Annotated in this window: 104 protein-coding genes, 1 tRNA gene, 6 rRNA genes and 1 riboswitch (2 of these 112 cut by a window edge); of the genes, 56 read left to right on the top strand and 55 right to left on the bottom strand. The window is 62.9% G+C overall.

Going from position 1 to position 114,567, the window contains the following annotated elements:
- Positions 1-147 carry the beginning of a LacI family DNA-binding transcriptional regulator gene (locus ATK23_RS14405; protein WP_066144643.1) on the bottom strand. It extends 873 nt beyond the left edge of the window, so only the first 147 of its 1,020 coding nucleotides appear in the window; the start codon lies at positions 145-147; the stop codon falls past the left edge of the window.
- A gap of 194 nt (positions 148-341) precedes the next feature.
- Here ATK23_RS14405 and ATK23_RS14400 point away from each other — a divergent pair, with 194 nt between their 5' ends.
- From ATK23_RS14400 to ATK23_RS14385, 4 genes are all read left to right on the top strand, one after another.
- Positions 342-1,352: a TRAP transporter substrate-binding protein gene (locus ATK23_RS14400; protein WP_066144640.1), complete on the top strand. Its 1,011-nt coding sequence runs from the start codon at positions 342-344 to the stop codon at positions 1,350-1,352.
- A complete protein-coding gene (locus ATK23_RS14395; protein WP_066144637.1) occupies positions 1,349-1,858 on the top strand; it encodes a TRAP transporter small permease in 510 nt (169 codons plus the stop codon). Before ATK23_RS14400 ends, ATK23_RS14395 begins: the two co-directional genes overlap by 4 nt.
- Positions 1,859-1,860: 2 nt before the next feature.
- A complete protein-coding gene (locus ATK23_RS14390) occupies positions 1,861-3,171 on the top strand; it encodes a TRAP transporter large permease (RefSeq protein ID WP_100339294.1) in 1,311 nt (436 codons plus the stop codon).
- A 222-nt stretch (positions 3,172-3,393) separates the two neighbouring features.
- A complete protein-coding gene (locus ATK23_RS14385; protein ID WP_066144631.1) occupies positions 3,394-5,733 on the top strand; it encodes a glycoside hydrolase family 3 protein in 2,340 nt (779 codons plus the stop codon).
- 23 nt (positions 5,734-5,756) lie between these two features.
- On the opposite strand, the gene ATK23_RS14380 is transcribed toward ATK23_RS14385, so the two are convergent.
- A complete protein-coding gene (locus tag ATK23_RS14380) occupies positions 5,757-7,238 on the bottom strand; it encodes an amino acid permease (protein ID WP_066144628.1) in 1,482 nt (493 codons plus the stop codon).
- Positions 7,239-7,595: 357 nt separating this feature from the next.
- On the opposite strand from ATK23_RS14380, the gene ATK23_RS14375 reads away from it, so the two are divergent.
- Complete coding sequence (locus tag ATK23_RS14375; protein ID WP_066144626.1) at positions 7,596-9,056, top strand: HNH endonuclease; 1,461 nt, start codon at positions 7,596-7,598, stop codon at positions 9,054-9,056.
- A 123-nt stretch (positions 9,057-9,179) separates the two neighbouring features.
- Here the strand turns inward: ATK23_RS14375 and ATK23_RS14370 are convergent, their stop codons facing one another.
- Positions 9,180-12,011: an FAD-binding and (Fe-S)-binding domain-containing protein gene (locus ATK23_RS14370; protein WP_066144623.1), complete on the bottom strand. Its 2,832-nt coding sequence runs from the start codon at positions 12,009-12,011 to the stop codon at positions 9,180-9,182.
- A gap of 130 nt (positions 12,012-12,141) precedes the next feature.
- Here ATK23_RS14370 and ATK23_RS14365 point away from each other — a divergent pair, with 130 nt between their 5' ends.
- The 9 genes from ATK23_RS14365 (at position 12,142) to ATK23_RS14330 (ending at position 18,560) form a co-directional block, all read left to right on the top strand.
- On the top strand, positions 12,142-12,792 hold the full coding sequence (locus ATK23_RS14365; protein WP_066144621.1) for a GntR family transcriptional regulator: 651 nt from the start codon (positions 12,142-12,144) through the stop codon (positions 12,790-12,792).
- Between the two features lie 2 nt (positions 12,793-12,794).
- On the top strand, positions 12,795-13,244 hold the full coding sequence (locus ATK23_RS14360; protein ID WP_066144618.1) for a hypothetical protein: 450 nt from the start codon (positions 12,795-12,797) through the stop codon (positions 13,242-13,244).
- Between the two features lie 190 nt (positions 13,245-13,434).
- The gene (locus tag ATK23_RS14355) at positions 13,435-14,832 is read left to right on the top strand and encodes an MBL fold metallo-hydrolase (RefSeq protein ID WP_066144615.1); all 1,398 of its coding nucleotides are present in this window, start codon (positions 13,435-13,437) and stop codon (positions 14,830-14,832) included.
- A 32-nt stretch (positions 14,833-14,864) separates the two neighbouring features.
- Positions 14,865-15,470 (top strand): rhodanese-like domain-containing protein, encoded by a 606-nt coding sequence (locus ATK23_RS14350; RefSeq protein ID WP_066144612.1) that lies wholly within the window; start codon positions 14,865-14,867, stop codon positions 15,468-15,470.
- Between the two features lie 9 nt (positions 15,471-15,479).
- Positions 15,480-16,367, top strand: a complete 888-nt coding sequence (locus ATK23_RS14345; protein ID WP_066144609.1) for a sulfite exporter TauE/SafE family protein — start codon at positions 15,480-15,482, stop codon at positions 16,365-16,367.
- Positions 16,368-16,392: 25 nt separating this feature from the next.
- Positions 16,393-16,764 carry a thioredoxin gene (trxA, locus tag ATK23_RS14340; protein WP_038993623.1) on the top strand — a complete coding sequence of 124 codons (372 nt, stop codon included), beginning with the start codon at positions 16,393-16,395 and terminating at the stop codon, positions 16,762-16,764.
- A 42-nt stretch (positions 16,765-16,806) separates the two neighbouring features.
- Positions 16,807-17,085 (top strand): metal-sensitive transcriptional regulator, encoded by a 279-nt coding sequence (locus ATK23_RS14335; RefSeq protein ID WP_038993621.1) that lies wholly within the window; start codon positions 16,807-16,809, stop codon positions 17,083-17,085.
- Positions 17,086-17,120: 35 nt separating this feature from the next.
- Positions 17,121-17,282, top strand: a complete 162-nt coding sequence (locus tag ATK23_RS16495) for a DUF8730 family Cys-rich protein (protein WP_162989147.1) — start codon at positions 17,121-17,123, stop codon at positions 17,280-17,282.
- Positions 17,283-17,576: 294 nt separating this feature from the next.
- A complete protein-coding gene (locus ATK23_RS14330) occupies positions 17,577-18,560 on the top strand; it encodes a diaminopimelate dehydrogenase (RefSeq protein ID WP_066144606.1) in 984 nt (327 codons plus the stop codon).
- Here ATK23_RS14330 and ATK23_RS14325 read toward each other — a convergent pair.
- From ATK23_RS14325 to ATK23_RS14305, 5 genes are all read right to left on the bottom strand, one after another.
- Positions 18,557-19,009 (bottom strand): pyrimidine dimer DNA glycosylase/endonuclease V, encoded by a 453-nt coding sequence (locus ATK23_RS14325; RefSeq protein WP_066144603.1) that lies wholly within the window; start codon positions 19,007-19,009, stop codon positions 18,557-18,559. The genes ATK23_RS14330 and ATK23_RS14325 overlap by 4 nt on opposite strands.
- Positions 19,010-19,030: 21 nt before the next feature.
- Positions 19,031-19,444, bottom strand: coding sequence for a DUF779 domain-containing protein (locus ATK23_RS14320; protein ID WP_066144600.1), 414 nt, complete (start codon positions 19,442-19,444; stop codon positions 19,031-19,033).
- A gap of 71 nt (positions 19,445-19,515) precedes the next feature.
- A complete protein-coding gene (adhP, locus tag ATK23_RS14315; protein ID WP_066144596.1) occupies positions 19,516-20,541 on the bottom strand; it encodes an alcohol dehydrogenase AdhP in 1,026 nt (341 codons plus the stop codon).
- Between the two features lie 165 nt (positions 20,542-20,706).
- On the bottom strand, positions 20,707-22,230 hold the full coding sequence (adh, locus tag ATK23_RS14310; RefSeq protein WP_066144593.1) for an aldehyde dehydrogenase: 1,524 nt from the start codon (positions 22,228-22,230) through the stop codon (positions 20,707-20,709).
- Between the two features lie 123 nt (positions 22,231-22,353).
- Positions 22,354-23,265, bottom strand: coding sequence for an EamA family transporter (locus tag ATK23_RS14305; RefSeq protein WP_066144678.1), 912 nt, complete (start codon positions 23,263-23,265; stop codon positions 22,354-22,356).
- Positions 23,266-23,349: 84 nt separating this feature from the next.
- On the opposite strand from ATK23_RS14305, the gene ATK23_RS14300 reads away from it, so the two are divergent.
- Positions 23,350-24,249 (top strand): LysR family transcriptional regulator, encoded by a 900-nt coding sequence (locus tag ATK23_RS14300; protein WP_066144675.1) that lies wholly within the window; start codon positions 23,350-23,352, stop codon positions 24,247-24,249.
- 9 nt (positions 24,250-24,258) lie between these two features.
- Here ATK23_RS14300 and ATK23_RS14295 read toward each other — a convergent pair whose 3' ends face one another.
- Positions 24,259-25,479 (bottom strand): GAF domain-containing protein, encoded by a 1,221-nt coding sequence (locus ATK23_RS14295; RefSeq protein WP_052254091.1) that lies wholly within the window; start codon positions 25,477-25,479, stop codon positions 24,259-24,261.
- Positions 25,480-25,695: 216 nt separating this feature from the next.
- Between ATK23_RS14295 and ATK23_RS14290 the strand changes: the two genes are divergently transcribed.
- From ATK23_RS14290 to ATK23_RS14255, 8 genes are all read left to right on the top strand, one after another.
- Positions 25,696-26,034 carry an ArsR/SmtB family transcription factor gene (locus tag ATK23_RS14290; RefSeq protein ID WP_066144587.1) on the top strand — a complete coding sequence of 113 codons (339 nt, stop codon included), beginning with the start codon at positions 25,696-25,698 and terminating at the stop codon, positions 26,032-26,034.
- An 11-nt stretch (positions 26,035-26,045) separates the two neighbouring features.
- Entirely contained in the window at positions 26,046-27,029 is a 984-nt protein-coding gene (locus tag ATK23_RS14285) for an SRPBCC family protein (protein ID WP_066144584.1), read from the top strand.
- Positions 27,030-27,085: 56 nt separating this feature from the next.
- Entirely contained in the window at positions 27,086-27,787 is a 702-nt protein-coding gene (locus ATK23_RS14280) for a demethylmenaquinone methyltransferase (protein WP_038993613.1), read from the top strand.
- A 120-nt stretch (positions 27,788-27,907) separates the two neighbouring features.
- On the top strand, positions 27,908-28,726 hold the full coding sequence (locus ATK23_RS14275) for a CPBP family intramembrane glutamic endopeptidase (protein ID WP_407645316.1): 819 nt from the start codon (positions 27,908-27,910) through the stop codon (positions 28,724-28,726).
- A 242-nt stretch (positions 28,727-28,968) separates the two neighbouring features.
- Complete coding sequence (locus ATK23_RS14270; protein WP_066144581.1) at positions 28,969-29,448, top strand: hypothetical protein; 480 nt, start codon at positions 28,969-28,971, stop codon at positions 29,446-29,448.
- A gap of 307 nt (positions 29,449-29,755) precedes the next feature.
- Positions 29,756-31,360: an ABC-F family ATP-binding cassette domain-containing protein gene (locus ATK23_RS14265; protein ID WP_066144578.1), complete on the top strand. Its 1,605-nt coding sequence runs from the start codon at positions 29,756-29,758 to the stop codon at positions 31,358-31,360.
- A gap of 75 nt (positions 31,361-31,435) precedes the next feature.
- Positions 31,436-31,687 carry a hypothetical protein gene (locus tag ATK23_RS14260; RefSeq protein ID WP_038993609.1) on the top strand — a complete coding sequence of 84 codons (252 nt, stop codon included), beginning with the start codon at positions 31,436-31,438 and terminating at the stop codon, positions 31,685-31,687.
- 18 nt (positions 31,688-31,705) lie between these two features.
- Positions 31,706-32,296 carry a dienelactone hydrolase family protein gene (locus ATK23_RS14255; protein WP_066144576.1) on the top strand — a complete coding sequence of 197 codons (591 nt, stop codon included), beginning with the start codon at positions 31,706-31,708 and terminating at the stop codon, positions 32,294-32,296.
- A gap of 90 nt (positions 32,297-32,386) precedes the next feature.
- Here ATK23_RS14255 and ATK23_RS14250 read toward each other — a convergent pair.
- Positions 32,387-32,459, bottom strand: a tRNA-Lys gene (locus tag ATK23_RS14250).
- 160 nt (positions 32,460-32,619) lie between these two features.
- Here ATK23_RS14250 and ATK23_RS14245 point away from each other — a divergent pair.
- The 4 genes from ATK23_RS14245 (at position 32,620) to ATK23_RS14230 (ending at position 36,446) form a co-directional block, all read left to right on the top strand.
- Positions 32,620-33,285, top strand: coding sequence for a hypothetical protein (locus ATK23_RS14245; protein WP_066144574.1), 666 nt, complete (start codon positions 32,620-32,622; stop codon positions 33,283-33,285).
- 108 nt (positions 33,286-33,393) lie between these two features.
- A complete protein-coding gene (locus tag ATK23_RS14240; protein WP_245858439.1) occupies positions 33,394-34,560 on the top strand; it encodes an MFS transporter in 1,167 nt (388 codons plus the stop codon).
- 238 nt (positions 34,561-34,798) lie between these two features.
- A complete protein-coding gene (locus ATK23_RS14235) occupies positions 34,799-35,413 on the top strand; it encodes a hypothetical protein (RefSeq protein ID WP_245858438.1) in 615 nt (204 codons plus the stop codon).
- Positions 35,414-35,417: 4 nt separating this feature from the next.
- Positions 35,418-36,446 (top strand): inorganic phosphate transporter, encoded by a 1,029-nt coding sequence (locus ATK23_RS14230; protein WP_066144564.1) that lies wholly within the window; start codon positions 35,418-35,420, stop codon positions 36,444-36,446.
- Here ATK23_RS14230 and ATK23_RS14225 read toward each other — a convergent pair.
- From ATK23_RS14225 to pstS, 6 genes are all read right to left on the bottom strand, one after another.
- Entirely contained in the window at positions 36,443-36,640 is a 198-nt protein-coding gene (locus ATK23_RS14225) for a helix-turn-helix transcriptional regulator (RefSeq protein WP_038993600.1), read from the bottom strand. The two genes, ATK23_RS14230 and ATK23_RS14225, sit on opposite strands and share 4 nt — an antisense overlap.
- An 82-nt stretch (positions 36,641-36,722) precedes the next feature.
- Entirely contained in the window at positions 36,723-37,199 is a 477-nt protein-coding gene (locus tag ATK23_RS14220; protein WP_157066442.1) for a hypothetical protein, read from the bottom strand.
- Between the two features lie 202 nt (positions 37,200-37,401).
- Positions 37,402-38,181 carry a phosphate ABC transporter ATP-binding protein PstB gene (pstB, locus tag ATK23_RS14215; RefSeq protein WP_038993599.1) on the bottom strand — a complete coding sequence of 260 codons (780 nt, stop codon included), beginning with the start codon at positions 38,179-38,181 and terminating at the stop codon, positions 37,402-37,404.
- A 48-nt stretch (positions 38,182-38,229) separates the two neighbouring features.
- Positions 38,230-39,369, bottom strand: a complete 1,140-nt coding sequence (gene pstA, locus ATK23_RS14210) for a phosphate ABC transporter permease PstA (RefSeq protein ID WP_066144558.1) — start codon at positions 39,367-39,369, stop codon at positions 38,230-38,232.
- Positions 39,369-40,304, bottom strand: a complete 936-nt coding sequence (gene pstC, locus ATK23_RS14205) for a phosphate ABC transporter permease subunit PstC (RefSeq protein ID WP_038993597.1) — start codon at positions 40,302-40,304, stop codon at positions 39,369-39,371. Before pstC ends, pstA begins: the two co-directional genes overlap by 1 nt.
- A gap of 119 nt (positions 40,305-40,423) precedes the next feature.
- Positions 40,424-41,539 carry a phosphate ABC transporter substrate-binding protein PstS gene (gene pstS, locus ATK23_RS14200; RefSeq protein ID WP_038993596.1) on the bottom strand — a complete coding sequence of 372 codons (1,116 nt, stop codon included), beginning with the start codon at positions 41,537-41,539 and terminating at the stop codon, positions 40,424-40,426.
- Between the two features lie 239 nt (positions 41,540-41,778).
- On the opposite strand from pstS, the gene ATK23_RS14195 reads away from it, so the two are divergent.
- The 3 genes from ATK23_RS14195 to disA are packed head-to-tail and all read left to right on the top strand — an operon-like array spanning position 41,779 to position 45,432.
- Entirely contained in the window at positions 41,779-42,894 is a 1,116-nt protein-coding gene (locus ATK23_RS14195; RefSeq protein WP_245858436.1) for an FUSC family protein, read from the top strand.
- A gap of 35 nt (positions 42,895-42,929) precedes the next feature.
- On the top strand, positions 42,930-44,324 hold the full coding sequence (gene radA / locus ATK23_RS14190) for a DNA repair protein RadA (RefSeq protein WP_066144553.1): 1,395 nt from the start codon (positions 42,930-42,932) through the stop codon (positions 44,322-44,324).
- A gap of 34 nt (positions 44,325-44,358) precedes the next feature.
- Positions 44,359-45,432 carry a DNA integrity scanning diadenylate cyclase DisA gene (gene disA, locus ATK23_RS14185; RefSeq protein ID WP_038993593.1) on the top strand — a complete coding sequence of 358 codons (1,074 nt, stop codon included), beginning with the start codon at positions 44,359-44,361 and terminating at the stop codon, positions 45,430-45,432.
- A 4-nt stretch (positions 45,433-45,436) separates the two neighbouring features.
- On the opposite strand, the gene ATK23_RS14180 is transcribed toward disA, so the two are convergent.
- Positions 45,437-46,054, bottom strand: a complete 618-nt coding sequence (locus ATK23_RS14180; protein ID WP_066144550.1) for a hypothetical protein — start codon at positions 46,052-46,054, stop codon at positions 45,437-45,439.
- Between the two features lie 123 nt (positions 46,055-46,177).
- On the opposite strand from ATK23_RS14180, the gene ATK23_RS14175 reads away from it, so the two are divergent.
- Complete coding sequence (locus ATK23_RS14175) at positions 46,178-47,086, top strand: iron-sulfur binding domain-containing protein (protein ID WP_066144547.1); 909 nt, start codon at positions 46,178-46,180, stop codon at positions 47,084-47,086.
- A 64-nt stretch (positions 47,087-47,150) separates the two neighbouring features.
- Positions 47,151-47,951 (top strand): DUF1206 domain-containing protein, encoded by an 801-nt coding sequence (locus ATK23_RS14170; protein ID WP_038993590.1) that lies wholly within the window; start codon positions 47,151-47,153, stop codon positions 47,949-47,951.
- Between the two features lie 5 nt (positions 47,952-47,956).
- Here the strand turns inward: ATK23_RS14170 and ATK23_RS14165 are convergent, their stop codons facing one another.
- Positions 47,957-48,466 (bottom strand): amino-acid N-acetyltransferase, encoded by a 510-nt coding sequence (locus ATK23_RS14165; protein ID WP_066144544.1) that lies wholly within the window; start codon positions 48,464-48,466, stop codon positions 47,957-47,959.
- 127 nt (positions 48,467-48,593) lie between these two features.
- Between ATK23_RS14165 and ATK23_RS14160 the strand changes: the two genes are divergently transcribed.
- The 4 genes from ATK23_RS14160 to ATK23_RS14145 are packed head-to-tail and all read left to right on the top strand — an operon-like array spanning position 48,594 to position 51,126.
- Positions 48,594-49,811: an MFS transporter gene (locus ATK23_RS14160; RefSeq protein ID WP_066144541.1), complete on the top strand. Its 1,218-nt coding sequence runs from the start codon at positions 48,594-48,596 to the stop codon at positions 49,809-49,811.
- A gap of 57 nt (positions 49,812-49,868) precedes the next feature.
- Complete coding sequence (locus tag ATK23_RS14155; protein WP_066144669.1) at positions 49,869-50,213, top strand: helix-turn-helix domain-containing protein; 345 nt, start codon at positions 49,869-49,871, stop codon at positions 50,211-50,213.
- 48 nt (positions 50,214-50,261) lie between these two features.
- A complete protein-coding gene (locus ATK23_RS14150) occupies positions 50,262-50,669 on the top strand; it encodes a VOC family protein (RefSeq protein WP_066144538.1) in 408 nt (135 codons plus the stop codon).
- A 10-nt stretch (positions 50,670-50,679) separates the two neighbouring features.
- Entirely contained in the window at positions 50,680-51,126 is a 447-nt protein-coding gene (locus ATK23_RS14145) for an iron chaperone (RefSeq protein ID WP_066144536.1), read from the top strand.
- Positions 51,127-51,158: 32 nt separating this feature from the next.
- On the opposite strand, the gene ATK23_RS14140 is transcribed toward ATK23_RS14145, so the two are convergent.
- From ATK23_RS14140 to ATK23_RS14105, 9 genes are all read right to left on the bottom strand, one after another.
- Positions 51,159-51,626, bottom strand: a complete 468-nt coding sequence (locus tag ATK23_RS14140) for a hypothetical protein (protein ID WP_100339291.1) — start codon at positions 51,624-51,626, stop codon at positions 51,159-51,161.
- A 90-nt stretch (positions 51,627-51,716) separates the two neighbouring features.
- Complete coding sequence (locus ATK23_RS14135; protein ID WP_038993583.1) at positions 51,717-54,230, bottom strand: ATP-dependent Clp protease ATP-binding subunit; 2,514 nt, start codon at positions 54,228-54,230, stop codon at positions 51,717-51,719.
- Positions 54,231-54,498: 268 nt separating this feature from the next.
- A complete protein-coding gene (locus ATK23_RS14130; protein WP_038993581.1) occupies positions 54,499-54,819 on the bottom strand; it encodes a histone-like nucleoid-structuring protein Lsr2 in 321 nt (106 codons plus the stop codon).
- 137 nt (positions 54,820-54,956) lie between these two features.
- Positions 54,957-55,124: a hypothetical protein gene (locus ATK23_RS16490; protein WP_162989142.1), complete on the bottom strand. Its 168-nt coding sequence runs from the start codon at positions 55,122-55,124 to the stop codon at positions 54,957-54,959.
- A 2-nt stretch (positions 55,125-55,126) separates the two neighbouring features.
- Positions 55,127-56,641: a lysine--tRNA ligase gene (lysS, locus tag ATK23_RS14125; protein ID WP_066144529.1), complete on the bottom strand. Its 1,515-nt coding sequence runs from the start codon at positions 56,639-56,641 to the stop codon at positions 55,127-55,129.
- A 138-nt stretch (positions 56,642-56,779) separates the two neighbouring features.
- Positions 56,780-58,753: a M13 family metallopeptidase gene (locus ATK23_RS14120; RefSeq protein ID WP_083515724.1), complete on the bottom strand. Its 1,974-nt coding sequence runs from the start codon at positions 58,751-58,753 to the stop codon at positions 56,780-56,782.
- Between the two features lie 166 nt (positions 58,754-58,919).
- A 5S ribosomal RNA gene (gene rrf, locus ATK23_RS14115) occupies positions 58,920-59,036 on the bottom strand.
- A 164-nt stretch (positions 59,037-59,200) separates the two neighbouring features.
- Positions 59,201-62,334, bottom strand: a 23S ribosomal RNA gene (locus tag ATK23_RS14110).
- A 596-nt stretch (positions 62,335-62,930) separates the two neighbouring features.
- Positions 62,931-64,456: ribosomal RNA gene (locus ATK23_RS14105) — 16S ribosomal RNA — on the bottom strand.
- The 16S, 23S and 5S rRNA genes sit together here, the layout of an rRNA operon.
- 98 nt (positions 64,457-64,554) lie before the next feature.
- On the opposite strand from ATK23_RS14105, the gene ATK23_RS16415 reads away from it, so the two are divergent.
- Together ATK23_RS16415 and ATK23_RS14100 are read left to right on the top strand one after the other, a co-directional pair.
- A complete protein-coding gene (locus ATK23_RS16415; protein WP_157801664.1) occupies positions 64,555-65,028 on the top strand; it encodes a hypothetical protein in 474 nt (157 codons plus the stop codon).
- A gap of 375 nt (positions 65,029-65,403) precedes the next feature.
- Positions 65,404-65,847: a MepB family protein gene (locus ATK23_RS14100; RefSeq protein WP_066144793.1), complete on the top strand. Its 444-nt coding sequence runs from the start codon at positions 65,404-65,406 to the stop codon at positions 65,845-65,847.
- Between the two features lie 18 nt (positions 65,848-65,865).
- Here the strand turns inward: ATK23_RS14100 and ATK23_RS14095 are convergent, their stop codons facing one another.
- The 4 genes from ATK23_RS14095 to ATK23_RS14080 all read right to left on the bottom strand — a co-directional run bounded on the left by ATK23_RS14095 (position 65,866) and on the right by ATK23_RS14080 (position 71,155).
- Positions 65,866-67,062 (bottom strand): type II toxin-antitoxin system HipA family toxin, encoded by a 1,197-nt coding sequence (locus tag ATK23_RS14095; protein WP_066144796.1) that lies wholly within the window; start codon positions 67,060-67,062, stop codon positions 65,866-65,868.
- Positions 67,059-67,322, bottom strand: coding sequence for a type II toxin-antitoxin system RelB family anti-toxin (locus tag ATK23_RS14090; protein ID WP_245858434.1), 264 nt, complete (start codon positions 67,320-67,322; stop codon positions 67,059-67,061). The genes ATK23_RS14095 and ATK23_RS14090 overlap by 4 nt, the downstream gene beginning before the upstream one ends.
- A gap of 418 nt (positions 67,323-67,740) precedes the next feature.
- Positions 67,741-67,857 (bottom strand): 5S ribosomal RNA (gene rrf / locus ATK23_RS14085).
- A 164-nt stretch (positions 67,858-68,021) separates the two neighbouring features.
- Positions 68,022-71,155, bottom strand: a 23S ribosomal RNA gene (locus ATK23_RS14080).
- 19 nt (positions 71,156-71,174) lie between these two features.
- Here ATK23_RS14080 and ATK23_RS16410 point away from each other — a divergent pair.
- Positions 71,175-71,744 (top strand): hypothetical protein, encoded by a 570-nt coding sequence (locus ATK23_RS16410; protein WP_157801663.1) that lies wholly within the window; start codon positions 71,175-71,177, stop codon positions 71,742-71,744.
- A gap of 8 nt (positions 71,745-71,752) precedes the next feature.
- On the opposite strand, the gene ATK23_RS14075 is transcribed toward ATK23_RS16410, so the two are convergent.
- Positions 71,753-73,278, bottom strand: a 16S ribosomal RNA gene (locus tag ATK23_RS14075).
- Between the two features lie 448 nt (positions 73,279-73,726).
- Between ATK23_RS14075 and ATK23_RS14070 the strand changes: the two genes are divergently transcribed.
- Positions 73,727-74,680 carry an NAD(P)H-dependent flavin oxidoreductase gene (locus ATK23_RS14070; RefSeq protein ID WP_066142584.1) on the top strand — a complete coding sequence of 318 codons (954 nt, stop codon included), beginning with the start codon at positions 73,727-73,729 and terminating at the stop codon, positions 74,678-74,680.
- Here the strand turns inward: ATK23_RS14070 and panC are convergent.
- The 13 genes from panC to dacB all read right to left on the bottom strand — a co-directional run bounded on the left by panC (position 74,677) and on the right by dacB (position 86,935).
- Positions 74,677-75,543 carry a pantoate--beta-alanine ligase gene (gene panC, locus ATK23_RS14065; RefSeq protein ID WP_038992644.1) on the bottom strand — a complete coding sequence of 289 codons (867 nt, stop codon included), beginning with the start codon at positions 75,541-75,543 and terminating at the stop codon, positions 74,677-74,679. The two genes, ATK23_RS14070 and panC, sit on opposite strands and share 4 nt — an antisense overlap.
- A gap of 5 nt (positions 75,544-75,548) precedes the next feature.
- Entirely contained in the window at positions 75,549-76,415 is an 867-nt protein-coding gene (locus ATK23_RS14060; RefSeq protein WP_066142587.1) for a Rossmann-like and DUF2520 domain-containing protein, read from the bottom strand.
- Between the two features lie 9 nt (positions 76,416-76,424).
- Positions 76,425-77,816: a PH domain-containing protein gene (locus ATK23_RS14055; protein WP_038992646.1), complete on the bottom strand. Its 1,392-nt coding sequence runs from the start codon at positions 77,814-77,816 to the stop codon at positions 76,425-76,427.
- Positions 77,813-78,310, bottom strand: coding sequence for a PH domain-containing protein (locus tag ATK23_RS14050; protein WP_066142588.1), 498 nt, complete (start codon positions 78,308-78,310; stop codon positions 77,813-77,815). The genes ATK23_RS14055 and ATK23_RS14050 overlap by 4 nt, the downstream gene beginning before the upstream one ends.
- Positions 78,279-78,740 carry a DUF3180 domain-containing protein gene (locus ATK23_RS14045; protein WP_066142591.1) on the bottom strand — a complete coding sequence of 154 codons (462 nt, stop codon included), beginning with the start codon at positions 78,738-78,740 and terminating at the stop codon, positions 78,279-78,281. Before ATK23_RS14045 ends, ATK23_RS14050 begins: the two co-directional genes overlap by 32 nt.
- Positions 78,737-79,570, bottom strand: coding sequence for a 2-amino-4-hydroxy-6-hydroxymethyldihydropteridine diphosphokinase (folK, locus tag ATK23_RS14040; RefSeq protein WP_066142593.1), 834 nt, complete (start codon positions 79,568-79,570; stop codon positions 78,737-78,739). The genes ATK23_RS14045 and folK overlap by 4 nt, the downstream gene beginning before the upstream one ends.
- On the bottom strand, positions 79,557-80,459 hold the full coding sequence (folP, locus tag ATK23_RS14035) for a dihydropteroate synthase (RefSeq protein WP_066142596.1): 903 nt from the start codon (positions 80,457-80,459) through the stop codon (positions 79,557-79,559). Before folP ends, folK begins: the two co-directional genes overlap by 14 nt.
- Before the next feature lie 7 nt (positions 80,460-80,466).
- Entirely contained in the window at positions 80,467-81,045 is a 579-nt protein-coding gene (folE, locus tag ATK23_RS14030; RefSeq protein WP_073707224.1) for a GTP cyclohydrolase I FolE, read from the bottom strand.
- 9 nt (positions 81,046-81,054) lie between these two features.
- Positions 81,055-82,980, bottom strand: coding sequence for an ATP-dependent zinc metalloprotease FtsH (gene ftsH, locus ATK23_RS14025; RefSeq protein WP_038992651.1), 1,926 nt, complete (start codon positions 82,978-82,980; stop codon positions 81,055-81,057).
- Positions 82,981-83,087: 107 nt separating this feature from the next.
- On the bottom strand, positions 83,088-83,639 hold the full coding sequence (hpt, locus tag ATK23_RS14020; RefSeq protein WP_066142598.1) for a hypoxanthine phosphoribosyltransferase: 552 nt from the start codon (positions 83,637-83,639) through the stop codon (positions 83,088-83,090).
- Between the two features lie 64 nt (positions 83,640-83,703).
- Complete coding sequence (gene tilS, locus ATK23_RS14015; protein WP_066142603.1) at positions 83,704-84,630, bottom strand: tRNA lysidine(34) synthetase TilS; 927 nt, start codon at positions 84,628-84,630, stop codon at positions 83,704-83,706.
- On the bottom strand, positions 84,627-85,553 hold the full coding sequence (locus ATK23_RS14010) for a zinc-dependent metalloprotease (RefSeq protein ID WP_066142606.1): 927 nt from the start codon (positions 85,551-85,553) through the stop codon (positions 84,627-84,629). The genes tilS and ATK23_RS14010 overlap by 4 nt, the downstream gene beginning before the upstream one ends.
- 17 nt (positions 85,554-85,570) lie before the next feature.
- Complete coding sequence (gene dacB, locus ATK23_RS14005; protein ID WP_066142610.1) at positions 85,571-86,935, bottom strand: D-alanyl-D-alanine carboxypeptidase/D-alanyl-D-alanine endopeptidase; 1,365 nt, start codon at positions 86,933-86,935, stop codon at positions 85,571-85,573.
- Positions 86,936-87,032: 97 nt separating this feature from the next.
- Between dacB and ATK23_RS14000 the strand changes: the two genes are divergently transcribed.
- Positions 87,033-87,512, top strand: coding sequence for an inorganic diphosphatase (locus ATK23_RS14000; RefSeq protein WP_038992659.1), 480 nt, complete (start codon positions 87,033-87,035; stop codon positions 87,510-87,512).
- Between the two features lie 70 nt (positions 87,513-87,582).
- Here the strand turns inward: ATK23_RS14000 and ATK23_RS13995 are convergent, their stop codons facing one another.
- The gene (locus ATK23_RS13995; protein WP_066142614.1) at positions 87,583-88,791 is read right to left on the bottom strand and encodes a DNA recombination protein RmuC; all 1,209 of its coding nucleotides are present in this window, start codon (positions 88,789-88,791) and stop codon (positions 87,583-87,585) included.
- An 83-nt stretch (positions 88,792-88,874) separates the two neighbouring features.
- Here ATK23_RS13995 and ATK23_RS13990 point away from each other — a divergent pair, with 83 nt between their 5' ends.
- Together ATK23_RS13990 and yczE (ATK23_RS13985) are read left to right on the top strand one after the other, a co-directional pair.
- Positions 88,875-89,510 carry a pyroglutamyl-peptidase I gene (locus ATK23_RS13990; RefSeq protein WP_066142618.1) on the top strand — a complete coding sequence of 212 codons (636 nt, stop codon included), beginning with the start codon at positions 88,875-88,877 and terminating at the stop codon, positions 89,508-89,510.
- A 237-nt stretch (positions 89,511-89,747) separates the two neighbouring features.
- On the top strand, positions 89,748-90,407 hold the full coding sequence (gene yczE, locus ATK23_RS13985) for a membrane protein YczE (RefSeq protein WP_066142621.1): 660 nt from the start codon (positions 89,748-89,750) through the stop codon (positions 90,405-90,407).
- On the opposite strand, the gene yczR is transcribed toward yczE (ATK23_RS13985), so the two are convergent.
- Positions 90,404-91,804 carry a MocR-like transcription factor YczR gene (gene yczR / locus ATK23_RS13980; protein WP_167550515.1) on the bottom strand — a complete coding sequence of 467 codons (1,401 nt, stop codon included), beginning with the start codon at positions 91,802-91,804 and terminating at the stop codon, positions 90,404-90,406. The two genes, yczE (ATK23_RS13985) and yczR, sit on opposite strands and share 4 nt — an antisense overlap.
- A 61-nt stretch (positions 91,805-91,865) precedes the next feature.
- Here yczR and yczE (ATK23_RS13975) point away from each other — a divergent pair, with 61 nt between their 5' ends.
- Complete coding sequence (yczE, locus tag ATK23_RS13975; RefSeq protein ID WP_066142627.1) at positions 91,866-92,501, top strand: membrane protein YczE; 636 nt, start codon at positions 91,866-91,868, stop codon at positions 92,499-92,501.
- Positions 92,502-92,557: 56 nt separating this feature from the next.
- Positions 92,558-93,160, top strand: a complete 603-nt coding sequence (locus ATK23_RS13970; RefSeq protein ID WP_066142631.1) for a hypothetical protein — start codon at positions 92,558-92,560, stop codon at positions 93,158-93,160.
- A 9-nt stretch (positions 93,161-93,169) separates the two neighbouring features.
- Here ATK23_RS13970 and ATK23_RS13965 read toward each other — a convergent pair whose 3' ends face one another.
- Positions 93,170-94,000, bottom strand: a complete 831-nt coding sequence (locus ATK23_RS13965; RefSeq protein ID WP_066142634.1) for an HAD family hydrolase — start codon at positions 93,998-94,000, stop codon at positions 93,170-93,172.
- Positions 94,001-94,124: 124 nt separating this feature from the next.
- The gene (gene serS / locus ATK23_RS13960) at positions 94,125-95,402 is read right to left on the bottom strand and encodes a serine--tRNA ligase (RefSeq protein ID WP_066142640.1); all 1,278 of its coding nucleotides are present in this window, start codon (positions 95,400-95,402) and stop codon (positions 94,125-94,127) included.
- 38 nt (positions 95,403-95,440) lie between these two features.
- Here serS and ATK23_RS13955 point away from each other — a divergent pair, with 38 nt between their 5' ends.
- Positions 95,441-96,487 (top strand): diacylglycerol/lipid kinase family protein, encoded by a 1,047-nt coding sequence (locus tag ATK23_RS13955; RefSeq protein ID WP_038992672.1) that lies wholly within the window; start codon positions 95,441-95,443, stop codon positions 96,485-96,487.
- A 59-nt stretch (positions 96,488-96,546) separates the two neighbouring features.
- On the opposite strand, the gene pheA is transcribed toward ATK23_RS13955, so the two are convergent.
- Both pheA and ATK23_RS13945 read right to left on the bottom strand, forming a co-directional pair.
- Entirely contained in the window at positions 96,547-97,470 is a 924-nt protein-coding gene (gene pheA / locus ATK23_RS13950) for a prephenate dehydratase (RefSeq protein WP_038992673.1), read from the bottom strand.
- Complete coding sequence (locus tag ATK23_RS13945) at positions 97,467-97,793, bottom strand: rhodanese-like domain-containing protein (RefSeq protein ID WP_038993350.1); 327 nt, start codon at positions 97,791-97,793, stop codon at positions 97,467-97,469. Before ATK23_RS13945 ends, pheA begins: the two co-directional genes overlap by 4 nt.
- 67 nt (positions 97,794-97,860) lie before the next feature.
- Here ATK23_RS13945 and ATK23_RS13940 point away from each other — a divergent pair, with 67 nt between their 5' ends.
- Positions 97,861-99,207, top strand: coding sequence for an amidase (locus ATK23_RS13940; protein WP_066142644.1), 1,347 nt, complete (start codon positions 97,861-97,863; stop codon positions 99,205-99,207).
- Between the two features lie 52 nt (positions 99,208-99,259).
- Positions 99,260-100,717, top strand: a complete 1,458-nt coding sequence (locus ATK23_RS13935; RefSeq protein WP_083515630.1) for a peptide MFS transporter — start codon at positions 99,260-99,262, stop codon at positions 100,715-100,717.
- A 64-nt stretch (positions 100,718-100,781) separates the two neighbouring features.
- Here ATK23_RS13935 and ATK23_RS13930 read toward each other — a convergent pair whose 3' ends face one another.
- A complete protein-coding gene (locus ATK23_RS13930) occupies positions 100,782-101,120 on the bottom strand; it encodes a DUF4190 domain-containing protein (RefSeq protein WP_066142647.1) in 339 nt (112 codons plus the stop codon).
- Positions 101,121-101,176: 56 nt separating this feature from the next.
- Here ATK23_RS13930 and pgm point away from each other — a divergent pair, with 56 nt between their 5' ends.
- Entirely contained in the window at positions 101,177-102,775 is a 1,599-nt protein-coding gene (gene pgm / locus ATK23_RS13925) for a phosphoglucomutase (alpha-D-glucose-1,6-bisphosphate-dependent) (RefSeq protein ID WP_066142651.1), read from the top strand.
- Here pgm and ATK23_RS13920 read toward each other — a convergent pair.
- Positions 102,772-104,220, bottom strand: coding sequence for an amino acid permease (locus tag ATK23_RS13920; RefSeq protein WP_038992683.1), 1,449 nt, complete (start codon positions 104,218-104,220; stop codon positions 102,772-102,774). The genes pgm and ATK23_RS13920 overlap by 4 nt on opposite strands.
- Before the next feature lie 79 nt (positions 104,221-104,299).
- Positions 104,300-105,733 (bottom strand): aldehyde dehydrogenase family protein, encoded by a 1,434-nt coding sequence (locus ATK23_RS13915; RefSeq protein WP_038992684.1) that lies wholly within the window; start codon positions 105,731-105,733, stop codon positions 104,300-104,302.
- An 89-nt stretch (positions 105,734-105,822) separates the two neighbouring features.
- Here ATK23_RS13915 and ATK23_RS13910 point away from each other — a divergent pair, with 89 nt between their 5' ends.
- The 7 genes from ATK23_RS13910 (at position 105,823) to ATK23_RS13880 (ending at position 113,619) form a co-directional block, all read left to right on the top strand.
- Entirely contained in the window at positions 105,823-107,352 is a 1,530-nt protein-coding gene (locus tag ATK23_RS13910; RefSeq protein ID WP_157066406.1) for a hypothetical protein, read from the top strand.
- Positions 107,349-107,717, top strand: a complete 369-nt coding sequence (locus tag ATK23_RS13905) for a GntR family transcriptional regulator (RefSeq protein ID WP_066142659.1) — start codon at positions 107,349-107,351, stop codon at positions 107,715-107,717. The genes ATK23_RS13910 and ATK23_RS13905 overlap by 4 nt, the downstream gene beginning before the upstream one ends.
- A 34-nt stretch (positions 107,718-107,751) precedes the next feature.
- A riboswitch (TPP riboswitch) is annotated at positions 107,752-107,846 on the top strand.
- Positions 107,836-108,630 (top strand): hydroxyethylthiazole kinase, encoded by a 795-nt coding sequence (thiM, locus tag ATK23_RS13900; protein WP_066142660.1) that lies wholly within the window; start codon positions 107,836-107,838, stop codon positions 108,628-108,630. (Overlaps the previous riboswitch by 11 nt.)
- Positions 108,623-109,264 carry a thiamine phosphate synthase gene (gene thiE / locus ATK23_RS13895; protein WP_066142662.1) on the top strand — a complete coding sequence of 214 codons (642 nt, stop codon included), beginning with the start codon at positions 108,623-108,625 and terminating at the stop codon, positions 109,262-109,264. Before thiM ends, thiE begins: the two co-directional genes overlap by 8 nt.
- On the top strand, positions 109,261-110,685 hold the full coding sequence (gene thiD, locus ATK23_RS13890) for a bifunctional hydroxymethylpyrimidine kinase/phosphomethylpyrimidine kinase (RefSeq protein ID WP_066142665.1): 1,425 nt from the start codon (positions 109,261-109,263) through the stop codon (positions 110,683-110,685). Before thiE ends, thiD begins: the two co-directional genes overlap by 4 nt.
- A 26-nt stretch (positions 110,686-110,711) precedes the next feature.
- Positions 110,712-111,995: a uracil-xanthine permease family protein gene (locus ATK23_RS13885; protein WP_066142668.1), complete on the top strand. Its 1,284-nt coding sequence runs from the start codon at positions 110,712-110,714 to the stop codon at positions 111,993-111,995.
- Positions 111,996-112,212: 217 nt separating this feature from the next.
- Positions 112,213-113,619, top strand: a complete 1,407-nt coding sequence (locus tag ATK23_RS13880; RefSeq protein ID WP_066142671.1) for a sugar porter family MFS transporter — start codon at positions 112,213-112,215, stop codon at positions 113,617-113,619.
- Positions 113,620-113,705: 86 nt separating this feature from the next.
- Here the strand turns inward: ATK23_RS13880 and ATK23_RS13875 are convergent, their stop codons facing one another.
- Positions 113,706-114,567, bottom strand: the 3' portion of a protein-coding gene (locus ATK23_RS13875) for an HAD-IA family hydrolase (RefSeq protein WP_066142674.1). It continues 2,321 nt past the right edge of the window; the window shows 862 of its 3,183 coding nt (coding positions 2,322-3,183); the start codon falls outside the window, past its right edge; the stop codon is at positions 113,706-113,708.

Here is a 114,567-nt window from a genome sequence, read left to right as displayed (position 1 = left end):
GGCCACCTGGCGGATCTTCTCCGCGGTGGCGAAGCTGACCCGTCCGGGCCGCGCAAAGGCGCGGGACACCGTGGACGCCGAGACCCCGGCGGCGCGGGCGACGTCGTAGATGGTGACCGATTTTCCGGATGCTGGTGGGTGCTGCATGTAACAAGTGTGCGGCGCGGAGCAGCGCGAGTGGAAGCCTATGGCAATTATTGGCAACAATTGGCCAGTGGCCCTGCTGGGCGGAGATTATCAGTTGAACCGTCAATGTGGCCGGAGACACTCGCAGTGCAGATCGACTTGCCTGCAGGGAACGGGGCAGCGCTGCCCCGCCGGCCGGAAAGTAGCTTGAAGAGATGAAACTTCGCGCCCTGCGCTGGGTCGCCGGGGCCTGTGCCGCCGCCTTGGCCCTCACGGGCTGCACCGCCGGCGTCTCGGGCAATGCCCAAGAAGGCAAGACCATGGTGCTCTCGCTGAACCAGTCAGAATCCCACCCCTCGTACATTGCGCTGACCGACTTCGGCGAGCGGCTGAAGGCCGCCACCGACGGGCGCTGGGACATCAAGGTGTACCCCAATGAAACCCTCGGTGCCCAGCAGGAAGTCATCCAGCTGGTCTCCGACGGCTCGGTGGACATGGCCATTGCCTCCGGCACGCAGCTGGAAAACCTGAACCCGGAATTCGCCACGCTGAACCTGCCGACCGTCTTCAAGGGCATCGACCACCAGATCTCGGTGCTGCGCGACAAGGGCATCGTCGGTCCGCTGTTCTCCTCGCTGGAAGAGTCCAAGGACCTGACCGTGCTGGGCGGACTGACCCAGGGCGACCGCAACCTGTACACCGTCAAGGGCCCGATCAAGGAGCCCAAGGACCTGGCCGGCATGAAGATCCGCGTCCAGGAATCCGAGCTGCACATCAAGATGATCAACGCCATGGGCGGCGCTGCCACCCCGATGTCCTACGGCGAGGTCTACACCGCGCTGCAGGCGGGCGTGCTCGACGGTGCGGAGAACAACGAGATTTCCTACGTCACGCAGAAGCACAACGAGGTCGCCAAGTACGTGGCCCGCACCCGCCATCTGGTGGGCCTTGACTACATGCTGGTCAACTCCACGCTGCTGGAGGAAATGACCCCCGAAGACCGGGCGATCCTGGAAGCCGAATGGCAGAAGACCGTGGATGAGCACGTGAAGCTGTGGAATGCCGACACCGAGAAGGCCATCGAATCCGCCAAGGCTTCGGGCACCAAGTTCAACGACGTGGACAAGGCAGCCTTCGACAAGGCCCTGGCCCCGGTCGTCGAATCGGCTTTGACCAGCGACGACGCCCGTGAGCTGTACGAGAAGATCACGGAGGCCGCACAGTGAATGCGATCAAATCCGTCCTGGATTTCCTGCTGAGGTGGCTGTGCATCGCGCTGTTCGCGGTGCTCGTGCTGGTGGTCTGCTGGCAGGTCTTCACCCGCCAGGTGCTGCAGGATCCTGCCACCTGGACCACCACCGCTGCCCAGTACCTGTTCGTCTGGCTGGCACTGTTCGGCTCCGCCTACGTCTTCGCCGACCGCGGGCACATTGCCGTGGACTTCATGGTGCGCCTGCTGAAGATCAGCCACAAGCGCTACACCGAGGCGTTCGTCCAATTCATCATCCTGCTGTTCGCGGTGTTCGTGCTCATCTGGGGCGGGCTGCGCGGGGTCGATCTGACCTGGACCCAGCAGGTCTCGGGCCTGCCGGTCAGCGTGGGCGCGATGTACTTGGCACTGCCGATCTCCGGCGTGCTGACCGCGTTCTACGCCCTGTTCCACCTGGTCGAGGCGCTGCGCGGACGCGGCCTGCCCGACGAATTCGATGAAGAAATCCGGGAGGCGATCTGATCATGGATGCAGCGCTCATTGCAGGCATCGTCCTGGTTCTCGGCATTGCCGTCCTGCTGCTGTTGCGGGTGCCGATCGCGATTGCCGTCGGCTTCTCCGCCTTCGTCGCCGTCGCGGCGGTCATCGGCATGGAAAAGGCCTCCTTCGTGGCTGCCCAACGCATGTTCACCGGCATTAACTCCTTCGCCCTGCTGGCCATCCCGTTCTTCATCCTGGCCGGCGTGCTGATGAACAACGGCGGCATTGCCGGGCGCCTGATCGACGCGGCCAAGGTGCTCGTCGGGCGCATGCCCGGCTCGCTGGCGCAGACCAACGTGGTGGCCAACGCGCTGTTCGGCTCGGTCTCCGGCGCCGCAGTGGCCTCGGCCGCAGCCGTCGGCGGGGTCATCGGCCCGCGCCAGGCCAAGGAAGGCTACGACAAGAACTTCTCCGCCGCGGTGAACATCGCCTCCGCCCCGTCGGGCATGCTGATCCCGCCGTCGAACACGCTGATCGTGTACTCGCTGGTCTCCAGCACCTCCATCGCCACGCTCTTCGTGGCCGGCTACATCCCGGGCATCCTCTGGGCGCTGGCCTGCATGCTGATCGTGTTCCTCTACGTGCGCAAGCGCAAGGAGCTGAACAACTACCAGCAGGTCACCCTGCCGGTGGCGCTGCTGACCCTGTGGCGCGCGGTCCCCTCGATCCTGATGATCGTGATCGTGATCGGCGGCATCCTGGCCGGCATCTTCACCCCGACCGAGTCCGCGGTCATCGCCGTGGTGTACTGCCTGATCCTGGGCTTCGCCTACCGGGCGATCAAGGTCCGCGACCTGCCGCGCATCGTCCTCGACGCGACCGTCACCACCTCGATCGTGATGCTGCTGGTGGGCGTCTCCACCATCATGGCGTGGGTCATGGCCTTCTCCGGGATCCCGGCGGCGATCTCCAACGGCCTGCTGGGCCTGACCGATTCGCCGACCATAATCCTGATCCTGATCATGGTGATCCTGCTGATCGTGGGCACGTTCATGGACCCGACCCCGGCGATCCTGATCTTCGTGCCGATCTTCCTGCCGATCGTCACCGAATTCGGCGTGGATCCGATCCACTTCGGCATCATGGTGACGTTCAACCTGTGCCTGGGCACGATCACCCCGCCGGTGGGCAACGTGCTGTTCGTCGGCGCCAAGGTGGCCGGCCTGCGCGCCGAGCCGGTGATCAAGGCCCTGGTGCCGTTCTTCATCGCGCTGATCGCCATGCTGTTCGTGGTGGCCTTCGTGCCGCAGCTGTCGATGTGGCTGCCTGAGCTGCTGGGCCTGCTGGCCCCGTAGCCCTCAACAGGCACGGCGCCGATGGGTGCCGATTCACGGAGGATTCCGTGGGTCGGCACCCATTCTTGTTCCACCGGAAAATGAGAAAGGACCACTTCAGGCAAGCAATTCATGGCAACACGATGCTTCGTACCTGTGATCCGGTGAACAGTTGGCTAGGGATTGGTTTTGCGCAGGTCAAGCGCCCAATCGCACGATTCGTCACTCAAGGAAGAGCTACGCATGAAGAATTCACCTAACCGGCGGCGCACCACGCGTGCCGCCGCGGCAGCACTGGCCCTGCCGCTGGTCCTCAGCCTCGGCGCACCCGGCGCGCTGGCAGGGCCGAAAGGCAACGAGGGCAACCACGGCAAGCCCCCGGCCATCGAGGCACGCGCCAAGAACACCATCAAGGTCAAGGGCCGCACCTTCAAGGACCTGAACTCCAACGGCAGGCTCGATGCCTACGAGGACTGGCGCAAGCCCGCCGAAGAGCGTGCAGCCGACCTGGTGTCGCAGATGACGCTGCAGGAGAAGGCCGGCCTGATGCTCATCGACACCCTCAACGCCGCCTGCGATCCGGAAACCCAGACCCGCGGCACCCTGGACCCGAACGCGCTGGGCTACATCAACGAGCAGAAGATGCACCGCTTCATCTTCCGCAACACCGTCACCAGCGAAGACAAGGCCACCTGCGGCTCCTCCGCCGGCGGCTTCAGCGCCAGCACCTCGCTGACCCCGGCCGAAGCCGCGGAGTACATGAACACCATCCAGGAGCTGGGCGAAGGCACCCGCCTGGGCATCCCGATGCTGTACAAGTCCAATGCGCGCAACCACATCGACCCCGATGCGCGCGCTGGCATCAACGAATCGGCGGGCGCTTTCACCACCTTCCCCAAGGAAGCCGGCCTGGCCGCGGCGGCCCTGGGCGAGCAGGCCAAGGCCACCGGAGCCACCCCTACCGACGGCGACATGTCGGTGATCGAGGACTTCACCTCGGTGATGGGCGCCGAGTGGGAGTCCATCGGCCTGCGCGGCATGTACGGCTACATGGCCGACCTGTCCACCGAGCCGCGCTGGTACCGCGCCCATGAGACCTTCACCGAGAACGCGGACCTCAACTCGAACATCATGACCTCCCTGGTCCAGGGCCTGCAGGGGCCTGTGGACCAGGACGGGGTATCGCTGAGCGAAGAAACCTCCGTGGCGCTGACCATGAAGCACTTCCCCGGCGGCGGACCGCAGGAGCTCGGACTGGATCCGCACTACTCCTTCGGCAAGACCCAGGTCTACCCGGGTGGCGCGTTCGGCGAGCACCTCAAGCCTTTCGAAGCTGCCATCGAGGCCGGGGTTTCCTCGATCATGCCGTACTACGGCGCACCGATGGAGGTCACCCACAACGGCGTCACCTATGATTCGACCGGCATGGCCTTCTCCAAGCAGATCGTTAACGACCTGCTGCGTGGCGAACTCGGCTTCGACGGCTACGTCAACTCCGACACCGGCATCATCACCGATCGCGCATGGGGCCTGGAGGACAAGACGGTGCCCGAGCGCGTGGCCGCCGCAATCAACGGCGGCACCGACACCCTCTCCGGGTTCCACGATGTCTCCACCATCACCGATCTGGTCGACTCCGGGCTGATCACCGAGGAACGCGTCGATCTGGCGGCCACGCGGCTGACCACCCCGATGTTCCAGATGGGCCTGTTCGAGAATCCCTATGTGGATGCCGAAGCGGCCGGCGGGATCGTCGGGAGTGCAGAGCACCGAGAGGTAGGCCTGGACCTGCAGCGCAAGTCCGCGGTGCTGCTGCAGAACAAGGAAGCTGCCGATGGCGGCAAGGTGCTGCCGCTGAAGGAGAAGTCGGATGTCTACATCCTGGGCGATTTCACCGAAGAAACCGTGGCCAGCTACGGCTACGGCGTCACCAATGGCAACACCGAGGACCCAGCGCAGCGCCCGAGCGCCGAAGGCAGCGACTACGCGCTGATCTCGGTGTCGGTGAACAACAAGAACACCAGCTCCTACAAGTCCGATGACCCTGAATCCGGCATGAACCCGGAGCACATCAACCCGATCACCATGGACGGAGTAGAAGGCCTGGACGGGAACAGCCCGTTCGGAGCGGCCGATGCCTGCGTGACACAGGGCGGGGAGAAATGCACCGATGACGGCCTGCGCTTCGGCGGCTCGCTGCCTTGGGAATCGAGCATCCTGGACTTCACCGGGATGGCCGAGTCCGAGTCCTGGGAAATCAGCCCCTCGCTGGATACCATCAAGCAGGTCATGAGCGAGGTCGATGACCCGAGCAAGATCGTGCTGCACGTGTACTTCCGCCAGCCATTCGTCATGGACGAGGCCAGCGGCCTGCGCGATGCAGGCGCCATCGTCGCCGGCTTCGGCATGTCCGACACCGCGCTGATGGACATCCTCTCGGGCAAGTTCGCCCCGCAGGGACGCATGCCGTTCGCGCTGGCCGGCACCCGCGAGGCGATCACCGAGCAGTTCAGCGACCTGCCGGGCTACGCGGAAACCGCTGACGGCGCGCTGTTCGAGTACGGCTTCGGGCTGAGCTACTAGGTAAATAAGCGCGTGCTGCGCGGCTACTGCGCGCTTGCGTGACTTGCCGCATAGTCCTGCGCACTGAGCTGCCCCAGGCGCGAACGGCGCCGTCCGTAGCCCAGATAGAGCGCCACGCCGACGATCATCCAGATGATGAACACCAGCCAGGTGTGCCAGCCCAGCTGGCTCATCAGGAACAGGCAGGCGAAGATGCCCAGGATCGGGGTGACCGGATACAGCGGCAGCTTGAACGTCCGCGGGGCCTGCGGCTGCTTGCGGCGCAGGTAGATCACCGAGGCGCCGACCAGCGCGAAGGCGAACAGCGTGCCGATGCTGGTGGCGTCTGCCAGCGCGCCCAGCGGGATGAACCCGGCGGTGATCGCCACCAGGATGCCGGTGATCCAGGTGCCGGCGACCGGGGTGCCGGTGCGGTTCGACACCTTGGAGAACACCGGCGGCACCAGCCCGTCGCGCGACATGGCCAGGAGGATGCGGGTCTGGCCGTAGAGCACGGTCAGCACCACCGAGGCGATGGCCAGCACGGCGGCCACGGCGAAGGCCAGCACGAAGATCGGCTGGCCGGTCAGTTCGCCGACGATCTGCACCAGCGGCGCCTGGGCGCCTTCGAACCAGTTCCATTCGCGCGCGCCGATCGCCGAAACTGCCACCAGCACGTAGGTGATGGTCACGATCAGCATCGAGAGCATGATGGCCCGGGGCAGATCGTGCTTCGGGTTCTTCGCTTCCTCGCCGGCCGTCGAGGCGGCGTCGAAGCCGATATAGGAGAAGAACACGCTCGATGCCGCGGCGGTCACGCCGGCCGCGCCCATCGGCAGCAGCGGCTCGAAGTTGCCCGCGTTGAAGGCGCTGAAGGCGACGACCGAGAAGAAGATCAGGATGCCTGCCTTGATGGCCACGACGATCGAGTTCACGATGGCCGATTCGCGCGCCCCGCGCACCAGCAGCACGGTGGCCAGCACGACGACGATCAGCGCCGGCAGGTTCACCACCCCACCCTCGGCCGGGCCTCCAGCCAGCGCCGCAGGCAGCTCCATGCCGAAGGTGCGCAGCGTTTCATTCACGTACTGGCCCGCGCCGACGGCCACCGCGGCCACGGACACGGCGTATTCGAGCACCAGGCACCAGCCGCAGATCCAGGCGATGCCTTCGCCCATGGTCGCATAGGAATAGGAGTAGCTGGAGCCGGACACCGGGACCATGCCGGCCATTTCGGCGTAGGACATCGCCGAAAGCAGCGCGGTGATGCCGGCGATCACGAACGAGATCCAGATGGCCGGACCGGCGATCGGCACGGTATCGCCAAGGATCACCAGGATTCCGGTGCCCATGGTGGCGCCGACGCTGATCATGGTCAGCTGCCACATGCCCAGGGTGCGGCGCAGTTGCCCTGCTCCTGCATTGGTTTCTGCCTCGGCGATCATATTCGTGATCGACTTGCGGCGGCGCAGTTGCGCGCCCAGCAAGGTGGCCGGGCCGGCGCTCACGGATGGTTTGCGATTCATCGCGGATCCTCAATGGGGTGGTATTGCCGCCGCGCCCCGTCCCAGGATGCGGACGGGCGCTGCGCGTGGAAGTTCTGAACTGGAATATCATGTCACGGCCCGATCCGTCCCAGCTGTTCCAGAATCCAACAATTTCTCGCCAATTGTGCCCTCTTCTTGGGGTTTAACCGAAATCTTGGTCCATGCGGAATCCGTGCACTGAGATGGAATTCATTATCTGGAGTGCATAATTATGCACAAATCGCCGCACGCCACCCGCACCGCAGGCGCCCCGATCCTCCCTGCGCACATCGAAAACCACCGAGGTTTTCCACAATATTAGAAGACATATTCGAGCAATAGAAGTACAATTAGAACATGTCCGAAGCAAAGGCGCACGGAAACGGCCTGACCCCACCAGCACCCCCAGATGCCTTCGACCTGCATCTGGACCAGCTGAACGACGACCTCGTCCAGCTCGAAGAACACGGCACCAAAGCCGAATGCGCCCACGCCATCGAAGGCCTCGAAGCACTAGCCTCCTATATCCGCTACCGGCAGGCCTGCCTCTCCCACCAGGTCGAGAAGGACTTCGTGCGCGACCATGAGGAACGCGGCGTCCACATGGATGACCAAACCCGTGGCGCCGCCGCCTGCGTTGCGCTGGCCCGCAAGCAATCCCCGCACGGCATGCGCAACTACCTGGTCAACTGCCGCATCCTCTTCGAAGACACCCCTCACCTGGCCGCCGCCTGTTCCCGCGGAGAATTCACCGAAGCGCAAGCCCAGGCCATCCTGACCCCGCTCCAGGACCTCAGAGCCCAGCGCCGCACCGAATTCGACCAGTATTTTGCCCAGAACCCCGACATGTTCGAGTCCATGGGCACCCGCCAAATCACGCAAACCGTGCGCAAATTCGTCCTTTCCTACACCTCTGATCAGGAATCCATCAAGCAGAAAACCGTCGAGGAAGACCGCAACCTCACCCTGGAAATCGACCAGCAGCGCGGCTGCATCAAGATTCGCGGCGAGTACCCCCTGCTGCCCGGCATGTGCCTCAAGCGCTACCTGGACGAGGAATCCAAGACCCTGCGCAAGAAAGGCGACCCGCGCACCCGCACCCAGATCCGCGCCGATTTGCTCTTCAGCTACATGATGATCGGCGAACCCTCCAAAATGCCCGTCGCCCTGAACATCGGGGTGATCATGACCGATCGGTCCCTGTTCGCCGGCGAACGCGAACCAGCGCTATTGGAAGGCTACGGCTATATCCCTGCCCAGAGCGTGCGTGAATGGATCGGCGGGCACCAGATCCCCAATGACCTGACCTTCGAGCAGATGGAAGCGAAAGTCACCCGCGAAAACATCGAGCAAATCGAAGTGCGCACCGAACTCGCCCGCTTCTACACCGCGCCGGGCGACCAGGAACTCATTTCCATGGACTCCAAGACGCGGCTCTTCCCGGAGAAGCTCAAGAAGTTCATCGCCGTACGCGACCGGCACTGCCGAACCCCGTTCTGCGACGGCATCGTGGAAGAAATAGACCACGTCAAGCAATACGCCCGCGGCGGCAAAACCACCGTGTCCAACGGCGATGGCCGCTGCGCGGCCTGCAACAAGGCCAAGCAAGCCGCCGGATGGTACGAATACACCACCTACGGCAACGGGCACAGCATCACCATTTGCCCCGGCTCGGCCATGTCCTACAAATCCACCGCACCACCAGCCACCGGGTACGCGCACAAGCCATTCCCGCAACTGATGCGCGACGGCACCTGGCCGCAAAAACTCAAAGAACGGCTGAGACCGCCTGATGACCCCGAATGTGTCGCCGCCTGATGGGCGGCAGGCAACTACTGCGCACTCTCTTGGCTAGCAATCCGGTTGAAACCGCTGGCTTCGGGCCGCAGGATATGGTGAAGCCGCCTGGAAGTTGCCTCCCAGGCGGCTTGGTTCCGGACTCTACTTGCCGGCGGCTTCTGCCAGCAGTTCAACGATGTGGCGGTATTCCTTGCCCGTCGCCCGGGTCATGCCCAGTTCGCAGGTGCGGTTGCATGAGGCGTGTTCCTGCGCATCCAGTTCACGGACCTCAGCTGCCTCGCGAGCGGTAGCCGACTCGGTCAGCTCCGGATGCAGCATTCCACGGTCGCCAGCATAACCGCAGCAGCCCCAGTTCACCGGGGTGTTCACGGTATCTGCCACAGCCTCGGCGATCTTCTGCATGTCCGGATTCAGGCCCATCTGCGTGGAGGAGCAGGTCGGGTGCAAGGTGACCGAGGAGATCTTGTGCAGCTCTGGCAGCTTGTCCAGCAGGTGCTGCGAAGTGAATGCCAGCAGGTCAACCACGTCATAGCCGTGCTCGGCCAGGGTATGCGCAAACCCTTCGGTGCAGCTGGAGGCGTCCGAGATGATTGGCAGGTTCTTGCCAGGCATGGCGGCGCGGACTCCTTCCAGCACGCGCTGGCCCATGACTTCATGGCCCTGCGCGTAGCCCTTGGAAGTCCATGGAGTGCCGCAGCAGGTGGATTCGATGCCCTCCGGAACATAAACCGAGACTCCGGCGGCGTGCAGCAGCTTGGTGAACGACGATGCAACACCTTCCCCGTCGCCGGCCGGGCCGAACATCGAGTTCACGCAGGCAGGCAGGTAGATGGCCAGCGGTTCGGTGCCCGCGGCACCCAGGTTCCCGGCCATCGGCTTGCGCGCCTTGCCGCCGGCAGGCAGCTCAGCGTCGTAGCGCGGCATGACGTCGGTGCTGACCACCTTGCGGGCAACATCGGTAACGCCGCGGACCAGCGACGTCGGGAACTTGTCGGCGACGCTCAGGGCCAGCGAACCAGCCCGGGTGGCCCCGCCCCAGCCCTTGGCCGCGGCCTTGAAGCCGGCTTCCAGCACAGGGTGCGCGTCTTCGCGGCGCAGGCGCTTGACCAGCAGGCCGGTGTTGATGCCGACCGGGCAAGCGGTGACGCACATGCCGTCAACGGCGCAGGTCTGCACGCCGTTGTACGCGTAGTCGCGCTCAAGCTCGGCAGCCAGCTCGGTGTTGCCCTCGGCCTCGGCCTTGGCGATGGCGCGGCGCACGACGATGCGCTGGCGCGGGGTCAAGGTCAGGTCTTTGGACGGGCAGACTGGCTCGCAGTAGCCGCATTCCACGCAATGGTCGGCCTCGACCTCGATGGTCTCGTTGAGCTTGATATTGCGGATGTGCGCGGCATGGTCCTCGTCGATGATCACCCCGGGGTTCATCATCAGGCGCGGATCGCAGGCTGCCTTCAGTTCCAGGTGCACCTCGTAGAGCTCATCGCCGTACTGCGCACGGACGAATGGCGCCATGGCGCGACCGGTACCGTGCTCCGCCTTGAGGTTGCCGTCCTTGTCCAGGATCAGCTGGACCATCTTGTCATTGAAGGAATTATAGCGGTTCAGCGCTGTATCGCCTTCGAAGCGGTCGGTCAGCATGAAGTGGATGTTGCCATCCTTGGCGTGGCCGAAGATCACCGAATCCTCGTATCCGTACTCGGTGAACAGCTCCTGCAGGCTGCCGCAGGTTTCAGCCAAGGTCTCGACCGGGACGACGACGTCTTCGAGCAGCGCGGTGGTACCGGTGGCGCGGGCGCCGGCCACCGATGCATACAGTCCCTTGCGGAATTTCCAGGCGGCCTGGCGGTTCTTGGCATCCGGGGAGAGGATCGTCGGGGCGCGCAATGCGGCTGCGTCCAGCAGCGACTGGCCAGCTGTGCGCAGCCCTGCCAGCTCCTCTTCTGAGTCCGCATGGTATTCGACCAGCAAGGCGGCCTGCTGGTCGACCTCGAAGCCCATGATGGCTTCGGGCACGCCGGGCAGCGACTGGCCCACGCGCAGCGAGGTGGAGTCCATCAGCTCCAGGGTGGCGGCACCGGAATCCACGAGTTCAGGCAGTGCGCGAGTGGCCAGATCCAGGTTGTCGAAGACCGCCAGGGTGGCGATGGCCAGCTTGCGGATCGGCACGGTGCGGAAAACCGCCTCCGCAACGAAGGCCAGGGTGCCCTCGGAGCCGATGATCAGGTGGGCCAGCAGCTCGGCCGGGGTGTCGTAGTCCAGGAAGGCGTTGATGCCGTAGCCCATGGTGTTCTTCAACCCGAAGTGCTTCACGATCTTGGCCACCGATGCAGGGTTGCTGCGCACGCGCTTGACCAGCTTGCCCAAGGTAGCGACCAGCTGCGGCTCGGCGGCGGCCAGCTTGCGGTCGGCCTCGGGATCCGCGGTGTCGATCATGGTGCCCGAAGGCAGGACGAACGTCATGGATTCCAGGGTGCGGTAGGTGTTGAACTCGGTTCCGCAGGCCATGCCCGAGGAGTTGTTCGCGATCACGCCGCCGATGGTGCAGGCCGCCTCGCTGGCCGGATCCGGCCCGAGCTTGCTGCCATAGACGGCCAGGCGGGCGTTGACCTGGCGGACGGTGGCGCCTGGCTGCACGCGCACGCGTGCTCCGTTGTCGAGCACGGTAATGCCGCGGAAGTTGCGGCGCACGTCGATCATCAGGCCGTCGCCGCTGGCCTGTCCGGCCAATGAGGTGCCGCCGGAGCGCAGGGTGACCGGCTGGTTGTTCCGCGCGGCCGCTGCAAGCAGCGCGGAGACTTCCGCGGCGTCCTTGGCCAGCACGACAGCTTGCGGGGTGTACAGGTAGTGCGAGGCATCCGAGGCATAGGCGACGCGATCGATGGATCGGGTCCTGACGCGTTCCTGGTCGCCGACCAAGTCGAGGATTCCGGATGAAACCGTCGTTTCTCCGAGTGCTGGCGTGCTCAATGCCATGGTGCGCTCCTGTGCAGTTGGCAAGCGGCGCTTGCCGAATACGGAAATTGTCTTACAAGTACACATGCCATAGTAGTACGATTCGTGGGATACTTGTTAGGCATATTTTTCGCGGCTCGAAAGGACCCTTGTGGCAGCCCGTTTAGGTGTCGTTTCCGTAGTCCAGGTGGTCATCCGGTCACTGCGCGCCCGGATTTTCAGCGGCGAACTGGCACCCGGCACCCCGCTGGCCGAGGTCGATGTCGCCGCGCAATACGAAGTTGCCCGTCCAACCGCCAAGGCCGCACTGGAGAACCTTGTCGCAAGCGGCCTGCTGACCCGCAATGCGCACCAGACCGCAAGGGTCACGCTGCTCTCCGCGCGCGATGCGCTCGATATCTACCGCACCCGCGCCATCATCGAAGCAGAGGCCGTGCGCCTGCTGGCCACCCAACGCGAGGTCCCGTCCGAGGCGCGGGAAGCCAATGCGGAAATCACCGAACTGGTCGGCGCCTCGCCGATCGACATCATCGATCCCGACATCCGCTTCCATGCCGCCCTGGTCCAGGCGCTAGGCTCGCGGCGCACCAGCGCAATCTACGCGCAGCTGACCGACGAGATCCGCCTGTGCATGACCCACGTGCAGGATGCCACGCTGCTGTCCACCAAGGACATTGCCGCCGAGCACGCACGGCTGCTGCAGCTGATCTCCGAGGGCGAGGCGGCCGCCGCCGCGAAGGTGCTGGAAGAACACCTGCGCACCGCCAGCAACAAGCTGGCCGAGCATTTGGAGAGCCTGTAGGCATGGGGGGATTGTTCAGCCGGAAGCCGCGGGTCAGCTTCGATCAGATCGACTCGCTCCTGTCGCGGATCCCGGATCTGCAACTGGGCGCGGTGAAGTTCTCGGCGCACACGCTCGCAGCCGGCTGGAGGAAGACCACTCCCAAACCGGGCATCGACCTGACTACGTGCGGGCTGACCGGCTGGCTGGAGCTTGAAGAAACCCTGCGCTTCACCGAGGGCACGCTGTCGGTGCATGAAACCTGGACCGGCTCGCCCGCACTGTTCTTCATCTCCACCCCGGCGAGCGCTCCGGCGGATTCCGCAGCCGGCGGAGCGCTGGCCGGCGTTCCCGAAGACCACGCGGGCATCCTGCATCCCGGCGATGACGGAAATCTTCAGCTTCTTGCCACCCTGGACCCGGTGCAGCTGGGGCAGCTGGACCGGTGGATGCGCACCTTCCCGAGGCTGTAGCGCCCTTCCCCGGCCCGCAGGAAGGCTCCGCTCTGCATACCACCGCCTGACGCGGCATTTTCCACCAGATTCCACCACGATCAGCACAGTCATTCGACACGCCTTCACGCATACCCCCACCCCTATTCTTGACATACCCCCGGGGGTATAGTTTATGGTAGTTCCAGACAGCCCCACGAAAGGACATCCCATGCTTCTGGAACGCTTCTACGACGAAGACCTGGCGCAGGCCAGCTACTTCGTCGGCTGCCAGGCCAAGGGCGAGGCGATCGTCGTCGATGCCCGCCGCGACATCTCCGAGTACCTGGCGCTGGCCGCCAAGCACGGCATGCGCATTGTTGCGGTGACCGAAACGCACATCCACGCCGACTACCTCTCCGGCACCCGCGAACTGGCCGCCGCCACCGGAGCGGCCACCTACGTCTCGGGCGAGGGCGGGGCCGACTGGCAGTACGGTTTCGAGGCCGAACGCCTGATGGACAAGGACACCATCACCCTGGGCAATATCACCGTGACCGCTCGCCACACCCCGGGCCACACCCCTGAGCACCTCTCGTTGCTCATCACCGACGGCGCATTCAGCGACCAGCCCGGCTACATGCTCTCCGGCGACTTCATCTTCGCCGGCGACCTGGGGCGCCCGGACCTGCTGGACGAGGCGGCCGGCGGCGTGGACACCCGCTTCGCCGGGGCCAAGCAGCTCTTCGCCTCGCTGAAGAACGTCTTCCTGCAGCTGCCCGACCACATCCAGGTCTACCCGGGCCACGGTTCGGGCAGCGCCTGCGGCAAGGCGCTGGGCGCCGTGCCCTCCACCACCGTGGGCTACGAACGCAACTTCGCCTGGTGGGGCAGCTACCTGGCGAGCAACGACGAGGCAGGCTTCATCGCCGAGCTGCTCGACGGCCAGCCCGACGCCCACGCCTACTTCGCCCGCATGAAGCGCCAGAACCGCGATGGCGCCAAGGTGCTCGGCCCCCTGCCCGAGCTCGTCGAGTTCACGGCGGAGCAGATCATCGAGCAGACTGCCGCGAATGACGCGGTCTTCGTCGACACCCGCGGACACCTGGCAGTGGCCGAGGGCACCGTCGCCGGCGCGCTGGCCATCCCCGCCATCGCCAAGATGGCGAACTTCGGAGCCTGGGCCTTCGACCCGGAAGCCGATGACCGCCAGCTGATCCTGTTCGCCGAGGACCTCCAAGCCGCGCAGCAGATGCGCGATCACCTGATGCGCGTGGGCATCGACGCGGTGTCCGGCTACGCGACCAGCCTCGAGGGGCTGCAGGCCTTCACCCCGCCAAGCGTGGCCCCGGCCGAGCTGGAGAATTTCGAGCACGCGCTGCTGCTGGATGTGCGCAACCGCAGCGAGTTCGCCGCCGGCGCCATCCCGAACGCCAAGCACATCTCGGGCGGGCGCGCCCTGTGGTCCCTTGGCGAGCTGCCGGCCGACGGCAAGATCGTCACCTACTGCCAGAGCGGACTGCGCAACTCGATCGTCGCCAGCGCCCTGCGCGACGCCGGATACGACGTCGTCGAGCTGGCCGGAAGCTATGCCGGCTGGGCCGCAGCCATGCACAAGACCAACGCCTGACCCATCCCGAACCCCAAGGAAGCACCCGAAATATGAGCACACCCATCAACGTCATGGACGCCGCGACCCTGGAGAACCTGCTGGCCGCCGAGGATTCGGCCGTCGCAGTCCTGGATGTGCGCACCCCTGCGGAATTCGAATCCGTGCACATCCCCGGTTCCTATAACCTGCCGCTGGACTTGGTAACGGAACACGCCTACGACGTGACCCGCAAGCTGGCCAAGCAGATCGTGCTGGTCTGCCAGTCGGGCACCCGCGCTGGGCAGGCACAGCAGAAGCTGTCAGAGCTCCAGATCGAATCCGGCAGCGTGCTGGATGGCGGCATCTCCGCCTGGGAGAAGTCCGGCGGCGAGGTGGTGCGCGGCACCCAGCGCTGGGCCATGGACCGCCAGGTTCGCATGACCGCAGGCTCGCTGGTGCTGCTGGGCTTCATCGGCTCCAAGCTGGCCAGCCCCAAGCTCGGCTACCTGTCCGCGGGCATCGGAGCGGGCCTGGTCTACTCCGCGGCCAGCAACTCCTGCGCCATGGCCAGCGTGCTGTCCAAGATGCCGTGGAACAAGGCAAGCACCAATGGCAAGGCCAACCCGCTGGCGCAGATCCCCAATGCCGGGCAGCAGCTGAACCCGCACGGCAAGTAGGCGCGGGCAGTGGAACCATTATTGATTCTGGTCCTGGCCCTGTCAGTCGTCGTCGGCCTGGCCCTGGGCCTGCTCGGTGGCGGCGGTTCCATCCTGATGGTTCCACTGCTCACCTACGTGGCGGGGATGGACGCCAAGCAGGCCATCACCACGTCGCTGTTCGTGGTGGGCGTGACCTCGCTGGCCAGCCTGCTGCCGCATGCGCGGGCCCGCAATGTCCGCTGGGCCGCAGGCCTGGTCTTCGCCGCTTCGAGCATGAGCGGCGCGCTGCTCGGCGGCCTGGCCAGCGCCGCCATTCCCGGTGGCGTTCTGATGGCGGCCTTCGCCATCATCATGCTGGCCAGCGCCCGGAACATGATCCGCGGACGGAAGAAGGACAACGATGCCGCGGCCAAGGGGCGGTCGCTGCTGCTGTACATTCCCGTCGGACTGGCAGTCGGCATGGTTACCGGATTGGTGGGGGCCGGCGGCGGATTCCTCATCGTTCCGGCCCTGGTGCTGCTGGCAGGGGTGCAGATGAAGCACGGGGTCGGCACGTCCTTGCTGGTCATCTCGCTGAATTCGGCCTCCGGAATGCTGGGGCACCTGAATTCCACTTCGGTCAACTGGCCGTTGGCGCTGTCCATTACCGCGGCGGCGATCATCGGCTCGCTGGTCGGGGCACGGCTGACCGCCCGGGTTCCGGAGCAGAAGCTGCGCCGGGGATTCGGCTATTTCGTCCTGGCCATGGGCATCTTCGTCCTGTCCCAGGAACTGCCGAATCCGGCAGGACTCGTCCTTGCCAGTGCCGCCGCCGTCGCCGTCATCGCCTGGGTGCTCTGTACCAAGGTCCCGGCAGTGGCCGCCATCTGCCCCTGGCGCAAAGCCCCCGCTGGCCCGGCCCCGACTGCGGGCTAGCTCGCATCTACCCATAGGAATACCCATGAAACCGCTAGAATTGACCGAGACGAACTTCGCTGAAACCGTCAAGTCCTCCCAGATGCTGCTGGTCGACTTCTGGGCAGCCTGGTGCGGCCCGTGCCGCAACTTCGCGCCCGTCTTCGACACCGCGGCCGGCCTGCACGAGGACGTGGTCTTCGGCAAGGTCAACACCGAGACGCAGCAGGACTTGGCGGCCGCCGCCCAGATCACTTCCATCCCGACGCTGATGGCATTCAAGGACGGCGTGCTGGTTTACTCCCAGCCCGGCGCACTGGATTCCCGAGGCCTGGAAGAATTGGTCGTCTCGCTGAAGAACCTGGACATGGACGCCGTGCACGCCGAACTGGCCGCCGCTCAGACGTCCGAGCCATAACCCCGGGGTCCGCCCCACGGTCTTTTCGAAATGGAGCACATCATGCGCAATGCGGATGAAGCCACACGCAAGCGAATCCTGAACCGCCTGAAGCGGGCCCGCGGCCAGCTAGATGCCGTCATCAACTCGGTGGAGGGCGACGGCAAATGCCGCGATGTGGTGACCCAGCTTTCCGCCGTATCCACCGCGCTGGACCGCGCAGGATTCGCCATCGTTTCCTCGGCCATGCAGCACTGCCTGGTTGATCCGGAGCAGACCGCCGAAGCCGAAGACGGCTTGACCATCGAGGAGCTGGAAAAGCTCTTCCTTTCACTTTCATAGATCTACGGCTATCACGCCAGAAAAGGAGGCACCCGATGTGCCGACAGGTTTCCTGCAAGAAATGCGGCAAGACCACATGGGCCGGTTGCGGCCAGCACGTTGATTCGGTCATGCGCGGCGTTCCCGCCCGCGACCGCTGCCAGGGCCACGAGAACGAGCAGAAAACCGGCTTCTTCAGCCGCCTGTTCGGCCGCTAGAACCTGCCTTCGCTCCCGCCCATCCACCACAGATGCCTGCGCGGGGGCCGCAGCAGCTCGCGTTGTTCACACAATGGTTCCGATAAGCCAACCATTGTGGCAACGATGAGCCGTGGCAGTTGCCTGCCCGTTCAGGATACCCAGGCGACATAGTCAGCTCGCATTTACCTAGTGTCAGAGTTCTTTGGAATAATCCGAGGTAATGACCATGCGCGTGCTGCAGATCGGATGCTCCGCGGGTCAGCGAGGCATCCGGCACCGCGCTCCGGCTGACCCCAAAGGAATCCCATCATCATGACCTCTAAAATCCGTATTGGCATTGCCGGCTACGGCAACCTCGGCCGCGGCGTGCAGGCCGCGATCGCGAAGAACCCGGACATGGAGCTGGTCGGCGTCTACACCCGACGCGACCCGCAGGACCTGCAGCTGGCCAGCCCGGCACCGCGTTTCGCCATCGCCGATCTTCAGCAGCACACCGGCCAGATCGACGTCCTCATCCTGTGCGGCGGCTCGAAGTCGGATCTGCCGGAGCAGGGCCCGAAGTACGCGGCGCTGTACAACACGGTGGACAGCTTCGACACCCACGCGCGCATCCCCGAGTACTTCGAAACCGTGGACGCCCCGGCCAAGGCCGCCGGCAAGACCGCGCTGATTTCCGCGGGCTGGGATCCGGGAATGTTCTCGATCAACCGCGTGTACGGCGAGGCGCTGCTGCCCGACGGTGAGACCTACACCTTCTGGGGCCGCGGCCTGAGCCAGGGGCACTCGGATGCGGTGCGCCGCGTGCCGGGTGTCGCCGCCGGCGTGCAGTACACGATACCCAGCCAGGAAGCGATCGACCGCGTGCGGGCCGGCGAGCGCCCAGCCCTGGGCACCCGCGAAAAGCACCAGCGCGAATGCTTCGTGGTACTCGAGGACGGCGCGGACGCCGAGGCGGTGCGCGAAGCGATCGTCACCATGGAGCACTACTTCGACCAGTACGACACCACGGTTGAATTCATCGACGAGCAGACCCTGGCGGCCGAGCATTCGGCGATGCCGCACGGCGGTTTCGTGATCCGCTCGGGCAACACCAGCGATGCGCAGAAGCAGGTCATCGAGTATTCGCTGGCGCTGGGCTCGAACCCCGAGTTCACTTCCAGCGTGCTGGTGGCCTACGCCCGCGCCGTGCACCGCATGAACCAGGCCGGGATCACCGGCGCGCAGACCGTCTACGATGTGGCCCCGGGGCTGCTCTCGCCGAAGTCGGCGGCGCAGCTGCGCGCGGAACTGCTCTAGGAAGCGGCCAGCGGGTCCTTCTCCCAGGACTCCACGGGTCCTGGGACCTGCACGAACAGCGGATGCAGGGCCAGCTGGCCGGCTGGTTCCAGGCGGACGATGCGCGCAGGATCCCGGACGGTCAGCTTGCGCAGCAGGTGTTCGCGCTCGAAGCGCACCTGCCCGCCGGTGACCGGGATTTTCTGCAGCTGCGCGGGGGCTGCCGGATGCAGGATCTTGGCGGCGTCGAAGCGATAGCCCCGGGCATCGGCCTCGTCTAGCAAGCCCTGAAGGTAGCCGCCCAGATGCACCAGCGGAGCGGGCTGTGCCTTGAACCGCAGCAGCTGCGGGTGCTCCGTGTACCCCTTGGTCTGGCCCGCCAGCGCCTTCTGCGCCAGCAGGGTTTCACGCCAGCAGGCGACGAGCCCTTTGGCGTCGAGCAGTGAGGGGTGCAGGGACCAGAGGCGCATAGGCCCAGACTAGTGCCAGTTCTAGCCGGCAGGGAATTCGATGATCTCGCTGCGGATCAAGAAGCGCTTGCCTTCCGGTGCCTCCACGGAGAAGCCGGAGCCCCGGCCGTTGACCACGTCGACGGTCAGCTTGGTGTGCTTCCAGTATTCGAACTGCTCCTTGGACATCCAGAACTCGATCTCGCCCAAAGCGGTGCCCTCGGCATCGTCCAGGCAGAGCACGCCGAGCAGGATGTCCGATCCGCCGGTGCGGAATTCGCCGGCCGGATAGCACATCGGCGAGGACCCGTCGCAGCAGCCGCCGGACTGGTGGAACATCAGCGGGCCATGGATCCCCCACAGCTTGCGCAGCAGCTGAAGGGCGTCGGAGGTGAAAGCCACCCGGGAGAAATCCTCTCCCTCGATGGCGGCGCGCGTTTCGGTGACGGTGCTCATGGCCTGCTCCTGTTCATGGTGGGCCGCTGCGCGCGGCCCGGCCGGAAGCACCCGCCGGGCCGCGCACCGGGCTATGCAGTGTAGTCGATGACGACGCGCCCGTCGATCTTGGCGTGGCGCATCTCGTCGAATACGGCGTTGATGTCCTCCAGCGGACGGGTGTGGAAGGTCGGCTTGATCTTGCCGGCCGCATAGAAGTCCAGTGCCTCGATCATGTCCTGGCGGGTGCCGACGATCGAGCCGCGGATGGTCAGCCCCTTGAGCACGATGTCGAAGATCGGTGCCGGGAAGTCGCCGGCGGGAAGGCCGTTGAACACGATCGTTCCCCCGCGCCGGGTCATGCCAATGGCCTGCCCGAATGCTGCCGGGTGCACGGCGGTGACCAGCACCCCGTGCGTCCCGCCGATCTTCTCCTGGATCACCGCGGCAGGGTCCTGCGCGAACGCGTTCACCGTCAGCTCCGCCCCGTGCTTGGTGGCCAGCGCGAGCTTGTCGTCGGCCACGTCGATCGCGACCACGCGCATGCCCATGGCCACGGCATACTGCACCGCGATGTGCCCCAGCCCGCCGATGCCGGAGATCGCGACCCATTGGCCCGGGCGCACCCCGGTCATCTTCAACCCCTTGTAGACGGTCACCCCCGCGCATAGCACCGGGGCGATCTCGTGCGGGTCGGAGCCCTCGGGAATGCGGGCGGCGAATTTCGCGTCCACCAGCATGTACTGGCCGAAGGAGCCGTCCATCGAGTAGCCGCCGTTGGACTGGGATTCGCACAGCGTCTCCCAGCCGGTGCGGCAGTATTCGCAGCTGCCGCAGGCGCTGGCCAGCCAGGCGTTGCCGACCACATCGCCCTCTTCGACCTCGGTGACGCCCTCGCCGACGGCGACGACGGTGCCCACGCCCTCGTGCCCGGGGATCAGCGGAAGCTTCGGCTTGACCGGCCAGTCGCCCTCTGCGGCGTGCAGATCGGTGTGGCAGACGCCAGAGGCGATGAGCTTGACCAGGGCCTGGCCCGGTCCGGGCTGCGGGATCGGGGTATCCCCGACCGTCAGTTCATCGCTGAAGTTCTCGACTATTGCGGCTTTCATGGTACTCATGCACGTTGTCCTTTGCATGGCTTCAAAGGCGCGCGACACCCTTGCGGGTCCGGGAAATGAGGCCAATCGTGCCCCGGACGCGGTCCTGGGCGGACCGCGCGCCTTTGAAGTTCGTGGGATGGATTTCCGAACCGGGCGGTTCGGGTGGAATGGTGTTTCCCCGGCTTAGAAGAAGCCGAGCTTGTCCTCCGAGTAGGAGACCAGCAGGTTCTTGGTTTGCTGGTAGTGGTCCAGCATCATCAGGTGGTTTTCCCGTCCGATGCCCGAGGACTTGTATCCGCCGAAGGCGGAGTGCGCCGGGTAGGCGTGGTACTGGTTGACCCACACGCGGCCTGCCTGGATGGCTCGGCCGGCGCGGTAGGCCACGTTGCCGTTGCGGCTCCACACGCCCGATCCCAGGCCGTACAGCGTGTCATTGGCGATGGAGATCGCGTCGTCGTAGTCCTTGAACTTGGTCACCGCGACCACCGGCCCGAAGATCTCCTCCTGGAAGATGCGCATGTCGTTGGTGCCTTCGAAGATGGTCGGCTGCACATAGTAGCCGCCCGAGAGTTCCCCGCCCAGATCTGCGCGCCCGCCGCCGAGCAGCACCTTGGCCCCCTCGGACTTGCCGATGTCCATGTAGGAGAGGATCTTCTCCAGCTGGTCGTTGGATGCCTGGGCACCCATCATGGTGCCGGTGTCCAGCGGGTTGCCCTGCTTGATGGCCTTGGTGCGGGCCACGACGTCCTCCATGAAGCGGTCGTAGATGCTTTCCTGGACCAGTGCACGCGAGGGGCAGGTGCACACTTCGCCCTGGTTCAGCGCGAACAGGGTGAACCCTTCCTGCGCCTTGTCGTAGAAGGCGTCGTCCTTGGCGGCGATGTCCTCGAAGAAGATGTTCGGGGACTTTCCGCCCAGTTCCAGGGTGACCGGGATCAGGTTTTCCGAGGCGTACTGCATGATCAGCCGGCCGGTGGTGGTTTCGCCGGTGAAGGCGATCTTGCGGATGCGCTTGTTGGAGGCCAGCGGCTTGCCGCATTCCACGCCGAAGCCGTTGATGACGTTCAGCACGCCGGCCGGCAGCAGGTCGCCGATCAGTTCCATCAGCACCAGGATGCTGGCCGGGGTCTGCTCCGCTGGCTTGAGCACGATCGCGTTGCCGGCGGCCAGGGCCGGTGCGAGCTTCCAGACCGCCATGAGCAGCGGGAAGTTCCACGGGATGATCTGCCCGACCACGCCCAGCGGCTCGTGGAAGTGGTAGGCGGTGGTGTTGTCGTCAAGCTGGGAGAGGCTGCCTTCCTGGGCGCGGATGGCGCCGGCGAAGTAGCGGAAGTGGTCGACCGCCAGCGGCAGGTCGGCGTTCAGGCACTCGCGGATCGCCTTGCCGTTGTCCCAGGTTTCGGCGACGGCAAGCATTTCGAGGTTCTCCTCGATGCGGTCGGCGATCTTGTTCAGGATGACTGCGCGTTCTGCCGGGCTGGTCTTGCCCCAGGCCGGTGCCGCCGCATGCGCCGCGTCCAGCGCGACTTCGACATCTTCTGCGGTGGATCGGGCCACCTCGCAGAAGACCTTGCCGGTGACCGGGGTGATGTTCTCGAAGTACATGCCCTTGACCGGGGCCACCCATTCGCCGCCGATGTAGTTCTCGTAGCGTGGCTTGAAATCTACCAGCGCCCCATCGGTATTCGGGTTTGCGTAAACCGCCATTGCTCCACGTCTCCTTCATCGGATGTCCTGGCCGCGATTGCCTCATCGCGGAACCTTGAATGTGACTCTAGTCACCCAAAGGTTGCAGGAAGGTTGCAGCGTTCCGGGCCGGCGGAACGGGCCTCAGCCGGGCTGGCGAGCCGGCGCTGCCGGCTGCAGTTCGCGCTCGGCGCCAGCCGGGTCGCGCCGCCCGGTCCGCGCCGCTCCGATGCCTGCGGCGATCACCAGCACAAGCCCGGCCAGGGCCGCCATGCTGGGCACCTGGCGCAGGAAGACCACGCCGACGGTGGCGGCGATTGCCGGTTCCAGGCACATCAGGGTGCCGAAAGCCGAGGCGGCCAGGCGGCGCAGGGCCAGCAGCTCCAGGCAGAAGGGCACGACGGGAAGCAGCAGGGCCAAGCCCAGGCCGATGGCCAGCACCGGCAGGTCCAGCCGCCCCGCTACCCCTGGGCCAACCACCAGGGTGGCGGCCAGGGCCGCGACTGGCATCGATACCGACAGGGCCCCGACCCCGTCCACCGCATCTCCGGCGCGCTGGGTCAGCAGCACATATGCCGCCCAGCAGACGGCCCCGCCCAGGGCATAGAGCACGCCGACCAGGTCGGCCGATCCGCTCCAGGGTTCGGTCAGGCCCAGCACCCCGGCCGCGGCGGCCACCGCCCACCAGCGCCCGGCACCCCTCCCCTGGACCAGCGCCACGGCCAGCGGCCCGGTGAATTCCAGGGCGCTGGCGGTGCCCAGCGGGATCGTCTCGACGGCACGCATGAAGGAGAGCGTCATGCCTGCGGTAGCCAGCCCCAGCAGCGCGCACATCACCAGCGTGGAGCGGCTGAAGCGCAGCCGCCAGGGCCGGGCGAAGGCCACGAGGATCACCGCGGCCCAGGCCAGCCGCAGCCATGCCACGCCGTCGGAGCCCAGAGTTGCGGCCAGGCCGATGGAGGCAGCCAGCCCGAGCTGGACGCAGCTCATCGAGGCCACGGCCATCAGCGATCCGGCACCAGTTGAATTCACGGCGCGCACAGGGGTTGAAGTCATGGATCCAGTAGAGACCACCCAGGCCATCCATGTCCACGCGAGAATTATCGACATATCGTTCAAGATTCATGGACAATGTTCTCCATGGAAACCCGCCGCCTGCAATACCTGTACGAGCTGTCCCGCACCGGTTCGATGCGGGCGGTGGCGGACGTGCTGGGCACCACCACCTCAACGGTCTCCCAGCAAATCGCACAGCTCTCCCGGGAAGTCGGCGTCAAGCTGCTGGCACCCGACGGCCGCGGGGTGCGGTTGACACCAGCCGGCCGCCGGCTCGCCGAGCATGCCCGCGGCATCCTCGGTGCAGTGGATGCCGCCCGGCTGGATCTGGATCCCGAGGCTGCGCCGTCGGGCACGGTGCGGGTTGCGGGTTTCGCCACGGCCATCCGCACCACCTTGATGCCGATCATCCAGCAGCTGGCCAGCGACCACCCGACGGTGCAGATCGTGGTGCTTGAGCTGGAACCTGCCGAGGCGCTCCAACGGCTGGCCGCCGACGACATCGACCTGGCCCTGACCTACGACTACAACCTGGCCCCGGACACGATCGGCCCGGAAGTCGACACCCTTCAGCTGTGGAGCACCCCCTGGGGACTGGGTGTTCCCGCGGCCGATGCAGCGCGCCTGGGCGCGGGAGCGCTGCCGGAAGCGGCTGGCGTGCTGGCAGCCTTCCGGGAACGGGATTGGATCGGCAACTCGCGCAATATCGCCGACGAGACGGTGCTGCGCCTGCTGTCTTCGATGACCGGCTTCAGCCCGCGGGTGCGCCACCACGCCGACAGCCTCGACCTGGTCGAGGACCTGGTCCTCGCCGGGATGGGGGTAGGGCTGCTGCCCGAGAACCGTCCCGCACGCGAAGGGCTGTCGATCCTGCCGCTGCACCGGCCAGATTTGCGGCTGCGGGCCTTCGCCCGGACGCGTGCCGGACGCAGCGCGTGGCCGGCACTGGCCCTGGTGCTGCAGAAGATGCGCGAACTGCGATAATCCGGGACCTCAGGATTCGAGTTCCTGGACCTCGGCAACGATCAACGAGCGCGCCGGCGACTGCGCAGGAAGCTCGCGCAGGGCTGCCCGCAACAGGTCCGAGTCGGCCAGCTGGCGGCCCAGGTTCAGCAGCTGCCGGGCGGTGCCGCGGTCCAGCGCCATTTCGCGCAGCGCCGCTTCCATCCGGTGCAGCAGTGCCACGATGCCAGGTGCTTGGGAGCGGGCCAGCAGTCCCGGCGAGTACAACGGCAGGGCGGCTTCGAGTTCGCCGGCTTCCAGTGCTTGCCTGAGCCGGCCGAAGGTCGTCTGCAGGTCCCATTGCAGGCGGTAGGGGCGCGAGGTCAGGTTGCGGCCCGGGGAACCCGCAAGCACCTTGCGCAGCCTGACGATTTCGGCGCGGACGGTGCCTTCGGCCGCGGCATCCGGGCGCTCGAACAGCTCCTCGACCAGCTGCGCGGTGCTCAGGCCTTCGCGGTAATGCGCCAGCAGCGTCAGGATCTCCGCATGGCGCAGGGATACGGGCGTCGAGCCGAGGTGGGCCCCGTCACTGCGCCCCAAGTCCAGGTAGTCGGGGTCGGCCACGACGCCGGCGCCGGGCAGGAGCAGCTGCGTTTCCGCGGCCATGACCGCGGCTTGCAGCAGCGGCAGCGAGTGCGTGGCAATGGCCTCCGGGCCGCCGGTCAGGTCTATTGCGCCAATGACCTGACCCGTGCGCGGATCGCGAATCGGCACCGCAGAGCAGCTGAAGCGGTGGGCCTGCTCGTAGAGGTGCTCAGCACCAGAGACTTGCGAACCGGCGCCCGTTGCCAGCGCCATCCCCGGCGCGGACGTGCCCACGCTCTTCTCGGCCCAGTCGGCACCTGCCATGAATCCCACGCCTTCGGCTTGGCTCATGGCGCCATTTCCACCCGCTACCCACAGCAAGGTTCCGCCTGCATCAGCAAGGGCCACCAGGAGATTGGCGTCCATGGCGGACGGGACCAGGAGTTTTTCGAAAACTGGCCAGATCCGCTGGAGTTCACTTCGTTCGCGCGCCAGACGCAAATGGTCATCGCTCAGTACCGACGGGACACGCAGGTCAGCGGAGCTTTCCAATGATCGCTTCCAGGAATCCCGCACATCCTGACGCAATGGGAGATCGGCAACGCCGGCTCCGCTGGAGCCCAAGAGCTCATGAGCATGCTGGGCGCGACGCGATGCGCCAGGCCAATCAATGGAGAACCCACTCATGCAATCTCCTCGCTAGCAGGGCTCGATTTCCGCCGTTCCCACAAGCCTAGGCGACGGGCGGTGCCTTGAGAAGAGTCCCCGCTGCCGTACAAAGATTGATAGTGGACAATTCACCTTATTAACTGGAAAAGGGGGTGAAAAGTTAACCAGAATGTTTTCCATCTTTTCCCGAATGCCCCTTTACCTGCTGCGAGGGAGAGGGTAATATACAACCAAATGGTTGTATATGAGCTGAGCGAAGAACAGGTAAACAAGGTCTTCCGCGCCTTGGCAGATGCCACACGAAGGGACATCGTGCGGCGGACGCTTCACGCCGAGATCAGCATTTCGGATCTGGCGGCAAGCTACGACATGTCTTTTGCAGCAGTGCAGAAGCACGTTGCCGCCCTGGAAGCCGCAGGCCTGGTCAGGAAAATCGCACGTGGCCGCGAACGCATAGTCCGCGGCCAGCCGGAGACCATCCGGCACGCACAAGAACTACTTTCTTCCTTGGAGGAAATCTGGCGCCAGCGCATCAGCCGGCTCGACGATTTCCTTGCCTCCGAGGACACCTAAGGAGCATTCCCATGCCCGTCACGTCCATTGATAAAGATGTCCAGTCCTTGACGCTCACCGTCCACGCAGAATTCCCGGTCAGCGTGGCCCGGCTCTGGGACGCCTACCTCGACCCGCGCCAGATTGAGAAGTTCTGGGGCCCGGTAGAGTACCCGGCCACCTTCACTCGCCACGACGCCGCCGCCGGAGGCTACTCGAACTATCACATGACCTCGCCCGAAGGCGAACAGTTCCACGGATACTGGCACTGGCAGGAAGTGGTCGACCAGAAATTCTTCGAGGTCATCGATGGTTTCGCGCACAATGACGGCAGCCCGAACGCCAAGTTGCCCACCTCGCGGCTGGTCTTCACCTTCGACCCGCTGCCCGAAGGCACGAAGCTCACGGTCACCGGAACCTATGATTCGGCGGCGGACCTGGAACAGGTCGTCGCAATGGGAATGATCGACGGAACACGCTCGGCCATGAGCCAGATCGAGCAGGTGCTCATCGACCTGCGGGACTACGCGCAGAACTTCGCCACCGAAGCCGAACTGCTCAACGACACGCAGGTTCGCGTCAGCCGCCTGGTCCGCGGCATCCGCCAGCAGGTCTGGGACGCCCACCACGACCCGGAACTGGTCAAGCGCTGGCAATACGGACCCGATGGCTGGAAGATGACCAAATGCGAGCTGGCTCCCGGCGTCGGCGAGAGCTACCTGCTGTGGTGGACCCCTGACGATAGCAGCAAGGGATTCGGATTCAGCGGAAAGATCCTCGAACGCGTTGAGGGCCACTACGAAGCGAGCACCGAGCAGCTCGAAGGCGGAGAGGAAATGCTCGGTTCCGGCGTACCCGGATCCGTCAACCAGCTGACGTTCACCAGTACCACCGGCGGCACCTTGGTGACCACCTTGATCACCTACCGCGACAAGGCCGCTCGCGACGCGATGCTCGCCACCGGAATGGCTGATGGCATGGAAGCCAGCTACGCCCGGCTGGAATCGATTCTCTAAGCGATTCGCCCCACATCCGGCGCCTTGGCGCGCGCATATATGAAAGACTTAGACCCATGAGTTCTCAGAATGCGCGCGCAGGCCTGGATAAGCAGGCCGATCAGGTTCAGGACATGTTTGACAAGCTGGCTCCTCGCTACGACTTGCTCAATACCTTGATGACCGGCGGCATCGTGAACTACTGGCGCAAGATCACCACCGAGGCGATCGCGCCGAAGCCCGGCGAGCGCATTCTCGACCTGGCTGCAGGTACCGGGACTTCCTCGGTCCCGCTGGCCGAAGCCGGCGCAAAGGTGACCGCCTGCGACATGTCCAACGGCATGCTCGCCGAGGGCCGCAAGCGCTACCCGCAGCTGGACTTCGTGTACGGCGACGCCCATGAGCTTCCTTTCGAAGATGACACCTTTGACGCGGTGACCATTTCCTATGGCCTGCGCAATATCGATGACACCGAGAAGGCGCTGTCGGAAATGCGCCGCGTAACCAAGCCCGGCGGCCGCATCGTCGTCGCCGAGTTCTCAACCCCGACCGTCACCCCGGTCAAGGTGGCCTACCAGCAGTTCCTGCCGCGCGTCATCCCTGCGCTGGGCTACCTGGTGTCGCCTAACCCTTCCGCCTATGCCTACTTGGCTGAGTCCATTGCCGCCTGGCCAGACCAGGAAAAGCTGGGCGCCAAGTTCGTCAACGTCGGCTGGAAGAACGTGGAATACCGGAACCTGACCGGCGGCATCGTCGCCGTTCACCGCGCCTGGAAGTAGAGTTTCTGCAAAGTTTTCTTTTGGCCTGCATCCATCGGATGCGGGCCAAACGACTTTAAGCGGCTCATGCGCGAACCTGGACGGTGTTATTCTTCCAGCTCAGCTGGCATGCTTGTGTCCGTGAGCCAGACCTCGACCGAATCGCAGCGTTGCACGATGAGCTGGAAGCTGCTGCCTGCCGCCATGCTCTCGGCTTCCGCAGCGCTGCTCTTCGGCACCGGCAACGCTCTTGTTGGCTACGGCTTGCTGGCCCTGAGCCTGCTGTGCGCAGCCGTCATCAATCGCAGGTTCGCCCAGCATCTGTCAATGATCGCGGCAGGGCTGGTGATCATCAGCCTGGTTCCGCTCAACGCGGACCTGAGCCTGGGCCACATGGCGCAGATGGGCACGGCGCTGGCAGCGGCGGTCCTGCTGCCCTGGCTGATTTCGCGATTCGCCTTGCGGGAGCAAATTATCAAGTTCCCTGTGAACACCGGTCGCAAGTGGCCGTTGGCCGCGAAACTGTATCTGCTGGCAGTGGTGGCGCTGGGCTTCCTCGTTCTGCCGGTGTATCTGATCAGCACCGGCGTCTATCAGAACTGGCCAGACGCCTCGGACCCAGCGATCTTCTGGCGGCTCTTCATCGGAGTCAACTCAGTGGGCATCTGGGACGAGCTGTTCTTCATCTGCACGTCATTCGCCTTGCTGCGCAAGCACTTTCCCGACTGGCAGGCCAATATCCTGCAAGCGGTGATCTTCTCCTCTTTCCTGTGGGAGATCGGCTACCAATCCTGGGGCCCGTTGCTGACCTTCCCCTTCGCCCTGCTGCAGGGCTATACCTTCAAGCTGACGAAGTCCTTGTCCTATGTCGTAAGTGTGCATCTGATCTTCGACCTTGTCCTGTTCCTCGCGCTGGTCCACGCGCACAACCGGGAATGGCTCCCGGTCTTCATGTACTGAGGGGCTAATTCCTGTTTTCCGCCCTGCTACCCTCATTGGCATGGACACCTGCCAAGCCAGCCAATGCCCCTGCACCGATTCTGAACGGCGCAGCTTGTTCATTTCGGCTACCGGCTTCGGTATCCTTATTCCGGCTCCCCTGCGACCGTGAGCCAGACCACGAGCGGATCGCCGCGTTGCACGATCCACGGGAAACTGCTGCCAGCCAATAGGCGCCCAGGACCTCTAAGGACGGATCGGCTATGAGTGATTTCGACGAAAAGGGATTCCACTACGCGCCGCTGCACGGCGAGTACGAGTCTGGAACTTTTCCCGTGCTGCCGCATACGATGGTTAGCACTCTGAATGCAATGTCGATTGCAGCGGTCTGCGACATGGATGAGACCCTGACGGACAATTTGAGGCCAAGCATCAGCGTGAAAATCACGCAATGCATTTTGATGAGCGATGGGTCGATGATCAGTTTGGATCTGGGTCGTGGCTTCACAGCCATATCCCATGGGCCCGGGCCCGCCAGGTGGAGGCGGTCGTCAGATGAACTGATTGCCGAGATTCTTGATTTGGTGCGGATCGATGACCCGGAAAGATCCGGGGATCATCCGTGGGACGAAATTGCCGCTGCGGCCCAACGACGTGGTATCGATATTGATGCTGCAAGATTGAAGCAGATGCCCTACCAGGTCTTGCTCAGCGACAGGGTGATCCGAATGTTTGAGATCTAGAACTTTGGGGCCTGTTCCCTACCGTCGACCTTGCCCTGTTCCTAACGCTGGTCCACGCGCACAACCGGGAGTGGATGCCAGTCTTCTTGCGCTGAGGGGTTAATTCCTGTTTTCCTCCCTGCTACACTCTTTGGCATGGATACCTACTAAGCCAGCCAATGACCCTGCACCGATTCTGTACGGTGCAACTTGTTCATTTCGGCTACCGGCTTCGGTATCCTTTTCTTTTCCGGCCCCTCTTCGAGGTTGAGCCATTTCTGTGATCCCCCAAGTCGGCAGCCCCTTCGCATTAGCGGGAGGAACCTGCATGCCTTTGACACCACCCATTACCCTGAACCATCTCAGCTTCGCCTGGCCCTCGGGAGAAATCGCCCTGGCCAACTTGGACGGCACTTTTCCCTCCGGGCGGACCGGGCTGATCGGCGCCAATGGCAGCGGCAAATCGACGTTGCTGAAACTGATCGCCGGGCAGCTGCACCCAACCAGCGGAACGGCGGAAACGAGCGCACCGCTGAGTTACCTTCCGCAAACGCTGGCTCTGGACCAGGACCCAACCGTCGCCGAACTGCTGGGGATACAGCGGATCCTGGCAGCCTTGGAGGCCATCGAGTCCGGCAGTGTGGACCCAGCGCATTTCGACGCGGTGGGTGCCAACTGGGATGTGGAAGCCCGGGTCCGCGCCGAGCTGGAGCCGCTGGGATTCGGCGGCCTGGATCTGAGCCGGAAGGCATCCACGCTATCGGGCGGCGAAGCGATGCTGCTGGCAGTGACCGGGCTGCGCATCGCCGATTCACCCATCACCTTGCTCGACGAGCCGACGAATAACCTCGATCGTCCCACCCGCGAATTGCTCTACGAGCTGGTCCGCACGTGGAAGGGCACGCTGGTCGTGGTGAGCCACGATATCGAGCTGCTCGAGCTCATGGAGCACACGGTGGAGCTCTACGACGGGAAGCTCAGCGTTTACGGAGGGCCCTACAGCGCATATCGCGAGCAGCTGGAAACCGAGCAGCTGGCAGCCGAGCAGGCAGCCAGAACCGCCCAGGCCTCGCTGAAGGTGGAAAAGCGCCAGCGCGTCGAAGCCGAAACCAAGTTGGCCCGTGCCAAGCGCAAGGGGCGGGCCACCCAGCTTTCCGGGGGCATGCCGAAGATCCTGGCGAACCATCTTCGCCAGAAATCAGAGGCAAACGCCGGGAAGATGCGATCGCACCTGGATGGCAAGGTCGATTCCGCCCAAGCACGGCTCGACGAAGCCGATCAGCGGGTACGCCAGGTCGAGCACATCAATATCGAGTTGCCAGATCCGAAGCTGCCCGCCGGCAAGCAGGTTGCCGTGCTGGGTTCAGCGCAAGACCCGTTCATCATCCAGGGAGCCGAACGCGTAGGACTTGTCGGACCCAACGGTTCGGGGAAAACCACGCTGCTCAGGCAGCTGCTCGCAGGCGTTGCTCCGGGCAGCGGTTTGGGCGGAAAGCTTTTCGTGGACCGGGTCGGGTATCTGCCACAGCGCCTGGAAGGCCTGGACGGCCAGCTGAGCGCCATGGAGAATGTGGCGTCGGTGGCTCCAACGGCAACCGCGAACGACGTGCGCCAGATGCTTGCCCGGCTGCTGCTGCGCGGGGCCAGCGCCGACCGTCCCTTGGCGGCGCTCTCGGGCGGCGAGCGCTTCAGGGTCTACCTGGCGACGCTGCTGCTCGCGGAACCCACGCCGCAGCTGCTGATCCTCGACGAGCCCACGAATAATCTGGATGTGGACAGCGTGCGCCAGCTCAGCGAGGCGCTCGGTGCCTACAAGGGTGCGTTGCTGGTAGTCAGCCACGATCAGCATTTCCTGTCGCAGCTGGATCTGGACTATTTGCTGGAAACCGGCCCCGGGGGAACCTTGGCGAAATCCTATCCGGATCCGGTTTGATAACCCCACGGCGGTGCGCTGCCGGTCTAGACTTGTTCAAAGCACACCGCCGAGGACCCCGAAAGCAAGTTGAACATGTCCTATCCCCAGCGCACCGTCGAAGTCGTCAACACCGGCCTCGTGATCGACCAGTCCGCGACCCTGCTCTGGCAGGACATCAAACGCGCCTTCATCTATGAAACGGGTTCCGGCCAGGAGGCGCTCACCTGCGCAGAATTCATGCTGGTTGAGGGTTACAGCGTGGAAATCAATAGCCAGATGCCCGGCTGGGACGTGGCCATTGAGCACCTGCCGCGGCGCATTGAGAACCTGGTCGACGAACGCTAGCAACCAATAGGAGCACCCATGGCTACGATCGTTCTTTTCCATCACGTCCAGGGCCTGACCCCTGGGGTGCAGCAGATGGCCGCTGAATTGCGCGCGGCCGGCCACACCGTGCACGCACTGGACCTGTACGCCGGCAAGCTGCCCAAGGATTTCGACGCGGGCATGCGCATGGCGGGCAAGATGACCGAGGACAAGATCCAGGAACGCGTCGACAAGCTCTTCGCCAAGCTGCCCGAAGAGCTGGTATACATCGGTACTTCGTGGGGTGCCGCGCTCGCCCAGCAGTGCGCGCAGCAACGCCCCGGCGCCGTCGCCGCGGTCCTGCTGGAATCCTTTGTGGACTTGGAAGCCGAGTGGAGCTTCGGGCCGTGGCCGGAAGGCGTGCCGGTGCAGATCCACGGCATGGACCAGGATCCGTTCTTCGCGAAGGAAGGCGATCTGGAAGCAGCGCAGCGCTTCGCCCGCAACGAGGACGCAGGGCTGGCCGAGCTGTTCACCTACCCTGGCGACAAGCACCTGTTCACCGACAGCTCGCTGCGCTCGCATGACCCGGAAGCTCGCGCATTGGTGATGGAGCGCATCATCAAATTCCTGGAGCGCTACGTTTAGCAGGAGGGGCAGCCCGGCGGTTCCATGCTGGACAATGAATTGAAAAACCGGACCCGGCTTGCGTCTGCAAGCCGGGTCCGGTTCACTCTGTGCGCCCTGCGGGGATCGAACCCGCGACCAATGGATTAAAAGTCCAGTGCTCTACCAGCTGAGCTAAAGGCGCACGGCACAAGGCCAAAATCCATACTACCCGATGGACCGGCATGATCATTAATCGGCGTATTCCGCACCGTGGCATCCCGTAATTCCCGCTTGATCTTGGGGTTTGCAAGCTAAATCACCTGTTGGCTGAGAACTCAGGTTCAGCGAGTATTCTGGAGCGCATGAGAGGTGCACGTGCAGGATCAAAAGTAGCCCAGGATGCGGGGTTCCGCCATCACAAGCCACGCCCCTTCGCCCCGGCAGATTTCGAGCCCTATGAAGGAGGCGCTGACCCGGCGCGCGTCTCCGAGGCCGCTCATCTGTCTGCCCAGGCTTTCGTGCAACGAGGCATTGCCAACAACGACCCCGAAGTCTCGCGCCGGCTGATCGCCGTTGCCGAGGAAGAGGGCTTGGAGGTGCTCGCTGAGCTGTGGAGCGAAGCTCCCGCCCACTCCCTGCCCGGCGCGCTGTGGCGCCTGTATGCGGTACGCGCGGCCACCATGGGCAAGCCGGAAATGCACGCGGCACGGTTCCAGGCCGGAGCCCACCGTGCCCAGGTCGAACGCATCGTCGCCGGGGTGGCCGAACCGCCGACCGCCGAAGAAATGAAGAAGATGACCGGGTCGATTCTCTCCGGCGCCTTCAACGGAGACTTCGCCCACGCCCTGGAACGCACTGCCGCCTATTGCCGGGTCGTGGCCCTGGGCATGACCGAGCATGCCGATGCCGCAGATTTCTCCAACAGCGACCGGGGAACGAAGCTGACGCAGCAGGCCAAGGCGCTGACGGCTACGGCCGCTGATCTGGAAGTCTGCGCCCGGTTGTGGCGCCAGGACGCATTGGACTGAAAGGCTCTCCCGCGCCATTAGGATGGATTGAGGAAGTTACCCCTCAATTCTAGGCAGGTGGGTGTGGGCGCCGCATCGAGGACCAACTCTTCAGGACTCGTACGCTGGTTGCTGATCTTGATCGCGACGGCGCTGCTATCCCAAACAGCGCTGAACCTCATCCGGCCGGTCACCACCTACAAGCTCATCTCCTTCGGCTCCGGCGCGTTTACCGTCGGCGTGGTGACTGCCGCCTATGCGATCCTTCCGCTGTTCACCGCGATGATGCTGGGCCGGGTCAGTTCGCGCATCCGCAGGATCCGCTTCCTGATGGTTGCCGGCGTCGCCCTTCTGGCCGCCGGCGGCATCGGCATCAATTTCTCGCCGAATGCGCTGACCGTGGCGCTGGCCAGCGCCGTGCTGGGGCTTGGGCACTTGATGTTCACCATTGGAGGGCAATCGTCGATTGCCCGGTTCTTCCCCGACAGCGATCTGGACAAGGGGTTCGGCTGGTTCACTGCCGCCTATGCCGCTGGGCAATTCATCGGGCCGCTGATCGGCGGAATGGTGCTCGGCTCCGGCACCGACGCGCTCTCCGCCGAGCGTGTTGCCGATATCAGCCTGTCGCTGTGGATTGCCGCCGGGTGCTCGCTGCTGGCTGTCCCCTTCCTGCTTCCGAGCTGGCAGCCGAAGATCTCCAAAACGGCGTCGCAAACCCGGCCGCCGAAGTCCAAGGCCTCTATTCCCTCGGTCCTGCGCATCAAGGGCATGGCCTCGCACATGTTCGCTTCGATGACCCTGCTGGCGATGCTGGACATCCTCACCGCATTCTTGCCGCTGGTGGCGGAGAAACATGGCGTCACACCGGAAAATGTTGGTGTGCTTTTGGCCATTCGAGGTTTCGCTTCGGTTATTTCGCGGCTGTTCATTCCGAAGCTCTCGGCCCACTTCGAGCGCAATCACCTGCTGGTCACCAGCTTGTGGGTTTCGGGCATCGCCATCGCCCTGGCTCCGGCGTTCATCGATTCGCTCTGGGCTGCCGGGGTGGCGCTGCTTGTCGGCGGCTTCTTCCTGGGACTGGGCCAGCCGATGACCATGACGATGATTTCCACGTCGGTGCCGGCGGTGGACCGCGGCGCCGCATTGGCCGTCAGGCTCATGGGAAACCGCGTCGGACAAGTAGCTTTGCCGGTTATCTCAAGTACTGTCGCCGCCGGCTTGGGTCCTGCGGGCGCGATCTGGTTCTGCTGCGCACTGCTCTGCCTGAGCGGAGCGGAAAAGGGCCTGCGCCGGTAGCGTGAGAAACCGCACGAGCACCACCCCGGCGGTTGACAGCGCACCGGTCAGGCGAGAACACTAGATAACGGTGCCGGGCTGCTGGTAACCCCGGGCTCCAAAATTCTGCCGCTTCGAGCGGCCTTCCGCCGAGAGGCGTTCCCGGTCCGGCACCATCAAGTAACCGGCGTTAACTTCCGCGTCGTAAACTGTTCTGCGTTGGTACCAATAACAGTCGAATCGAATGGTGCGCCGAAAAGTGAAGTTCCAGATCTTTCCCTCCGCCTCGCGCGGCATCGAGTTGCTGTGCGGGTTGGCCACGACCATTCGCTCCTCCGTTGCCAATGTCGCCGAGATGATCGGCTCACCCGACACCCGTGCAGATCAGCTGCGGGATTTGGCTGCCGCGGAAGCCGAGGCCTCCGACCTGGTGCACGCGGTGCTCACCCACCTGCGCACCAGCTATATCAGCCCGCTTCCCCGCGAAGACATGTACACCCTCTCGCGTTTGCTGCACGAGACCATGGAACTCCTGCGCGGCACCGGCGAGCTGATCATGACCGTTGGCTCCACCCCGCTCTCCGAGCGTTCCTCGGAACAGCTTGAACTCATTTCGCAGCTGGCCGAACTGGCCTCCGATTCGGTCCAGCGCCTGCACAACCTCGATGACCTGGAAGACAACTGGCTGCAGATGCTGCAGTTCTCCAAGCGCGCGGCGCGCACCCACCTGGTGTGGGTCAACGAGATCTCGAAGTTCGCCAAGGCAGGCACGATCCACCGCCACCAGCGCGTGGCCGACCACCTGATGCTCACGGCCAACACCCTGCGCCAGTTTGCCGACCACCTCGGTCGCGTGCTGGTGAAGGAGTCCTAGGGACATGACCATCCTTTCGGTCCTCACCGGAATCGCGATCGTCCTCACGCTGGGCTATGGCGTGCTCAACGGCTTCAGGGATGCCTCCACCGCGGTTGCGGCCTCGGTGCGCACCAGGGCGCTGCGCCCGGCCATAGCGGTCTCCGTGGCGGCAGTATTCGCCTTCCTCGGCACCCTAGCCACCTCGGGGCTGAGCGTGGCGCTGGTGGACAAGCTGAACTTCAACGTCCCCGATGGCGTCGTCGGCTTGAAGCTGCTGATCTGCGGCCTGCTGACCGCCGGCGCCTGGGGACTGTATTGCTGGTGGCGCGGCTTGCCGGTCAGTTCCACCCACGCGTTGTTCTCCGGACTGGTGGGCGCCAGCGGCGCCTCGGCCTTCATGGGCGACCTGCCGATGTCCGGTGCCTGGGGGCTGCTGCTCGGCTCGGTGCTTCTGCCGTTGCTGATTACCCCGGTGATTGCCTACCTGCTGTCCTACGTGCTGGTGATTCCGGCGACCTGGCTGATGCGCCATAATTCCTCGGGTTCGGTCAACAACGGCTCGCGCGCAGGCCAAGCCATTGCCGCCTGTGCGGTAGCGCTGGGGCTGGGGCTGCAAGATGGCCAGCGCACCGGCGCGATGATCGCACTGGTGCTGATCACCGGGCATGCGATGGACCCGGGACCCGTGACCTGGGCCATCCAGCTGGCCGCCGGCACGGCGCTGGGCCTCGGCGTGCTCCTAGGCGGATGGCGCATCACCTACACGCTCGGCCGCCGGCTGGTGAACTTCGATCCGCTGCGCGGCATGATCGCCCAAGGCGTGGCCGCGGCCATGCTGTTCCTCGGCTCGCTGGTCCTGCACCTGCCGCTGTCCACCACGCAGGCGGTCACCAGCGGCATCGTCGGCGCCGGCAAAAACCAGGCTTTCGAATCGGTGGTGTGGCGCAATGTCACCAAGGTGCTGCTGCACTGGGTGCTGACCCCGGTGGTCTGCGTTGCCTGCGGCGCGATCCTCACGCTGGCGGTGCATCCGCTGCTGGGCAACGCCTAGTTTTCGCCCGGAACGAAGAGGTCTTCGATCCTGCAGCCGAAGACCGCAGATAGCTTGAAGGCCAGCGGCAAGGACGGATCGTAGCGGCCCTTTTCGAGCGAGATGACAGTTTGGCGCGAGACGCCGAGCAGGTCCGCCAATGCCTGCTGGGAGAACCCGCGTTCCCTGCGGTATTCACTGAGATTGTTCTCCATTATCTTTCGGCTCGCTTACTCGGTTGCACGAAGCGCGAGCGGGCCGATGCTACGGCGCGGGAATCGGAATCGCGCTTGTGCATCAGCCTTCCACCTTCTTGATCACCAGGTAGCGCACGAGCACGTCTACGGCAGCCAGCAGTACGACCCCGACAAGCAGCATCACCGGTTCTACGTCAATGCGCAGCAAACCCAGCGCCATGGCGCCCAATCCGCACAGGGCGAACAGATCATGAAATGCTCCGAAAACCGCCTTTTCGTACCATTTTCCCTCGATGGATGATTCCGGATCCCGCACGGCTCCGGCCAGAGTATCCCTGTCCAGCATGAATACCCAGCACAAGGCGGACGCAGCGGGCAGCATCAGCAGTGCAAAGACCAGTCCGGACAGCATCTTGCGCTGCTGATCGGCTTCGGGGCCGAATGTCCACCAGATCAGCGCCATGGCAGCGCAGAGCACCAGCCCCCCGAGCAGTGACAGGATGATCAGCAGGGCTGTCGATCCGCCGAATCGCGAACGACCCCATTTGCTTTGGCCAACTGACTCTTTTGAATCCACCACTGCCCCCTTTCCGATAAATGTAAACCTCACTTTACTGACAAGGTCGCTTTACAGTCAAGGGAGCTTTACGTGAATGGTTAAAGTGCAGCGGCGCACCGCAATCGGTGCGCCGCTGGCGGTGATCCCCTCCAGGATCCCCGGAAGACCCCCCTTCCGGTCCGTCTACCATCCGCTCAAGGAGCGGCGGTAGCCGAAATCTTTATCCGAAGCGTCCGGAGACGTAATCCTCGGTGGCCTTCTGCTCCGGGTTGGAGAAGATGGCTGCGGTGTCGTTGTACTCGATGAGCTTGCCCGGCTTGCCGGTGCCGGCGATGTTGAAGAACGCGGTCTTGTCGCTCACGCGGGCGGCCTGCTGCATGTTGTGGGTCACGATCACCACGGTGTAGTCGTTCTTCAGCTCGTTGATCAGGTCCTCGATGGCCAGGGTGGAGATCGGGTCCAGTGCGGAGCACGGCTCGTCCATCAGGATCACGTCGGGCTTGACCGCAATGGTGCGGGCAATGCACAGGCGCTGCTGCTGGCCGCCGGAAAGGCCCGAGCCCGGCTTATCCAGGCGGTCCTTGACCTCATTCCAGAGGTTTGCGCCGCGCAGCGACTTCTCCACCAGCGCGTCGGCGTCGGACTTGGAGATCTTCTTGCCGTTCAGCTTCACGCCGGCCAGCACGTTGTCCTTGATGGACATGGTCGGGAACGGGTTGGGGCGCTGGAAGACCATGCCGATCTGGCTGCGCACGGTCACCGGGTCCACGCCCGCGCCGTACAGGTCGTCGCCGTCCAGCAGGACCTGGCCCTCGACCCGGCCTCCGGGGATGACCTCGTGCATGCGGTTCAGGGTGCGCAGGAAGGTGGACTTGCCGCAACCCGATGGGCCGATGAATGCGGTAACCGACTTCGGCTCGATGTTGATCGAGACGCCTTCAACGGCGAGGAACTTGGAGTAGTAGACGTTCAGGTCATTGACGTCGATGCGTTTTGCCATGATGTAATCCTTGAAAAAGTTTGGGTTTGTCCGGACCGGAGCCTAGGCTCAACGGCCCTTCTTTGGGGCGAAGATCGAAGCGACCAGACGGGCGAGGAGGTTCAACGCCATCACCATGAGGATCAGCAGCAGGGCTGCGGCCCAGGCGCGCTGCACCGACGGGTCGATGTTCGTCGGGCTGGTCGGGGTCAGGATCTGGTAGTAGATGAAGGTCGGCAGCGTGGACATCCAGTTCGCGAAGACGTTCAGGTTGATGTTGCTTGCGATGCCGGCGGTGACCAGGATCGGTGCGGTCTCGCCGATCACGCGGGCGATGGCCAGGGTGACACCGGAGGCGATGCCGGAGATCGCGGTCGGGATGACCACCTTCAAGATGGTACGCCAGCGGCGCACGCCCAGTGCGTAGGATGCCTCGCGCAGCTCGTTCGGGACGATCTTGAGCATTTCCTCGGTGGAGCGGACCACCGTCGGGATCATCAGCACGCTCAACGCGACCGCTGCGACAATGCCCATGCGGGCGTTCGGGCCCAGGATCATGCCGAAGAAGGCCGCCGCGAACAGGCCGGCGACGATCGAGGGAATGCCGGTCATCACGTCGACGAAGAAGGTGATCGCCTTGGACAGCGTCTTGCCCTGGCCGTATTCCACCAGGTAGACAGCGGTCAGCATGCCAACCGGAACGGAGATCAGGGTAGCCCACAGGGTGATCAGCAAGGTGCCCATCACCGCGTGGTACGCGCCGCCGACCACCGGGGTGCCATTGGCGACGGTTTCGTTGTCCACCGCGCCGGTCACACCGTTCATGGAGCTGAACAGGAAGTGGCTGTTCATGCCCGGCATACCCTTTTCCAGCACCGTGTAGAGCACGGATACCAGCGGGATCACTGCCACGATGAAGGCGGCGTAGATCAGGTAGGTCCACATCGCGTTCTTGCCGCGGCGCTTGCCTTCGGCAACGGTGGTGATTACCGAGGCGGCCACCAGGAAAATGATCGCGGAGTAGATGGCGAAGGAGGCCACGTTGAAGCCGGTCAGCGTGGACGCTGCCGCGCCGATGATGATGGAGCCTGCGGCGATGGCCCAGATGGCCCATTTCGGCAGCTTGCCCTTGGCCAGGGAGTTGCGCTTGCGCACCGGAGGAGTCAAGTTGCCCGAGGTGCTGTTCTGGTTGGTTGTCATGGTGCTCATCAGTTGGCTCCCGAGAATTCCTTGTGGCGGGCGATGATTCCACGAGCGATCATGTTCACGACCAGGGTGATCAGGAACAGGACCAGGCCGGCGGCGATCAGCTCTGCCAGGCGCAGGCCGAAGGCCTCAGGGAAATTCAAGGCGATTTCCGCGGCGATCGTCTGGTTGCCGGTCTTGATCAGCGACGGGATCAGGTTGCCGGTGGACAGCACCAGCGCGACGGCCATGGTCTCGCCCAGGGCGCGGCCCAGGCCCAGCATGACGGCGGAGATAATGCCCGGGCGGGCGAAGGGGATCACCGCGGTGGTGATCATTTCCCAGCGGGTTGCACCCAAGGCGAGAGCGGCCTCTTCGTGCAGCTTCGGAGTCTGCAGGAAGATTTCGCGGCTCAGCGAGGTGATGATCGGCAGGACCATCACTGCCAGCACGATGCCGGCGGTGAGCATGGTCTTGCCGGTCTGGCTGGCCGGGCCTTCGAAGAGCGGGATGAAGCCCAGGTTCTTGGCCAGCCATTCGTAGCCTGGAACCAGAGCCGGAGCGAGCACCATGTAGCCCCACGCGCCGTAGATCACCGAGGGGATCGCGGCGAGCAGATCGATCAGGTAGCCCAGCGGGCCGGCGACCTTGCGTGGAGCGAAGTGCGAGATGAACAGTGCCACGCCGATGCCGATCGGGGTGGCGATCAGCAGCGCGATAGCCGCTGCGATAACGGTGCCGATGACAATCGGCCAGATGTAGGCGAAGAATCCTTCGCCGCCGGAAATCTCAGCCGGATCGGCTAAGAACGTCGGCAGGGCTTGGATCAGCAAGAAGACCGCGACCGCGAAGAGCGTGATCAGGATCAGGACACCGGCAGCCAGTGCGGCGCCGGAGAAGACCTTGTCACCAGCGCGGCCGGAAGTCGATGACTTGCTTGTCAAAGCATTGGTAGTCATGGCTAGAGCCTTTACGAAACGGGGGTGATGCAGTTTTCACTGCGGGGGTGGAGGGGTACTGCTGGTGCGGGTGGTTGAGTTCGGCCACCCGCACCTGTTGCCGGTTGCCCGGCGGGGTACTACTCGGCGACGGTGATGCCGTCGATCGACTTCTTGGCCTTCTCGGCGATGGATGCCGAGATTGGGGCGTTGCCTGCCGAAGCCTGGGCGGTCTTCTGGCCGTCTTCGGAGATGACGTAGTTGCCGAAGGCCTTGACCAGATCAGCGGTTGCCTGGTCCTTGTAGCTGCTGCAGAAGATGTGGTACGAAACCAGGACGATTGGGTAAGTGCCCGCTTCGGTGGTGTCGCGCTCCAGATCCAGGGCCAGGTCGTTCTCGGCCGCACCTTCAACCGGGGTTGCGGTCTCGAGGGCCTTGGCAGCTGCCTCGGCGGAGATCTTGGTGTACTCATCGCCAACCTTGACGTTCACGGTGGACAGGTTGCCCACTGCGGAGAAGTCAGCGTAGGTGATGGCGCCGTTGGTCGAAGTGGTGGTCGAAACCACGCCGGAGGTGCCCTTGGCGTTCTCCGACTGGATGTCGCTTGGCCAGTCGCCGGAGACATCGTAGGTCCAGACATCAGCCGCTGCGGCCTTCAGGTACTCGACGAAGTTCTCGGTGGTGCCGGACTCGTCGTTGCGGTGCACAACGGTGATTGCGGTATCAGGCAGCTCCACGTCCGGGTTCTGCTTGGCAATGGCCTCATCGTTCCACTTGGTGATTTCCTTCTTGAACACCTTGGCGATGGTGGCTGCATCCATGTTGATCTCTTCAACGCCTTCGAGGTTGAAGGCGATCGCGATCGGCGAGACGTAAGCCGGGATGTTGAATGCGCCTTCTGGGCCGCAAACTTCCTTGGCCTTGGCGGCCTCGTCTTCCTTCAGGTAGGCATCCGAGCCGGCGAACTGCGCGCCGCCTGCCAGGAATGCTTCGCGGCCTGCGCCGGAGCCGTCTGGCGAGTACTGCACGTTGGCGTCCGGGTTGGCAGCCTTGAAGCCGGTGGCCCATGCTTCCATGGCCGAGTTCTGGCTGGATGCGCCGATGCCGGTCAGGGTACCGGTGACACCGGATGCAGCAGAGGTCTCTGCGCCTTCGGAACCGGCAGCGGCGGTTGGGTTATCCGAGCCGCAGGCGGTTAGTGCGAGTGCTGCGACGGAAAGAACGGCAGCTGCGCTGCCAAAGCGGTTGAGCTTCACGAGATTTACTCCCCATGTTGGTAGATCGATGTAAAACTTTCAGCGGCTTCTCTCCGCTTCATCTACGACGTTAAAGATCGAAAGTAACCAGCTCCCCCGGCGAAGGTGAACAGAAGGTTAACAACTTGTCCACAGGCAGGTGATCCTGCTCACCAGCGCAATATCCCGGCAGCTTCTGCCGCCGCCCGCCCAACCCATGGAAGACTGAAGCCATGGCAACTGGGCGGAAAGTGAAGCGCATGCCAGCGCAACTATTCGGATTCTTGGCGCAGCGCAATCGCGCCGGGCTGATACGCTCGCGCAATTCCCTGCCTCGAATCCTGCGCATGACCCTGGGCGCCATCGGCGCCTTCTGGATCGCCGAGAGCATCTGGGGGCATTCCCAGCCGATTTTCGCGGCCACCAGCGCACTGGTTTCGCTGGGCTTCGGCGCCTCTACCACGGTAAGAAAGACCGCCGAGGTCGCACTGGGCTGCACCTTGGGCGTAGCCCTGGGCGATACCCTCATGCACTGGTTCGGGCAGGGAATCTGGCAGGCCGCGCTGGTGATGTCGCTGAGCCTGGTGATTGCCCGCTACCTGGATTCAGGCGCCATCTTCTCCACCCAGCTGGGCATGCAATCAGCGCTGGTGGTGCTGCTGCCGATCAGTGCCGACGGCCCATTTGCCCGTTCCATCGATGCCCTGACCGGTTCCTTGCTCGCCCTGCTCGTGATTGTCTTGTGGCCTACCGATCCGCGGCGCAGCCCGGTTTCCGCGCTCTCTGAGCTGTTCAAGGATCTTTCCGAAGCGCTCTTGGAATGCTCCTGGGCTATCCGCGACGATGACCGGCGTGCGGCGTTCCACGCGCTGATCAAGGCACGCGGCACCCAGAAGCATCTGGACAAGCTGCCAGCCGCCTTCCGCGCATCCAAGGAAATCGCCACGATTTCCCCCACCGGGCGGCGCCACCGCCATGAGCTGAACCGGCTGTCCAAGCGTTTCAACCACTATGACTGGGCCGCGCGCAACTCGCGGGTCTTCGCCCGCCGGCTGGCCTCCGTGCTCAGCAACAGTGCGCTGACTCCGGAAGGCGCGCAAACCCTGGCTCCGCTGATCCGCGAGCTGTCCGAAGCGGTCAACACCTTGGCGCACTCGGTGCGCGAGACAACGGTGGCGGGCCAACGCAAATACGAGAAGTCCGCACAGCTGCAGCTGGAAGGCGTCGCCGCCCAGTTGGATCCGCGCGCACTGGGAGTCGAAGGGCTCCAGGGCGAAGGCCTTGTCCTGCTGCTGCGCCCGATGGTGGTGGATCTGCTCGAGGCAGCCGGCCGCGTGCACGAGGAAGCCATCGAAGTGCTGCCCAAGCTCTCCTGAACAAAAATGTCCGCATGGCTCGATAGCATTGAGCCATGGCCAAAACTTCCACCCGCAGCAAATCCAGCGCATCGTTCAAATGCTCCGAATGCGGATGGACCACGATCAAATGGGTGGGCCGCTGCGGCGAATGCCAGGCCTGGGGCACCGTCGAAGAAGTGGGTGTCGTTTCCGCCCGCACCGTGGCCGCGGCCAAAGTCGCCCACCCGGCCAAGCCGATCGCGCAGATCGACGGCTCCGAAGCCGCCTTCCGCCCCAGCGGGGTGTCCGAGCTGGACCGCGTGCTCGGTGGCGGACTGGTCCCGGCAGCCGCGATCCTGCTCGCCGGAGAACCCGGCGTAGGCAAGTCCACGCTGCTCCTGGACGTCGCAGCGAAAGCGGCGCAGACCGGCCTGCGCGTGCTCTACCTGACCGGCGAGGAATCGGCCGCGCAGGTCAAGTCCCGCGCCGAACGTATCAACGCCATCGCCGATACGCTGTTCCTGGCCGCCGAAACCGACCTGGCCCTGGCGCTGGGGCAGATCCAGGAGATCGATCCGCAACTGCTGATCCTGGACTCGGTGCAGACCTTCTCCTCGGCAGAGGTGGACGGCGCCGCCGGCGGCGTGTCCCAGGTCCGCGAAGTCGCCGCCTCGATCATCAACGCGGCCAAGACCCGGGCCATGTCCACCATCATGGTCGGCCACGTCACCAAGGAAGGGTCGGTCGCCGGCCCGCGGCTGCTCGAGCACCTGGTGGATGTGGTCTGCCAGTTCGATGGCGAGAAGCATTCGCGGCTGCGCATCCTGCGCGCGCTGAAGAACCGCTATGGCGCCACCGATGAGGTGGGTTGCTTCGACCTTAATGAGGACGGCATCGAATCGCTGGCCGATCCTTCCAAGCTGTTCGTCACGCGAACCCGCAACCCGGTTCCGGGCACCTGCATCACCGTCACCCTCGAAGGCCGCCGGCCGCTGGTGGCCGAGGTGCAGACCCTGCTCTCCCGCAGCAATGCCCCGGCCGCCCGCAGGGCCACCAGCGGCCTGGATGCGGCACGGGCGCAGATGGTCGTGGCGGTGCTGCAGGCCCGCGCGCATATGGATCTGTCGTCCATGGACTCCTATATCGCCACGGTGGGCGGCGTCAAGATCGCCGAACCGGCATCGGATCTGGCCTGCGCGCTGGCCCTGGCCTCGTCGATGAACGAGTTCCCGCTGCCGCAGGACTTCGTGGCCTTCGGCGAGGTCGGCTTGGCCGGCGAGGTGAGGCAAGTGCCCGAGATCTCGCGGCGCATCACCGAAGCCCAGCGCCTGGGATTCTCCTTCGCAATGGCCCCGGCTACCCCGGAACCGTTGAAGAACATCCCCGAGGGCATCCGCGTGTTCCAGGTGGAGAATATGGCCCAGGCCCTGGATATCGCCTTCAACCAGCGGCAGAAGCCAACGCGATAAACTTGATTATTGCCGCCCGCCGAAAGGACGCCAGTTGAAAGCGCACCCCACCCCCGGATTCCTTGCCGTTCTGGCCCAGATTGCCCCGGGTACCGAACTCGCCCAGGGCCTGGAGCGGATCCAGCGCGGCCGCACCGGCGCCCTCATCGTGCTCGGCCACGACAAGCTCGTCGAGTCGATCAGCTCCGGCGGCTTCCGGATCAACACCGAATACACGCCGACCCGCATCCGCGAACTGGCCAAGATGGACGGTGCGATCATCCTGGACGGAACCGGCCGCCAGATCCTGCAGGCAGGCGTGCAGCTGATGCCGGATGCGCAGATTGAAACCCAGGAATCCGGCACCCGCCACCGCACCGCGGAACGCGTGGCCGCGCAATCCGGGTTCCCGACGATTTCGGTGTCGCAGTCGATGCAGACCATCACTCTCTATGCCGACGGCGAGCGCCATGTGCTCGAGCCTGCCGAGCGCCTGCTGGCCCGCGGCAACCAGGCCATTGCCACCCTGGAACGCTACCGCCACCGCTTGGACCAGGTCACCAGCGCCCTGTCAGCGGCGGAGATCGAGGATGTCGCCACTGCGCGGGAGGTGCTGGCAGTGCTGCAGCGCACCGAGATGCTGCGCCGCACCAGCGAGGAAATCTCCCGCTACGTGCTGGAGCTGGGCATCGACGGGCGCCTGCTGGCAGCCCAGCATGCCGAATTGCTCTCCGGCATCCAGGCAGATAACGAGCTGCTGCTGCGGGACTATTCCGACGCCGAGGGCCAGGAGCTGGATATCGAGCACGCCTTGGAGACCCTGCATGAAGTGTCCGACGCGCAGCTGGTCGAGCTCGACGGGCTGACCAAGATCCTGTTCCCGCACTCCAGCATTGGCCAGGACGACCAGCTGACCCCCAAGGGATACCGCCTGCTCTCGCAGATCCGCACTGTTCCCAAGGTGGTGGGAGATCGCCTGGTGGCGGCATTCGACAACTTGCAGCTGCTGATGTCCGCGTCCACCAGCCAGCTTATGGAAATTGAAGGCGTCGGCGAGCAGCGTGCACGCTCCATCCGCGAAGGGCTCGCACGCATGGCCGAGTCCTCGCTGCTGGACCGCTACATCTAGGCGCTCACTCCAGGGTGAAGGTCACCGGCTCGGAGACGAAGTCGCCGACAGCCGCGGTGAACTTGTAGGTTCCCGGACGCGGCTGCACGCTGACAGCTTTGCAGCCGGGAGCCGAACGCTCGCGGTTCCAGGTGAAGCGCGAGTTCTCCTTCTGCCCTGGCTTGAAGGCCAGGATTACGTCCTCTGCGTTCTCGAGGCAGTCGACGGTGGAGAAGATGCGGTCAGAACCGCTGGAAACCAGGAACTCCTGCTGCGTGCTTCCGACGTTCACCTCGCATTCGCGCTTGGAGACATTCTCGATGCCGAGAATCAATGTCGGCTTCTTGTCCGAGGCGTAGCTTTTCGCATCGGTCGTCGCGGTAACCTCGATCTCGTCGCCGCTGCACATCTTGCCCGAATCTTCATCCTCTTCCGGTTCGGACGATGGCGAAGGGACCGGCTGTGTCTGCTGGGCGGTCGGTTCATTGCCCGCAGTTTCCTGCTCATCGGGGGCAAAGACCCCCACCAGGGCAACGACGCCCCAGACGATCAGACCGATGAGCACCAGGGCAAGTACTGCCACGGTAATCCGCCGGCGCCGGTAGACGCTGGCCGATGGTTTCCCCCCTGATGCGTTGCTCATGGATTAAGGCTAATCCATTGCACTGCCCGAACCCGGTAATGGCGTAGGATCCGGGGCGCATCGCGTTCCCCATTGCTTTCCCACGGATTCCGGGTCTTCCGTGCGCTGGCCTAGAGTGGTGGGGTGCAGCAAATCCACGACACCATCAACGACTGGTACCTAGAGAACGCCCGCGACCTGCCTTGGCGCCGGCCTGGCGTGAGCGGATGGGAAGTCATGGTCAGCGAGTTCATGCTCCAGCAGACCCCCGTGGTTCGTGTCCTGCCGGTGTGGGAAGAATGGATGCGCCGCTGGCCGCGGCCGCAGGATCTGGCCGCGGAACCGCTGTCCGAGGCTTTGAAGGCCTGGGGACGGCTTGGCTATCCGCGGCGCGCGCAGCGCTTGCATGCCGCCGCCGTGGAGATCACCACCGAATACAACGGCGAAGTCCCGCGCACCGAAGCGCAGCTGTTGGCCTTGCCCGGCATCGGCGACTACACCGCAGCCGCCATTGCCTGCTTCGCCTTCGCCGAGCGCACCGTCGTCGTGGACACGAACATCCGCCGTGTGCATGCCCGGCTCTTTGGCGGCATGGCATTGCCCGAACCAAGCCCGCGCGCCAGCGAGTTCGCCCGGGCCAGGGAAGTCCAGCCCGAAGATGACCGGACGGCGAATCTGTGGAATGTCTCCGTGATGGAGCTCGGCGCGCTGGTATGCACTGCACGCAGCCCGAAGTGCGGGCAATGCCCGGTGTTCGAGCAGTGCGCATGGGTTGCCGGCGGGCAGCCGGCACCGCATTACACCCCGAAAGGCCAAGCTTGGAAGGGTACCGATCGCCAGGTCCGCGGGGCCATCATGGCGATTCTGCGCGAACATGAGGAGGCGGTGCCGCAGCAGTCATTCCTGGCCGATCTGGCCCAGGAATCGGACGCAGGATATGTGGCACTTGCACGGTTGCAGTCTCCGCTGGACCAGCGTGAACGCGCGCTGGCCGGGCTGCTGAAAGATGGCCTGGCGATCGCCGAGGATAACGGCATCCGCCTGCCTTCCTGAGACCGGCAAAGAACACGCGGGCGGCTGCTGGCTTTCTCTGCCAGCGCGTACCTATGCTTAGCCCATGAACGCTTCAGTTGACCCTGCCGGCACGGTTCGCCACGTAGCCGAGCATCCATGGTTCGAGGGCGCCGCCCGCTTGGGATTCGTCGCCAACGGGATACTCCATGCGACCCTGGGAGTCCTTGCAGTTGTTGTCGCCGCCGGCCGCAAGGCGGAAGCCGACCAGGGTGGAGCCATGGGCGCACTGGCAAACCAGCCCTTCGGCATGGTTCTGCTGTGGATCTGCGCAATCGGCGCCCTGCTGCTGGGCCTGTGGTCCATGGCGCAGGCCTTCTTGCCCGAGAAGAAGCTGAAGGAAAGGCTCAAGTCCGCGGCTACTTCGATATCGTTCTTGGCTGTCGGATTCACCTTTGGACGATTCGCCGCGGGGAATCCCAGCGATTCGGGAAAGACCGCCAGCAGCTTCAGCGGCGAACTGATGCAGACAGGCCTTGGCCGGGCCTTGCTGATCGCCATCGGCCTCGGCATGCTGGTCATGGCCGGCTATTACATCTACAAGGGAGCCGCCAAGAAGTTCCTGGAGGATCTGCGGGGTTCTGGAAACAAGGAGGTTTCCCGCGCGGTGAAGTTCTCAGGCATGCTCGGCTACCCGGCAAAGGGCGCAGTCCTGGGTGCAGTTGGCCTGTTGTTCATCGTGGCCACGGTGCAGCGCGACCCGGAAGAGGCCAGTGGCATCGATGGCGCGTTGAAGGCCATCCAGGACCAGCCTTTCGGGCCCGTTGCCTTGATTGCCATCGGTGCTGGCCTGGTTTGCTACGCGGTCTTCCTGATGTTCCGCGCCCGCTATGACCGGATGGAGTAGGAATATCAGTCCAGCGTAATGATCATGCGGGTATTGCCCAGGGTATTCGGCTTCACCCGTGCAAGGTCCAAGAATTCAGCGACGCCTTCATCCCGGGAGAGCAGGATCTCCTGGTACACCGCGGGATCCACGGCGCTCTGGTCAGCCATCACCTTGAAGCCTTGGCGTTCGAAGAATGCAACTTCGAAGGTCAGGCAGAAAACACGCGACACCCCGACAGCCTTGGCGCGTTTGAGCAGTTCTCCCAGCAAAAGGTGCCCGACCCCCATGCCGCGGACCGTAACGGAGGTGGCGAGGGTGCGGATTTCGGCGATGTCTTCCCAGATGACGTGCAGCCCGCCGCAGCCGACAACGCTGCCCTCCGGATCCTCGGCTACCAGGAATTCCTGGATGGACTCGTAGTAGGTGACCGCTTCCTTATCCAGCAGGATTCGTTCCTCGGCCAGCGGACGCACAAGATTGCGGATTGCGTTGACATCACTGGTTTTGGCTGAGCGGACGGTAAAAGAGTTCACATTTAGATCCTATGCCTCCCAGTTTGCAGAATCGAAGAAGTCGCTGGATATGTCATGGAAGGAACATCCTGCACGCAGAACTGCCACAATAAGCTTGAACATTGAAACCCCGGGAGCAAGGATGAGGATGCCAGCTAGAACAGCACGCCCCGGATTCGGGTTGCTTGCCATCCTGCTCTCCGCAGTGGGCATCGCTCCCCTGCTTAATTACGGGTTGAGCGCCACCAGCGACCTGGTCATCAGGGATTTGGGAATCACCGAATCCCAGTTCGGCCTGCTGGCAACGGCCTGCTTTGGCTGCGCCGCACTGGGCAACGCCGTCTTCGGGAAGTTCTCCGACAAGCAGCCGGATACCAGGCTGATGCTGCTGATTTTCGGCACCACCGCGGTTGCGCTGGGCCTGGCGGCCATCCCGGCCGGCTACGTCCTGCTGCTGGTGGCATCTGGGCTTGCCGGCTTCGCGCAGTCATTCCCCAACGGCGTCACCAACCGCATTCTTGCCCAGCGCGTCCCCAGCGCCCAGCGCATCACCTGGACCGGCATCAAGCAGTCAGGCGTGCAGGTTTCACAGCTCGTAGGCAGCGTGGGGTTCCCGTTGCTGGCCGCGTTCATCGGCTGGCATGGCGCGTCGCTGGCTGGCGCCGTGCTCGCCGCAGTGCTCGCGCTCATCGCCGTACGAGTAGTCCGCGCCACCCCCATGCTCAGCGTGCCTGCACCGAAAAAGCCGAAGACGGATGCGGACAAGCCGATCGCCGCGGCAGCCCCCTCGACGAAGTTCGTCATTTTCGCGCTGGCCCTGTTCGGTTTCATCAACGGCGTCGGAGTGCAGGCAACCAATGTCTATCTGGCGCTCTTTGCGGTCCGCGAACTGGAATTCTCCTTGGTGGCCGGCGGCCTGACCGCTGCGGTGGCCGGAGTCATTGGGGTCAGTGCCCGCGTCGGCTGGGGGCAGATGATGGCCCGCGGGGTTTCAGCGCCCAAGCTCCTGCTGCTGCTGGCATCGCTGGCCACTGCGGGCGGAGCCAGCTTCCTTCTGGCCCAGCAAATGCATTCGGTGGCGCTGCTCTGGCTGGCGGTTGCCCTGCATGGCGCCTCGGCCCTGGGAGTTTCGGTGGTGCTCATGGCGGGCCTGTTGCGTGCGATCCCGGCAAGCCGCTTGGGCAGCGCCAGCGGAATCGTCTCGGCAGGCCAGTTCGGCGGATTCACCGTCGGGCCGCTGGCCATGGGCCTGCTGGTGGGATCGGCCGGTGGATTCACCGCGGGCTGGATCGCGGTCATCGGGATCTACCTGTGCTCGACTGCGCTCGGTGCAATCCTGGTGCTGCGGGCCAAGAATCGAGGTTAGCCAGTGGATGCCGAAGCGCTGAAGGCACTGGCGCATTTGCGCCGTGCCAAGGACCTGATGGATCGGAACTATGCCGAGCCTTTGGATGTGCCGGCATTGGCCCAGCGGGCGTCCATGTCTCCTGCGCACTTTTCCAGGGAGTTCAAGCGGGCCTATGGCGAGACGCCGCATTCCTATTTGCTTACCCGCCGCATTGAGCGTGCCATGCATCTGCTGCGCGCGTCGGTCTCGGTCACTGATGCCTGCATGCAAGTGGGCTGGACTTCGCTGGGCTCCTTCAGCACACGCTTCACCGAAGTGGTGGGGGAAACCCCGTCCGACTACCGGGAACGGGATCATTCTGCCACGGAGCAGATCCCTGCCTGCATTGCCAAGATCCTTTTGCGTCCCGAGAGATTCTGAGCAGTTTTGAAGAAGCGCGCGCTGCGCGGCACTGCCTAGGCTGGAGCCATGGCAAATATTTCAATCAATCATGTCCCGTTGACCGTGCTCGATGTAGATGAGGCGCTCGCGTTCTACCGCGATGCGCTGGGCTTCACGGTAATTTCAGATGTCGCCAACGGCGGCTTCCGCTGGGTCTCGCTTGCGGGCTCCGATGGCACCGGCACCAGCTTGGTGCTTTCGGCTCCGGGCGCCGGCCGCTCCGACGCCGATGCGCAGACCCTGGCCGAGCTGGTAGCCAAGGGAACCATCGGCCCGCTGGTGCTTTCCGCTACCGACCTGGACCAGGTCTTCGAGACCGTGAGCGCCTCGGGCGCTGAATTCCTGCAGGAGCCGATGGACCAGCCGTGGGGTCCGCGCGATTGCGCATTCCGCGACCCTTCGGGAAATATGGTCCGTATCAACCAAACGGTTTAGGGAGAAAAGCATGAGCAGTACGGAACAAGAGGGTTTTTCGGCCGCTGAGAAGGCCGCGATGAAAGAGCGCGCAGCCGAGGTGCGAGCTCCGAAGAAGCGCATGACCAAGGCCGAGAAGGCCGAGCAGGCGCGCAGGGAAGTTGAAGAGAAGATTGCTTCCTTCGAGGGGAACGATAAGGTTCTCGCCGAGAAGCTGCACCGGATCGTCACCTCCACGGCTCCTGGACTGGAACCGAAAACCTGGTACGGCATGCCCGCCTACGCCCTGGACGGCAAGATCTTGTGCTTCATGCAGGATGCCAAGAAGTTCGGCACCCGCTATCTGACCTTCGGGTTCAATGATGTCGCGCAGCTCGATGAGGGCACGCTCTGGCCCACGTCATTCGCCATCACCGCGCTTGATGAGCAGCTGGAGGAAAAGCTTGCCGCGCTGGTCGCCAAGGCGGTAGGCCGCTAAGTCCGGCTGGCAAGGCGGCCCTCGATCGCCTCTCAGGCGTCGAGGGACTCTTGTACTGCCCGGGGCAAGGCCCTGGCCAGCAGCCCGGCAGACAGCGCGAAAACCCCGAGCAGCCCAATCAGTCCCATGCCGACAGGCAAGGATCCCAGCTGGGCGGCATCTTGACCTAAGACGGTGAACAGCATGGCGGCACCGAGCCCGAGGATTCCGAAGCCAGCTGCCACGAAGCAGACCACAATGGATTTCGGCCCGGGATTCCAGTGCCCCAGTGAGGTGAAGTCGCGGTACGCGATGATGCCGATGGCAATGCTGAGCGTGGCCGCAGCGCCGATTACGAGCACCACCAGCCATGTCGGGCTGTATCCGGCGCCATCAGCTCCTGCGTGGCGCACCAGCTGTTCAGGAAGCTCGGGCCGCAGGAAAAGGTACAGGGCCAAATAGGCCATGACAGCGAGGCAGGACGCGGCAATCATCTGCTGCCCCTTGCTTCGCATCTTCATGTGTTGAGCCTACGACATGGACGGATTAAAGCCAATAGCCGTGGAACTGGATTTCCCAGTTCCACGGCTAGTGGTGATTCCGCTAACGGCTCAGCTTTCCAGGGCTGCCGGTGCCGGCTCGCCTTCCAGCTGGCCGGTGCCGCCTTCGGCGTGGAAGACGAACTTGCGGCTCTCGCCTTCGCCCTCGACGTCCACGGTGACCTTCTGGCCGGCAACGATCTGGCTGAAGAGGATGCGCTCGGAGAGCTGATCCTCGATGTCGCGCTGGATGGTGCGGCGCAGCGGGCGTGCACCCATTGCCGGATCGTAGCCGCGCTGGGCCAGCAGGCTGCGGGCAGCCTGGGTCAGCTCGATGGTGATATCGCGTTCCTTCAGGCGCTTGGCCAGGCGTGCGATGAACAGGTCGACGATCTCCTCGATCTCCTCCTGGTTCAGCTGCGGGAAGACCACGGTATCGTCAACACGGTTCAGGAACTCAGGGCGGAAATGCTGGCGCAGTTCTTCCTGGACCTTGGCCTGCATCCGCTCATAACCGGTCTTGGTATCCGCTGCCGACTGGAAGCCGGTCATCACACCCTTGGAGATGTCACGGGTACCGAGGTTGGTGGTCATGATGATGATGGTGTTCTTGAAGTCCACCACACGGCCCTGGGAGTCGGTCAGGCGTCCGTCTTCCAGGATCTGCAGCAGCGAGTTGAACAGGTCCGCGTGGGCCTTCTCCACCTCGTCGAAGAGCACCACGGAGAACGGACGGCGGCGGACCTTTTCGGTCAGCTGACCGCCCTCTTCGTAGCCGACGTAGCCTGGAGGGGCACCGAACAGGCGGGAAACGGTGTGCTTCTCCGAGTATTCGGACATGTCCAGGGTGATCAGCGCGTCTTCCTCGCCGAAGAGGAACTCCGCCAGCGCCTTGGCCAGCTCGGTCTTGCCCACGCCGGTCGGGCCGGCGAAGATGAACGAGCCGCCTGGGCGGTTCGGGTCCTTCAGGCCGGCACGGGTGCGGCGGATCGCCTGCGAGATGGCCTTGATGGCCGAATCCTGGCCGATAACGCGCTTGTGCAGCTCTTCTTCCATGTTGAGCAGGCGCGAGGACTCTTCCTCGGTCAGCTTCACTACCGGGATGCCGGTCGAGTTGGCAAGCACCTCGGCAATAAGGTCCTCGGTCACCTCGGAGATTTCGTCCATGTCGCCATTGCGCCAGGACTTCTCCTTCTCGTTGCGGGCCTCGATCAGCTTGGATTCCTTATCGCGCAGCGAGGCTGCACCTTCGAAGTCCTGCGCGTCAATCGCGGCTTCCTTCTCCAGGCGCACGGTGGCGATTTCCTCGTCCATTTCCTTCAGTGCCGGTGGCGCGGTCATGCGCTGGATGCGCAGTCGTGCACCGGCCTCGTCAATCAGGTCAACTGCCTTGTCCGGCAGGAAGCGGTCGGAAATGTAGCGGTGGGCCAGCTGGGCGGCAGCCTGCAGCGCACCGTCGGTGATGGTCACGCGGTGGTGCGCCTCGTAGCGGTCGCGCAGGCCACGCAGGATCTGCGTGGTCAGCTCGACGGACGGTTCCTTGACCTGGATCGGCTGGAAGCGGCGCTCGAGCGCGGCGTCCTTCTCGATGTTCTTGCGGTACTCGTCCAAGGTGGTGGCACCGATGGTCTGCAGTTCGCCACGGGCCAGCATCGGCTTGAGGATCGACGCGGCATCGATGGCGCCTTCGGCGGCACCGGCGCCGACCAGGGTGTGGATCTCGTCGATGAACAGGATGATGTCGCCACGGGTGCGGATTTCCTTCAGGACCTTCTTCAAGCGTTCCTCGAAGTCGCCGCGATAGCGGGAGCCGGCCACCAGCGAACCGAGGTCCAGGGTGTACAGCTGCTTGTCCTTGATGGTTTCCGGCACGTCGCCGCGCACGATGGCCTGGGCCAGGCCCTCGACTACGGCGGTCTTGCCGACGCCGGGCTCGCCGATGAGTACCGGGTTGTTCTTGGTGCGGCGCGAAAGGACCTGCATGACGCGTTCCATCTCATGCTCGCGGCCGATCACCGGGTCGAGCTTGCCTTCGCGGGCGGCTGCGGTCAGGTTGCGGCCGAACTGGTCGAGCACTGCCGAGCCTGCAGGGGTACCTTCCTGCTGCCCGCCCGAGCTGACGCCAGCGGACGCGGTCTCCTTGCCGCCCTGGTAGCCCGAGAGCAGCTGGATGACCTGCTGGCGCACGCGACCGAGGTCGGCGCCAAGCTTCACCAGAACCTGGGCTGCGACGCCCTCGCCCTCGCGGATCAGACCGAGCAGGATGTGCTCGGTACCAATGTAGTTGTGTCCCAGCTGCAGCGCTTCGCGCAGCGAGAGCTCCAAGACCTTCTTGGCGCGAGGAGTGAACGGGATATGACCGGAAGGCGCCTGCTGGCCCTTGCCGATAATCTCCTGAACCTGCTCACGAACGGCACCCAGCGAAATGTTCAGCGACTCGAGCGCCTTCGCGGCGACGCCATCGCCTTCGTGGATTAGACCGAGCAACAGGTGCTCGGTGCCGATGTAGTTGTGGTTGAGCATGCGCGCCTCTTCTTGGGCGAGCACGACAACTCGGCGGGCACGGTCGGTAAATCTCTCAAACATCTTCGGCACACTCCTTGCTTACCAATAATTCGATGCTACGCACCATGCGCCCGCAATGCTCCCTTGTTCGCCACAGGGATAACCGAAACGGCTCCCCGTTACCGGGAATCAGTAATAGGCATGCAATTCATAATGAGAATTACTTGGTTCACCAATATTGCGATCTTCAATGAAAATGCATCGTGAATAACGAACATCGTTATAAGAATATGAGCCGGCACGCATTGCGTGCCGGCTCATATTTGAGACTTGTGCAAAACCTCGCGAATTACTTCGCGCGGCCTCGACCACCCTTTCGCATTGCAGCGTTGTAGGCATCTACAACCTCTGCATTAAGGCGTCCGCGTGCGTTGACCTTAATGTTGTTTTCCTTCGCCCATGCGCGGATTGCTGGAGCTTCGCTCGCTGCAGTCTGCTTCGACGAACGAGCCGCTTCGATGTACGGCTCGATGGCTGCATGGAACTGAGCAGCGTGCTCGTCGTTCAGGTCGATTTCAAAATGCTGACCAGCGACGCTGAATGCGATTGATTCAGTTGCCTCGCTACCATCAATATCGTCGATCAGGGCAATTTGAACCTGACGTGCCATTTAGGGGTTCCTCCGAGCTTGAATGTACTGGACAGATCGGCATTCAGCCATCAGTCCATTTCAAACAACAAGCATATACAAATAGGCACGCTAAATTCTAATTATCATCAGAATTCACAAGGTTCTATCAGGAACGACTAATTCTCGTTTACTGGATTATTTGAATCCGAGCCATTTTGAATTAGCGCATCAGCTTCAGCTTCAGCTTGGCGTTCTTTTCGATCCGCATTTGTAATAGCTTTCATCACGTACCAGAAAAGCAGCGCCAGGCAGATTGTCGGGACGATCGCCTCAATATATGGCATTCTTATGCCTCCGGCTTTAGCAGTGGGAACAGAATAGTTTCACGAATACCGACGTTGGTGAAAAGCATAACCAGACGGTCGATGCCCAAACCGATGCCGCCCATTGGCGGTGCACCGTATTCCAGGGCACGCAGGAAGTCTTCATCAAGCTGCATTGCCTCTGGGTCTCCGCCGGCAGCCATCAGGGACTGCTCGGTCAGGCGCTCGCGCTGGATTACCGGGTCGATCAGCTCGGAGAATGCGGTGCCGCGCTCCATGCCGCCGATGATCAGGTCCCATGCTTCGATAACGCCCGGCTTCGAGCGGTGCGGACGCGCCAGCGGCTGTGCCAGGGGCGGGTAGTCGCACACGAAGGTCGGGTCGATCAAGGTCGGCTCGACGATTTCGCCGAACAGCTCGATGACCAGCTTCTGGGCTCCCCAGGCCGGGTCGATCTTCACTTCGTGCTTGTCAGCGATCTCGCGCAGCACCGATGCGTCCGTTTCCGGGGTGATCTCGACGCCGACAGCCTCGGACAAGCCCGGGTAGACGCTGACCCAGCGCCATTCGCCGTCCAGGTTGACAGTGCCCTTGGGAGTTTCGATGGTGCGGCCAGCGCCGATGGCGTCAGCTGCATTGAGAATGATTTCCTTGATGCGGTCGGCCATGACGTACTGGTCGGCATAGGCTTCGTAGGATTCCAGGGTGGTGAATTCCGGCGAGTGGGTCGAGTCGACGCCCTCGTTGCGGAAGATGCGTCCCACCTCGAAGACGCGGTCGACGCCGCCGACGACGCAGCGCTTGAGGTACAGCTCGGTGGCGATGCGCAGGGTCATTTCCTGGTCGAACGCGTTCAGGTGGGTCTTGAACGGCCGGGCCGATGCGCCGCCGTGAACCAGCTGCAGCATCGGGGTCTCAACCTCGACGTAGCCGCGGTTCTCCAGGGTATTGCGCACGGCGCGGATGATCGCGGCACGCTTGTAGACCATCTCGCGGGCTTCGTCGCGCACGATCAAATCGGCGTAGCGCTGGCGCACGCGGGTCTCTTCGTTCAGATCGGCATGCAGCACCGGCAGCGGGCGCAAGGCCTTGGAAGCCATCTCCCAGGCATCGGCCATGATGGACAGCTCGCCGCGGCGCGATGAGATGACCTTGCCGGTCACGAATACGTGGTCGCCCAAATCGACGAGCGACTTCCACTGCGCCAGGCGCTCTTCGCCGACGTTGGCCAGCGAGAGCATGACCTGCAGGCGAACTCCTTCGCCCTTCTGGCCGCCCTCCTGCAAGGTGGCGAAGCACAGCTTGCCGGTGTTGCGCATGAAGACGATGCGTCCGACGACGCCGACGACGTCTTCGGTCTCCTCGCCGGCTTCGAGGTGCTCGTACTTGTCGCGAATTTCCTGCAACGAGTGGGTGCGGGCAATGCCTACCGGGTAGGCTTCCTCGCCCTTGGCCAGCAGCTGGTTGCGCTTATCGGTGCGCACCTGTCGCTGGTCGTTTGGATTTGGGGCCGGTGCGGAATTATTTTCGGAAGTCACAATAGTCCATTCTACGTGTCATGGCGCGCAGTTGAAGCCCTTCATGATCAGCCTTACACAGTGATCTTGGCCCGCAACGCAGGATGGGGCAGCGGCAAAGCCTGCTTTGCCCCTGCCCCATCCATTAGGTGATGCGGTTTACCAGATTTCCACGCGGTCGGCCGGATCCAGCCACATGCCATCGCCCGGCTTGGTGCCGAAGGCCTCGTGGAAGGAATCCAGGTTCTTCGGCACCTGGTTGCAACGGAATTCGCCGGGTGCGTGAGGGTCCGTGGTCACGCGCACCACCGCGGTTTCCGGACGGATCAGCGTGCGCCAGCATTCGGCCCAGGAGTAGAAGAAGCGCTGGTCGCCGGTGATACCGTCGATCACTTCATCTTCCTGGATGCCGCGGGCCGCCAGCTCGAGCTTGTAGGCCTTGTAGGCAATGCCCAATCCACCGAGGTCGCCGATGTTCTCGCCCAAGGTCAGTGCACCGTTGACGTTGTGTTCCGGGGCTTCTGAAGGGGACAGCGCGTTGTACTGGTCCACCAGCTTGGCGGTCAGCTTCTCGAAGGAAGCCCGGTCCTCATCGGTCCACCAATTGGTCAGCTGGCCAGTGCCATCGAACTGCGAGCCCTGGTCATCGAAGCCGTGGCCGATTTCGTGGCCGATGACCGCGCCGATGCCCCCGAAGTTCGAGGCGATGTCGCGGTTCACGTCGAAGAATGGCGGGCGCAGGATGGCAGCCGGGAACGCGATTTCGTTCAGCAGCGGGTGGTAGTAGGCATTCACCGTCTGCGGGAACATGAACCACAGCTCACGGTCCACCCCGTCATCGATCTTCTTCAATTCCCGTGCGAACTCGAACTCGTTCGCCGAGGCAAGATTGGCGATGACATCCAGCTCGTCGGTGCTGATCGCGGAGTAGTCGATCCACTGGTTCGGGTAACCGATCTTCGGGCGGAACTTGGAGAGCTTGTCCAGCGCCTTCTCGATTGTCTCCGGTCCCATCCAGGACAGTTCGCTGATCGAAATGCGGTACGCCTCGATGAGCCGCTGGACCAGCGCGTCCATGGCGTCCTTGGCCTCTGCCGGGAAATGCTGTGCCACGTACAGCTGGCCGATGTCTTCGCCTACTGCACCCTCGGTGAATGCGACACCGCGCTTCCAGCGTTCCTTGAGCTGCTCTACGCCACCGAGCTTTGCGGAATAGAAGGAGAAGTTCTCGTTGACGAAGGCGCTGGACAGGTAGGGTGCGAACGAGCGCAGGACCTGTATCCGCAGCCAGTTCTTCCAGGCATCCAACGGCTGGGAGTCGATCAGACCCGCCAGCCCTTGAAGGTAGCTTGGCTGCCACACGACAACCTCGTTGTAGTACTTCTGCTCGATACCGGCTCCCCCCAACCAGGTGGTCACCCCTGGGAACAGCGTGGCGAGCTCTTCTCCGGACAGCAGGTTGTAGCGTGCCTGGGCGTCGCGGACCTTGACCCGGTCCCAGTGGTGAGAGGCGATCGCCTTCTCGAGCTCCACGACGCTGGCTGCGGCTGCTTCAGCGCCGGCAATGCTGCCAAGACCCAGCAGCCGGCCGAGGTGCTCTTGGTAGTCGGCTACGGTTTCAGCGAACTGCTCTTCGCGGTAGTAGGACTCGTCAGGCAGGCCCAGACCACCTTGCAGGAAGGTCAGCAGGTTCCGATCAGGATTGCCGGCATCGTTCATCGCGCCGACATCCATGAAGCCGCTGATGCCCTTGCGCTGGAAGAAACCGCAAACCTCGAGCAGCTGCTCGGTGCTCTGGATATCCGCAATGGTGTTCAGGAAGACAGCTACCGGAGCAGCACCACGTTCTTCGATCACGGCTTCATTCATGAACGAGCTGTAGAGGTGGGCAATGCGGCGGGTAGCATCGTCCGTTTCTGCACCGGAAGCAACCTTCTGAACAGCTTCGGTAATGATTCCATGAACGGCGGCTTCGGCCTGGTCGCGAAGCTCCATGAAGGAACCATAGATTCCCTGATCTCCTGGAATGGTGGCTGTCTCGAACCACTTGCCATTGCTATGGCGGTAGAGATCGTCCTGGGGACGAATTGAATCGTCGCGGTATGTCAGTGGACTCGTGGTCTCGGTGGTCAAGGAAAGCCCCTCGCGTAGAAGATCTTGTTATGTCTACTACACACCTTATCCACTTCCATGAAGATAAGAAGAGCGAGGGATGCCGATGCGCGCACGGCTTAAATACTCTGGTTAAACAGGTGAGGCTCCAACCAAACGGTTAGAGCCTCAAACCCACTTAGGTTAAGTCCGGCGGTGACCTACTCTCCCACACCCTCACGAGTGCAGTACCATCGGCGCAATGGGCCTTAGCTTCCGGGTTCGGTATGGGACCGGGCGTTTCCCCCACGCTATGACCGCCGTAACAATCACGAAGCACACAAACCAAATATTTCCTGGTCAGTGTTTTCCGGTGCTACAAAGTCTTGTAACTCATCTTGCATTTATTGGTTAGAGGTTGTTGTCTCGTAACCGCATAGTGAACGCGAACAGCATTGAAAAATATCAGTTCAATCATTGTTTTATTGTGTGTTGTAAGCCATCGGCCTATTAGTACAGGTCAGCTGCACAAGTCTTCAGTCCTTGCTTCCACATCCTGCCTATCAACCCAGTGGTCTAGCTGGGGGCCTCTCACACACAAAGGTGCATGGAAATCTCATCTCGAAGCAGGCTTCCCGCTTAGATGCTTTCAGCGGTTATCCCTTCCAAACGTAGCTAATCAGCGATGCACTTGGCAGTACAACTGACACACCAGAGGTTCGTCCGTCCCGGTCCTCTCGTACTAAGGACAGCCCTTCTCAAATTTCCAACGCGCGCAGCGGATAGGGACCGAACTGTCTCACGACGTTCTAAACCCAGCTCGCGTACCGCTTTAATGGGCGAACAGCCCAACCCTTGGGACCTACTCCAGCCCCAGGATGCGACGAGCCGACATCGAGGTGCCAAACCATGCCGTCGATATGGACTCTTGGGCAAGATCAGCCTGTTATCCCCGAGGTACCTTTTATCCGTTGAGCGACGGCCCTTCCACGAGGTGCCGCCGGATCACTAGTCCCGACTTTCGTCCCTGCTCGAGCTGTCACTCTCACAGTCAAGCTCCCTTGTGCACTTACACTCGACACCTGATTGCCAACCAGGCTGAGGGAACCTTTGGGCGCCTCCGTTACATTTTAGGAGGCAACCGCCCCAGTTAAACTACCCATCAGGCACTGTCCCTGAACCAGATCATGGTCCGAAGTTAGGTGACCGGTACAGCCAGAGTGGTATTTCAACGATGACTCCACCTGAACTAGCGTCCAAGCTTCACAGTCTCCCACCTATCCTACACAAGCTGCACCGAACACCAATACCAAACTATAGTAAAGGTCTCGGGGTCTTTCCGTCCTGCTGCGCGTAACGAGCATCTTTACTCGTACTGCAATTTCGCCGAGTTCATGGTTGAGACAGCGGGGAAGTCGTTACTCCATTCGTGCAGGTCGGAACTTACCCGACAAGGAATTTCGCTACCTTAGGATGGTTATAGTTACCACCGCCGTTTACTGGGGCTTAAATTCTCAGCTTCGCCACAAGGGCTAACCAGTCCTCTTAACCTTCCAGCACCGGGCAGGAGTCAGTCCGTATACATCGTCTTGCGACTTCGCACGGACCTGTGTTTTTAGTAAACAGTCGCTTCCCCCTGGTCTCTGCGGCCCACACCCGCATCAGAGAAGCAAGTTCTCATCACGGGGCAGGCCCCCCTTCTTCCGAAGTTACGGGGGCATTTTGCCGAGTTCCTTAACCATGATTCTCTCGATCGCCTTAGTATTCTCTACCTGATCACCTGTGTCGGTTTGGGGTACGGGCGGACTGGGACCTCGCGCCGATGCTTTTCTAGGCAGCATAGGATCACCGAATCACCCCGAAAACGGGGCGCCTATCAGGTCTCAGAATATATGAGCGGCGGATTTGCCAACCGCTCTTCCTACACCCTTGGACCAGGTCAATTCCATTGCCTGGCTCGGCTACCTTCCTGCGTCACACCTGTTAATACGCTGACCTCACTGCATCGGTTCCCACCACACCACCAGCAACCATTCCCGAAGGAACAAATCACCGGATCCGTCATGGTTAGCATCCACAGCTCAGTATGGGCGGTCCTTCGCCGGTACGGGAATATCAACCCGTTGTCCATCGACTACGCCTGTCGGCCTCGCCTTAGGTCCCGACTAACCCAGGGCAGATTAGCTTAACCCTGGAACCCTTGATCATTCGGCGGACGGGTTTCTCACCCGTCATTCGCTACTCATGCCTGCATTCTCACTCGTGTGGCCTCCACCGCTGGTTTCCACCGCGACTTCACCGTCCACACGACGCTCCCCTACCCATCCAAACACCCAATCGAAACCAGGTTAATATTTGAATGACGCAACTTCGGCGGTGTGCTTGAGCCCCGCTACATTATCGGCGCGGAATCACTTGACCAGTGAGCTATTACGCACTCTTTCAAGGGTGGCTGCTTCTAAGCCAACCTCCTGGTTGTCACAGCAACTCCACATCCTTTTCCACTTAGCACACGCTTAGGGGCCTTAGTTGGCGTTCTGGGCTGTTTCCCTCTCGACTATGAAGCTTATCCCCCACAGTCTCACTGCTGCGCTCTCACTTGCCGGCATTCGGAGTTTGGCTAAGGTCAGTAACCTTGTAGGGCCCATCGCCTATCCAGTAGCTCTACCTCCAGCAAGAAACACGCAACGCTGCACCTAAATGCATTTCGGGGAGAACCAGCTATCACGAAGTTTGATTGGCCTTTCACCCCTACCCACAGCTCATCCCCTCCATTTTCAACTGAAGTGGGTTCGGTCCTCCACACGCTCTTACACGCGCTTCAACCTGGCCATGGGTAGATCACTTCGCTTCGGGTCTAGATCACGCCACTCAAACGCCCTATTCAGACTCGCTTTCGCTACGGCTTCCCCACACGGGTTAACCTCGCGACGTAACACTAACTCGCAGGCTCATTCTTCAAAAGGCACGCCATCACCAGGGAACAAGTCCCCAGCTCTAACGGATTGTAAGCGCACGGTTTCAGGTACTATTTCACTCCCCTCCCGGGGTACTTTTCACCATTCCCTCACGGTACTGATTCACTATCGGTCATCAAGTAGTATTCAGGCTTACCAGGTGGTCCTGGCAGATTCACACAAGGTTTCACGGGCCCCGTGCTACTCGGGTATCAACACTAGAACGGCAGACACGCATTACACCTACGGGACTATCACCCTCTCTGGTCCGGCATTCCAACCGATTCACCTATACGCCTGCACCTCATCCCACCAGCAAGATAGCGCTGGTACATGTCAACCCCACAACCCCGGTGATGCAACGCCTATCCGCTATCACACACCAACCGGTTTAGCCCCATCCGCGTTCGCTCGCCACTACTAACGGAATCACTGTTGTTTTCTCTTCCTGCGGGTACTGAGATGTTTCACTTCCCCGCGTTCCCTCCACACAGCCTATACATTCAGCTGCAGGTCACACCACATAACATGGTGCGGGGTTCCCCCATTCGGAAATCCTGGTCTCAACGTCCGGTTATCGACTCCACCAGGCTTATCGCAGATTCCCACGTCCTTCATCGGCTCTTGATGCCAAGGCATCCACCGTGCGCCCTTAAAAACTTCAACACAAATTAAAGTCTCAGAATTGAGCAATAAAACAATCTAACAAAATCACGCAGACAAGACTCCAACACCAACCAATCCCAGGAAAAGGACCAGCCAGCTCATCTCATCTGCAAGATGCTCGCGTTCACTATACAGTTCCCAAACAACAACCCCGCACCCCCGCAACAACACCCCAAAACCAACACCAACCAAAGGCCAGCATCAATCCAACAGGACATCCTTGCAGCAAACACAGGACAAACACCGAAACACCAAGAACCCCTCACCCAAGCGAACACCACCAGGACCCTCCCCACAGGAAGAACCCCGGCAACCATTCACCAGGAAAGGAGGCTTGTTGCCTCAAAACCCAACAGCATGCCAAACCATACAAACCACACAACACCCACACACCGCATTCCAGCACCGCAAGAAGAAAACCCCCTGCAATGCGTACTAGCAGATGCCCAAGCACCACGCGGCCACAGCCAATACCCCGCACCAGCATCAGCCAGCACGTTTTCCGGTATTGAGTCCATTGATATTCCACCCATGAGCAACCCACCCGGACAACACTCGTGTCCAGCATGGGCAACCAATAATGGTTAGCTCCTTAGAAAGGAGGTGATCCAGCCGCACCTTCCGGTACGGCTACCTTGTTACGACTTAGTCCCAATCGCCAGTCCCACCTTCGACGACTCCCCCCACACAAGGTGGTTAGGCCATCGGCTTCGGGTGTTACCAACTTTCGTGACTTGACGGGCGGTGTGTACAAGGCCCGGGAACGTATTCACCGCAGCGTTGCTGATCTGCGATTACTAGCGACTCCGACTTCATGGGGTCGAGTTGCAGACCCCAATCCGAACTGAGACCGGCTTTTAGGGATTAGCTCCACCTCACAGTATCGCAACCCATTGTACCGGCCATTGTAGCATGCGTGAAGCCCAAGACATAAGGGGCATGATGATTTGACGTCATCCCCACCTTCCTCCGAGTTGACCCCGGCAGTCTCCCATGAGTCCCCACCACTACGTGCTGGCAACATGGAACGAGGGTTGCGCTCGTTGCGGGACTTAACCCAACATCTCACGACACGAGCTGACGACAACCATGCACCACCTGTGAACCAGCCCCGAAGGGAAACCCCATCTCTGGAGCGGTCTGGCACATGTCAAGCCTTGGTAAGGTTCTTCGCGTTGCATCGAATTAATCCGCATGCTCCGCCGCTTGTGCGGGCCCCCGTCAATTCCTTTGAGTTTTAGCCTTGCGGCCGTACTCCCCAGGCGGGGCACTTAATGCGTTAGCTACGGCGCGGAAAACGTGGAATGTCCCCCACACCTAGTGCCCAACGTTTACGGCATGGACTACCAGGGTATCTAATCCTGTTCGCTCCCCATGCTTTCGCTCCTCAGCGTCAGTAAATGCCCAGAGACCTGCCTTCGCCATCGGTGTTCCTCCTGATATCTGCGCATTTCACCGCTACACCAGGAATTCCAGTCTCCCCTACATCACTCTAGTCTGCCCGTACCCACCGCAGATCCGAGGTTGAGCCTCGGACTTTCACGGCAGACGCGACAAACCGCCTACGAGCTCTTTACGCCCAATAAATCCGGATAACGCTTGCGCCCTACGTATTACCGCGGCTGCTGGCACGTAGTTAGCCGGCGCTTCTTCTGCAGGTACCGTCACTTTCGCTTCTTCCCTACTGAAAGAGGTTTACAACCCGAAGGCCGTCATCCCTCACGCGGCGTCGCTGCATCAGGCTTTCGCCCATTGTGCAATATTCCCCACTGCTGCCTCCCGTAGGAGTCTGGGCCGTGTCTCAGTCCCAGTGTGGCCGGTCACCCTCTCAGGCCGGCTACCCGTCGTCGCCTTGGTGAGCCATTACCTCACCAACAAGCTGATAGGCCGCGAGTCCATCCCCCACCGATAAATCTTTCCACCACAAAACATGCGTTCCATGGTCATATCCGGTATTAGACCCAGTTTCCCGGGCTTATCCCAGAGTCGGGGGCAGGTTACTCACGTGTTACTCACCCGTTCGCCACTAATCCACCCAGCAAGCTGGGCTTCATCGTTCGACTTGCATGTGTTAAGCACGCCGCCAGCGTTCATCCTGAGCCAGGATCAAACTCTCCATAAAAAAATAAAAAGCCACCAGCAACCCCTTGGAAAAGAAGGGCGAAGCCGATGAAGTCCTGGCGAATAATAAAACACTCAAGAACACTGCACGGGGGTGCAATGCCTCAAGCAAATGTTATGTATTCACCAAATAAAAATATTCGGTATCAACAAACTTGGCACACTATTGAGTTCTCAAACAACAAACACTTACCGGTTCTTTACCCACCATTCCAGGCGGTAATTTCGTCCAGCGTTATATTCATATTCTATAACTTCGAATTCCTGAAAGTCAAATCCATTGTTTGTGATTTGAACCAGTATTCTCAGTTCCCATTCTTTTCAATTCCTTATCCACAAGACTGTGGAAAAACCTTGATTTTCTGGGGTTCTGCCGCCGTTGAGCTACGGGTTTTTTGTTCCGTTTTGTTCTCGGCGACAAGGAAAAACTATACACAGGTTTTGGGGGTCCTGCAAATCGGGTGGGTGGTTTTGGCGGGTGACCGTGCCCACTTAATTCCTGAACTGCTGATTCGGCTCTTTCCATGTGCCCAATCGCTGGCAATTATTACCGAGCTAGGGCTGAGCGCGTAAACATTATTTCGCAGCTGCACAGAGCATCAGCGCCTGTACCTAGCGAGTTTATTGAACCCTTGAGAAGCGTACGCATATACGCGAACCCATGAATTGTGCCCACATCAGCCGATTAGACGATGCGGGCGCATGCGTGAGTCTGAGCAAGGCACAAGAAGAGAACGCACATGGCGAAACGATGCATCTGGAGGTTCCATGCGCGTGACGGCCAAGGCGGCATCAGCGCAATGACTACCTAGAGCAGTCGGCATTGATGCCGGCCCAATACAGGTCTCGCAGTGCTACGTAAGCACCGCCCTCGGCTACGGTGAATAGCAGCGATATTTCGATCGCTGCCACTCCACTTGATGATCTACCGAATACAGGATGAAGTCTATGAAGTTCACGGCGTTGGAACGCTATTGCCACCTCACTGGGCAATCGTATGGCGAGGTGACTCCCGAAGAACAGCAGAGCGATTATCAAGCCGGGGTAACTGAGCTTGACGGACAGCGGTGGCGAATCAGGACCGCAAGGATCACGCCAACAAAGCCAGGTGGGTTCGTAGCCATATGGCATCGGGACGAAACTGGGACTACTGCCCCCTACGAATCCGAAGAGGGACTGCGCGGAGTTATGGTCTTTATCGAGGAAGCCGGCTGTTTCGGCGTCTTCCGCTTTACTCAACAGCACCTCGAGGAGCTGGGCGTCTTCGCCTCAGCATCGGCTCCAGGCAAGCGCGGTTTCCGCGTCTATCCATCATGGACGGCTGGCCTTAAGGGGCAAGCGAAGGAAAGCCAGAACAGTCAGCTGCCTGCGTTCACGTTGCTCGCAGACTAACTTGTCCCGCTCAGACTCCTACTGCAGCTCCATGCGCCGGAACCTGAGTTCTCGTTGCGCACCCCGCAAAGGTGAACCTTCAAAAGGCACCTCGCTGAGATCCACAGTCAATGCGGCTTTCAATGCCAACTGGTTCGCTGACTGCGTGGCCCGGTCAGCCAAGCCGAGCACCCTTGCAAGCTCCGTCCAGTGCTTCTTCTTCAGATTCTTAGCCTTGCCGGCAACAGTCAAAGCCATGGTGTCATCGCCGTAGACCAGGGTGCATGGGATGTCATAGATGGGCGCTACATGAAACCGTCCATGCAAGTCCGCCAAAATCGAGACGTTCTTTCCATGCAAGTCGCCGTTCCCAGTTAGCCACGCAAAGACGAACTGCATGTATAGATTCCGCCTGGCGAGCACCGGAGCCTGGCACTGCAGCGCTAAGGCCTCAATAACTTGTTCCGTGCTCACTGCATACTTGCTTGCCGGCGGAAGGTTCAATACCTGCATGGCATCTTCCAACGCCAAACGCGTGGGACTATCCGCCCCCTCGACACCCTCGCGATCGAACCTCTCGACCAGCAGCCCCGGACTCCCAGTGGAATCCAGTACTAGCCGATTGTTTGCGACCGGAAGTTTGAGCAATCGCGCTGCTTTCAGGTGCTGCGCCTCATTAACGACCAAATGCGGATGATCCCGGGGGTCAAGCTTGAGCAGATAGGCGCTGTTCTTGAACTCCACTGGTGTTGTCAGCATGGTTGCGCTGATCTTGTCTTGCACGCCGGGGATCGAGTGGCGGTCCAAGGTGCGCGCGAGGACCGAGAAGTCGAGTTCGGCCGTGCTGCTGAATTCAGCAACCACGGGGGTTTGCTCCAGTGCTGATCCTTCCGGAACAACGCGTACATTGCCTGGAGTATCGGCGCCCACTGCCATCAGCAGAGTCAACTCGTCAGAGATGCTGGTCTTAGTTGCGTCCTTGAGAACGGTCAGGCGATGGCCTTCGGGCAATAGTCCCGAGAAGAACGATGGCAACGCGCCCCCAGGCCCAACGTATGCCTCCGGGGAAGCTGGCAAAGATGTCGCAATGCCCGCGTCACCATGTGCAAGGTAGTCCTTGTTATAGCTGAAGGCCACGCTTCCGTCGGACTGTCTGGCTAGAGTGCCGACGAGGTTTTCGTTGCAGTAGACGTCAGCCTTGGTAACAAGCTTGAGCTCTTGGAGTTGCGGCTTCATTTGGCCACGCGAATTCGAAGGCCGAGTACATCCGCGACGGAGAGCACCGCTTCAATGGAGGGGTTTCCCGCCCCTCGTTCTATGGAGCGCAGCGTACGTTCGGAGATGCCAGCTAATTCAGCCAGCTGTTCCTGCGTCAGGCCATTCTGTTTTCTAACGCGCTGCAATTCGGCCCCTAGCTCAGTCACTGAATTCATGAAGGATCCTCTTCCGGCAGCATTGCGCCGATTGGCGACATTCTGCTCACTATCATCCAGCATGGAGCAAGAATCGGCAACAAGTTACCGAAATGATAGCCAGGTGCAAGCAATCGATTGTCAGAGGCATCAAAAGGCAGGATCTTGCCGATTGGCGGAGCAGAACCCATCGGATAAAGCACCTGCAACGGAGCGGGCGTTCTCTCCCGTAGTGAGCCGCGGAGGTCCAGGGCCACGCCGTCTGCTTAGTCGCTTCAAGCGCGTCCGACATCGGGACACAGCTTAGCCATGGCTGCATTCACAACCCCATGCCTGCCTGGTCGTTCCTTCAGCGGTCTGCGCTAGCGGCCAGCACTCAAGCTCGTTAAAGCAGAAGGGGAGGAGGAACCAAGCAGTACCAGCTGCCCAATTCCCCCTCCCCTTCTCGTTAAACAGGTGAGGCTCCAACCAAACGGTTAGAGCCTCAAACCCACTAGGTTAAGTCCGGCGGTGACCTACTCTCCCACACCCTCACGAGTGCAGTACCATCGGCGCAATGGGCCTTAGCTTCCGGGTTCGGTATGGGACCGGGCGTTTCCCCCACGCTATGACCGCCGTAACAATCACGAAGCACACAAACCAAATATTTCCTGGTCAGTGTTTTCCGGTGCTACAAAGTCTTGTAACTCATCTTGCATTTATTGGTTAGAGGTTGTTGTCTCGTAACCGCATAGTGAACGCGAACAGCATTGAAAAATATCAGTTCAATCATTGTTTTATTGTGTGTTGTAAGCCATCGGCCTATTAGTACAGGTCAGCTGCACAAGTCTTCAGTCCTTGCTTCCACATCCTGCCTATCAACCCAGTGGTCTAGCTGGGGGCCTCTCACACACAAAGGTGCATGGAAATCTCATCTCGAAGCAGGCTTCCCGCTTAGATGCTTTCAGCGGTTATCCCTTCCAAACGTAGCTAATCAGCGATGCACTTGGCAGTACAACTGACACACCAGAGGTTCGTCCGTCCCGGTCCTCTCGTACTAAGGACAGCCCTTCTCAAATTTCCAACGCGCGCAGCGGATAGGGACCGAACTGTCTCACGACGTTCTAAACCCAGCTCGCGTACCGCTTTAATGGGCGAACAGCCCAACCCTTGGGACCTACTCCAGCCCCAGGATGCGACGAGCCGACATCGAGGTGCCAAACCATGCCGTCGATATGGACTCTTGGGCAAGATCAGCCTGTTATCCCCGAGGTACCTTTTATCCGTTGAGCGACGGCCCTTCCACGAGGTGCCGCCGGATCACTAGTCCCGACTTTCGTCCCTGCTCGAGCTGTCACTCTCACAGTCAAGCTCCCTTGTGCACTTACACTCGACACCTGATTGCCAACCAGGCTGAGGGAACCTTTGGGCGCCTCCGTTACATTTTAGGAGGCAACCGCCCCAGTTAAACTACCCATCAGGCACTGTCCCTGAACCAGATCATGGTCCGAAGTTAGGTGACCGGTACAGCCAGAGTGGTATTTCAACGATGACTCCACCTGAACTAGCGTCCAAGCTTCACAGTCTCCCACCTATCCTACACAAGCTGCACCGAACACCAATACCAAACTATAGTAAAGGTCTCGGGGTCTTTCCGTCCTGCTGCGCGTAACGAGCATCTTTACTCGTACTGCAATTTCGCCGAGTTCATGGTTGAGACAGCGGGGAAGTCGTTACTCCATTCGTGCAGGTCGGAACTTACCCGACAAGGAATTTCGCTACCTTAGGATGGTTATAGTTACCACCGCCGTTTACTGGGGCTTAAATTCTCAGCTTCGCCACAAGGGCTAACCAGTCCTCTTAACCTTCCAGCACCGGGCAGGAGTCAGTCCGTATACATCGTCTTGCGACTTCGCACGGACCTGTGTTTTTAGTAAACAGTCGCTTCCCCCTGGTCTCTGCGGCCCACACCCGCATCAGAGAAGCAAGTTCTCATCACGGGGCAGGCCCCCCTTCTTCCGAAGTTACGGGGGCATTTTGCCGAGTTCCTTAACCATGATTCTCTCGATCGCCTTAGTATTCTCTACCTGATCACCTGTGTCGGTTTGGGGTACGGGCGGACTGGGACCTCGCGCCGATGCTTTTCTAGGCAGCATAGGATCACCGAATCACCCCGAAAACGGGGCGCCTATCAGGTCTCAGAAACATGAGCGGCGGATTTGCCAACCGCTCTTCCTACACCCTTGGACCAGGTCAATTCCATTGCCTGGCTCGGCTACCTTCCTGCGTCACACCTGTTAATACGCTGACCTCACTGCATCGGTTCCCACCACATCAACCAACAAGACACCTAAAAGGCATCAACACTGGAATCCGTCATGGTTAGCATCCACAGCTCAGTATGGGCGGTCCTTCGCCGGTACGGGAATATCAACCCGTTGTCCATCGACTACGCCTGTCGGCCTCGCCTTAGGTCCCGACTAACCCAGGGCAGATTAGCTTAACCCTGGAACCCTTGATCATTCGGCGGACGGGTTTCTCACCCGTCATTCGCTACTCATGCCTGCATTCTCACTCGTGTGGCCTCCACCGCTGGTTTCCACCGCGACTTCACCGTCCACACGACGCTCCCCTACCCATCCAAACACCCAATCGAAACCAGGTTAATATTTGAATGACGCAACTTCGGCGGTGTGCTTGAGCCCCGCTACATTATCGGCGCGGAATCACTTGACCAGTGAGCTATTACGCACTCTTTCAAGGGTGGCTGCTTCTAAGCCAACCTCCTGGTTGTCACAGCAACTCCACATCCTTTTCCACTTAGCACACGCTTAGGGGCCTTAGTTGGCGTTCTGGGCTGTTTCCCTCTCGACTATGAAGCTTATCCCCCACAGTCTCACTGCTGCGCTCTCACTTGCCGGCATTCGGAGTTTGGCTAAGGTCAGTAACCTTGTAGGGCCCATCGCCTATCCAGTAGCTCTACCTCCAGCAAGAAACACGCAACGCTGCACCTAAATGCATTTCGGGGAGAACCAGCTATCACGAAGTTTGATTGGCCTTTCACCCCTACCCACAGCTCATCCCCTCCATTTTCAACTGAAGTGGGTTCGGTCCTCCACACGCTCTTACACGCGCTTCAACCTGGCCATGGGTAGATCACTTCGCTTCGGGTCTAGATCACGCCACTCAAACGCCCTATTCAGACTCGCTTTCGCTACGGCTTCCCCACACGGGTTAACCTCGCGACGTAACACTAACTCGCAGGCTCATTCTTCAAAAGGCACGCCATCACCAGGGAACAAGTCCCCAGCTCTAACGGATTGTAAGCGCACGGTTTCAGGTACTATTTCACTCCCCTCCCGGGGTACTTTTCACCATTCCCTCACGGTACTGATTCACTATCGGTCATCAAGTAGTATTCAGGCTTACCAGGTGGTCCTGGCAGATTCACACAAGGTTTCACGGGCCCCGTGCTACTCGGGTATCAACACTAGAACGGCAGACACGCATTACACCTACGGGACTATCACCCTCTCTGGTCCGGCATTCCAACCGATTCACCTATACGCCTGCACCTCATCCCACCAGCAAGATAGCACTGGTACATGTCAACCCCACAACCCCGGTGATGCAACGCCTATCCGCTATCACACACCAACCGGTTTAGCCCCATCCGCGTTCGCTCGCCACTACTAACGGAATCACTGTTGTTTTCTCTTCCTGCGGGTACTGAGATGTTTCACTTCCCCGCGTTCCCTCCACACAGCCTATACATTCAGCTGCAGGTCACACCACATAACATGGTGCGGGGTTCCCCCATTCGGAAATCCTGGTCTCAACGTCCGGTTATCGACTCCACCAGGCTTATCGCAGATTCCCACGTCCTTCATCGGCTCTTGATGCCAAGGCATCCACCGTGCGCCCTTAAAAACTTCAACACAAATCAAAGTCTCAGAATTGAGCAATAAAAACAATCTAACAAAATCACGCAGACAAGACTCCAACACCAACCAATCCCAGGAAAAGGACCAGCCAGCTCATCTCATCTGCAAGATGCTCGCGTTCACTATACAGTTCCCAAACAACAACCCCGCACCCCCGCAACAACACCCCAAAACCAACACCAACCAAAGGCCAGCATCAATCCAACAGGACATCCTTGCAGCAAACACAGGACAAACACCGAAACACCAAGAACCCCTCACCCAAGCGAACACCACCAGGACCCTCCCCACAGGAAGAACCCCGGCAACCATTCACCAGGAAAGGAGGCTTGTTGCCTCAAAACCCAACAGCATGCCAAACCATACAAACCACACAACACCCACACACCGCATTCCAGCACCGCAAGAAGAAAACCCCCTGCAATGCGTACTAGCAGATGCCCAAGCACCACGCGGCCACAGCCAATACCCCGCACCAGCATCAGCCAGCACGTTTTCCGGTATTGAGTCCATTGATATTCCACCCATGAGCAACCCACCCGGACAACACTCGTGTCCAGCATGGGCAACCAATAATGGTTAGCTCCTTAGAAAGGAGGTGATCCAGCCGCACCTTCCGGTACGGCTACCTTGTTACGACTTAGTCCCAATCGCCAGTCCCACCTTCGACGACTCCCCCCACACAAGGTGGTTAGGCCATCGGCTTCGGGTGTTACCAACTTTCGTGACTTGACGGGCGGTGTGTACAAGGCCCGGGAACGTATTCACCGCAGCGTTGCTGATCTGCGATTACTAGCGACTCCGACTTCATGGGGTCGAGTTGCAGACCCCAATCCGAACTGAGACCGGCTTTTAGGGATTAGCTCCACCTCACAGTATCGCAACCCATTGTACCGGCCATTGTAGCATGCGTGAAGCCCAAGACATAAGGGGCATGATGATTTGACGTCATCCCCACCTTCCTCCGAGTTGACCCCGGCAGTCTCCCATGAGTCCCCACCACTACGTGCTGGCAACATGGAACGAGGGTTGCGCTCGTTGCGGGACTTAACCCAACATCTCACGACACGAGCTGACGACAACCATGCACCACCTGTGAACCAGCCCCGAAGGGAAACCCCATCTCTGGAGCGGTCTGGCACATGTCAAGCCTTGGTAAGGTTCTTCGCGTTGCATCGAATTAATCCGCATGCTCCGCCGCTTGTGCGGGCCCCCGTCAATTCCTTTGAGTTTTAGCCTTGCGGCCGTACTCCCCAGGCGGGGCACTTAATGCGTTAGCTACGGCGCGGAAAACGTGGAATGTCCCCCACACCTAGTGCCCAACGTTTACGGCATGGACTACCAGGGTATCTAATCCTGTTCGCTCCCCATGCTTTCGCTCCTCAGCGTCAGTAAATGCCCAGAGACCTGCCTTCGCCATCGGTGTTCCTCCTGATATCTGCGCATTTCACCGCTACACCAGGAATTCCAGTCTCCCCTACATCACTCTAGTCTGCCCGTACCCACCGCAGATCCGAGGTTGAGCCTCGGACTTTCACGGCAGACGCGACAAACCGCCTACGAGCTCTTTACGCCCAATAAATCCGGATAACGCTTGCGCCCTACGTATTACCGCGGCTGCTGGCACGTAGTTAGCCGGCGCTTCTTCTGCAGGTACCGTCACTTTCGCTTCTTCCCTACTGAAAGAGGTTTACAACCCGAAGGCCGTCATCCCTCACGCGGCGTCGCTGCATCAGGCTTTCGCCCATTGTGCAATATTCCCCACTGCTGCCTCCCGTAGGAGTCTGGGCCGTGTCTCAGTCCCAGTGTGGCCGGTCACCCTCTCAGGCCGGCTACCCGTCGTCGCCTTGGTGAGCCATTACCTCACCAACAAGCTGATAGGCCGCGAGTCCATCCCCCACCGATAAATCTTTCCACCACAAAACATGCGTTCCATGGTCATATCCGGTATTAGACCCAGTTTCCCGGGCTTATCCCAGAGTCGGGGGCAGGTTACTCACGTGTTACTCACCCGTTCGCCACTAATCCACCCAGCAAGCTGGGCTTCATCGTTCGACTTGCATGTGTTAAGCACGCCGCCAGCGTTCATCCTGAGCCAGGATCAAACTCTCCATAAAAAACAAAAAGCCACCAGCAACCCCTTGGAAAAGAAGGGCGAAGCCGATGAAGTCCTGGCGAATAATAAAACACTCAAGAACACTGCACGGGGGTGCAATGCCTCAAGCACATAAAATATGTATTCACCAAATAAAAATATTCGGTATCAACAAACTTGGCACACTATTGAGTTCTCAAACAACAAACACTCTCGACACCACAACCACCAATCCTTCGATGACTGCTTCGCTCCGGAGCAACTTTTCCAACTTACCAGACTTCCTGATCCGATCAAAATCGGCGGAAAACCTTCAGTGAAAAGTGATTGGCTGCCGGGTAAACAATCGGTAGATTCCGTGTTGTTTCCGTTCCGGCAACAGATAAAAACTATACACAGGTTCTTGGGCACTTACAAATCGAGGGGCCGCGTTCTAGGTCACATTCATTTCGCTGTTCTAGTCTGGGCTCATGAGCGACCTGCAAAGACTCCTTGGATACCGTGAACCCATCTTCAATGCATCTATGGCTGGCGCGGCTGGCGGCGCCTTGGCTGCAGCTGTTTCCCACGCGGGAGGTGTAGGGATGATCGGTTCGCCTGCAACTCCCACAGCTGACTGGATTGAACAGCAAACGCAATTCGTTGAATCCCTGAGTACTCCATGGGGCGTCGGCTTCATGGCCTGGGCGCTGGAAACGGATCTCTCCCCGCTAGAGGCCTTCTTGGAGTTTGGGCCCTCGTTGGTGACCTTGAGCTTCGGCGATGTCACCCGGGCCGCGGCGGTAGCCCATGAGGCTGGAGTTCTGACCGCCATGCAGGTAGGCAACGCGGCAGATCTGGAACGCGCCATGGCTGATGACATCGACATCATCATTGCCCGTGGGGCAGAAGGTGGCGGACACGGCCGCAATGAAGCTGGAACCCTGCCGTTGCTGCAGCTGGCAACCTCCCAGCACCAGAAGCCGGTGATCGCGGCTGGCGGCATCGGCACCGCACGTGGTGTCGCCGCGGTGCTTTCAGCTGGCGCCGAAGCCGCCTGGATCGGCACCCGCTTCCTTTCGGCAACAGAAGCCAGCGGGCACGAGAACATGAAGAGCGCAGTGCGCAACGCGGGCCTGGATGGCACTATCTATACGCGTGCCTTCGATATCGCCCAGCAACTGCCGTGGGCACCGGAATTCGGCGGACGCGCACTGCGCAATGAGTTCAGCGACAAGCACGAGGACCTGTCCGGCTGGGAGCCGACGGAAGCGCTGCGCAAGCAGATGATCCACGTCCGTGCCGAAGCGCTGACGGACATCGCTCCGGTCTACGCCGGCGAGGCAGTGCAGTTCGTGGACGCTGAGCAGCCAGCCGCCGAGGTCATGCGGGAACTGTGCGGCTTCCGCCAGATCCTCGCCGATGCAGCACGGCGCTTTGCCTAGATCGGCTGGTTGTCGATCAGCCGGACATTGCCCACCTTCGCCGCGACAAGGACCAGGCCTTCTCCGGTGAAGGGGGTGTCCTGGCAGTTGAATGCCAGTTCTTGCAGGGTATCCGGGTTGACGACGACGAAGTAGTCGAGCTCCACCAGCGGTTCCATCTGGTACATTCCGATCGCATCTTCGATGTACAGCGGCTCGTTTCGTGCCGCGCGACCTGCAATCAGCTGAATCGAACGGTGCAGCACCAATGCCGCTTCCTTCTCTTCCTCGCTGAGCAATGCATTGCGGCTGGACAGCGCCAGGCCCTTGTCGCTGCGCACGATCGGCACCGCACGCAGCTCTACCGGGTAATCCAGGTCGGCAACCATGCGGCGGATCAGCACCAGCTGCTGGGCATCCTTCTGGCCGAAGTAGGCGCGGTATTCGCCACGGCGCGGGTCTGCCAGGTGCAGCAGCTTGGCAACAACTGCCAGCATTCCATCGAAGTGGCCCGGGCGCGAGGCGCCTTCATACATTTCGCCCAGTGCGCCGGAGTCCAGCTTCACCAACGGCAGGCCGGCGTGGTAGATCTCGGAGGCTTCCGGGGCAAAGACGATATCCACCCCGGCAGCAGCGGCCAGCTGGACATCGGCGTCGAGCTGGCGCGGATACTTCGCGTAGTCGTTGGCATCGTTGAACTGCAGTTCATTGACGAATACTGAAATGACGACAAGTTCATTTTCTTCACGGGCTGCCTTGAACAGCGAAGCGTGGCCGCTGTGCAGGGCTCCCATGGTGGGCACGAAGCCCAGCGACCCTGGGTTGGCTGCGGCAATAGCGGCCTTCAGCTCGGCACGGGTCTTGACAATCTTCGGGGTATTCACGCTATCTATTCTAGAACTCGCAGGAGCTCTTCCAGCGTGCTCTGGGAGATCAGGCCGCGATCGGCCGCGCGCAGTGCCGTCGCCCGCGAGAGGCTCCGGTAGGAATTATTCGTTTCTGCCGGGTCGTCGGCCAAGGCCTGCAGGTGCACGGTCACGGTCCCGCGATCGCCGCGGGCCACCGGGCCGGTCAGGGCGCCGGCTCCGGAACGCAGCGCGTTATCCAGGCTCGCGTACATCAGGGCTCGCAGGGTATTGGATGGCTCTTCCACGCCGATGCGGCGCAGGATATCGGCCGATTGCGCCGTGATGGTGTTCAGGTGGTTTGCCGCATGGGCCAGGGCCGCGTGGTAGCTGACCCGGTCCTGCTCGGCGATCACCACGGGCTCTCCGCGCATCTCCACCACCAGCGCCTGGGCGACCGGCAGGATGGCCTCGTCGGCCGTGACCGCGAAGACGCAGTCGGTCAGCCGCTGCAGATCCATGCTCATCCCGGTGAAGGTCATTGCCGGGTGGATTGCCAGGCCGAAGGCGCCGGCGTCCATGGCCGGCTGCAGGATCGAGGTGCCGTAGCGCCCGGCGGTGTGGGCGACCAGCTGCCCCACGGAGAAATGCCCGCCCGCGGCCAGCCCGGCCACGAGTTCGCCGAGCACATCATCGGGCACCGCAAAGAGCACCAGTTCGCTGCGGCGCAGGATTTCTGCCGGGTCCAGCAATTCCACGCCGGGCAGCAAGGCGTCGGCGCGATCGCTTGAGGCCTCCGAGACTGCATGGATGCCGGTGATCCGGTGCCCGCTGGCCGACAGCGCCGCACCGAGCACGGTGCCTACCTTGCCGGCCGAGATGATGCCGATTCCCAAGCGTGGTGCGTCCACTTCTACCTTTCAAACCAGGCGCCGGGTCTGCGCCCGGATAAATTCTGCCGCGGTGTCCGCATCAATCTGATGCACGTATCCGGTGATGCTTCCGCCAGCACTGTGCAAGCGGACACCGGCCAGTCTACGGCCTCGCTCCCACGGCCCCTGTATCCAGCTCATGCCCTGCACCCGGTTATGCGGCACGAAACTGGCTTGGCGCGCCAGCCAGCCGTACCGGGAAATCACCGTGGTTCCGGTGGCCAGGAACCCCTGGTGCTTCCATGCCCCGGGCGATAGCGGCTTGGCGCGTTCCGGGGAGCCGATGAAACCGTGCTCGGATCCGGTGCTCACCGCCGTGGCCAGCACCTCGCGCTGGTTCTCGACGCCAAGGTCCGGCAGCAGGATCCCCATGATCCGCGCGACCGACTCGAAGTCGCCCACCGGGAGCACCTGCAGGTTGTCGGCGTCATCGCTCTTGGTGCCCAGCACGTTGACCTCCACCTTGTACCAGCCCAGCATCCGCCAGAAGAAGGGGGCCGTCACCGAAATGGCCTGGACCCGGCCGGAGGGAATTGAGTGCTGGCGGGTGTCGGCCAGGCCGTAGCTGATCCGCATGCCGGTGTCCGAGGCACTGGCGGTGAAGTTCCAGCCCTGGTTCAGCTGCTTGTAGAACCAGCTGCCGAAGGCCAGCACCGAGGGCACCAGGCCGGCGATGATTCCCTCGACCCCGGAAATCCACAGCACCAGCATCGACAGGCAGGCAAGCAGGCCGATGATCACCGGCAGCTGCAGGAACAGCGAGGCGATCAGACGACCGATGGGCACCTTGGCCATCAGCGGCGATGCTTGCATGGCAGGCTGCGGATCGGCCGGCGCGGGCGCATCTGCCGCAGCCTGTTCGGCTTCTGGGGCATGCGCGGGTCGTCCGCCGCGGGCCCGCTGGAGGATGACCTGGCGCAACGCGTGGGCGTCGGCCTTGCGCAGGAAGGAAAGGCGCAGCACCGACTCGGAGGAATCGGCCACGTCGAAGCGCAGCTCGGCAAGTCCCAGCAGCCGGGCAACCAGCGGCTGGGCGATGTCGATGCCCTGCACCTTGTCGATGCGCGCCTGCTTCTGGCTGCGGAAGAGCATCCCTGAATTCACGTACACGTGCGTGCTGGTGAGCTTGTAGCGGGTGAAGTACCAGGAAAGGAAGTAGAAGATGAGCACCACGAGCAGGGCGATGCCGGCGCCCGCGACGGTCCAGATCAGCCTGTCGCCGGAAAAGCGTTCAGCCCAGGACAGTTCGTCGGTGTTCTGCCAGTAGATGTAGACCAGGCCGATGATGGCCAGCCAGCCGTGGACGAAGGGGCTGGCCGGGTGCACCCGCTGCCATGGCTCGGCGCTGTCACCGGCGGCCGGTTCCACGGACTGGCTCATAGCATCTGCTCTTCGCCGGCGGCCACGAGCCGTTCGCGCAATTCCTGGCCTTCGCGCTCGGGCAGCCCGTAGACGTGCGCGGTGGCGCCGGTGCCTGCGGTGTTCAGCGTCAGCTGGCACAGGCCGTAGCGGCGCTCCAGCGGTCCGCTGTTGACCTCGACGTACTGCATCCGGCCGTAGGGAATGACTACCTGCTTGCGCCACATCACCCCGGAGCGGACGATGAAGTCTTCCTCGCGTTCGAGGTAGCCCAGTGCGGCGACCTGGCGGCGGATGATGCGCAAGGCCAGCAGCGCCAGCAGCAGCACCAGCAGGATCGGGGCGAGGACCAGCCACAGCGCAATGCCGGCTCCGGTTGCCGCCAGCACGGCAGGAACCAGGGAGGCCAGCAGGATCACGCCCCAGGTGATCGCCCAGGTGGTGAGCTTGACCTTGGCATAGTCCCGGTGGGCTGGGGTGAAGCTACTCGGTGACCACGGAGTCGCTGTTGCCATCGGTATCCTCCGGTGGAAGTTTGCACAGTTGCTGAACAATATACCCAATGACCACCATGAGGAGCCCGGCACCGGCCAGCACCAAGCCGCGGGTCAGGGTGGGGGTCATGCCGGTGGCCGCCCAGAGCATGATGATTGCTGGAACATGCCAGCCGGCGATGACCGCGCCGGCATAGGCCGAGGCCTGCGCCAGCACCAGAGTGCGGGCCGCGGCGATCGGCTCGAAGTCGGCCTTGCCCTGGGTGGAGCGCTTCACCCGGATCCCCAGGAACAGCACCACCGCGCAGACTGCGCCCAGCGAGTACAGCGCCGAGTAGTCGAGCACCGGCGCGTACCGGCCTGCCGAGGTGAGCAGGCGCAGCGCAATCCAGCCGGCCGCGGCACCGAGCCCGGCGCACGCGAACAGCCAGCGCAGCTTCAGCTTCGTCATAGCCGGATGATGTCTTTCGTATCGGCGGCTTCGGCGGCCAGGCGGGAGACCAGTTGCCCGTCCAGCACCGCATCCGGATCCATCCAGCTCCACGGGGCCAGCACGAAGCCGCGGATCGCGGCGCGCGGATGCGGCAGGGTCAGCCGCTCGTCATCCAGGCGCAGCTGGTCGTAGGCGATCAAGTCCAAATCCAGGGTGCGTGCTTCCCAGCGCACCTCGCGGGTGCGGTGGTGCTTGGCCTCGATGGACTGGCATAAATCCAGCAGCTCATGCGGGGAGCGCCGGGTGCGCACCTGGACTACCTGGTTGGTGTAGTCCGGCTGGTCCGGCGGGCCGCCCACCGGCTTGGTGATGGCCAGCGGGGACACCTTGAGCAGCTCTGTTTCCGCACCGAGCTCCTGCACCGCGGCGGCCAGCGTGGCCTGCGGGTCGCCCAGGTTGGCGCCCAGCGCGATGATCGCGGTGTGCTGTTTCTGGTGCCGGGTCAGCGAGATCGTGACATCGCTGAATGGCACCGGGATCGGCGCCTGCGGCTTGTGCACCACCACGTCGATGGCGGCCACGGAAGGGTAGGCGGCGAGGATCGCCTCGGCGATTTCGCTACCCAGCTTCTCGATCAAGTCCCACGGGCCGGCCTTGATCTGCTCGACCACCAGCTCGCTGACTTCGCCGTAGTGCACGGTGTCCAGCACATTGTCGCTGGCTGCCGCCCGCGTGATGTCCACGTGCAGCACCACGTCGATGATGAATTCCTGGCCGTCGCGCTTCTCATGCTCGAACACGCCATGGTAGCCGGTGGCCGAAATTCCGTAGATGCTAATGCGATCCATAGGCCTGCACGACTTCGATGGCGTCGCGGCTGCCGGCGACATCGTGCACGCGCACCGCCCAGACCTTGTCGCGGGCGCCGAGCACGGTGGTGGCCGCGGTTGCCGCATCGCGTTCCAGCGGTGCCCGGCTCTTGGAGCCTTCGGCCAGCAGCTCGCCCAAGAAGCGCTTGCGGCTGGTGCCGATTAGCACGCGGTGGCCGAGCTCTTCCATGGCAGGGACGTTGGCCAGCAGCGCCCAGTTGTGCTCCGCATCCTTGGCGAAGCCCAGTCCCGGGTCGATGATGATCTGTTCCGGGGCCACGCCCTTGGCGACGAACTCGTCGCGCAGGCCGCGCAGCTCGCCGATGACCTCTGCGACCACGTCCTGGTAGTTGGCCTCGGCGACCATGTTCTGCGCGGTGCCGCGGCGGTGCATGAGCACGTAGGGGACGCCGGTTTCAGCGATCAGCTCGGGCATGCCCTGCTCGTAGGTCAGGCCCGAGACGTCGTTGATGATGTGCGCGCCGGCCTCGATGGCCGCGCGGGCGGTGGAGACATGCATGGTGTCCACGGAGATCACGGCGCCGGCCTTCACCAGGGCTTCGATGACCGGGATGATGCGCTCCTGCTCGAGGGCTGGATCCACGTCCTTGGCGCCGGGGCGGGTGGATTCGCCGCCCACGTCGATGATGTCCGCGCCGGAGTAGAGCAGTTTCAGGCCCTGGTCGATCGCGGCATCGGTGGACAGGTACTTCCCGCCGTCCGAGAAGGAGTCCTCGGTGACGTTCAGGATGCCCATGACCAGGGTGCGGCCGGTGGGCAGGTCGGCCATCGTCTTCTTCTTGGACTTGCGGATGATGGGCAAGGGGCTGGTGTTCGGGCCGGTGCCCGGGATCGCTCCAAGCGACATGGGGTTCCTACTTTCCGAGGATCAGGCTCATGGCTTCGGCACGGGTGGCAGTCTCGCGCAGCTGGCCGCGCACCGCACTGGTCACGGTCTTCGCTCCGGGCTTCTGCACCCCGCGCATGGACATGCACATGTGCTCGCATTCGACAACGACAATCGCGCCGGCCGGGCTCAGATGCTCCACCAGCGCATCGACGATCTGGGTGGTCAGGCGTTCCTGGACCTGCGGGCGGCGGGCGTACACCTCGACCAGGCGGGCCAGCTTGGACAGGCCGGTGACCTTGCCGCCCTTGCCCGGGATGTAGCCGATATGCGCCGAACCGTAGAAGGGCACCAGGTGGTGCTCGCAGGTCGAGTAGAACGGGATGTCCTTGACCAGCACCATCTCATCGTGCTCGATGTCGAAGGTGGTGGACAGGTGGTCTGCCGGTTGCTGGTGCAGGCCGGCGAAGAACTCCGCGTAGGCCTTGGCCACCCGCTTCGGGGTGTCGACCAGGCCGTCGCGGTCGGGGTCCTCGCCGATGGCCTCCAGGATCTCGCGCACGGCTGCCGCGATCCGCGGCTGGTCAATCTCTTTCAGTTCACTCACGCTTCGATCCTAGTCGGTCGAGGAAGCTGCGCGCTCCTTGGGGCTTAATATCGGGCCCTCGCTGTGCACCGGACGGGCCTCGTTGCTCAGCCAGACTTCGCGCTTCTCGCGCTTGACCAGGTCGGCGAAGATCTCCGCGATCTCCGCCTGGTTCAGGGTCTCGCGCTCCAGCAGGGCCAGGGCCAGGCGGTCGAGCACATGGCGGTTGGCGGTCAGCGCCTGATAGGCGTCGTTGTGCGCCTGCTCGATCAGCTCGCGTACCTCCTGGTCCACGAGGTGGGCCATTTCGTCGGAGAATTCGCGGGCGGCGTTGCCCATGCCCTGCTCGGCTGCCGAGCCGGCCAGGCGCACCGCGCCGACCTTCTCGCTCATGCCGTATTCGGTGACCATCTTGCGCGCGGTGGCGGTGGCCTTCTCGATGTCGTTCGATGCTCCGGTGGACGGGTCGTGGAAGACGATCTCCTCGGCGACGCGCCCGCCCATGGCGTAGGCCATCTGGTCCAGCAGCTCGTTGCGGGTGACCGAGTACTTGTCGGATTCCGGAACCACCATGGTGTAGCCCAGCGCGCGGCCGCGCGGCAGGATGGTGATCTTGGTGACCGGTGCGGTCTGGTTCATCGCGGCGGCGACCAGCGCGTGCCCGCCCTCGTGGTAGGCAGTGACCTTGCGCTCGTGCTCGTCCATCAGCCGGGTGCGCTTCTGCGGGCCGGCCATGACGCGGTCGATGGCCTCATCCAGCGCGCGGTCGTCGATCAGGTTCGCGTTGGAGCGTGCGGTGAGCAGCGCGGCCTCGTTGAGCACGTTGGCCAAATCGGCGCCGGTGTAGCCCGGGGTCTTCTTCGCGACGGCGTTCAGATCCACGGTGGCGTCCATCGGCTTGCCCTTGGCGTGCACCGACAGGATCTGTTCGCGGCCCTTCAAGTCCGGTGCCTCCACCGGGATCTGCCGGTCGAAGCGGCCCGGGCGCAGCAGCGCCGGGTCCAGCACGTCGGGACGGTTGGTCGCGGCGATCAGGATGACGTTGGTGGTGGCGTCGAAGCCGTCCATTTCGACGAGCAGCTGGTTCAGGGTCTGCTCGCGCTCGTCGTTGCCGCCGCCGATGCCGGCGCCGCGGTGGCGGCCCACCGCGTCGATTTCGTCGACGAAGATGATCGCCGGGGAATTGTTCTTGGCCTGTTCGAACAGGTCGCGCACGCGCGAGGCGCCCACGCCGACGAACATCTCGACGAAGTCGGAGCCGGAGATCGAGTAGAACGGCACCTGGGCTTCGCCGGCCACCGCCTTGGCCAGCAGGGTCTTGCCGGTGCCCGGAGGGCCGTAGAGCAGCACGCCCTTGGGGATCTTCGCGCCCAGGGCCTGGAACTTGGCTGGTTCCTGCAGGAATTCCTTGATTTCGTGGAGTTCTTCCACTGCCTCGTCGGCGCCGGCGACGTCCTTGAAGGTCACCTGCGGCATGTCCTTGGTGATCAGCTTCGCCTTGGACTTGCCGAACTGCATGACCTTGGAACCGCCGCCCTGCGAGCGGGCGAGGATGAACCAGAAGATGCCGGCGATCAGCAGGAACGGGATGATGATCCCGAGCATCGACAGCAGCCAGTTGCTTTCCACCGGCTGGTCGGTGAACTTGCCCAGATTGGCCTTGTTGATCTCATCGACGACCTGTTCGGCGCGGGCGGTCGAGTAGTAGAAGCTCACCGTGGTGCCCTTGTCCACGCCGTCCACCTTCAGGGCGTCGCGCAGCTTCAGGTCGACACGCTGGTCGCCGTCGAACATCTTCGCTTCGGTGACATTGCCGCTGGTCAGCTGGTGCAAGCCGACGGAGGTATCCACCTTGGCAGAATTATTGCCAAAGACCATCGGCAGGAACAGCACCACTGCGACGACGCCGACCAAAACCCAAATGATCCAGCTGTTAAAAAGCTTCTTCGTTTTCATTGATCCGCCAGGCCCCGCGCCTGGCGCATCCCCCTCACGCACTGCTCTGGCGTCCGGGTCACGCCACCTTCGATACTTCTCAACGCCCCAATGGCGCGAAAAGTTCCCTACTGATAAATGTGCGGGGCCAAGGTGCCCACGCAATCCAGGTTGCGGTACTTTTCCGCGTAGTCCAGGCCGTAGCCCACGACGAATTCGTTCGGGATGTTCATGCCGACGTACTTGACGTCGATTTCCACCTTGGCTGCCTCGGGCTTGCGCAGCAGGGTGCAGATTTCCACCGATGCCGGGCCGCGGGATTCCAGGTTGGACTTCAGCCAGGACAAGGTCAGGCCGGAGTCGATGATGTCCTCGACGATCAGCACGTGCTTGCCCATCAAGTCGGAATCCAGGTCCTTGAGGATGCGCACCACACCGGAGGACTGGGTACCCGAACCGTAGGATGACACTGCCATCCAGTCCATGGTCAGGTGGGAGTTCAGCGCGCGGACCAGGTCGGCCATGATCATCACGGCGCCCTTGAGCACACCTACCACGAGGATGTCGCGGCCTTCGTAATCCTTGTCGATCTGCGCGGCGAGTTCCTCCACGCGGGCCTGGATTTCTTCCTTGGTGTACAGAACGTGCGCAAGATCGGCTTTGACTGCATTGGAATCCACGAGAATTCTCCTGATTCTAGAGGTGTGGTACTTACCTAGATTGCCACATTTGGCGGATTGTTGTTTAGCCGGTTGTGGTGAAAACTATCACCGATTGCCGGCGGAAGGCGCTGATCGCGCCATCGAGCTGCACCGGACCAGCTGATTTGGACTTGGGGACGCCGAATCCGGCCAGCGCGCAGAGCGCCGCTGTTCGCTCATGGCCCACATTCCGGGCACCGGCTTCCATGGCGGCCAGGCGTAATACTCGCGAGCTGACGGCCACCGGCAGCTTGGCCAGTTCCGCGATCCGCAACCCGTGCTCCGCCTTGGCCGCCTGCGCCCAGGAATCCAGTGCCTGGGCATCGGCGGCGGCCAGGCTGGCGGTGCGCGCCAGGGCAACGGGGAGGTGCTCGCCGAGTTCCGCGCGCAGCAAGGGCAGGATCCGGTGGCGGATGAGATTGCGCCGGTAGCCGGTGTCCGTGTTGCTCGGATCTTCCCAGAAGTCCAGGCCCGCCTCCCGGCAGATCTGCTCGGTCTGCTCCCGGGACAGTTCCAGCAGGGGCCGCCGGTAGGGTCCGCGGCTGGCCGGGATGCCTGCCAGCGAACGGGTACCCGATCCGCGCAGCAATCCGAGCAGCACCTGCTCGGCCTGGTCGTCGCGGGTATGCGCGAGCATCAGCGTCTGCGCATTGTGCTGGATGATCGCCGCTTCGAAGGCCCGGTATCTGGCCTTGCGCGCCGAATCCTCATCTTTCGAGGTCTCGACCCGGATCACCTGCACCGGATCCAGCCCCAGCTCGCGGCACTGCGCGGCGGCGTGCTCGGCCACCTCGGCGCTGCCGGCCTGCAGGCCGTGGTCGATGACCACCGCGCCGAAGGAACCAGGCAGCGTCGCGGCGGCAGTGGCCAGGGCCAGCGAGTCGGCGCCGCCGGAGACCCCGATCAGGTTCAGCCCCGGCGCGCAGCTGGCTTGGATCGCGCCGCGGGCGAGGTGCAGGGCCCGGCTCATCGGGTGCGGGCCAGCCAGCGTTCGGGGTGGTCGAGTTCCTCGGAGCTGGGGAACAGCTCGCGGGCGGTGAAGATCTCGTTGAAGCCTTCATAGCCGATCTCATCGACGATATGACGCACGAATTTCGCCCCGCGCTTGTACTGCAGCGCCTTGGCATCCAGGCCCAGCAGCTTGCCCAGCAGGATCGCCAGGGCCGAGCGGTTCTCGCCGCGGGCTTCGAAACGGCGGCGGATGGTCTTGATGCTGCGGATCGAGGTGACATCGTTCATCACCACCATGGCATGCCCCTCCAGCACCGACATGATGCTGGTCAGCTCGGAAACCTCGGACTTCATGGACTTCAGGCGTTCGCCGAGTGCGCCCATGGAATTGGTAGTGCCGGCCAGCGGTTCGAAGGCCTCGGCCAGCGTCTGCTTCATGACCTCGGGGATCCAGGGGGCATGCTCGAATTGCAGGCGGTGGGTCTGCTCATGGGTGGCGATCCACAGGTAGAAGTCGCGGGCGTTGACGTTAAGTTCGCCGCGGATCTGGGTGATGGTCGGGGCATTGAGCAGCAGCCGGGGTCCGACGAACGGATCGAATTGGCCCAGCACCCGGGTGCCGAGCACCGAGAGCACCGCGCCGAGTTCGGCGCCGGCGATCAGCGGTACCGCGCCGGGGACATCCTGGCGCATTGACGGGAGCATGGCCGCGAAGTTCTGGCTGACGGCCTTGGCCCAGCCTGAGCGGTCCACCACCAGGGTCTGCGCTGGCGCAGTCGAGGCCAGCCTGGAAACCTTCTCGGCCTCCACCAGGCCTTCGCCGGCGGCGATGCGCAGTTCCTCGACGATCCGGGCGGCATCCTGGGACTGGATCTTCGGCCCGGCGGGCATCAGGGTTTTCGCGGCCTTGGCCGCCAGCTTCCAATCGACGAACTGGTTCATTTACTGCTCCTGAGCTTTCAGCTCCGGCAGCCACAACCGCGGATGGCGGTGACTGCAGAGTCAATGGTTGGCTTGTGGGGTGCGAGTGCTCCGTTGGGCTGGTTCGCGTAGATCGAGAAGGCGAGCAGGCGCCCGTCTTCGGTCATGGTCATGCCGGTCAGCGTGGCCACGCCGGTCAGCGAGCCGGTCTTGGCACGGACCAGGCCGAGTGTCGCGGCACCGTCCAGGCGGTGCATCAGGGTGCCGTTGTAGCCGGAGACCGGCAGCGAATAGACGAGCTCGCGCAATTCCGGCTTTCCGCTGGTGGCCGCCGAACGCAGCACTGCGGTCAGCGCGGCGGGCGAAATCTGGTTCTTGGCGGCCAGGCCGCTGGCGTCCACCAGCGAAAGGCCACTCGCCCCGTGCTCGGCGGCTACCGCGGCGACGGCGGCTCCCGCCTGCTCGGCGGGCATATGGCGCTTGAGCGCGACCAGCCGTCCCATGGTTTCGGCGATGTAGTTATCCGAGACCAGCAGCATGTGCTTGACGACATCACGCAGCGGCGCGGATTTCACCTCGGTGATCTGCTCGCCGCCGGCATAGGGTCCGCGGCCGCCCTCGGTCACCGTGATGCGCTCGCCCAGGGCCCGGGCGAAGACCTTGCGGACCTGCTGGGCGGCGTCGGACTGGTAGGCGGTGCTGGTGCTCTGCCCGGCACGCCCGGCGTAGTGCGCTATCGGGTAGACCTCGCCAATATTGTTCGAGGTGAACAACGACTTGTCCCAGTCCGGGTTGCTGTGCGCGTCGCCGAACAGCGAGTCGTCCAGCCACAGCTCGACCTCGCCGATCCCGCGTTTTTCAAGCTCATCGGCGGTCTGCTTGGCCAAGGTCGCCAGTCCTGCATAGCCCTTGGGGTGCGCCGGGTCGGATTCCCCGTCGCCCAGCAGCACATCGCCCCCGCCGCGCAGGATCAGCGTTCCGCCATCGAGCAGCACGCTGGTGGACAGCTGGGTGCCTCCGCCCAGGGCGTCGAGGGCGGCGATGGCGGTGGCGACCTTCAGGCTGGAGGCCGGGGTGCCGTTTGCGGCGGCATTCTTGTCATACAGGACGTTGCCCGTGGCGACGTCCACCACCTGGGCGCTGAAGGAGGTCCGGTCGGGCTTGTCGGCAAGGATGGCGTCCAGCTTCGAGGCGAGGATCCCGGGGTCCGGCTGCACGGCTTCGGGGTCCAGATCCCGCACGGCGACTGGGGATGGCGCGGCCAGCTGCGCGCTGGCCGGGGTGTAGGAAGCTTCGGGCTCCCCGGTGAAGAATCGCGGGGCCAGGAGCATCGCGACGACGACTGCAACCACGGCAACAATCGCCACCCCCAGCGTTATGGCGCGTCGGGCGGCAGTGTTCATATGGTTACATTCCTCTCGCAGTTTTATCCATCAGGCGCAATGGGGCGATACCCTTATTAGCGGATATCCCTAAGACTAGTTTAGGAGTGTGCTTTTCATGAGCCACGACGTGACCATCGAGATCCCTACCGGATCGCGCGTCAAGTACGAGATCGACCACGAGACCCACCGCCTGCGCCTGGATCGCGTGCTGTTCACCTCGATGCAGTACCCAACCCACTACGGCTACTTCGACGATACCTTGGGCGAAGATGGCGATCCATTGGATGCCATGGTCTACCTCCCGGGTGTCGACCTGATCCCAGGCGTTGTCGTGGAAGCCCGCCCGATTGGCGTCTTCAACATGACCGACGATGGCGGTGGCGATGCCAAGCTGCTGTGCGTTCCTGCCGACAAGCGCTTTGACCACATCAAGGAACTTGAAGACATCGACGAATGGCTGATCAAGGAGATCGAGCACTTCTTCACCCGCTACAAGGACCTGGAGCCAGGCAAGTGGGTCAAGGCCGAGGGCTGGGAAGGCCGCGAGGCTGCCGAAGCCGAGCTGGCTCGCTCCATCGAGCGCTTCAAGGCCTAGTCGCAGGACCTGAGCTGAATTGGCGGCGATCCCCATGCGGGGTCGCCGCCATTGCTTTTTCCGGGTGGCCTTATGCCTCGGGCAGCAGCGAGCTGAGCACGTCGTCCTGCGCGGCAACTTCCAGGGTCTGCACGTCCTTGAGCTTGCGCTCCACCGCCCGGGTCCGGGTGCCGGCATCGCGCACCGTGTTCTGCGCCGTGGCCAGCTGCTTGCCCAGCTTGTCCCAAACATCTCCGTACTTGCGGAATTCTTCCTTGGCTGCCGAGAGCACCTGCCACACTTCGCTGCTGCGCTTCTCGATGGCCAGGGTGCGGAAGCCCATTTGCAGCGAGTTCAGCAGGCTCATCAGGGTGGTCGGCCCGGTGACCAGCACCCGGTGCTCGGTCTGCAGCTTGCTGGCCAGCCCCGGGCTGCGCACCACCTCGGCGAACAGGCCTTCGGTGGGCAGGTACATGATGGCGAAGTCGGTGCTGTACGGCGGGGCGATGTACTTGCTGGAGATCAGCTTGGCCTGTTCGAGGATTGCCCGGTCCAGCGCCTTGCCGGCCGCGGCGATGGCCGCCTTGTCTCCGTGCTCCTGGACATCGAGCAGGCGCTCGTAGTCTTCCTGAGGCAGCTTGGAGTCGATCGGCAGGTAGATCGTTCCGGCGTCCCGGCCGGGAAGGATCACCGCGAACTCGACGACCTCGCGGCTGCCAGGGACCACCGCCACGTTCTGCTCGTACTGCTCTGCGGTGAGGATGTCTTCCAGCTGTCGGGCCAGCTGCACTTCTCCCCAGGATCCACGGCTCTTCACGTTGGTAAGCACGCGTTTGAGACCGCCGACATCCTGGGCCAGGGACTGCATTTCACCCAGACCCTTCTGGACCATTTCCAGCCGCTTGCTGACCAGTTCGAAGGAATCCCCGAGCCGCTTCTCCAGGGTCCCCTGCAACTTCTCGTCTACCGTTTCGCGCATCTTCTCGAGCTTGGCTTCATTGCCGGCGCGCAGCTTTTCCATTTCCTGCTGGAGCAGCACCTGGACCTGCAGATGGCGGTTCGCATTGGCTTCGGCCATCGCGGTCAGCTTGGCGTCGAGCTCGGTGCGCACCTCGCCCATGCCCTGGCGCAGTTCGGTGCGCTGGGTCCCCAGTTCTTGCCTCAGCTCCGCATTTCCAGCACGCACCGCGTCCTGGACCTGGGTGCCTTCGGAGCCGGAAGTCCTGCGAATCAGCAGCAGAGCAACACATGCCGTTGCAAGAATATTGAGGATGACGAGTACAAAAACCACGATTATCATGAGCACCTAGCCAAGATCTGTCGAGCGAACCATTACCCCAGTCCTATCAGCGGAGACCGACAGTTTGGGGACATAATGGGTTCATGCACATTCTGGTCACCGGTTTCGATCCCTTCGGCAATGACGCATTCAATGCCAGCGGCGAGGCGGTCCGCCAGCTGCCAGCTCGACTTGGCGAGCACGAGGTGACCACCGCGATCCTGCCGGTGTCCTTCGCGGCCTCCGGGCAGGTCCTTGCCTCGTTGCTGGCCGAGCATCAGCCCGATGCGTTGATTTGCGTTGGCGAGGCCGGGGGCCGAGCCGCGATTACTCCGGAGCGCTGGGCGGTCAACGAGGATCATGCGCGCATTCCAGACAATGATGGAGAGCAGCCTCGCTCAACAGCGATCAGGGAGAACGCCCCGACGCGCGTGGAGGCGAGCATCAATCCAACGGCGGCCGCCCAGGCCCTGCTGGCCGCCGGCCTTGAGGCCAGCGTGTCCGAGGACGCCGGGCGTTTCGTCTGCAATCACGTTGCGTATATGGCCTATTCCCAACCGGTCCCGTCGTTGTTCATCCATGTTCCTGCACTGCGCCCGCCAGGCATCCGGGCCACGGTAGGTGCTGAAACCGATGCAACGACCTGCCAGCCTCATGACGGAGAGCTGAGCCAGCTGCCGCAGGCGCTGGGCATCGCCATTCTGGGTGCACTGGACGCCACCAATCCGACGAGCGCCTGATCCGAAACACGATGAAACGAAAGCCAGGCATCGATAGTGCATAGCAATCCCGCCCGTTGGCTGGTTCTTTTTTCGCTTGCCATTGGCCGGCTTTTCATCGGCACTTTCGCCTTGATCGCATCAGGGATCGCAGCGCCGTGGCTGGACTGGGAGTGATCGGGCTTGGACAAGGAATGTGACCAACTGATACCTGCGGATTGCCGCAGCAGTCCAGCGCGGGGCTAGCCTTGAAGCATCATGACCCTGCATAATCTCACCCCGCTTGATCAGCTGCGCGCTGGAAGGCTCCCGCTACGCCTGGCAAATCTGTTCATTGGCCTGATGCTTTTCGCGCTGGCCATGGCACTGCTGATTCGTGCCCAGCTCGGCGTGGATCCGTGGGATGTGCTGCATCTGGGTCTGGCCAACTACATTCCGCTGTCGCTGGGGACTATCGTGATCATCGTAGGCGTGGTGGTGCTGCTGGCTTGGATCCCGCTGAAGCAGTGGCCCGGACTGGGTACCATTGCCAACGTGCTGCTCATCGGGCTCGGCCTGGATTTCTTCCTCTGGCTCATCCCCGACGTCCAAGGCCTGGGCTGGCAGATCCTGACCCTGGTTGGCGCCATTGCCATCAATGGCCTGGGCGGCGCACTGTACATCGGCTGCCATTTCGGCCCCGGACCACGCGATGGACTGATGACCGGGCTGCATCTGCGGACCGGCAAATCAATCCGCCTGCTGCGCACCAGCATCGAGGTGTGCGTGCTCGGGATCGGCTGGCTGCTCGGCGGACCGGTGGGCGTGGGCACGGTGGCCTATGCACTGCTGATTGGCCCGGCGACGCAGTTCTTCTTCAAGTACGCAATCGTGACGCTGCCAGCCCAGCAGGCCGAGCCCAACCACACCCCTGCCTAGGCGGCCACCTGCCGCCAGGCCGCGGCAATGGCCGGCACAGCCTGCTGAAGCTGCGCACGGTCCTGGGCGAAGGGCAGGCGCATATAGTGCTCCAGCCCGTGCCCCTCGACGGCAAAGGTCGACCCGGGAGCCAGCAGCACGCCCTTCAGCCGGCGGGCCAGCGCGCTGGAACGCGGCTGCGGCAGATGGCACCACAGGCTCAGGCCACCAGCGGGACGGTTGGGTTCCCAATCGGGCAGCAGCTTGCCCAGTTCGCCGATCAGCCAGTCCCGGTTTTCCCGCAGGCCATTGCGGGTCGCCACGGACAGCGCCGGTTGCGAGGCGAGCGCATTGGCCAGCACCAGCTGTTCCAGCACCGGAGCACCCAAGTCCATGCTCATCCGGGAGCGGGCCAGCGCCCCAGCCATATGGCGCGGAGAGCGGATCCAGCCAAGGCGCAGGCCTCCCCAATGCGACTTGCTGGCACTGCCCACGCTGATCAGGTTCCTGGAAAATGCGGCCATCGGCAGAACCTCGGGCCGCTCATCGAGCCATAGCTCGGCGCAGGTCTCATCGACAATCCCCACGGTTCCGGCGCGGTCCAGGTACGCAGCCCAGCGTTCGCGTCCGGCATCATCGAGCAGCGTGCCTACCGGATTGTGGAAATCCGGCAGGCACAGCATCGCCGCGGGCGAGATCGCCTGCAGCGCATCGGCGATCTGCTCAAGATCCGATCCTTCTGGGCCGATCGGCACGGCGGCGGTGCGCGCCCCATGGGCCTTGAGCGCCAGCAACGAATTCGGATAGGTGGGAGATTCTGCCAGCACCGTCTGCCCGCGGCCCAGCACCGCGCGCCCGGCGGCGGCTACCGAGGAGAGCGCACCTGAGGTGACGATGATTTGTTCCGGACTGGTCGGCAGGCCCTTGCGGGTGTAGTGCTCGGCCAGGGCGGCGCGCAATGGCTCAATGCCCAGCGGGTAGTAGCCCATGCCCGCCGCGTAGCGCGGAAGCTGCTCCAGGGCAGCCTCGAACCCGGCGATCATCCCCGCAGGAGCGGTGGGAGCCGCGCATGTCAGGTCGACTGCATGACTTCCAGGCACCGGCCCGAACCCGCCCAGCGGCAACGGCTCCGCGCCTCCGGAGACCGGACCTCCAGGCAGCTGGGCGACGGTCCCCGATCCGCGGCGGGCACTGGCATATCCAGCATCGCGCAGCTCGGAGTACGCGCGCGATACGGTGGTGCGGCTCAGCCCGAGGGCGGCCACGGCGTCGCGTTCGCTGGGCAGCGCCGTGCCGTGCAGGATCCGGCCGTTGGCTATCAGCGCGCGCAGGGCCAGGTAGAGCCAGCGGTAGGCCGGCATTGAAGCATCAATTGCACCGAGCATGCCGGCAAGCGCCGTGGCTGTGACGCGTCCCATGAATCCACCCATTCGAAATTGGCTATTTTTTCCAAGTCCAATTTACCGGAGCATTGCTTCCATGACCATCACGAACCTGTCCCCGCGCCAGCAGCTTTCCGCCGGGCGGCTGCCCCTGCGCTTCACTACCCTCTTCCTTGGCCTGACGCTCTACGCGCTGGCCATGGCAATGCTGATCCGTGCGCAGCTGGGCGTCGACCCTTGGGATGTCTTGCATCTTGGCATCGCGAACCACGTGCCGCTCTCGCTGAGCACCATCGTCATCTTCACCGGCGCCCTGGTATTGCTGGCGTGGATTCCGCTCAAGCAATGGCCGGGACTGGGCACCATCGCCAATACGCTCTATCTGGGCCTGGCGCTGGACTTCTTCCTGCGCATCCTGCCGGAAGTCCACGGCCTGGGCCTGCAGCTGCTGGTGGTCGCCGTCGCGATCCTGGTCAACGGGCTGGGCGGGGCGCTGTACATCGGCAGCCACTTCGGAGCTGGCCCTCGCGACGGGCTGATGACCGGCTTGCATCGGCACACGGGCGTTTCCATCCGGCTGGTCCGCACAGCCCTGGAGCTCTCGGTGCTGGCCATTGGCTGGCTCCTGGGCGGACCGGTAGGCATCGGCACCGTGGCCTATGCCCTGCTCATCGGCCCCGCGACGCAGCTGTTCATCCGGCGGACCAGCATCAGGCTTAGGCAGCGCAGTTAGCCGCGAGGTGCCGTGCAGTGCGAGACAAACCAGGTTGCGCACGCAATACTTGAATCATGTTTGTCGTTGCGCTCAGCCCCCGGCCCCGCTCGGTCACCGATGTTGCCGCCGCCAGCGAGCAGTTGTGGCACCAGCTGGAGCAGGTCGACACGCGCGCGCCGTTCACCGCGCTCAGCGGCCAGCTGCTGCTCGGGGTGCCTGATGGCCCCGAGGCTGCAGTGGACGCGCTGCTGCGCGCGGCACGGCTGAACTTCTGCTATATCGGTTTGGGCATCGGCAGCCTGTATGAGCCGGTGCCCGTGGAGGCCGACCTGGTCGAAGGCAAGGCGGTGCGGCGCGCGCTCGGCGCCCTGGAAGCCGCCAGCCACCGTGGCGAAAGGGTCCCGATCTGCGTGTCCTCGGGAAACGACGAGATGGACGGCGAGCTCGAAGGCCTGCTGCGCATGCTCGGGCATTGGATCCGCACCCGCACCGAGGCCGAATGGGCGGTTGTCGACCTGCTCACCCCCGGGGTGCGCGGGCAGCAGAAAGCCGTCGCCGAGATCCTGGGGATCACCCCGCAGGCGGTCTCCGCCGCGATCGTGCGCTCGGGCTACAACGACGAGCTGGGTGCGCGGGCGGCGATCGCTCGGCTGCTGGAGTACACCGACCAGCTGTAGCAGCTGCGGCTATTCGCCGAGCAGTCCTTCCAGGACGATGGCCAGGCCATCGGCGTCAACGTGTTCGGTGATCTCGTCCGCGGCGTCCTTGACCTCATCCGGGGCCTGGCCCATGGCCACGCCGTGGCCGGCCCACTGGAGCATCTCGATGTCATTGCGCCCGTCGCCGACGGCCAGCGTGTCATCGGCGTGGAAATCCAGGACGGCGCGCAAGCGCTCCAGCCCGCTGGCCTTGGTGGTGCCGTCGGCTGCAATATCCAGCCAGGCGGTCCAGCCCACCGAGTAGGTCACCCCGGAGAGCCCCAGGCTCTGCACTGCATGCCCGAATTCCTCTGCGGTGTTGTCGGTGGAGAAGACCACCACGCGCACTGCCTTGCTGTTCACCAGCTCGCCGAAATCCACCACCTTGCTCTCGGCGCCGAAGCTCATGTCGCCGAAGGTCTCGCTGGAAAGGAACTCACCGCGCTCGTTTTCCAGGGCGTACTTGGCAGTGGGGAGCTGTTCGCGCAGCGCGGTGAGCGCTGTCGAGGGGTCGAAGATCTCGCGGTGCAGGATCTCGACTCCGTCCTTTGACACCTTCGCGAGCACCCCGCCATTGCTGACCACGACGTAGCCGTGGTCGATGCCCAGTTCTTCCATGATGGGCAGGGCCGCACCCAGGGAGCGGCCGGTGGAGATAATCACTTCGTGGCCTTGGGCCACGACTGCCCGCGCGGCGTCGCGCACGCGCTGGCTCATTTCGCCCTGGTGGTTGACGATGGTGCCGTCCACGTCAAGGCAAATCATCAATTTTTGCTTGGTCAGCCGGTCGTCGTTGCCGAGCTTAGTCATAACAGTCATGGCTCAAGTTAACCATCAGCGCAGGTATTTGGCGATGACCCAAGGCACAGCACCAGGTGAACAACCGGTTAAACGCAGGTGCCGGCCGCCCCGCGAGGGGAGGCCGGCACCTGCTCGGCATTGCCTACTTGAGCACTTCGAGTCCGCCGAGGTACGGCTGCAAGGCCTTCGGCACGTTGACCGAACCATCAGGGTTCTGGTGGTTTTCCAGGATCGCGACAATCCAGCGGGTCGTGGCCAGGGTGCCGTTCAGGGTTGCCACCGAACGGGTCTTGCCTGCCTTGCCGTCGACGATCTCGCGTTCGCGGATGTTCAGGCGGCGGGCCTGGAAGGTGGTGCAGTTCGAGGTCGAGGTCAGCTCGCGGAAGGTGCCTTGGGTCGGAACCCAGGCTTCGCAGTCGAACTTGCGCGCGGCGCTCATGCCCAGGTCGCCGGCGGCGGTGTCGATGACGCGGTAGGCCAGCTCCATGCGGCCGAGCATGTCCTCTTCCATGGCCAGCAGCTTCTCGTGCTCCGCCTCGGCGTCCTCGACGCTGGCGTAGACGAACATCTCCAGCTTGTTGAACTGGTGCACGCGGATGATGCCGCGGGTGTCCTTGCCCGCCGAACCGGCCTCGCGGCGGTAGCAGGAGGACCAGCCGGCGTAGCGGATAGGGCCGTCGGACAAATCCATGATCTCGTCCGCGTGGTAGCCGGCCAGGGCCACCTCGGAGGTGCCGACCAGGTACAAGTTGTCGCGCTCGAGCTTGTAGATCTCGTCGTCGTGCTCGACGTCGAAGCCGGTGCCCTGCATGGTTTCCGGGCGGACCAGGGTCGGGGTGATCATCGGAATGAAGCCGTGGTCCATGGCCACATCCAGGGCCATGTTCATCATCGCGATTTCCAGGCGGGCGCCGATGCCCTTGAGGAAGTAGAAGCGGGAGCCGGAGACCTTGGCGCCGCGCTCCATGTCGATGGCGTCCAGCTTCTCGGCGATCTGCAGGTGGTCCAGCGGCTCGAAGCCCTCGGCCTTGAAGTCGCGGATGGTGCCCACGTGCTTGACGACGGTGAAGTCGTCTTCGCCGCCGGCGGGGATGCCGTCGATGATCAGGTTGGGGATGGAACGCTGCAGGGCGGTGCACTTGGCGGCGGCCGTATCGGACTCGGCCTGGGCAGACTTGACCGCGGCGGCGAGCTCCTTGACCTCGGCAAGCAGGGCGGCGCGCTCGTCGCCCTTGGCCTTGCCGACCTTCTTGGAGAACGCATTCTGCTCGGCACGCAGGCGCTCGTAGGTGGCGATGGTTTCACGACGTGCCGTGTCAGCTGCCAGCAGCTGGTCGATTAACGACTCGTCGGCACCGCGCGCGCGTTGCGAGGCACGGTACAAATCCGGATTTTCGGTGAGCATTTTCAGGTCGATCACATGATAAGGGTAGCAATCATGAGTACGATGAGAGCATTATGCAGACAAATCGTGTGATCGTTTTCTCTGCCGTGGTTGCTGCAGCTGCCGCCGCGGCGACCAGTTGGTATTCGGTGCGCAAGCTTTCGAACTACAGCAAGCCATTGGCCAAGCAGCCCGAAGCGGCCGCCCAGTCGGTCGCCGCAAAGGTGGCCCTGGTGATCAATCCTTCCAAGTCAGGTGCTGGCGAAGCGAGGGAAGCAGTGGCCCGTGTCTGCGCCGAGGCAGGACTGGAAGCGCCCCTGGTCCTTGAAACCACCAAGGAGAATCCCGGCCAGGACGCAGCCCGGGAAGCACTCGATGCGCAATGCGACACAATTATTGCCGCCGGCGGCGACGGAACCATCCGCGCCGTCGCAGAAGTGCTCGAAGGCACCGACGCGTCCCTGGGGATCCTGCCGCTGGGCACCGGAAACCTGCTGGCCCGCAACGTGGACATCCCCGTGGATGACCTGCATACCGCGGCGCTGGTCGCGGTACGCGGAATGGTTCGCCGGATCGACGTCGGGCATATGAAGCTGCAGCTGCTGGACGGCAACGAGGCAGACCATGCGTTCCTGGTCATCGCCGGCGTGGGCACCGACGCAGACCTGTTCGACGACACCAATGAAGAGCTGAAATCCAAGGTTGGCTGGCTTGCCTATTCGGAAGCCGGGCTGCGCCAGCTGCCGGGCCGGCGCAAGAAGGTCAGCTTCAAGCTCTCGGAGGACGAGAGCTGGCAGACCCGCAAGGTCCGTTCGGTGCTGTTCGCCAATTGCGGCAAGCTGCAGGGCCTGGATTTCGTGCCGGACGCCAAGATCGACGACGGCGTGCTGGATGCCGTGGTGCTCTCGCCCCGCTCGGCCGCGGGCTGGACGTGGATCCTGCTGAAGACCGCATTCCGCGCCAAGAACAAGATCCCGGTCATGAGCTTCTACCAGACCACTGGCGTGTCGCTGCGCTGCGATGAGCCGATGAATACCCAGATCGATGGGGACCCCACCGGCCAGGTCAATGAACTGCAGGTGTCCGTGAACCCGAGCGCACTGCGCCTGCGCGCCCCATAACTGCTGCTGATCCCCCGGCCGTTTCCCCTCCAGGAGGAACGGCCGGGGGATCACTGTGCCTAGACCCGGTCGCGCAGCGACTGCACCCAGGCGCGGGCCTCGCTGAAGGCCGCGTCGGAATTGTGCGTGTCCACGGATGCTTCCAGGCCTTGAGCCGCCGGGTAGGAACCGAGGAAGCGAAGCTTCGGGGACAGCCGGTGCAGCCCCGACAGCGCGGCGGCAACGCGTTCCTCGGCCACATGGCCTTCGATATCCACGGAGAAGAAGTACTCCCCCAGGCTCTTGCCGGTAGGCCGGGATTCAATGCGCGACAGGTTCACGCCGCGTGCGGTGAATTGCTCCAGGAGTTCCATCAGCGCACCGGGACGGTCTTCTGGAAGCGGCAGGATCAGCGTTGACTTGTCCACACCGGTCGGCTGCGGAATCCTTCCCGGGCGGGTGACCAGGATGAAGCGGGTGACCGCTCCGACGTTGTCCTCGACGCCGCTCACCAGCACCTTCAAGCCGCGTTCCTGGGCCACCAGCGGAGAGCAGATCGCCGCATCATGCGGAGGATCCGCCTCTTCGAGGGCCAGGGCGCCGGCGGCTGTGGAGGAGGCCGGAGTGAATGCGGCACCGGGAATATTTGCTTCGGCCCATAAGCGGCACTGTGCCCAGGCATGCCCATGGGTGGAGATCTGCTTGATCTGCTCCAGCGAGTCGATGCCGGGGCGCACCGCCAACACGAAGGTGATCGGAACCAGGATCTCGGAGACAATCTGCAGCGATTCGCCCTGGGCAATCGCGTCCAGGGTGGCCGAAACGCCGCCTTCTACAGAGTTCTCGATCGGCACCATCGCCGCATCTGCGGCACCTTCGCGCACCATGGACAGCGCCACGTTGACGTTGGAGGCGGGAATCCGCTGCGCATCGGCAGCCCCGGGAACCTGCAGGAGGGCCGACTCGGTGAAGGTGCCCGCAGGTCCCAGATAGGCATAGTTCATCGTACGGTTGGCTCCTGGCCGTTGTCCGCTTCCATTGGCAGGCCCGCTTCGATCCACGCATCCGAGCCGCCGGCAACATTGAAGGCGGTGTAGCCCATCGCGGTGAGCCACGAGGCGGCCTGGGCCGAACGGCCGCCGGTACGGCAGATGACGTAGGTGTCTACATCCGGGTCAAGCTCCGATACCTTCTCCGGCAGGGTGCCCAGGGGAATATGGGTGGCTCCGGCGGCACGGCCGGCTTCCCATTCGAAGTCTTCGCGCACATCGAGGATGAAGGCGTCCTTCGGGACATCATTGACCTGGACAGTCTCAAAATCGCTCACGGCTAGCATTCCTCTCACATAGGGTGTTTGCTTATAAGACTAGTCATTTCCTGCGTCGAAAGCCGACATGTTTCCCTCAAGCGCCCTGAAATTGCGAGACGAGCTGGCCCGCGGCGAGCGTTCAAGCCGCGAGGTGACCGAGCACTACCTCAAGCGCATCGAAGAGCAGGCGGACCTCGGTGCTTTCGTCCACGTGGCGGAGAATGCGATGGAGGCCGCGGCAGCGGCCGACGAGGCGCATGCCCGCGGGGAGATTGGCCGGTTGCACGGTCTTCCCACCGCGTTCAAGGACCTGAACGATGTGGCGGGGATGCCTACCACCTACGGCACCGCGGCCATGCCAGCAGCGGTGGCCGGACGCGACCACTCCTTGGTGGCCAGGCTTCGCACCGAGGGCGTGGTGATCCTGGGCAAGACCCAGGTCCCGGAGTTCGGGCTGAGCAGCTATTCCGAGAACCTCATCGCTCCCCCTTCGCGCAATCCCTTCGATCCAACGCGCACTTCGGGCGGCTCCTCCGGCGGGCAGGCCGCGGCAATTGCCGCCGGCATGATTCCGCTGGGCCCGGGCTCCGATGGCGGCGGCTCGGTCCGCATCCCGGCGGCGGCCTGCGGACTGGTGGGGCTGAAGCCTTCCTTGGGGCGCATCCCCAGCGACATCCTCGATGGCTACACCGACCCCATGGGTGCGCCGAAATTAACCGTCAGCGGACCGCTGGCCCATGATGCCCTGGATGCGGCTTTGCTGCTGGACGCCATGCGCGGGAAGGACCACTACCTGCCGTTGCTGCAGGGCAGCTACCCCCAGCGCCTGGATGGCCTGAAAATCGGGTACAGCACCCACTCGCCTTTTGAACCCGTCTACGAGATTGAGCTGTCGCAGGAAGCCCGGGCGGCCTTCGCCCAAGGACTTGAACGCCTGGGCGAACGCCATCGCGTCCAGCCGGCGAACCTGCACTATGCCACCGACTATCCGGAAACCTTCGCGGCAGTGTGGACCAACGGGCTGAAATCCGTTCAGGTCTCGGATGATTCGCTGCTGGGAGAACTGGCAAGGGACTTCCGCCGGCGCGCCGCCGAGCGCTCCCTGGAGCAGAGCCTGCAGGCCGGGTCGCGGTTGAAGCAGATAGCGGCTGACTTCGTGCGCCAATGGTCCGCCTTCGATGTGGTGGCTACCCCTGCCATGGCGTCAATCCCGCCGAAGATCGGGCACTATACACAATCCACGGCAGATGTGGATTATATGTTGCAGTGCCAGTACACCCCCTACACGTCCATGGTGAACGTCGCCTCGGTAGCTGCCATCACCGTTCCGGTGGGCCACTCCAATGAGGGGTTACCCATGAGTATTCAGCTGATTTCCCCGCGTTCCGACGAAGGCCTGCTGCTCGCGCTGGCCGCTCAGATGCAGTTGTGAGCTTTCCCATATAAGTAGGTACTCGCGTAGGCAAAAGCGAAAAATGTTACGTATGTCTACTGCAACAACGAGCACCAAATCTTCCGGAAAGACCTTCTTCGGTCATCCCGGTGCGCTCGCAAGCCTGTTCAGCGTCGAAATGTGGGAGCGATTCTCCTTCTACGGCATGCAGGGCTTGCTGGCCTACTACATGTACTACTCGGTCACCGACGGCGGCTTGGGCATGGACCAGGGCCTGGCCCTGTCGCTGGTCGGCGCCTACGGCGGCGCCGTGTACCTGTCCACCATCCTGGGCGCCTGGCTCTCCGACCGCCTGTTCGGCTCGGAACGGGTCCTGTTCTTCTCGGCCATCGCGATCATGCTCGGCCACATCGGCCTGGCCCTGTTGCCCGGCTATGTGGGCCTAATCGTCGGACTGGTCCTCGTTGCCATCGGCTCCGGCGGCCTGAAGGCCAACGCCGTAGCCCTGGTCGGCTCCCTGTACTCCAAGGATGATCCGCGCATCGATGCAGGCTTCTCCCTGTTCTACATGGGCGTGAACATCGGCGGCCTGCTCGGACCGCTGCTCACCGGCTGGCTGCAGGTCAAGTACGGTTTCCACATCGGCTTCGCGGCCGCAGCTGTCGGCATGGCCATCGGCCTGGCGATCTACGCCATGGGCCGCAAGAAGCTGCCGGAATCCGGCCGCATCCCGAGCAACCCTTTGCCGGCCGCCGAGCGCAACCGCTACGTGGTCATCTTCGTCGCCGTGATCGTCCTGATCATTGCCGCATTCGCGTCCAAGATCGTGACCCCGCAGAATCTGGCAAGCACCATCGCCTACGTGGTGATCGCCGCGTCGATCGTGTACTTCGCATTGATCCTGCGCAGCAAGAAGGTCAACGCCACCGAACGCAAGCAGGTCTGGGCCTTCATTCCGTTCTACATCGGTTCGGCTGCCTTCTGGGCCCTGTTCCAGCAGCAGTTCACCTTCATCGCCGCCTACTCGGACCAGCGGCTCGACCGCCACCTGGGCAGCTGGGAAATGCCGCCGAGCTGGGTCACCTCGATCAACCCGGTCTTCATCATCATCTTCGCCGGCATCTTCGCCGCCCTGTGGACCAAGCTGGGCAAGCGCCAGCCACGCACCTCGATGAAGTTCGGACTGTCGCTGGTGGTTGTGGGCGCGGCCTTCCTGCTGTTCATCCCGCTGGAATCCTTCGTGAAGACTCCGCTGCTGGCGCTGGTCGGCATCCTGCTGCTGTGCACCTTTGCCGAGCTGCTGCTCTCCCCGGTGGGCCAGGCAATTGCCACCAAGCTGGCGCCGGCCGCCTTCGGCACCCAGATGATCGCCTTGTTCTTCCTCTCGGTTTCGCTGGGCACCACCCTGTCGGGTGTGCTGGCCGGCTACTACACCGAGGGCAATGAGATCCCGTACTTCATCGGCATGGGCGGCACCGCCGTCGTCCTGGGTATCGCCATGATGGCAGCTACCCCGGCCCTGAAGAAGCTGATGGGCTCGATCCACTAAGCATTCGGGCATGGAGAAAGCGGTTGGTTCAGATATGAGCCAACCGCTTTTTCATGCCCTGGAACTAGTGGAGGAACCCGAGGGAGAAGATCACGTCGTCGTAATACGAGCCGTAGCCGAATCCGGTGGACATCGCCCAGAAGAACCAGATGGCCAGCGCATATCCGAGTATGGCTAGGGCTAATCCGATCCATGAGGTGATCAGCCCGGCCAGGCACAAGCCCCGGGAAGCAGGTTCGCGCCGGTAGGCCAGGTGTCCGGTAATGACTCCGGCCAGCGGAACAAGGATAATGACAGAGAAGCCCAGCAACGACAAGATGCCGAGCACCAAGGAAGCCGTCGAGAGGCCGGCGGATTCTGGCGGTCGTTGGTAGGGGTTCTGCGGATACTGGTAGTAGCTCATTTGACTACCATTCTTCTACGAAACCGCGATAAGCGCATCAATCTGAAAGGCAATCTGTGGCACACCTCCGAGCTGGCCAGCCAGCCCAAGAATCGGACCTGATCAATCTGCAGGAGGTGCTCGATGCCTACAGCACCCTGGTTCCGTCCAGCACCAACCCCGACCAGGCAGTCATCTTCGGCACCTCGGGACACCGCGGAAGCTCGCTGAACACCACCTTCAATGAAGCGCATATCGCCGCGATCACCCAGGCCGTGGTCGATTACCGCAACAGCGCGGGCATCACTGGGCCAATGTACGTGGGCAAGGACAGCCATGCGCTCTCCGAGCCGGCATACGGCACCGCGCTGGAAGTGCTGGCAGGCAACGGCGTCAGAGTGATGGCCGATGACGGGCTGACTCCCACTCCAGCGGTAAGCCACGCAATCCTGGTGCATAATGCCAGCGGCGGCGAGCAGGCCGATGGCCTGATCATCACGCCCTCGCATAACCCGCCGACCGACGGCGGCATCAAGTACAACCCGCCGCATGGCGGACCGGCCGAATCCGAAATCACCGGGCCCATCGCCGCACGGGCCAACGAGCTGCTGGCCAGCGGGCAGATCAAGCGCGGCGAGCCCAATGCCCAGCCATTCGACTTCCGCGAACTGTACATCACCGATTTGGCGGAAGTGATCGATTTCAAGGCCATCGCGGATTCCGGAATTTCCATTGGCGCAGATCCGCTGGGTGGCGCGTCGGTGCACTACTGGGACGAGATCGCCCGGCGCTATAACCTGAACCTCGAGGTGGTCAACGAGTCCGTGGATCCGCGCTTCGGCTTCATGACCCTGGACAAGGACGGGAAGATCCGCATGGATTGCTCTTCCGCCCATGCCATGGCCTCGCTGGTGGCCAACCGCGAGAAGTACGACATCGCGACCGGCAACGATGCCGACGCCGACCGCCACGGCATTGTCACCCCGGATGCCGGCCTGATGAACCCGAACCACTTCCTGGCCGTGGCCATCGACTACCTGCTCACCCACCGCCCGCAGTGGCCCGCCGATGCCCAGATCGGCAAGACGCTGGTCTCCTCGGTGCTCATCGACAAGGTGGTGGCCTCCCACGGCCGGGTGCTGCGCGAGGTTCCGGTGGGCTTCAAGTACTTCGTTGAGCCTCTGGCTTCGGGCAGGGTCGCCTTCTGCGGCGAGGAATCGGCTGGGGCAAGCTTCCTGGACTTCTCCGGCAAGGCGTTCAGCACCGACAAGGACGGCCTGATGCTGGCCCTGCTGGCCAGCGAGATCCGCGCGGTAACTGGCAAGAGCCCCAGCCAGCTGCATGCCGAGCTGGTCGAGCGCCATGGTCCCAGCTTCTACGACCGCTTCGATGCGCCGGCAAACCGCGAGCAGAAGGCCATCCTGGGCAAGCTGGATCCCTCGATGGTCAGCGCCACCGAGCTGGCTTCGGATCCGATTACCGCCAAGGCCACGCAAGCGGCCGGCTTCCCGATTGGCGGTCTGAAGGTTTCCAGCGAGCACGCATGGTTTGCCGCGCGCCCGTCGGGCACCGAAGACATCTACAAGATCTATGCAGAATCGACAAAATCACCCGAACATCTGCAGCAGGTGCTGGCAGAGGCACGGGTGATTGTCGATGCCGCGCTAGCTGGCTAATTCAGCTTCGCGGTCCATGGGTCGATTTCCACGGCTGGCTGCTTGCGGGTAGCCAGCCAGTGGCCCAGCCACAGCAGCAGGAAGATCGGCAGGCCGATATAGCTGGAAGCCATCTGCAGCAGGTTTCCATCCAGGATGGCCTGGTAGTTCTGGCCGGCGATCACCACGATCAGGATCACGAAGGCAAGGATCGGACCCAGCGGGAACAGCGGCGCCTTGTACGGGAGCTTCGCCAGATCCTGTCCGCTGGCAATGTATGCCTTGCGGAACTTGTAGTGGCACACCGCGATGCCCACCCACGCGATGAACCCGGACAGGCCCGAGACGTTCAGCAGCCAGGTATAGGCCGAACCCTGCCCGATGATCGCGGTCAGGAAGCCGAAGAGGCCCACCGATGCGGTCATCAGCATGGCCGGCATGGGCACGCCGCGCTTGTTCAAGCGGGCGAAGATCTTTGGCGCCTTGCCGTCCAGCGCCATCGAATAAAGCATGCGCGCAGAGGCATATAGGCCGGAGTTGCCCGCCGAGAGGATAGCCGAGAGGATCACCGCATTCATCAAGGCCGCGGCGAAGGCCACGCCTGCCCGCTCGAAGACGAGGGTGAATGGCGAGGTGGTGATATCCGATGCCTCGGAGGAAAGCAGCGAAGGATCCAGGTACGGGATCAGCATGCCAATCACGAAGATCGCGCCGATGTAGAACAGCATGATCCGCCAGAAGATCGCCTTGATGGCCCGAGGGATGTCGCGCTTGGGGTTCTCTGCCTCTCCGGCGGCCACGCCGATCAGCTCCGTGCCCTGGAAGGAGAAGCCGGCAATCATGAACACCGAGACGATCGACAGCCAGCCGCCAACGAATGGCGCCTCGCCCTCGGTCCAGTTGCTGAAACCTGGCGTGGAGTCGCCCAGGATGCCGAAGATCATTGCGACACCGCAGATCAAGAAGACCACTACGGTGATGACCTTGATCGCGGCCAGCCAGTACTCGCCCTCGCCAAACGCCTTGGCGGACAACGCGTTCAGGCCGGTGAGCAGCGCCAGGAAGACGGCAGCCCAGATCCATCCCGGAGTATCCGGGAACCAATAGGACATGATGATCCCGGCGGCTACCAGTTCGGCAGCCACGGTGATTGCCCAGTTGAACCAGTAGTTCCAGCCGATCGCGAAGCCAAAGTGGCGGTTCACGAAGACCGTTGCGTAGGTTTGGAAGGACCCGGCGACCGGAAGGCGGGCGCTCATTTCCCCCAGTGACTGCATCAGGAGCAGCACCATCAGGCCAATCAGCGCATAGGCCACCAGCGAACCGCCAGGACCTGCTTGCGCAATGGTGCCGCCGGAAGCGACGAAAAGTCCGGTACCAATCGAGCCGCCAATGGCAATCATCTGCATATGGCGAGCTTTGAGGCCACGCTTCAGACCGTCTTGGGACGGTGCGGGCTCAGTCATGCGTTACATCTCCTGATGCTTGAAAATTTCCAACCTATCAATCCAAGCACCCTGACAAGCCACAACGCTATGAACCGCGCTACAGTAAGCGATCAATAATCTTTCGCTTAGCCCATGAATACGGAGGATATATTGCGCTCAGGGTGTCAACTACCGTCGTTTTGTTGAGTTCAGAGCGCATCTGCGAAAGCCGCTCGAATCCGTGCCTGCCATGGTAGGCCCCCATCCCGCTCGGTCCGATGCCGCCGAAAGGCAGGGTTGGAACGACCATCTGGGCCAGCGGGGCATTATGCACGATTGAGCCGGCGCGCACCCGGTCGGAGAAGATCGACTGCAACCGCGGGCTTTCGCTCATCAGGTAGGCAGCCAGCGGAGACGGCCTCCGGGCGATGAATTCGAGGGCCTCCTCGAAGCTTTCCACCTCGATCACTGGAAGAATTGGACCGAATATCTCCTCGGTCATCAAGCTTCCTTCAAGATCTGGATTGCGCATGATGCTCGGTGCGATGCGCAGTGTTTCCTCGTCATATTCGCCCCCGAAAACCACCTCGCCCTGCTCGAACATCGACAACAGCCGGTCGAAGTGCTTGCGGCTGACGATGCGGCCGTAGTCCGGGTGGGTCAACGGCTCCTTGCCGTAGAAGCTGGTGATGGCCTGGCCCAGGCGCTGGATGAGCTCAGTGGAGTCCCCAATGCTCAAGACATAATCCGGGGCCACGCAGGTCTGACCGGAATTCATGAATTTGGCATAGGCGAGGCGCTTTGCCGAAGCCAGCGAATCGTTTTCCACCACGGCCGGCGATTTTCCGCCCAATTCCAAAGTGGTTGGCGTCAGGTGCTTTGCCGCCGCGGCAGCCACGATCTTGGCCACGCGTTCACCGCCGGTGTAGAAGATGTGATCCCAGCGGGCGGCAAGCAGCTCGGTGGAGGTGTCCACTCCTCCCTCAACGACCGCATAAACACGTTCATCCAGGTAGACCGGGAGGAACTTGGCCAAGACGCCCGAGGTGGCCGGAGCCAGCTCGGATGGCTTGATCACCGCGGCGTTGCCGGCGGCAATGGCCGCGACCAGCGGTGCGAGTACCAGCTGGACCGGGTAGTTCCAGGCGCCGATAATCAGCACGACGCCCAGCGGACGCGGCTCAACCTTGGCCATGGCCGGCTGCAGGGCCAGCGGAACTTTGACGCTGGTGGAATCCATCCATTCAGCGAGGTGGCGTTGGGCGAAATCTATTTCTGCGCGCACCACGTCGATCTCGGAGAACTTGGCCTCGGTGGCGCTCTTGCCCAGGTCTTCAGCCAGGGCCTGGACGAAGTCTTCCAGATGCTCGTCGAGCATCTTTTCCAGGGCCTTGAGCTGTTGCAGGCGGAAGCGTCGCGGATGCGTGATCCGGGTGTCAGCAGAACGCCGCAAATGGCTCAGAACTGTTGCAATGCGCGATGGATGCTCGTCCACCGGAGGTGCGGAATCGCCGACCGGTTCGGGCAACGGCGTGGAAGTAAACAGACCCATGTTTTGAGCGTACGGCAACGAGGCGGATATTCACTGATTAATTCGCGAAGGGATTCAATATGTATCAAATAGTTGATACATTAATGGCCATGAGCCAGATCCCGGCGAGCGCCATATCCATCGCTTTCGTTGGCGCAGTCATATACCTGTGGTTGCGCTCCGTGGCGCATCGGCGTGAGGCACCGGCTATCGTCCGCGCCCAGTCGCACTCATTCTGGTGCGCATTGATCGCATTCTTCGCTTCGACTTCGTGGGATCTGCCTGAGACGTGGCGCATTCCCATGAACGGGACCGATTCGAGTTCGGTTTTCGCTGCAGCTCTCTCGCCGGGAATCTGGATTCTTCTCGTTTACCTCATTGGCTTGTTCACCTGGCCCAAGGAACTCCAGCCGGTGCGCACCGCCTCACTGGAGGCGCGCACCCTGGCGACGCCGGTCCCGAAGTCCCTGGGGATTTTCGTCGCGCTGTTGCTGCTGGCCGCGGTGGGGTTGCTGTGGCCTGGTTCCCGCGTCGAAGGGAGCGTTGGCATCCCAGAGTCGGAAACCACTATGTTCGATTCTGATGGCAGCTACTCCTACACCTCTGCGGGCCCAACCGATGGCCTGCTGCCCGGAAACCAAATGCTCCCGGTCTTCATCGTGGCTCTGGCAGGTATCGTCGTGGCCACCGGGGTGATTGCAGCAGTGATCCTGAATCGGCGCCCCTTGGCCGGCATCACCGCCGAAGACAACCAGGCCTTGCGCACGGTATGGCTCAACCGGTTGCTGCGCAATACCGGTATCGTGCTGCTGGCATTTTGCGTATCGGTGGCCAATTACTCGCAAGGCAATTCAACCGGTGGACCGTACGAGTTATTGAACTATGGCGCCCTTGCGGTGGCTCTTACGCTGTTCTTCTGGGGTCCGCGCACCACATTCTCGGCTCACTCCACCACCAGGGAACGGACCGCCTTCTCGCGCTTGCGAGATCAGCTCTTCGCATTGCAATACACCACGGCTACCCTTGCATTGCTCGCCGTTGCCATCGGCTGGTCATTCCTGCCCGTGGATGAGGAATTCCGGATGCCGACCAATGAACGAACTCCGTGGATCCTGGTGCTCTTTGCCGGTGCGGCATTGCTCTACATCGTGCTCAATACGCTGTATCTGGGCTACGCCAGCAAGGTGGCTCGGCAGGCGAGTGCAGCACCAAAGCATCATGCACCCCTGCCCTTGTGGTCCTACATCGCCGCTGGCTTGCTGGTCGCCATCTGCGCTTACCTGCTATTGGATCCACCACTGGAGACGCTTTGGGGGTTCGCTCCTCCGAACCGGGGACTAGTCATCGGGCTGTTGCTGCTGCTTGCGGCGGCGCATCTGGGCTTCACCTGGTTCTCCCGCCGGGCGACTATTCCCTGGGCCGTCTCGCCAGCCGAGGAAATCTGGTATCGGCGGGTTCTGGAGCTGCGGTCGATGCGCGTTGCCACCAGCAGTGTGCTTGCCATGCTGCTGATTGGCTACGGCTTCCCAGCAGGCCTGGGGCTGTTTGCACTTCTGGTCTTCGTTGTCCCAGCGGTGATTTTCCTGGAGCGTCCTGGTACCGCGATGGTGCGTGCACAGCAGCCGACAGCAGCATCATGAGCACGCAAATCAGTGTCGACCTCGCGGCGGCCACTGCACCCTACGAGCAGATCCGCTTGCAGATCGTCTCGCTGATCGCCCTGGGAGAATTGCCCGCAGGCAGCAAGCTGCCCACCGTGCGCGCACTGGCCACCGACCTCGGCGTTGCTGCCGGAACGGTAGCGCGCGCCTACAAGGAACTGGAAGCCGAAGGTCTGATTACCTCCCGGCGGCGAGCCGGCACAGTGGTCAACGAACGGCTTCGGCCGGTGGATGCCAGCGAAGACCTGCTGGCCGCGGTGGATCACCTCTGGGCGCTGGCAGCCGCCCAGCAGGTCGATGCGGCCACGCTCAAGGCCTTGGTGGCGCGACGCGAGCGTAAGTAACTTGTCCTTGGAACCGCTTGTGCGTACGCTCTATGGCAGTGACACGGGGTGTCGGAACAACCGACTGAGATGAGACCCGTTGAACCTGATCTAGTTCACGCTAGCGGAGGGATGTCGCATGGCTTTGCATGCAGTTGCCCAAGAATACCGGCAACAATCACCTTTGGTTTTCTGCCTGACCAACACCGTCGTAACAAATTTCACCGCCAATGTCCTGCTGGCATCCGGCGCGTCCCCGGCCATGACGGATCTGCCCGGAGAGGCCGGCCCCTTCGCAAAGGCGGCTTCCGCCGTCTTGGTGAATCTGGGAACTCCGAGCACCGAGCAGCTGGCCGCCATGGAAGAAGCCGTGCAATCGGCGAGCGCAGCAGGCACCCCGTGGATCCTTGATCCGGTAGCGGTCGGCGCCCTGCCGGTGCGCACGGATTTTGCGCGGCGCATTGCCAGGCAACGCCCGGCCCTGATTCGCGGCAACGCCTCGGAAATCCTGGCACTGGCCGGACGGCAATCGGCTTCACGCGGTGTCGATGCCCTGGATGACGTCTCTGCCGCCTTGGCGGCTGGACGCGATCTGGCCCAGCAGCATGACTGCGTGGTGGCCATTTCCGGCCAGTCCGATGCCATCATCGATGCCACGCGGACAGTCCTGGTGCACACCAACGGCATCGGCTTGACGCGGATCACCGGCGGCGGCTGCGCGTTGGGCGCGTTCTGCGCTGGCATGATTGCGGTCCACGATGACCCGTTCGAGGCCGCCATCGCGGCCCACGGCTTCTACGGGCTGGCCGCTGAAAAGGCCCTGAAAAACAGCACAGGTCCGGGCAGCTTCGCCGTCGCATTCATTGATGCGCTGTCCGCAACCGATCCCGAAGAACTTAAGACTTTGAAGCACGAGGAACTGAACCATGCATGATTACGGAGCCTACCTGGTAGCCAATACTGCCAGTTGCACCCCGCGCAGCACCCTGGAAGTGATCGAAGGCGCCGTCGCCGGAGGAATCCAGTGGATCCAGCTGCGCGCCAAGGATGAAACCGCCCGGGAATTCTTCGAGCTGGCCGGCGCGGCCGCCAAGCTCACCGAGGGCAAGGCCCAGTTGCTGATCAATGACCGCATCGACGTCTACCTCGCGGCGCGGGCTGCCGGTGCAGCCGTGAACGGCATCCATATCGGGCAAAAGGATGTGCCGGTGCAGTTGGCCCGGCAGATCATCGGCGAAGGCATCATCGGACTGAGCGCTTCCAGCGATGAGCAACTGGCCCAGGCGAACAAGGACGTCGCGGTCATCGACTATCTCGGTGTGGGGGCCGTCCGCGCCACCCCGACGAAGAAGGACCATCCCACTCCCCTGGGCCTCGACGGCTTTGCGCGTGCCACGACGCTGGTCTCGCTGCCCTGCGTGGCAATCGGCGCCATTACCCACGAGGACGCGGCAGCCATCCGTGCCGGCGGCGGAGCGGGCATGGCAGTGGTCCGCGCCATCTGCAATGCAGAGGATCCGCAGCAGGCCAGCGCGCAGCTCGTTTCGGCATGGGAGGCCGCCAAATGAACATCTTGTCCATTGCAGGGTCCGATCCTTCCGGTGGCGCCGGAATCCAGGCGGATCTGAAGGCCATTGCCGCCAACGGCGGCTACGGAATGTGCGTGATCACCGCCTTGACCGCGCAGAACACCCATGGGGTGTCCGGGGTGCAGGCGATCAGCGGCGATTTCGTCCTCGCCCAGCTTGAAGCCATCAGCGCGGATATCCGCATCGATGCAATCAAGATCGGGATGCTCGCCAACGCCGAGGTGATCCGCGCAGTCACCGGCTGGCTGGACACCGTGGATGCTCCGGTAGTCCTGGACCCGGTCATGGTGGCCACCAGCGGGGACCGCCTGCTGGATGGCGAAGCGGCGCTCGATTCGCTGCTGGACCGGGCCACGGTGATCACCCCGAACCTGCTGGAACTGGCCAGCCTGCTGCGCGAGCCGGTAGCCGCATCATGGGACGAGGTGCTGCGCCAGGCCCAGCGCCTGGCGGCCAAGCACGAGGCCCTGGTGCTGGCGAAGGGCGGGCATCTGGCCGGGGCGGACTGCCCCGACGCGCTGGTAGCAGCGGACGGGGTGCTCTGCGAGCTGCACGGTGCGCGCCATGCCACCAAGAACACCCACGGCACCGGCTGCACCCTCTCCAGCGCCCTGGCCACCCGCTTCGCGGCCACCGGAGACTGGACCGCCGCGTTGGAGCAGTCCAAGGCGTATCTGTCGGCGGCAATTGCGGCGGCCGACCAGCTGCAGGTGGGCAGCGGGCACGGCCCGGTCAACCACTTCGCCGGGTTCTTCGCCGGTGCTGATCCGATGACCGGCTGGTGGGAGGACATCGCGGGCCTGCGTGCGGGCATCGACCAGCTGGCGTTCATCATGCAGCTGGCCGACGGCAGCCTGGAACGCGAGAAGTTCGAGTACTACCTGGCCCAGGACGCCCTGTACCTGCAGCGCTACGCCCAGGTGCTGGCGCAGGCCAGCGCGCTGGCCCCGGACCTGGATGCGCAGCGCTTCTGGGCCAAGGGCGCCGGGCAGATCCTCGAGGGCGAGCTGCAGCTGCACCGCAGCCACCTGGTGGAAGGGCTGGCGAACCCTTCGGCGACCACGCTGAACTACGTGAACCACCTGTCCTCCTGCACCGGGAGCTATGCGGAGCTGATCGCCGCAATCCTGCCGTGCTACTGGCTCTACCAGGACATCGGCAAGCGGCTGGCGGCGGCCAACCATGCCGGGCACCCCTACGGCGACTGGCTGGAGACCTATTCCTCCCCGGAATTCGACGAGGCCACCGCCCAGGCGATCGAGATGGTGCGCACCGCGTGGACGCTGGCCGACCCGGCGCTGCGCGAGAAAATGCGCCAGGCGTTCCTGCGTTCCAGCGAACACGAGCTGGCGTTCTTCGCGCAGGCCCACGAGAACCGAGTAGAATTCTCTACGGCCTGAAACCCGCAGGGCCGGGAAGAGGAATCATGAGTTGGAGCATCCACGGCAACGGCAAGACCATCACCGAAGGCGAGGTAGTTGCCCCGGATGAGCGGCTGCATTGGCCGCAAACCGTTTCCATCGGCGCCCAGCACATCCTGGCGATGTTCGGCGCCACCATCCTGGTTCCGACGCTGACCGGATTCCCGGTCACCACCACCTTGCTGTTCACCGGCTTGGCCACCATCATCTTCCTGCTGATGACCAGGAACAAGGTGCCCAGCTACCTGGGTTCCTCCTTTGCCCTGATCGCCCCGGTGGTCGCGACCACCGGGTCGCACAGCATGTCCGGCGCCCTGGGCGGCATCGTGATGACCGGCGTGCTGCTGTTCATCGTCGGGCTGATCGTGCAGAAGACCGGCACCGGCTGGATCCACGCGCTGATGCCTCCAGTGGTCATGGGCACCATTGTTGCGCTGATCGGCCTGAACCTGGCCAGCGCCACCCTGGCCCCGATGAAGGACTTCCCGCTGACCACCTTCCTCACGGTGCTCTTCACCGTGGTGGCCACGGTGGCCTTCAAGGGCCTGCTGGGCCGGCTCTCGATCCTTGTCGGCCTGGTCTGCGGCTACCTGGTGGCGCTGGCCCAGGGCCAGGTGGACTTCTCCAAGGTGGGCGACGCCGCATGGTTCGGCCTGCCCGAGTTCCACACCCCGACCTTCCATTTCGATACCGCGCTGATGTTCCTGCCTGCGGTCTTCGTGCTGATCGCCGAGAATATCGGCCATGTGCGCACCGTGGGCGTGATGACCGGCCGCGACCTGTCGGCGTTCAACGGACGGGCGCTGATGGCTGATGGCGCCGCCAGCGTGCTCGCCGGCTTCGGCGGCGGCTCGGCGACCACCACCTACGCCGAGAACATCGGCGTCATGGCCGCCTCGCGCGTGTACTCCACCGCCGCCTACTGGATCGCCGCGATCGTGGCCATGTCCCTGGCCTTCCTGCCGAAGTTCGGCGCCTTGATCGGCACCATTCCGGTGGGCGTGATCGGCGGCCTGGGCATCGTGCTCTACGGCATGATCGGCATCGTCGGCGCGCGCCTGTGGATCGAGGCGAAGGTGGACTTCGGCAATCCGATCAACCTGATGACCGCCGGCACCGGCCTGATCATCGCGATCGCGGTGACCAGCGAAATCGCTTTCGGCCAGTTCCAGCTCGGCGGCATCGCCCTGGGCTCGATCGCCACGCTGGTGGTCTTCCACCTGATGAGTGCCGTGGCCAAGCTGCGCGGCAACGACTTGGCCGACGCGCATAAGAGAGCGGAAATCTAGCAAGAAATATTTCGGCAGGCCGGCAGTGCGCGTTAGCGCACTGCCGGCCTGCTTTTTTTGTCCGGGAATTTCCGGGCTGGTCAGGCGTGAAGCAAAACGGTTGTTCAGGCCACGCAAATCGTTAAAGTAAGGAATCCTTCCAAATTGTGATTGATCTCCCAAGAAAATTCGGAAAATCTGGATTCTGCGGCGCTCGAATCCGATAGCATGGCACATTGTGACTGCGACAACACCAGACGGAAAACTCTCCGCGCGACTCATCTTCATCGCCCTCGGGGCGGCCTTGGGCGGGTTCGTTTTCGGATATGACTCATCGATCGTCAACGGCACCGTGGACGCCGTCGAGCACGAATTCGGGCTCAACGCGGTAACCATCGGCTTTACCGTTTCCTGCGCCCTGCTCGGCGCGGCACTGGGAGCATGGGTGGCCGGCCTGGTCTCCGAACGCGTGGGACGCGTGCGCACCATGCTCATCGCCTCCATCCTGCTGGCCGCATCGGCCCTCGGCTGCGGCCTGTGCTTCGGCGTGGCCGACCTGATCATCTGGCGCATCGTCGGCGGCATCGGCGTGGGCTTCGCCTCGGTGATCGCCCCTGCCTACATCGCCGAGGTCTCCCCCGCCGCGCACCGCGGACGCCTTGGCACCATGCAGCAGATGGCCATCGTGCTGGGCATCTTCGTGGCCTTCCTGGTCAGCGCGCTGCTGGTCTTCGTGATGGGCTCGGCAGATGCCATCGGCCTATTCGGCTTGGCCGCCTGGCGCTGGATGTACCTGTCGCTGCTGGTTCCAGCGGCGCTCTACGGCCTGCTCTCGCTGCGGCTTCCGGAATCCCCGCGCTATCTGGTCGAGCGCGGCCGCTATGTCGAGGCCGCTGCCGTGCTGACCCGCGATATGGGCATGAAGGCCGGAGCCGATACCGAGAAGAAGATCGAGGAGATCCGCGCCACCGTGCACATCGAGCGGCGCCAGGCTTTCAAGGACCTGCTGGGACGCTTCGGCTTCCACCCGCTGGTGTGGGTCGGCATCCTGCTCTCGGTCTTCCAGCAGTTCGTCGGCATCAACGTGATCTTCTACTACTCCACCACGCTGTGGAAGTCCGTCGGCTTTGCCGAATCGGACTCCTTCACGATTTCGCTGATCACCTCGGTGACCAACGTGGTGGCAACAATCGTGGCGGTGCTGCTGATCGACGTGCTGGGACGCAAGCTGCTGCTCGCCATCGGCTCGGCCATCATGACCTTGTCGCTGGGCATGATGGCGGTGGCCTTCGCCCAGTCGGTCACCATCGACGGCGCCGTGTCGCTGCCGGGCAGCTGGGGCATTATCGCCCTGGTCTCGGCGAACCTGTTCGTCGTCGGCTTCGGCGCCACCTGGGGTCCGGCCGTATGGGTCTTGCTCGGCGAGATCTTCCCGAACTCGATCCGCGCCATGGCCCTGGGCGTGGCAGCCGCGGCGCAGTGGATCGCCAACTTCGCGGTCTCAACCACCTTCCCCGCGCTGGCCGAGGCTGGCCTGGCACTGGCCTACGGAATCTACGCGGGCTTCGCGCTGCTGTCGCTGATCTTCGTGATCTTCCTGGTCAAGGAAACCAAGGGGCGCCAGCTGGAGGAGATGACCCTCTAGGCATCCCAGGCGGCGAACCGTGCGCGCCGCGCAGCAGGAGGCGAGAACCCAAACCGGGTTCTTGCCTCCTTTGCATTCCGCGCCGCCTACCAGGCCTTGTTGGGCACCTCCGCGCCGGCCTCCCGTTGCAACGAGAGGACATGCTCCAGGCTTGGCCTGCCTTCCAGCAGCGGGCCCTGTCCGGCGAGCGCAACGCTGATAGCTTGCCCCGGCTGCAGGTCGACCTGCTGGCCGCGCACCCAGATCGGACGCGAGAATTCCCCATGCAGGGTGAACTCGATGGCTTCGGGGCGCAAGCACACGGAAATCCGCATGCCCCGCCACCCCAGGTTGAAACGCAGGGCCCGGAATTTCTCCGGGAGCCGCGGATCGAAGCGCAGCCGGTCGTCATCGTCGCGCAGCCCGGCAAAGCCGTAGACCAGCGCCGACCAGACACCGCCGGTCGACGCCACGTGCACGCCGTCAGCGGTATTGCCGTGCAGATTCTCCAAATCCACGTTCAGCGCATGCTCGAAGTACTCCCAAGCGAGATCCCGGTACCCCACCTCCGCGGCGAGGATCGACTGCACCGTTGCCGAAAGCGTCGAGTCGCCCGTGGTCAGCGGATCGTAGTAGTTGAAGTCGGCGAGCTTCTGCTCGTCGGTGAAATCGCTGGACCGCAGCCAGAGCGCCAGCACCGCGTCGGCCTGCTTGATCACCTGGAAGCGGTAGATCACCAACGGGTGGTAGTGCAGCAGCAACGGCCGCTTATCCGCACCGGTATTAGCCAGGTCCCAGACTTCGCGGTTCAGGAAGTGCTCGTCCTGCGGGTGGATTCCGACAGCTTCCGAATACGGGATGTGCATGCAGTCGGCAGCCTTGAGCCACAGCGCGAGCTCCTCGTCTTCCAGCGCGTGCCGGCTGGCCAGTTCCTCGTACTCGCGCGGATGCTCCTGAGCCATTTCGGAG

Source organism: Glutamicibacter nicotianae, assembly GCF_002797775.1.
Taxonomy (GTDB): domain Bacteria; phylum Actinomycetota; class Actinomycetes; order Actinomycetales; family Micrococcaceae; genus Glutamicibacter; species Glutamicibacter nicotianae.
This window is presented reverse-complemented; position numbering and strand designations above follow the sequence as displayed.

What these genes read in the sequence shown, in the direction of transcription:
- ATK23_RS14400 (WP_066144640.1), top strand. Translation starts at nt 342, where the DNA reads ATGAAACTTCGCGCCCTGCGCTGGGTCGCCGGGGCCTGTGCCGCCGCC.
- ATK23_RS14390 (WP_100339294.1), top strand. Translation starts at nt 1,861, where the DNA reads ATGGATGCAGCGCTCATTGCAGGCATCGTCCTGGTTCTCGGCATTGCC.
- ATK23_RS14385 (WP_066144631.1), top strand. Translation starts at nt 3,394, where the DNA reads ATGAAGAATTCACCTAACCGGCGGCGCACCACGCGTGCCGCCGCGGCA.
- ATK23_RS14380 (WP_066144628.1), bottom strand. Translation starts at nt 7,238, where the DNA reads ATGAATCGCAAACCATCCGTGAGCGCCGGCCCGGCCACCTTGCTGGGC.
- ATK23_RS14375 (WP_066144626.1), top strand. Translation starts at nt 7,596, where the DNA reads ATGTCCGAAGCAAAGGCGCACGGAAACGGCCTGACCCCACCAGCACCC.
- ATK23_RS14370 (WP_066144623.1), bottom strand. Translation starts at nt 12,011, where the DNA reads ATGGCATTGAGCACGCCAGCACTCGGAGAAACGACGGTTTCATCCGGA.
- ATK23_RS14360 (WP_066144618.1), top strand. Translation starts at nt 12,795, where the DNA reads ATGGGGGGATTGTTCAGCCGGAAGCCGCGGGTCAGCTTCGATCAGATC.
- ATK23_RS14355 (WP_066144615.1), top strand. Translation starts at nt 13,435, where the DNA reads ATGCTTCTGGAACGCTTCTACGACGAAGACCTGGCGCAGGCCAGCTAC.
- ATK23_RS14350 (WP_066144612.1), top strand. Translation starts at nt 14,865, where the DNA reads ATGAGCACACCCATCAACGTCATGGACGCCGCGACCCTGGAGAACCTG.
- trxA (WP_038993623.1), top strand. Translation starts at nt 16,393, where the DNA reads ATGAAACCGCTAGAATTGACCGAGACGAACTTCGCTGAAACCGTCAAG.
- ATK23_RS14335 (WP_038993621.1), top strand. Translation starts at nt 16,807, where the DNA reads ATGCGCAATGCGGATGAAGCCACACGCAAGCGAATCCTGAACCGCCTG.
- ATK23_RS16495 (WP_162989147.1), top strand. Translation starts at nt 17,121, where the DNA reads ATGTGCCGACAGGTTTCCTGCAAGAAATGCGGCAAGACCACATGGGCC.
- ATK23_RS14330 (WP_066144606.1), top strand. Translation starts at nt 17,577, where the DNA reads ATGACCTCTAAAATCCGTATTGGCATTGCCGGCTACGGCAACCTCGGC.
- ATK23_RS14325 (WP_066144603.1), bottom strand. Translation starts at nt 19,009, where the DNA reads ATGCGCCTCTGGTCCCTGCACCCCTCACTGCTCGACGCCAAAGGGCTC.
- ATK23_RS14320 (WP_066144600.1), bottom strand. Translation starts at nt 19,444, where the DNA reads ATGAGCACCGTCACCGAAACGCGCGCCGCCATCGAGGGAGAGGATTTC.
- adhP (WP_066144596.1), bottom strand. Translation starts at nt 20,541, where the DNA reads ATGAGTACCATGAAAGCCGCAATAGTCGAGAACTTCAGCGATGAACTG.
- adh (WP_066144593.1), bottom strand. Translation starts at nt 22,230, where the DNA reads ATGGCGGTTTACGCAAACCCGAATACCGATGGGGCGCTGGTAGATTTC.
- ATK23_RS14305 (WP_066144678.1), bottom strand. Translation starts at nt 23,265, where the DNA reads ATGACTTCAACCCCTGTGCGCGCCGTGAATTCAACTGGTGCCGGATCG.
- ATK23_RS14300 (WP_066144675.1), top strand. Translation starts at nt 23,350, where the DNA reads ATGGAAACCCGCCGCCTGCAATACCTGTACGAGCTGTCCCGCACCGGT.
- ATK23_RS14295 (WP_052254091.1), bottom strand. Translation starts at nt 25,479, where the DNA reads ATGAGTGGGTTCTCCATTGATTGGCCTGGCGCATCGCGTCGCGCCCAG.
- ATK23_RS14290 (WP_066144587.1), top strand. Translation starts at nt 25,696, where the DNA reads ATGGTTGTATATGAGCTGAGCGAAGAACAGGTAAACAAGGTCTTCCGC.
- ATK23_RS14285 (WP_066144584.1), top strand. Translation starts at nt 26,046, where the DNA reads ATGCCCGTCACGTCCATTGATAAAGATGTCCAGTCCTTGACGCTCACC.
- ATK23_RS14280 (WP_038993613.1), top strand. Translation starts at nt 27,086, where the DNA reads ATGAGTTCTCAGAATGCGCGCGCAGGCCTGGATAAGCAGGCCGATCAG.
- ATK23_RS14270 (WP_066144581.1), top strand. Translation starts at nt 28,969, where the DNA reads ATGAGTGATTTCGACGAAAAGGGATTCCACTACGCGCCGCTGCACGGC.
- ATK23_RS14265 (WP_066144578.1), top strand. Translation starts at nt 29,756, where the DNA reads ATGCCTTTGACACCACCCATTACCCTGAACCATCTCAGCTTCGCCTGG.
- ATK23_RS14260 (WP_038993609.1), top strand. Translation starts at nt 31,436, where the DNA reads ATGTCCTATCCCCAGCGCACCGTCGAAGTCGTCAACACCGGCCTCGTG.
- ATK23_RS14255 (WP_066144576.1), top strand. Translation starts at nt 31,706, where the DNA reads ATGGCTACGATCGTTCTTTTCCATCACGTCCAGGGCCTGACCCCTGGG.
- ATK23_RS14245 (WP_066144574.1), top strand. Translation starts at nt 32,620, where the DNA reads ATGAGAGGTGCACGTGCAGGATCAAAAGTAGCCCAGGATGCGGGGTTC.
- ATK23_RS14230 (WP_066144564.1), top strand. Translation starts at nt 35,418, where the DNA reads ATGACCATCCTTTCGGTCCTCACCGGAATCGCGATCGTCCTCACGCTG.
- ATK23_RS14225 (WP_038993600.1), bottom strand. Translation starts at nt 36,640, where the DNA reads ATGGAGAACAATCTCAGTGAATACCGCAGGGAACGCGGGTTCTCCCAG.
- pstB (WP_038993599.1), bottom strand. Translation starts at nt 38,181, where the DNA reads ATGGCAAAACGCATCGACGTCAATGACCTGAACGTCTACTACTCCAAG.
- pstA (WP_066144558.1), bottom strand. Translation starts at nt 39,369, where the DNA reads ATGAGCACCATGACAACCAACCAGAACAGCACCTCGGGCAACTTGACT.
- pstC (WP_038993597.1), bottom strand. Translation starts at nt 40,304, where the DNA reads ATGACTACCAATGCTTTGACAAGCAAGTCATCGACTTCCGGCCGCGCT.
- ATK23_RS14195 (WP_245858436.1), top strand. Translation starts at nt 41,779, where the DNA reads ATGCCAGCGCAACTATTCGGATTCTTGGCGCAGCGCAATCGCGCCGGG.
- radA (WP_066144553.1), top strand. Translation starts at nt 42,930, where the DNA reads ATGGCCAAAACTTCCACCCGCAGCAAATCCAGCGCATCGTTCAAATGC.
- ATK23_RS14180 (WP_066144550.1), bottom strand. Translation starts at nt 46,054, where the DNA reads ATGAGCAACGCATCAGGGGGGAAACCATCGGCCAGCGTCTACCGGCGC.
- ATK23_RS14170 (WP_038993590.1), top strand. Translation starts at nt 47,151, where the DNA reads ATGAACGCTTCAGTTGACCCTGCCGGCACGGTTCGCCACGTAGCCGAG.
- ATK23_RS14160 (WP_066144541.1), top strand. Translation starts at nt 48,594, where the DNA reads ATGCCAGCTAGAACAGCACGCCCCGGATTCGGGTTGCTTGCCATCCTG.
- ATK23_RS14155 (WP_066144669.1), top strand. Translation starts at nt 49,869, where the DNA reads ATGGATCGGAACTATGCCGAGCCTTTGGATGTGCCGGCATTGGCCCAG.
- ATK23_RS14150 (WP_066144538.1), top strand. Translation starts at nt 50,262, where the DNA reads ATGGCAAATATTTCAATCAATCATGTCCCGTTGACCGTGCTCGATGTA.
- ATK23_RS14145 (WP_066144536.1), top strand. Translation starts at nt 50,680, where the DNA reads ATGAGCAGTACGGAACAAGAGGGTTTTTCGGCCGCTGAGAAGGCCGCG.
- ATK23_RS14140 (WP_100339291.1), bottom strand. Translation starts at nt 51,626, where the DNA reads ATGAAGATGCGAAGCAAGGGGCAGCAGATGATTGCCGCGTCCTGCCTC.
- ATK23_RS14135 (WP_038993583.1), bottom strand. Translation starts at nt 54,230, where the DNA reads ATGTTTGAGAGATTTACCGACCGTGCCCGCCGAGTTGTCGTGCTCGCC.
- ATK23_RS14130 (WP_038993581.1), bottom strand. Translation starts at nt 54,819, where the DNA reads ATGGCACGTCAGGTTCAAATTGCCCTGATCGACGATATTGATGGTAGC.
- ATK23_RS16490 (WP_162989142.1), bottom strand. Translation starts at nt 55,124, where the DNA reads ATGCCATATATTGAGGCGATCGTCCCGACAATCTGCCTGGCGCTGCTT.
- ATK23_RS16415 (WP_157801664.1), top strand. Translation starts at nt 64,555, where the DNA reads ATGCCTCAAGCAAATGTTATGTATTCACCAAATAAAAATATTCGGTAT.
- ATK23_RS14100 (WP_066144793.1), top strand. Translation starts at nt 65,404, where the DNA reads ATGAAGTTCACGGCGTTGGAACGCTATTGCCACCTCACTGGGCAATCG.
- ATK23_RS14095 (WP_066144796.1), bottom strand. Translation starts at nt 67,062, where the DNA reads ATGAAGCCGCAACTCCAAGAGCTCAAGCTTGTTACCAAGGCTGACGTC.
- ATK23_RS14090 (WP_245858434.1), bottom strand. Translation starts at nt 67,322, where the DNA reads ATGCTGGATGATAGTGAGCAGAATGTCGCCAATCGGCGCAATGCTGCC.
- ATK23_RS14070 (WP_066142584.1), top strand. Translation starts at nt 73,727, where the DNA reads ATGAGCGACCTGCAAAGACTCCTTGGATACCGTGAACCCATCTTCAAT.
- ATK23_RS14055 (WP_038992646.1), bottom strand. Translation starts at nt 77,816, where the DNA reads ATGAGCCAGTCCGTGGAACCGGCCGCCGGTGACAGCGCCGAGCCATGG.
- ATK23_RS14050 (WP_066142588.1), bottom strand. Translation starts at nt 78,310, where the DNA reads ATGGCAACAGCGACTCCGTGGTCACCGAGTAGCTTCACCCCAGCCCAC.
- ATK23_RS14045 (WP_066142591.1), bottom strand. Translation starts at nt 78,740, where the DNA reads ATGACGAAGCTGAAGCTGCGCTGGCTGTTCGCGTGCGCCGGGCTCGGT.
- folK (WP_066142593.1), bottom strand. Translation starts at nt 79,570, where the DNA reads ATGGATCGCATTAGCATCTACGGAATTTCGGCCACCGGCTACCATGGC.
- folP (WP_066142596.1), bottom strand. Translation starts at nt 80,459, where the DNA reads ATGTCGCTTGGAGCGATCCCGGGCACCGGCCCGAACACCAGCCCCTTG.
- ftsH (WP_038992651.1), bottom strand. Translation starts at nt 82,980, where the DNA reads ATGAAAACGAAGAAGCTTTTTAACAGCTGGATCATTTGGGTTTTGGTC.
- tilS (WP_066142603.1), bottom strand. Translation starts at nt 84,630, where the DNA reads ATGAGCCGGGCCCTGCACCTCGCCCGCGGCGCGATCCAAGCCAGCTGC.
- ATK23_RS14010 (WP_066142606.1), bottom strand. Translation starts at nt 85,553, where the DNA reads ATGAACCAGTTCGTCGATTGGAAGCTGGCGGCCAAGGCCGCGAAAACC.
- dacB (WP_066142610.1), bottom strand. Translation starts at nt 86,935, where the DNA reads ATGAACACTGCCGCCCGACGCGCCATAACGCTGGGGGTGGCGATTGTT.
- ATK23_RS14000 (WP_038992659.1), top strand. Translation starts at nt 87,033, where the DNA reads ATGAGCCACGACGTGACCATCGAGATCCCTACCGGATCGCGCGTCAAG.
- ATK23_RS13995 (WP_066142614.1), bottom strand. Translation starts at nt 88,791, where the DNA reads ATGATAATCGTGGTTTTTGTACTCGTCATCCTCAATATTCTTGCAACG.
- ATK23_RS13990 (WP_066142618.1), top strand. Translation starts at nt 88,875, where the DNA reads ATGCACATTCTGGTCACCGGTTTCGATCCCTTCGGCAATGACGCATTC.
- yczE (WP_066142621.1), top strand. Translation starts at nt 89,748, where the DNA reads ATGACCCTGCATAATCTCACCCCGCTTGATCAGCTGCGCGCTGGAAGG.
- yczR (WP_167550515.1), bottom strand. Translation starts at nt 91,804, where the DNA reads ATGGGACGCGTCACAGCCACGGCGCTTGCCGGCATGCTCGGTGCAATT.
- yczE (WP_066142627.1), top strand. Translation starts at nt 91,866, where the DNA reads ATGACCATCACGAACCTGTCCCCGCGCCAGCAGCTTTCCGCCGGGCGG.
- ATK23_RS13970 (WP_066142631.1), top strand. Translation starts at nt 92,558, where the DNA reads ATGTTTGTCGTTGCGCTCAGCCCCCGGCCCCGCTCGGTCACCGATGTT.
- ATK23_RS13965 (WP_066142634.1), bottom strand. Translation starts at nt 94,000, where the DNA reads ATGACTGTTATGACTAAGCTCGGCAACGACGACCGGCTGACCAAGCAA.
- ATK23_RS13955 (WP_038992672.1), top strand. Translation starts at nt 95,441, where the DNA reads ATGCAGACAAATCGTGTGATCGTTTTCTCTGCCGTGGTTGCTGCAGCT.
- pheA (WP_038992673.1), bottom strand. Translation starts at nt 97,470, where the DNA reads ATGAACTATGCCTATCTGGGACCTGCGGGCACCTTCACCGAGTCGGCC.
- ATK23_RS13940 (WP_066142644.1), top strand. Translation starts at nt 97,861, where the DNA reads ATGTTTCCCTCAAGCGCCCTGAAATTGCGAGACGAGCTGGCCCGCGGC.
- ATK23_RS13935 (WP_083515630.1), top strand. Translation starts at nt 99,260, where the DNA reads ATGTCTACTGCAACAACGAGCACCAAATCTTCCGGAAAGACCTTCTTC.
- ATK23_RS13930 (WP_066142647.1), bottom strand. Translation starts at nt 101,120, where the DNA reads ATGAGCTACTACCAGTATCCGCAGAACCCCTACCAACGACCGCCAGAA.
- ATK23_RS13920 (WP_038992683.1), bottom strand. Translation starts at nt 104,220, where the DNA reads ATGACTGAGCCCGCACCGTCCCAAGACGGTCTGAAGCGTGGCCTCAAA.
- ATK23_RS13915 (WP_038992684.1), bottom strand. Translation starts at nt 105,733, where the DNA reads ATGGGTCTGTTTACTTCCACGCCGTTGCCCGAACCGGTCGGCGATTCC.
- ATK23_RS13910 (WP_157066406.1), top strand. Translation starts at nt 105,823, where the DNA reads ATGAGCCAGATCCCGGCGAGCGCCATATCCATCGCTTTCGTTGGCGCA.
- ATK23_RS13905 (WP_066142659.1), top strand. Translation starts at nt 107,349, where the DNA reads ATGAGCACGCAAATCAGTGTCGACCTCGCGGCGGCCACTGCACCCTAC.
- thiM (WP_066142660.1), top strand. Translation starts at nt 107,836, where the DNA reads ATGGCTTTGCATGCAGTTGCCCAAGAATACCGGCAACAATCACCTTTG.
- thiE (WP_066142662.1), top strand. Translation starts at nt 108,623, where the DNA reads ATGCATGATTACGGAGCCTACCTGGTAGCCAATACTGCCAGTTGCACC.
- thiD (WP_066142665.1), top strand. Translation starts at nt 109,261, where the DNA reads ATGAACATCTTGTCCATTGCAGGGTCCGATCCTTCCGGTGGCGCCGGA.
- ATK23_RS13885 (WP_066142668.1), top strand. Translation starts at nt 110,712, where the DNA reads ATGAGTTGGAGCATCCACGGCAACGGCAAGACCATCACCGAAGGCGAG.